The sequence below is a fragment of the Heyndrickxia acidicola genome, from assembly GCF_001636425.1.
Lineage (GTDB): Bacteria > Bacillota > Bacilli > Bacillales > Bacillaceae_C > Bacillus_AE > Bacillus_AE acidicola.
The window spans coordinates 115,344-230,686 of the sequence record NZ_LWJG01000004.1; the positions used below are offsets into that span (position 1 = coordinate 115,344).

Below are 115,343 nucleotides of genomic sequence, written 5' to 3' on the forward strand. Positions count from 1 at the left end.
CTGACTGAAGAACTGGTCAGACCGCGGGAGGTAGGTTTGATTGAACAGGCAGCCAAGCACTGCATGACCTCCGCCTTTTTGCTTTGGTGCCACTTTGCAGTCATAGCCACTTTAAGATTAAGCAATAATTCCTTTATTAAACAAACGATGCTGCCATTGCCTCAGGAAAAATTCTTGCAGATACTGGCTTATCGAACGGATTGAAGTTTTATGCAGGATTGGATCCCATTCGCTTAAAAGCGGTTCCGACGGAAGGTGGATACAATATTACTGGCACCTTGCCAAGCGTATCTAATTTGAATGGAGGCAACTAATTTAGCTTCTGTAAGACGCCGGAATTGCAGTATTTAAAGTGCAGCCAGAGGCATTGGAACCGGATAAAGAGAAAATTAGAAAACGAATCTATTGCGATGCTAGCTTGTCCGATTTAGCCCAGGCAGGAAAAGAACTGCTTTTAATCAGATTAGAAGTCGTTTATATCACCTTCAAAGCCGTATACGGCGATATGTTACTCCCGGGCGGCAGTGCACCTCTTAAGGAAAGTCCCTCTTTTAGACGGCTTCACGAGTCCTATTTCTTAGTAAATCTGGCTCCAACTTTAATGCAACTGGAAAAGCTGAAATAATTGTAAAGGGATGCAGTTTGTGAATAGACTTCGGCAGGTACTATACTTTTAAAAATAAGAGTAAGCGATTGATTGAACTAGCCCCTGGCGCTAACAGCATACTAGTCCGTAGTGTCTGATATTATGGGCGTTTCGTCAAAGGGCATACTGCGTAGGATATTTGCGAGTTGAAGAAGTGCGCTTACCAGAAATTCTGTCCTTGTTCATAGACTACTTTCGTTTTATTTTGTTTGGTAATTTTTTCTTGTTTTGAACTGAGGTATTCTATGTCTGTAAATATAGCCATAAGAAAAGCACCTCCAAATGTTAGATTGGTGTCTAAAATTGGGGTGCATTTCACTTGTGACGAGTTTTACTTTAGATTATTTACGATAAACTAATTACATAAATTTTCCCATCATAAGAAAAGTGTCCAAAAACACTTTTAAAGACATTTGATTACAATCTTAATATTCTTTATTCATAACAACCTTCACCATAAATCCAGCAACTAAAATAGTTGATACTACACCTACGGCAGTTAATGCAATGATATATCCCATCTCGATTTCCTCCGATAAAAAATGCTTTAGTGACATTTGTCTTACCTATATTTTATATCATAAATCGCAAGGTTTTCCAATGAATGTTTATTGAACAATTTAAGTGATTGAGTTAGCATTTTTAACTCAATGTATAATAATAGGTTTATTTTTTTGTTGAACACCCATATATTTGTTTCTAGCGGCACTAGCCCAAAAATAAACAGCAAGACTAATGCGCCATCTAAAATGAGAAGTGAATAGTCCAGCAATTCGTTAGATCATGCAAGTATTTAAAGAGAGTTGGTCCTATAGCGACAAGTAGGTATCTAATTGATTGAGCCAAACCGGATCATTCTACATCCTGCTGTATATTCTTTGTTTGTAAGCCAAAAAACATCCTTGATAAACCAAAGGCAGAACCTCCCCCAATTCCTACAAATCGGTTACGTAATGGTATTGAAAATGAGTGTTGTCTGTGTTATTATTTAATTAACAATGAAAATCATTCTCATTAAATTACGGTACTAAGGAAGGTGTTATGTATGACGTTTGCTTTTGTAGGTGCAACTGTAATTATTTATGCGTTTGTCATGAGGCACGTCTTTAAACATGTAACACGTTGAATCTTATAGAGTAATATGACCAGGAAATGACTGCGGAGAAATCCTAAAGGATACATAGAAACTCTTATTATAGTTGAACAGGTTATTGCTTAGGCATGAATTCGGTATTGCAAAGAGTTCATGCTTTTTTATTATGCTTTAATTCGATTACCACTACAGATCCCTATATGATAATAACCTTTGTTTTAGATGGTCCGCGCTCCCAAATTGGTAAAGAAAACGTCAATCCAGGTATTAAGTAAAAGTTCCCCTTTCATTGGACTAGTCGAATTCATATTAACTTTAAACAGCCCTGTAACCATTCTATTAAAGTTGTACGAGTCCCAGCTCTCTAAGGGCTAAAAAGCACTACAAGTTCTGATTGTGAAAATATGCCTTATAAAAAAATCTTGTTGATAGAATCCTCAGCTCAACCGATATTTAAAAAGTGGCCATCCTTTAAAAGGATGTATTTCCATTATAGTGATTCTCAAAAGAAATATTTGCTAGAGTTCCCCTTCTGAACATAAGGAGAATTTTCTCAATGATTTAACAATGTCAGAATGGGTGAATTTCTTTTATTAAATTGCTATAATCAGATAATATAACTGAAAAAAGTATAGAATGGTGGTATTTTATATGTCGAAAGTAGCAGTGTATACAAAAAACGGGTGTCCCCAATGTGACATGACAAAAATGGTGCTAAATGGCGAAGGGATCGAGTTTCAAGTATTCAATGTAGAAGAAGACGAGCAGGCATTTGATTACGTGGTTAACACTCTTAATTTGCGTCAGATGCCCGTTGTAGTCGTTGAGGGACGAGAACCATTTTCAGGATTCCAGCCAGATAAATTAAAAGCATTGGTAATGAAATGCTAATCGTCTTTCTTTCCTTAACCGGAAATGTAAGGAGCTTTGTTAAAAGAACAGAAATGGAATCACTTGAAATAAATTACACCAATCCTCTATTGGAGGTAAATGAATCCTTTATTGTTATGGTACCATCCTACGATGACGATATATCAGAAACCATTTGTTCATTTATCAATTATAAAAATAACGTAACCTACTTAAAAGGCTTTGTTGGCAGTGGTAATTTGAATTTTGATGATAAGTACTGCTTCAACGCCAAAGAATTATCAAAAATATATAATAAGCCATTATTATTTACATTTGAATTTAGCGGAACAAATGAAGACGTCATTAATTTTAAGAAGGAAGTGGAGCAATTTGCAATCACCTGAATTGAGTAAAAAAGTAAAAGAGGATACGTATTTTACTCTAAACAATCTATTGAATTTACCCAAGGAAGGAAAAATTCAACTAGACAAAGATAAAGCAGCGGTTAAAGCCTACTTTTTAGAACATGTTAATCCGAATACTGTGTTTTTTCATTCATTAGATGAAAAGTTGGATTATCTAATTGAAAATGACTATATCAAAGAAAGCTTTTTAAATAAATATGACCGGAAATTTGTAAAGAAAGTATTCAAGACGATTTATAATAAAAAATTCCGCTTTCGCTCCTTTATGGGTGCCTATAAATTCTATTCTCAATATGCAATGAAAACAGATGATGGTAAAAGGTACTTAGAAAGATATGAAGACCGCTTAGCTTTTAATGCACTTGCTTTGGCTGATGGCAATCAGCAGCTGGCTTTGGACTTAGCAGATGAATTAATCCATCAGCGTTATCAGCCTGCGACCCCTACTTTTTTAAATGTTGGTAAAAAAAGGGCTGGAGAAATGGTCTCCTGTTTCTTGCTGACAGTTTCAGATGACATGAATTCGATTGGCAGAAGCATCAATTCAGCCTTGCAGCTTTCCAAAATAGGCGGGGGAGTCGGAATTAGCTTATCCAACCTTCGGGCGAATAATGACCCCATTAGAGGGGTTGATGGACTAGCCGATGGTGTAGTACCGGTTATGAAGATGTTTGAGGATGCATTCTCCTATGCCAATCAAGGTGGAGCAAGGGATGGAGCTGGTGTCGTATACCTCAATATATTTCATCCAGACATCGTCGACTTCTTATCCGTCCGTAAAGAAAATGCCGATGAGAAACTGCGAATTAAAACCTTATCGCTTGGCTTGATTGTGCCAGACAAATTTTATGAATTAATCAAGAAAAATGATTATATGTATCTATTTTCTCCTCATGATGTAGAAAGAGTATATGGGAAAGCATTTTCCTATGTGGACATTACAAAAGAATATGACAACATGGTTGAAAACCCCAGCATCCGTAAATCAAAAATAAAAGCAAGAGATTTAGAAACTGAAATTAGTAACCTGCAGAATGAAAGTGGTTATCCATATATCATTAATATTGATACCGTTAATCGAGCGAACCCGATAGAGGGAACAGTGATTATGTCAAATCTTTGTACAGAAATATTTCAAGTGCAAAAAAATTCCGCTATTAACAATGACCAAACCTATGAAGTATTAGGAAACGATGTAAGCTGTAATCTAGGTTCCACCAATGTCACGAATTTAATGTCTTCACCTGACTTTGGAAAATCAGTTAGAACCATGCTCCGTGCTCTAACCTTTGTAACGGATCATTCTGATATTGATGTGGTACCTTCTGTTAAAAATGGTAACGATATGTACCATTCCGTAGGTCTAGGAGCTATGAACTTACATGGATTTTTAGCTAAAAATAAAATTCATTATGGGTCACCGGAAGCTTTGGAATTCACCGATATTTACTTCATGCTATTAAACTACTGGACTTTAGTTGAAAGCAATCAGATTTCAATAGAAACCGGAAAAACCTTTTATAATTTTGAGCATTCAAAATATGCAACGGGTGAATACTTCAATATGTATTTGAATGAAGCGGATTTTGAATTTAAGCATGAAATAGTGAAAGAATTATTTAAAGATATTTTTATTCCGCGTCATAAGGACTGGAAGCAATTAAAAGAGTCGGTCATGAAATATGGAATCTATAATGCATACAGGCTTGCTACTGCACCTACTGGGTCCATTTCATACGTGAATGAAGCAACGGCATCCATTCACCCCATTACGCAGAGAATTGAGGAGCGGACAGAAGGTAAGCGGGGTAAAGTCTATTATCCTGCACCATATTTATCAAGTGAAACCATTCCTTACTATGAATCTGCATATGATCTTGATCAACGAAAAATTATTGACACCTACGCTACCGCACAAAAACACGTAGATCAAGGTTTAAGCATGACTTTGTTCATGAGATCTGAATTACCTTATGGTATGTATGAATGGAAACTGGATAGTGATCATCCAGTGAAGAAAACAACAAGAGATTTAAATATATTGCGAAATTATGCATGGAAACAAGGAATTAAATCTGTTTATTATATTAGGACATATACAGATGATGAGAATGAAGTTGGTGCTAACTTTTGTGAATCGTGCAGTATTTAAGGAGGACCAGAATGACGACAGAACGGAATCTTTATGAGGCTATAAATTGGAACAATATTGAGGACATGTTAGATAAAATAACGTATGAGAAGCTAACGGAACAATTTTGGCTGTCCACACGTATGCCTGTCTCAAAAGATAAATCGGATTGGACAAAACTTCCTGACAATGAGAAGCGTCTAGTGGAAAAAGTATTTGGCGGCCTCACCATGTTGGACACTCTTCAATCAGAAAATGGGATTGAGGCATTGAGAAAGGATGCTAAAACACAGCATGAATTAGCGGTATTAAACAATATCCAATTCATGGAATCCGAGCATGCCAGAAGCTATTCTTCTATTTTTAGTACATTAAATACTAAAAGAGAAATTGAAGATATATTTAGGTGGGCACGGGAAAACGATTTGCTCCAAAAGAAAGCACAGATCATTGATGAAATATATAAGAATGGCAATCCTCTAGAAAAAAAAGTAGCCAGTGTATTCTTAGAATCATTTTTGTTTTATTCTGGTTTTTACACGCCATTATACTACTTAGGAAGAGCCAAATTAATAAACGTGGCAGAAGTCATCAAACTGATTATCAGGGATGAATCCGCCCATGGAGCTTATATTGGCTATAAATTTAAGGTAGGATTTGAACAATTATCTGATTCAGAAAAAGAAGCACTCAAATCATGGACGTATTCATTGCTATATAAGCTGTATGAAAACGAAGTCAAATACACGGAATCATTATATGATGAAGTAGGCTGGACAGAGGATGTAAAAGTTTTCTTACGCTATAACGCGAATAAAGCATTGATGAACCTAGGCTTGTCACCACTATTTCCGGATACAGCAGATGATGTTAATCCGATTGTCATTAATGGTTTATCTACGGGAACAACAAATCATGATTTCTTCTCCACTGTAGGAAATGGTTATTTATTATCGGTTGTTGAGGATATGAGAGAATCAGATTACAACTATTAAAAATGTATAGATTGGGTATTTTTGAAATCTATATCTATTTGTTTTTATAGAAGCAAGGAGCGAACTGATGTCTGTACAATTGAAAATTAAGATAAAATATTTTGATGAAAACTTAGTAAGAATAAATAAAATTGTGCAAGGGGACTGGTTGGATTTACGTGCAGCTGAGACCATTAGTATGAAGAAAGATGAATTCAAATTAATCCCACTAGGTATCGCAATGGAACTGCCTGAAGGGTATGAAGCACATGTGGTACCCCGTTCAAGCACTTTCAAAAATTTCGGTATCATTCAAACGAATTCGATGGGCGTCATTGACGAGTCTTATAAGGGGGATCAGGATCAATGGTTTTTCCCTGCATATGCATTAAGAGATACGGTAATTGACAGGAACGATCGTATTTGTCAGTTCAGAGTTGTTAAAAAAATGCCTGAAGTTGAACTAGTTGAAGTCGATAGACTAGGGGATCAAAACCGCGGTGGACATGGCTCTACTGGAACAAAGTAATGAGTGAAGAAGCCTTTAACAATATGAACCTACTAAATAGTTGATATGAAACTATTTGGTAGGTTTTTTTTTATAAGTAGTTAGAGAAGCACTTTATCAGACAGGGTATCGTTCATAGCAAAGGGGGACGAGCTTTTGCGGGTGTAAAAAATTATGCCGTTAAAGCTCCTGACTAAAATCAGCAAACTCCCGTGAAAGGCGTAATTGGATTCATTTTCGGCAGCACCGTGTCACTTTAGGAGTTATTTCGCACTATGAGTTAATATAAAAGAGCCACATTAATCAACAGTGGATTGAGAAATTTGGCTTTTCGTTATTACAGGAAAGAAGATAATATTATTACTTCCACTCAAAAAGTATAGGGGAAATTAAGCAAATAATATCAATTTACCCCTTTGCCTTTTTAAGATTATTCCACTCCACTTTCTAGAATCGTGAAAGTCTTTTTATCACAATTAATTTCTGCTTTTGCGCCATATGGCAAAATAAATTTCGGTTCGGTATGACCAAAATTCAAGTTATAAAGAATTGGCAAATCCTCCAAATCAAATTCTTTCATGACTTTTCGAATTTCTTCTTTATATTCGTCGTAAAACTTCTCATCTAGTGGTTTACCAAAAATGATTCCATTCGCTTTTTGTAGAATGCCTTGTACAGCATAATTTCGTAGCCAGTATTTAATAAGATTTGGTTCTGGCTTTTCTTCAGAGGTTTCGAAGAAAAGAATGCTATTCTCCCAATATTTTTTATCAGGCCATAGTTTCGTTCCTTTTACGAACTCTAGAACTTCAATACAACCTCCAATCAAACGTCCTTGTACGATACCTGATCCTTGAATTAGTTCATATCCAGTGTTCTGTTGCATAGAACGCCGTTGATTCTTGTTTGATTCTATCCAATCTAAACGCTCGCTCGTCCATTTTTTAGCAGGTTGAATTTTACCAATAACCTCATTTGAAAAGAGCGTTCGATTCACCATTTCAATCGTATATGGATCCATCTCAACATTTTCAGCAAAATCGGTTAAAATGGCTGGACCATAAAAAGAAGAAATTCCTGCTTTGTGACAAAATAAATGTGAAACAGTCACATCAGAGTACCCCATAAAAATTTTAGGGTTGTCACGTATTACATCAAACTCAATATAAGGAAGTAAGCGAATACTATCTTCTCCACCTATATTGGCAATGATTCCTTTAATACTTTCATCTTTAAATGCCATCATCAAATCTTCCGCACGAGCTTGTGGATTTTTATAAAGATAGTCTCCCCCTTTCAAACTATTCGGCATTGGGGTAACGTTCAATCCAAAAACTTCTCCTAGTCTCTTTACACCTTGTTCATATCGCCATCTAAGTTCTGGTTCACCAGCCCCTCCCCAAGAAGGACTTACTGTTGCAACTAAATCACCAGGCTGCAATGTCTTGGGCTTAATTAACACATTAACTCCCCCCTTAATGATTCAATTAACTACAACTATACGACCCATAAAGTCTAAGACTATAACACATGTATTAATTTCTACATGGTCCTCAAATTACCTGCTGTTATTCAAGGATCTAAAACTGTTTTAGTGTATTTTTAACAAACAGTAAAAAGCGGAGGAACTAGATTCTCTTTTTTAAGACGATAAATAAAAGCATGTAAGGATCTATATTTTTATAATCGGTGGATTTGGCAACATTTAATTAATCGTTTGATTAAAAAAGGATGGTGACGAGAAACTAGACTGATGAAGAAGCGTTAGAAATACTATCATATGAGGTAAACAAAATAGAGGTAAAATGGAAGAATTAGGAAATTTACTACAAACAATTTGGGTAATCATAATAATTTAATCTTTGTAAGGAAACACCTATTCTTGAAAAGAAAGTAATTTCAGGTTATTTAGTCAATAAAAAAAGATAGCCTACATTGCTATGTATTAGGTTGATTGAAAACCTACATTAAAGCAGGAGGTTATGTTAGGTCAAACTCAAATCAACAAATCTTAAAACGATGGAAAATGCATCGTAACGCTTTACTGGAATTAGTCTAAGTTCTTCCAGATCCATCTAGTTCATGGCGTCCTTGGGAGGAAGGCATGACCGTTAGGGAACTGGTACATCATCTGGCTTGGACACCTGATTTTTTCTTTGCTGCAATGGACGGACGCGACATGATTGTTCCGCCAGTTCCCGAAACAATTACTGAAGCGAGCGAACTTTTAAAGTAGCTAACAAAGGAGCATGAGCAAAAATTACTAGCTTATACAGACGAAGATTTACAGAATGACGCAACGATTGAACTTTTTAAAATTACGGAACCGGGTATAGAAGTACTCCATCAAGTTAATCGGTCATGAGGCTCATCATAAAGGACAACTTGTGCTCTATGCCCGTATGCTGGGAGTCATCCCTCCATTTTATATAGATTTAAGACATGCAGCCTTAGTTCTTTAATAATAAGAACTAAGGCATTTTTTAATCTCAACTTTCCGAACAAGTGTGTAAAATTGCTCAAGAAATGTTTATCCTTCGCTTATAGTCATCAAAAGCTAAAGTCAATCATATTCATTTAATTTGCACCTTTTTTAATAATAAATAGCAATAATTATACAAGCATATGGCTTTAAAAGATAAAAGTATAATGTACTAGTGTTGACAATATAGCAAGTTCATTTGACAAAATGTCAAAAATCGATATTATATACATTGTAGTTAATAGGCGATATTTTAAAAAAGTAGATTGATAATTTTAGTGTATATATATTCTAATCATTAACGGAAGGAGGGGTAAGAATGCCTGAAGTGAGAAAAAAAAGTAAAGTTGGTTTGCTGATAAAGGAAAGATTGAAGGAACGTTCACTATCCATGAGCAAACTGAGTGAGCTTACTAAAATTGATACAGCGACAATTTCAAGGATCATCAACAGTAAACGAAAAGCAAGTCCTGAGCACTTGAGAAAAATTGCTGAATGCCTTGAAATTCCTATTTCTGAACTATTTGTAGCTACAGGTTACCTTCCAGAATCCGAAGTGGAAAAGCAGTATACCGATGATCTTCATTCTTCGATTGATACCATTCAAACAATTCTTGAAACTTCAAATTTGTTAGATAAAAAGTTTACGATTAAACATGTTGAACAAAAATTAACTACCTATGCAAAATTCTCAAAGACTGAAGAAGGAAAAGAAATTATTTTGACCGGCTTTGAGGAGAAGCTTCAAAAAGTGGGGGGAATTGGGCCCATTATTTCTCAGTTGAAGGATATGTTTGACAGATTCAGATTAAAGAAGGGTACCCCATCCGAACTTGCAATAATGGGAGGAGCACTCATTTATTTCATTTTACCCGTGGATTTAATTCCAGATTATATCTTTCCAATCGGGTATTTAGATGATGCAATCGTTGTACAACTTGCGTTATCTCTACTTCAAAAAAAAGAAGCTTCAAAACTTTAAGGAATATCTCTTTCAATATACAGGCTTGTTTTAGTAAATAAATTTCAAAGTTGGGCATTCCTTATATCCCTACAGTTAGGAAGAAGGGAATATATGACCACATATAGACTGTAAAACTTAATCCTGGCTCAGTGTATTATAGAACGGACTTCCTATGTTGAACTTGCCTTATTTTCTATAATTTTTCCTTACGCTATCAATGAGTCTTATATATCTAAGTTCTAATGAAGGAGCAGAAGCATGACACAAATAAATACTGAAAAAGATTCTCTTCGTTCAATGAGAAAGACTAAAAAACGCCGTAAATTTTTACGATATTCGTTAGTGATTTTCGTTCTTTTCATACTAGGCGCAGCAGGTGTTGTTGCTAGTGAATTTCATCGCCTGAACCCCCTAAATCATTTTAATCACTTAAAAGTGATTGGAACCACGAGTACTGCAATCAGTGGCTATAAAGAAAAATCAGGGGTCTTCAATGTACTTTTAATCGGATCTGATGCACGAAAAACAGATCCAGCCGGTCATACAGATTCCATACTTTTGGTTCATGCCGACTTGAATAATCATAGATACGACGTCATGAGTCTTCCGCGTGATTCTCGTGTATACATGCCTGGAATTGGCTATACAAAACTGACAAGTGTTCAATATATTTCTCAGATTCAACACGGGTCTAAGCAAGGCGTAGTTGATGCCATCAACTCTATCTCGAATCTCACTGGTGTTCCGATTAACTATTATGCAGAGACAAATTATTGGGGTTTTCAGGATATGGTCAATGCGATTGGCGGAATTGAAATGGATGTTCCCTTTAATGTGACCCTGACACATCCATGGTATAAAAAAAATAAGAACAAGGTCATTACAGCCGGAACACAATCACTAGATGGGGAAATGGTAACCGAAATTGTTCACGAACGTGATTCCGTACCGGGAACGGATTTTGGACGTCAAGAATTACAAGAAAGAGCATTGATTGGGATTGCCAAAAAGATCATGCAGCCGGCAAACATTACCAAACTTCCGGCACTATCCCGTTCTGCATCAAGCTTTCTTGTTGCAACGAATATGACGACCGACGATTTTGTGAGTATAGGTTTGGGTGTGAAGAGTGATTTTCACCCGCAACAACAAATCAAATATCACCAGCTCAAAGGGAAAAGTATGGTCATGTATGATGATGTTTTGAAAAGGGATAACGATGAAGTGGTCCTTGATCCCGTAAAGTTAAAAGAGGTTGTTCAAAAATACTTCACGAATTGAACCTAAAGCACAGGAATTAACTTAGAAGACAAGAAAAATGGATTATTCCTTTCCATTTTTCTTGTCTTCTTTATTTCGATTTACCATATCTGCAGAGAGATATCCTAGATGATCTTGGTAATAACAAGAAGAAATAAAAGGCAACAATAGATAGAATATTTTAAGACATGTAGGAATGAGTTGGCAAGAGCTGTTCTCTCTCAAGAGAAACGGTTTTTTTCGATGAGGAGAGCAATAAATAGAATGGGTTTATTGAATCAAATCTTCTTTCAAAAAAATAACCCTCTAAAAAGGTTGGAAAACTAAAATAGTTAACTATTCTTCAATTCACCGGCATATATTCTACAAAAAGAATAAGGAGAGGAAACGATGGCCTTTAAAAGACAGGATTCTTGGTCTCCAGGTGATGATACATTGCTAGCTCAAACGGTTTTGGAACATATTCGAAAAGGAAGCACACAATTAAAAGCGTTTGAAGAAATTGGGGGCATTTTAAAACGTACGGCATCAGCCTGTGGTTTCCGCTGGAATTCGTTTGTTCGAAAGCAATATAAAGAAGCGATTGAAGCTGCGAAAGAAAGTCGCAAGACCGTAAAGGTAAAATCAAACAAAAGTGAACCTAATGGTGATGCTTTATTAGAAGCTTCTTCTTCCAACCTCTTTTCTATCTCCCAAAATACACTAAACTTTGAAAACGTCATTCACTATTTGCAGCAATGGAACCAAGAAAAACAGGAACAGGAAACAAAATTTCTTCAATTAACGAAGCAGTATCAATCGACAGAAAAACAATTTAAGGAATTGGAGAAAGAACATAATTCACTGCTACAATTACTTGAGAAGGCGAGTAATCTGGTAAGCAGCAAAAAATAATATCATTTAATAGGTATGAAGGAAGGGACCTGAATTGTAGCAGGTTCTTTTTTATGTTCAACATAAAGGAAACTCTTGTTGAATTATTGTATGGATTTGACGATATATCGATGTCTGATATATTGACCAGAGGAAAATTCAATCCCATAGGAGTTAAGGAGATAAGAGAAAAAAGGATAGAAAAATATACACCTTTTACCCCAGGAAGAAAAGGAAAATGCCTGGCTTGAGAGAATGGGGACAGAAGGCTGGGTTTTAGTACGGTATTTTTGGGGCTCTATACTTTTAGTCAAGCAGAGCCGAAACAGTATATTTATTTGGACAGATTTTAAATTTAAGGGCCGGAAAGACTTGAAAGAATATTTCGCGCTGTTTGAAGATGCCGGCTAGGAACATGCTGCAGCGTTTGCGAATTGGCATTATTTCCGAACAGAAGCAGCAACGTCAAAAATACTGGTTATCCATTCGGGTACGGACTCAAAAGCTGAAAAATTTTTAAAAGTTGATGAGAGGCTTATGCTCGGGAATTTCCAGCAGTACATGTAGACTAAAGAAACGAACTTAAGATAAAGATTGCTTTCCCTTTTTGAATTTATTTTTAATGATAATCGCTAGACAAAGAAGTGGGATATAAATATAAAGGAGCATAAATCCCACTTGCCCAAGGAAGGTTAGATACGAGTTTATCTGCAACCGTGTAGTGAATAACGGAATACATATAAGGCACACTCCGCAATGTAGGAAAACACCTAATCGCTGCTTGCAATGAAAGGTTCGTTTGAGAATGCGGGTAGCACACCAGATATAGTTACAGACAATCGGCATGATAATCAGACACCAGTTAGCAATAGCAATATATTCAAACCTTTCCACTACAGGGAGATGAATGATTTTAAAAATATCCAAGGTTGCCCAAATTTCCCGAACTAATTGTTCAGGTGTAAAGAAAGCAAAGGAAAGGACTGCAATATATACATAAATCAGCATGATGGTAATCAATCCTAAATGAGTCCATTTCTTCGATTTTTGCGGGTTTTTAATAAAGGGATAATAGAATAAAAGGGTTTCAAATCCCAAATTGGTAAAGGCCATATTTTGAGATGCCAAAAAAAGGTCTTTCATCGAATGGTCCCCTATGGGCAGTAAGTGATGAAAATCTCCAAACTGTAAGGAAAGACCTAATACAATAACAATGTAAAAAGGCAAAATATAAGCAAAAAAAGCGATGCCGGTAACGGTTCGGAAACCGCCGAAAATGATATATATACATAAAGATAAAAAGGCTAAACTAAACCAAAAAATCTTGAAATCCGGGAACATCCATACCTGAACAACCTCAATATAAGAGCGTAATACGCCAATCGTCATGGCTAAAAAATAGACAAACCAAATCAAATTTAAAACGCCGCCAAACCACTTTCCAAATAAAATGAAATGTGAATCGTTGAGATCGCCGCCGTTGCTTTGCTCCAGTAGTCTGTACATGAACCACATCACAAGATTGGTACTGATTCCGGCAATGATAATGGATATCCATGCGTCATAGCCGGCTGTTCTAGCGAGTATTCGCTGAAACCCCATTACCCCAACAGCAACTTGGTTACCCATTAAAAAGAAGAGAAGAAAAGGTGAAATCTTTCGGTTTTCGGGTACGGGCTGCATACTGAATCCTCCCAAATCAGGCATTTATTTTAACGTAGTATGTCCCAAAGAAACGATAACTATGAAAAAGAAGGGAAAACATCTGTTTTGAGATAGAAGACAGAGCCATGCAAGCCTTTTCTATGCTTTTTTTGTGCATAAACATTCCTTCTTAAAAGATACTAACAAGTGTAAACCGAGTTTTAACTCGCAACCTGAAGGAGGAAATAACCATATGCAAGTTAGAAATGTTATGAGTTCGGAAGTTGAATGCTGCAACACGCAGGACACATTATCAGCCGTTGCTTCTAAGATGCAATCCTTGAATGTAGGGGCACTTCCGGTAGTAGAAAATGAAAACATTATTGGCATGGTGACAGACCGTGATATGGTCGTCCGCGGTTTAACTAATGGAAATTCTGGGGATTCTGTTCACACGGTTATGTCTTCAAATGTAGTAACAGTATCTGCGGATGCTTCTTTAGAAGAAGCTGCTCAGTTAATGTCCCAGCATCAGGTAAGACGCCTTCCTGTGGTAGATAATGGCCATTTGGTTGGGATCGTATCTCTAGGAGATCTTGCTGTACGAAATCAGGCAGACCACAGTGCGGGGCAAGCCCTTTCTCAAATCTCACAACAAGATTTATCTTAATTTAAAAAATAAAAGTGTTTTTTGGGGAAGGCTTCTCAATAAAGAAAACATCGAAAAATGACGTGTGCTCACGTCATTTTTTTTTCTCCATTTCATTAAAGAATCCCTATTTGTTTATACCATATACAGGAGTACTTTACATATGCTAAATAGTGAACCTCTCCAGCTAATTCAATAAACACTACCTCTATTGCGCATCAAACGGTTATTGCACTAAAGATGTATTTTAGTCAAATAAGGATGAGAGCAGTCATATTGTCTATTTCAATATTGCTAACAGGTAAAAGAATTGTTGTATTTAAGTTAAGGTGATGAAAAAAGTAAAGAACAATTTAGAAAATCATTTTCAATTACTTTTTTACAGCATTTAATGAAATGTCAGATTTTGTCGAATGTTATACATATAAATAGAGAATTGGAACTGATAACATTGGAATTAGAGACTTTTATCCTAGGTCTAAAGAAAGTAATATATCTGAAGTTCAAATCCCTGAATTTTCTTTTGTACGAATGAAAACTATTTTGAAAAGGGAGTTATACATACATTCTTTCAGTACATTATCTCATAGAATTTAACCCACGAGAGGAGACATACTGTGCTTAACGATAAAGCAAGCTTAAATGATTCTACAAATAAAAAAAGAGGGAATATTTGGAAAATCATAGCGATTATTGGTGTGCTAGTGATCACCCAGATACTGATGGCCATTGTACTAGCCGTATCGTCCAAAAATATGATTGGTAACCTAACCGAATTAAAGACCAATGATTTACAGTTCAACATGTATGCCCAAAAAGCAAATCAAGGTTTTTTAACAGTCGATGATCAAACCAACATGTGGGTAGGATTAGGAGTCGGATCAGAACGTTTTGGAGATCAAAAGTTGGCAGATGAAACACTCAACACAACGAGAGAAGGAGAAAAAGAATTACAGAATAGTTTGGAACAGTTAATGACGATGAAACTAAGTAATAATGAAAGAAAACACTTGGGACAGGCCATTGAAGATACTAAGAGTTATTTAGATTTTTACCATCAAGTTCTTCAGCTGAATGAACAAGATCATAAAAAAGCACAAGAAATTGTATATGTGTCCAATTCAGATGCTTCGGATGCCTTAACAAAGGACTTACAAACTATATTAGATGATGCAAAGCAAAGAATGGACAATCAAACGTCTCAAACGCTGGATATTACCCAGCTTGTTTATCTATTGGCTTGGGTTGGAGGAATCCTCCTTACTTTATTAAGTTTGTTCTGCCTATTCTACACATGGCGGACAACCACTCCCATTGTGAAGACAGCAGAAAAGATTAATGATCATCTTAATCATATTTCAAATGGAAATTTAAGCCGAACTGAAATTGAATCCAATCATTTAAAGGGTGAAATGAAACACTTAGTCACTTCTGTTAATCGAATGACCAGGGATTTACATTCCATTATTGTAAAAGTAAAAGAAGCATCCCACCAAATTGCCGCTTCTTCAGAAGAATTAACTGCTAGTGCAGAACAAACTAGTAGAGTAACTGAACAAATCTCCCATGCAATCCAAGAGGTTGCAATTGGATCAGAAAAACAAGCTTCTCAAGCCTTAGAGGCTAAAAAAGCTGTTATTGAAATCTCTAAAGGCATGAGTGAAGGTGCAACATCCATTCAATCGATTGCCAATTTTGCAGCTTCTACAAACCAAAAAGCAACAAGCGGAAATGAAATCGTTAACGAAGCCGTAAAACAGATGAATATCGTACAACATGAAGTGGACTCAACTGCGCAAGTTGTAAATCGTCTTGGAGAAAAATCAAAGGAAATTGGCCAAATCGTGGAGATTATTACCCAAATTGCAAACCAAACGAATTTGTTAGCTCTTAACGCAGCGATTGAGGCAGCAAGAGCAGGAGAACATGGGCGTGGGTTTGCAGTAGTAGCGGACGAGGTTAGAAAATTGGCTGAGCAATCGGCAAATGCTGCTGGAGAGATTAGTGGACTTATAGGTCAAATACAATTGGAAGCGAATAATGCCGTTGAAGCCATGGACGAAGGAACGGCATCTGTGGCTAAAGGGATTCAGATGGTTCACAAAAGCAGTGAAAATTTTAGTGAGATTGTAAAAATGATTGAAAAAGCTTCCATTCAGTCTCAAGAAGTATCTACTATTATTGAAGAGGTGAATGCTAGCTCACAAAACATGGTCAATATTTTGGAAGATGTTACATACATATCCGAACAATCATCCGGAAACACTCAAAATGTTGCAGCATCTGCTGAAGAACAGAATGCATCGATGGAAGAAATCTCTTCTTCGGCAGAATGGTTAAGTAAGATGGCGCTAGATTTACAAGAAACCGTAAATAAATTTAAGGTATAAAGTATTAAAATAAAGTGATGTTTATGTATAACCGGTTCTGTTTTGGAGTACAAGTTAATAAAATGCATAGGAAAAGAGGCAGCAAATTGCAAACGATGTAGATGTCCCTTTTTAATGAAATAAGGGCTTTTTTATTAATTTAATATATTGTTGGTATAGTAAATTGTACATAAAAAAGTAAGGTTACGGAAATTTCTGTAACCTTACTTTTTTAGAGAATTCAATGTCCTTACCCATATATATGTTACATTCATTATGTATAAAGTCAATAAATGCGATGGGGTAGGTGTGCGGCCGAGTCTAGTTCGTATCAAAATAGCGGGTGGGATTCCCGTCGCATAAAAACTAGCCATTCATTCGTGTAAAGTTTTGTAGGGCTAAAGGTAACTTTGTCTTTAAGCGTAGACCGTTAGGTGGTGGGCCAAAAAAACAAATGGTTGAAGCGCAATGAATTGAAGGATAATGAACAATAAAGAAGAGGATAGAAAACATGAATATCAAGTGGATATAAGTGGCTTTGTAATTCTTTGAGAGTTTACAAAGCCTTTTTAATTGTTATACATTTTAATATTATTTAATTTGGGAAGTATCGAGCGATATATTTATGGAAACTCACCATAGCAATGAACGAATGGTTAGATGCTAGGAGTGGTACTAATTGCTAACGAAAACCTCAAAAAGAAAAGACAAGGCAGCGTTATTTCAACATTGCCAATACTTTCTTACCGACTTGTTCATTTCTTGCAACTAATGAAACTTTTCGCTTAATGTCGAAATCTTCAATAGGAATGGCTTTTATATTAGGGGAAAGTCCTTTAGCAAAGATTTCAGGTAGGATAGAAATTCCAATGTTAGCTTCGATGAACCCAAGAATGCTGTGGCCAAACTCAATTTCTGATGTGATGTGTAAATTCGCACCTCTTTCAGAAAAAGCATCCTGTATTATTTTTCTAGCATCGCAGGTCTCTAATAACATCACAAATGCCTCATCTTTAATTTCTTCAAAAGTTACTGTCTCAGCTCTCCCGAATGTAGGATGATGTTTATTGACATACAGTAAAAATCCTTCTGAAAAAACGAAAGTCGAGAAGTATGGATGGTGAATCCCTTTTTCATCAAATAAAGCAACATCTAGCTTCCCTTCTTTTAATCCCTCTAATAATTCCAAATAACTATGCGATATTTTTAATGTATAATCGGAACGCTTTGAGCTAGCAAGCTTTCTGGGTAGAAAAGATGTAGCAATACTAGGCCATGCCCCGATTGTGATTCCCATTAATCCTTGTTCAACCGTTATCTCTTTTTTGACAGTATTCCATTCTTTCAGGATTTCCTTGCAAACTGGAAGAAGTCGTTCACCTGCTTTTGTAAGTGTGACACCTACAGTTGATCGAGTAAATAAGTTTGCACCAAGGTCATTCTCCAAGTTTTTTATTTGTTTACTTAATGCAGGTTGGCTCATGTTTAATAGTTCACTTGCTTTTGTTAAGCTCTGTGTTTCAGCTGTTGTATAAAACGCTTCTAGCCACTCACTTCTCATTTTGAATACCTCATAACGTTTTGTTATTCCCACCTAACATAGTGGAAGTACAAGTTTTACTATACAAATGATAACCTATGGTTGTACCAAAAAACAATCACTGCAACTTAGGACCTAGTTTTTTATTGTTTGAAGCAAATAAAATAATAGCAGCAGTTTGCCACGGATCAGTTGGACTTATTGGTGTGAAATTATCAGACGGTACACCACTCGTTGCCGGTAAAACAATCACTACTTTTACTGACGATGAAGAGCGTGAAACAACCTTAGACCGTTTCATGCCATTCCTATTAGAAACACGTTTACGTGAGCTAGGTGCAAACGTGATTGTAAAAGAAAACTGGGCAAACCATGTACAAGTAGACGGAAACTTAATTACAGGACAAAATCCTCAATCAACGGTTAGTGTTGCAAACGAAGTCGTTGGAAAATTACAGAACTAAATTATGGAATGTCTACAAGTAGTCTATCTACCTGTAGGTTTTCTCTTTCAAAATGCCGCCCAACTGATATAAACATTATATAAAAGTTGATTGGAGTGAATCGTTTGTTTATTGAAAAGAATGTTCTCAACGGATATTGGTTTAATACAGAAGAAACAATGACGGTTCGAAATCCGGCCACGAAAGAAATACTTGGAACTGTTCCAAAGTCAGGTAAAGAAGAGGCATTAAAGGCAGTAGATGCAGCGGATGACGCATTTACTAGTTGGTCCACAACCACCGCTTATGAACGCAGTCACTTGTTACGCAAGTGGCACGATCTGATAGAAGAAAATAAAGAAATTCTGGCAAGGACAATGACGCTTGAGCAAGGGAAACCTTTAGAAGAAGCTTTGGGTGAAATTCATTATGCGAATCAGTATGTAGCTTGGTATGCAGAAGAAGCAAAGAGAGTATATGGTGAACTCATTCCAGAATCATCCAGCGAAAAGCGGTTATTTGTACAAAAAGTTCCAGTTGGGGTCGTCGCAGCAATTACTCCTTGGAATTTTCCTGCAGCGATGATTACAAGGAAATTAGCACCAGCATTAGCAGCCGGATGCACAGTGCTTCTAAAGCCTTCTGAAGAAACTCCGTTTACCGCGCTTAAATTAGGGGAACTTGCAGAACGAGCAGGTATTCCTAAAGGAGTCATAAACATCTTAACGGGTGACGCAAAAGAAATCGTTGGCGTTTGGCAAAAGGATTCTCGGGTACGTAAAATTACCTTTACGGGATCAACTCCTGTAGGAAAGATCTTAATGAAGCAAGCAGCAGATACGATGAAGAAGCTGTCGTTAGAGCTAGGCGGACAAGCACCATTTATTGTGACAAACAACGCAGATATTGATGCAGCGGTGAAAGGAGCGATCCAATCTAAATTCCGCAATGGCGGACAAGCCTGTGTAGCAGCCAATCGCTTTCTTGTACAAGAGGATATTGAAGAGGAATTTCTCATTAAGTTTGCTGAAAAAACAGCACGTCTTACGTATGGAAACGGCTTAAAAGAAGGGGTTATGATTGGTCCGCTAATCAACGAGAAAGCAGTAGTCAAAGTATCAGAGCACGTGCAGGATGCGATTCAAAAAGGAGCAACCATCGTAACGGGTGGCCAACGTGTTTTACAAGAGGATGGATATTTTTTTCAGCCTACTGTAATAAGAAACGCTTCTGATGACATGCTGTGTATGATAGAAGAAACATTTGGACCAGTTGCACCCATATCAACCTTCAAAACAATAGAAGAAGCAATTAAACGTGCAAACAAGTCACCATACGGACTTGCAGCTTATGTCTTTACTCAAGAAATTAGCGAAGCACTTGCTATTGTAGAAAAACTAGATTATGGGGTCATTGGATTAAATGATGGATTGCCTTCTGCTGCACAAGCGCCTTTTGGTGGATTTAAGGAAAGTGGTTTAGGTCGAGAAGGTGGAAAAGAAGGAATTAGCGATTACCTAGGAATAAAATATATTTCGATGAGTTCTAATCATAAAACAAACATTGGAGGAATGGAAAAATGACAAAACATATTTTAATGGTTGTAACAACAGCTGACAAAATGAACGAAGATCATGAAACTGGATTATGGTTATCTGAATTTGGGGAAGCATACGTAGAATTTTCAAAATTAGGCTGATATTACAGTAGCAAGCCCTAAAGGCGGAAAAGCACCTGTAGATGATCGTAGTTTAGAAGGAGAAGTACCTCAAGAAATTCTGGATACAGCAAAGTATTTAGAAAATACCGTTAAACTAGAAGATATTAAAGATGCTTCTCGATACGATGCAATCTTCATGCCTGGTGGCCATGGTACAATGTTTGACCTGCCAGATAACACGAAACTTCACGAACTTACTCGTGATATGTTTGAAGCAAACAAAATAGTAGCAGCAGTTTGCCATGGACCAGCAGGACTTGTTGGTGTGAAATTATCAGACGGTACACCACTTGTTGCCGGTAAAACAATCACTACCTTTACTGACGATGAAGAACGTGAAACAACCTTAGACCGTTTCATGCCATTCCTATTAGAAACACGTCTACGTGAGCTAGGTGCAAACGTGATTGTAAAAGAAAACTGGGCAAATCATGTACAAGTAGACGGAAACTTAATTACAGGACAAAATCCTCAATCAACGGTTAGTGTTGCAAACGAAGTCGTTAAAAAATTACAGAGCTAAACCATGCAACGTCTACAAGTAGACTATCTACCTGTAGACTTTCTCTTTTGAAATGCCGCCCAACTTATATTAGCTTTATAAAAAATTTAATTGGAGTGAGACCAATGGGAAATATCGTCATAACAGCTATATTAAGAGCAAAAACAGGAAATGAAGATCAACTGTTAGAAGTGTTGCAACAAGTTGTGCCACCTTCACAAAACGAGATTGGCTGCATTAAGTACCAATTACACCAATCCTTGGATGAAGAGGGGGTATACACTTTCTATGAGGTTTGGCAGGATGAAGATTCAATGAAAAAACATATAGAGTCTGACCATTACAAAGTTTACCGTCAACATTCAGAACACCTAGTAGAACATCGAGATGTCTACCGTTTGAAGATGTTATAAAATTTACAATATTGGAGGACAATACCGATGACAAATGAACTCACTGCAGTACAACAAATTATGAAGCGTTGGAAGATGCACCGTAATGCTTTGCTTGAACTTGTAGCAGTATTACCTGAATCAGCTGGGACTTGGCGTCCTTGGGATGAGGGGATGACAACAATTGAACTTGTCCATCACCTTGCCTGGACACCAGATTTCTTTTTTGCAGCTATTGAGGCACGCGATATGAACATTCCTCCTGTTCCGTCAACACTAACCGAAGCTCGCAAGCTTCTTGAGCAACTGACTGAGGGACATGAACAAAAACTAGCATCTTATACGGAATCAGACTTACAGAAGGAAGCAACCATCGAACTTTTTAACGTTACTGAACCAGTAGTGGAAGTTCTTCATCGACTAATTGGGCATGAGGCACATCATAAAGGCCAGCTTACTTTATATGCCCGCATGGTTGGTGTAACCCCACCATTTTATGTAGATTTAAGTGTATAAATAGGCAAAAAGATAAGCGCTAGGGTTTTGTTTTCAAGGCCCTTTCTATAAAATGACATTAGAAAAAGATGCGTGAATCGGCACGCATCTTTTTTCTTCATTTCTTCGTTTTTTCTCCACAGCTTTTAACCTGATCAATTTTCGGGAATTTCCACACGTTTCCTTCACAGCTATTAAGGGTACAAACACAAGTGTAAAGCAGGACATGAATGATACTTCTTTTAAAATAGAAAACGAAGTGTTTTTAACGATTAATAGGGGAAGGGGTTTCAGCTCAATGAACAAAAAATGGTGGAAAGAGTGTGTGGTGTATCAAATCTATCCGATCAGCTTTAAAGATTCCAACGGAGATGGCATTGGTGACCTTCAAGGAATTATCTCAAAGCTGGACTACATTAAAGACCTTGGAATCGATGTAGTCTGGCTTTGTCCGATATATCAATCGCCCAATCATGATAATGGATATGATATCAGCAATTACGAAGCGATTATGCATCAATTTGGAAGTATGGAAGATTTTGATGAATTGTTGAAAAAAGCTCACGCGAGGGGAATAAAGATTGTTATGGATCTTGTGATGAATCATACTTCTGACGAGCACCCATGGTTTATTGAGTCCCGGTCCTCTGTAGATAATCCAAAACGCGATTATTATATTTGGAGAAAAGGGAAAAATGGTCATCCGCCCAACAACTGGGAATCTTATTTCAGCGGATCCGTATGGGAATATGATAAGACCAGCGATGAATACTATATGCACCTGTATTCCAAACACCAGCCTGATTTGAACTGGGATAATGACCAAGTTTTTAATGAAATCCATGACATGGTACGCTGGTGGCTGGATAAAGGAATTGATGGCTTCCGGTTCGATGCCATCGCTCATATTGTAAAAGCACAGGGACTTCCCGATGCACCTGATCCCCATCATCTTCCCTATGTAAGAGCATACACGATGTTTTCCAATTTGGAAAAAGTACACACTCTTCTCCAACATTTATACGAGACAGTTTTATACAACTATGACATCATGACAGTTGGAGAGACTTCTGGTTTAGGACCAGAGCAGGCACTCAATTATATTGGGGACAAGCGCCATGAACTGAATATGGTATTCCAATTTGAACATATGCAGCTGGATTCAGCAGCAGGCGGGACAGGCAAATGGGAGCAGACCTCCTGGAATTTGCTGGATTTAAAAAATGTGATGAGCAAATGGCAGACCGTGCTTCACGGGAAAGGATGGAATGCAAATTATTTATGTAATCATGATCAGCCGCGTTCCGTTTCCCGATTTGGAAATGACGGGAAGTATCGGAAGGAATCCGCTAAAATGCTGGCCACCTTCCTCTTAACCCTCGAGGGAACCCCATATATTTTTCAAGGAGAAGAAATCGGGATGACGAACCCGCGTTTTCCTTCTATAGATGATTACCGAGACATTGAAACGTTAAATCATTACCGGCAATCTCGAAGAAATGGAGTTACCAATGAAAAAATCATGAATTCAATCTGGAAAAAAAGCAGGGACAATTCCCGTACGCCTATGCAATGGAATGATTCCTATCAAGCAGGATTTACTACAGGAACTCCGTGGATAAAGGTGAATCCAAATTATCCAGAGGTGAATGTCAAAAAGGCACTCCAAGATCCGGATTCTGTCCTGAACTATTATAAAAAATTAATTACCTTACGAAAACAGCACGAGGTGTTTGTTTACGGGGAATATCAGCTATTGCATCCTCTCAATCCGGATCTTTATGTGTATACTCGCACATTGCAAAAGGATCAATTGCTCATTGTGCTGAATTTTTTTGACCGGACACCGGTGTTCGACATGCCAAAAGAGCTAGCTGAATGTACAGCTGAACTTTTGCTTTCTAATTATGAAGTAAAAGAAATCACGCTTGATTCTGTGTCTTTACGCCCCTTTGAAGCTAGAATATATCGTTTGACCAAGACTCATGAAAAATAGAATGGGTAAAAACATCTAGCCAATAGACAGTTGAATCGTTGAACAAACGTACAAAGAATACGCAAGATGAGTACAAAGGACAGTTCAGTGAAAAAAGATAGTCTGCTATACTGGAAAGCCGGTATAAAAAAAGTGGACGGAGTGTTCCCGGATTTGAGAGGGGGTGCTGCTTTTGGTGTCCATCACAGATGCACTAGAATTGATGATTGCTTTTGCCTCCCTGATTGTTGCTATCATTTCGGTTATACAAAAAAAGTAACCTCCCTATCCTGAAAAAAGGAAGGGAGGTTACTTTTTTCTTTGTTAAAAGGAAGGATTTTCGCGTCCTCATTTAGATGGTCGTAATATTGTTAACGATGTTTTCAATGACTAGATGGATCTTCTCATTGTCTGCATCCTCTAACGCTTCAGACTTCAGTACCTGAACCTTTTTCGCTTCATAATAATCAGACAAAGCTTGTCTTAAAGTCAGCCCTTCTTCAATTAAAAAAGAAGAGGTCAGCATTTTTCTAATCGAAACTTCATCCTGCATAATAAGGATGGCTGGATTTAATGTATTAAAAATCCCTTTGTCCATCCCTTTTTGATAAAACGATCGAATAGTAGCCATCCTGTTGGTTTCAAATTTCATCTTTTTTTCATATAGCAACGTACAGCTTGTCTGTAAATCATGTAAGAAGATATCTGATGCGTAAATAGCTGAAAATACGGCCTGCTCGAATACCTTTTGTAAGCGGTATGGATAGGATAAGCTTTCATCGGAAATAGTTTTATCTGCTTTGTGAATATAGGAAATGCAATAGTTCGTCACTTCCATCATCACGTCTTCCTTTGAAGAAAAATAATTATACAGAGTTGCCCTGCTAATATTCATCAATTGAGCGATATCTTGAATGGTAAGGGACATAAACCCTTGAGTACGTATCGTATTTAATATTTTTTGTATATAGGTTTGTCTCATTGTTATTCGTTCTTCAGGCGAAATCTTGCGCAAAGTATCACGTCCTTTATGCAGAAATTATACCACAACTGGATATCGATCTATTTATCAACAAGAGTTAGGAGTTTACAAATGCAAAAAAAAGGAGTAAGCTATTAAACATCTTACACTTTAGACTGTTTTTTATGCATTTGTCTAAAATGTTTAAGGTCTTTAGAATAATATTGTTTGCATCACAGCAATTTACACACTATTTGCTGTAAGCAGGTCACTTTCATTTACACAGGTACTAGCTGCTATTAAAATAAGAAATTCTGCAGGTGCAGAAAAAATAAAAGGAGAATGACATCATGATTGCACAAAAAATAAATGATTTTCAAAAAATCGTGACAGGCCGCCGTTCTATTAAGAATTACGATCCTTCCGTAAAAATAAGCAAAGAGGAAATGGCAGAGATTTTGACTTTGGCAACGACTGCACCATCTTCTGTGAATATGCAGCCTTGGCGCTTCCTCGTGATCGATAGTCCGGAAGGCAAAGCGACTCTTGCACCACTTGCTAAATTCAACCAAAATCAAGTTGACACATCTGCTGCAGTGATTGCTGTATTCGGTGATATGAATAACTTCGAGAATGCTGAAGAAATCTATGGAAGTGCTGTTGAAAAAGGCTTTATGCCTTTAGAAGTCAAAGAAGGAATTTTGAACGCATTTACTGCGTACTACGAAAACATTTCAAAAGAAGACATGAGAGACGTAGTCATGATTGATGGAGGATTAGTATCCATGCAAATTATGCTTGCTGCCCGTGCTTTCGGATATGATACCAACCCTATCGGCGGATACGAAAAGGATCAAATTGCAGAAGCGTTTGGTCTCGACAAAGAACGCTATGTACCTGTCATGCTGATTTCGATCGGAAAAGCAGCTGACAGCGGACACCCATCTGTTCGACTCCCAATTGATAAAGTTGCACAGTGGAAGTAAGATAATAAAAAAGGAATAAGAAAGGATGACCTTTAATGATCATTATTCATGCAGGACTTACTGTTAATCCCGAGAAACAAGAGGCATTTTTAAAAGAGCTTCAACCACTGATTGAAGCATCACGAAAAGAAAGCGGAAATATCTCGTATGATCTGAAAAAAGACACAGAAAAAGAAAATGTCTTCACAATGGTCGAGGTATGGCAGGATGCAGCAGCAGTAGCAAGTCATAATGCAAGCGAGCACTTTACATCCTTTGTGGCAAAAGCAAAAGAATTTCTTGCGGCTCCTCTTGATGTAAAAGCATATGAGGGACAACCTTTAAAACATTAAGGAACAATATAGTAGATATGATGGTGCAACCTTTTCATAAGAAGAGTGCACCATTTTTTGTATGTTTGTGTTAGCGGAATCTTTTTGTATCCACTTTAAAATCCTATACTGAACATTATTTTTTAATCATTTTGTATGTGTCAAATAGTAACAAAGTTTACGAAAGGAGTCTTTTTAAAAATGTATTAATCTCTTGTTTCCTGATTGTTCTTGACTTTTGTTTTCTCTCCATGTAAGATTTTTTTAAATTCGACAAATTGTATACAGTCAAAAAATAATGGGTTTAGAAAGGGGAATAGTACCAAACGTTTACATTATATTTTCTTACTAGTTGAGACATAGATTTTAGAAGAAAATGTAAGCGTTTTATTATGTGATTTATCAACGGAGAGGACTGAAGGGGATGGAATTAAAGAAAAGAGAGATAATGGATTTAGAGAAAGGCGTCTCCAAAGAAAATAAGCTGGAACGCGGATTAAAAGCCCGCCATTTAACAATGATTTCGCTTGGCGGAGCGATTGGAACGGGCCTTTTCCTAGGAAGTGGTGCTGCCATTCATTCTGCAGGTCCTGGCGGGGCGTTATTTGCCTATGTATTTATTGGGATAATGGTGTATTTTGTCATGACAAGCCTGGGAGAGCTTTCCGCTTTTATGCCAACAAGCGGCGCATTCAGCACCTATGGAACAAAATTTGTGGATCCTGCCTTTGGATTTGCCATTGGATGGACGTACTGGTTTAGCTGGGCCATGACGATTGCAGCTGAACTGACAGCATCTACCATGATCATGAAATTTTGGTTTCCGCATAGCCCATCTATACTATGGAGCCTTTCGTTTTTAGCACTTATCTTTCTATTAAACTATTTACACGTAAAAGGGTATGGTGAAGGGGAATATTGGTTTTCTTTTGTAAAGGTTTCTGCCATTGTGGTCTTTCTCGTAGTAGGTGTGCTCATGATATTTGGTGTAATGGGTGGACAGGCTATTGGTTTTCATAATTTCACAGTTGGGAAGGCTCCTTTTAGCGGCGGTGTAATCGGTACGTTTGTCATCTTTCTTGCTACTGGTTTTTCTTTTCAAGGAACGGAAATTGTCGGGGTTGCCGCTGGGGAAAGTGAAGATCCTGCTAAAAATATCCCAAAAGCCGTTCGCAATGTTTTCTGGCGTATTCTCCTCTTTTATGTTTTAGCGATTTTTGTGGTAGGTCTTATTATTCCGTACACAAACCCGAACCTACAAAGTAATGATATTATGGTAAGTCCGTTTACACTTGTATTCAAGCGGGCAGGTCTTGCTTTTGCTGCATCTTTGATGAACGCGGTCATTTTAACTGCGGTTCTATCAGCCGGCAATTCCAGTCTGTATGCTTCAACTCGTATGCTGTATGCAATGGCTAAGAAGGGGCAAGCTCCTCATATCTTTGCCAAACTTAATAAACGCGGCGTGCCGGTTGCGGCGATGGTGTTAACGACGATCATTGGAATGCTTGCTTTCTTCTCTTCCGTATATGGAGACGGTTCTGTCTATCTATGGCTGATGAACTCGGTAGGGATCACAGGATTTATTTTCTGGCTGGGTATTTCTGTTAGCCACTACCGTTTCAGAAAAGCCTTTCTTGCGCAGGGCTACTCTCTTGACCTGCTTCCCTACAAAGCAAAGTGGTACCCATTTGGCCCTATATTTGCGATTGCAGTAGGACTGATTGTAACGCTCGGCCAAAACTTCCAGGCTTTCCTTGCTCCTCATATTGATTGGGGAAGTGTGTTGGCAGCTTATCTGGGTATTCCGATGTTCCTCTGCTTGTGGTTTGGCTATAAGTTTATAAAGAAAACTAAGGTTGTGCCGCTCAAAGAATGTGAAATTGAGTTTAACTATGCTGAGAAGAATGACTGATTTTAAAAAACGTCTTGAGTCCTGCTTTTAAGCAGGCTCTTTTTTTATAATTTTTTATGTTTATAGCATAATACAAATACATATTTTAGATAGCTAATATTTAACATATCAAAAACATTCTATTAAAATAGAGTACGAATTGAGAGATTAATAATGTTAAATGGTGAAAATGTAAGAGAGAAGGATTAAATGGCAAATAATGTTTTGTTAATATTTAAAAATAACATTATTTTTAGAAAACTATTGTTTTTCTTGTAAATTAGTTATATTATTTCGATATACAATTTTTTATAGTAATTTTTCAGAACATTTAAACTTCTTCAGGGGGACAACATTATGGATTTATTTCGAAAAAAGTCCATTCAGGCCTTAATCAATGAGGTTGGACAAAAAGATGTGACATTAAAAAAAGAACTTGGTCCTTTTGATTTATCCATGCTTGGCATTGGTGCCATAATTGGAACAGGAATCTTTGTTTTGACCGGTGTGGCGGCAGCTGAACATGCGGGCCCTGCACTAGTGATTTCATTTATTCTTTCCGGACTAGCCTGTGTGTTTGCCGCTCTTTGCTATGCAGAGTTTGCGTCCACTGTACCGGTGTCTGGAAGTGCCTATACGTATAGCTACGCAACCTTTGGCGAAATCATTGCCTGGGTACTGGGTTGGGATTTAATTTTGGAGTATGGATTAGCATCCTCTGCGGTTGCGAGTGGATGGTCGGGTTATTTTCAAGGGCTCCTCGCTGGCTTTGGCATTCATTTTCCAAAGGCATTAACAAGTGCTTATGATCCGGCACATGGAACCTATGTCGATCTTCCAGCTATCATCATTGTCCTTGTAATCACGTTCCTGTTAACGCAGGGGGTCAAAAAGTCAGCAAGATTCAATTCTATTATGGTTGTAATTAAACTGGCAGTGGTCCTGTTATTTATAGCCGTTGGCGTTTGGTATGTAAAACCGGGTAACTGGACTCCTTTTATGCCATTTGGTTTCTCAGGGGTAGCTACTGGAGCGGCTACAGTATTCTTTGCTTATATTGGTTTTGATGCCGTTTCAACCGCTGCAGAAGAAGTGAAAAACCCACAGCGCAACATGCCCATTGGTATAATTGCATCTCTTCTGGTTTGTACCATTTTATATATTGTTGTTTCTGGTATTCTAACAGGTATTGTACCGTATCCAAAGCTCGATGTGAAAAATCCTGTTGCCTTTGCGTTAAGCTATATCCATCAGGATTGGGCTGCCGGTTTTATTTCCTTAGGGGCCATCCTTGGAATTACGACGGTATTGCTGGTCATGATTTATGGACAAACCCGTTTATTTTATGCCATTAGCCGTGATGGACTATTACCAAAAATCTTTTCTAAAGTCGATAAGAAAAGACAAACACCTGTTGCAAATTCATGGATTACCGGAGTGCTTGTTTCCATTTTTGCAGGATTAGTACCCCTGGGCAGATTAGCAGAGCTGGTGAACATCGGAACGCTGCTGGCCTTCATGACGGTTTCCATTGGGATCTTATTTCTTCGTAAATATAACAAGGTATCTCTAAAAGGCTTCCGTGTCCCTTTTGTTCCGTATATTCCTATATTAGCTTTCCTTTTCTGCGGCTATTTGGCTATACAGCTTCCTGCAGTGTCTTGGATTAGCTTTCTAGTATGGTTTGTGATTGGCTTAGTCGTATACTTTGCATATGGCCGAAAGCATTCTACATTACGAAAATCTGACCAAATAAGAAAAGCAGGTTAAAAAGTTTGATATTGACACCAAAATTGGTCATGGTATGATGTATGTGACAATTTTATATATTTTGATATATCACTAGGGGAGCCGGTGGGCTGAGATGGAAGTGAACTTCTAGACCCTTTGAACCTGATCTGGTTAAAGCCAGCGTAGGGAAGTGGATCGGTCGTTCATGGAGACTAATTTTATGCCGCCGCGATTTAAACCACTTCATTTTGAAGTGGTTTTTTATTTTCTCTAACTCGGAGGTGCTCATGATTACGAAAAATAAAGAACTTCATTTAGTTAGTAATGGCAATATGTCTCTTCAACAATTCGTTCACATTGCTGAAAAAATCCATCCTTATGTGACAGACATTCAGCTAAGGGAAAAGACAAGCAGTGCAATAGAATTATGGGAAGCTCTTCAGCAGCTGAAGGACCTTGGGGTGCCATCTAAGAAACTGTATGTGAATGATCGTGTGGACATCGCATCCGCTGCCCAATTGAAAGGGGTTCAACTAGCGTTCCATAGTCTTGGTCCCGCTACGGTGAAAAAACATTTTCCGCACTTAAGGATAGGGAAAAGCGTTCATTCGGTAAAGGAAGCGATAGACGCTGAAGAGCAAGGAGCAGATTATTTGCTTTTCGGCCATATCTTTCCCAGTTCATCAAAACCTGGAATGCCATCAAGAGGATTAGAGGCACTTTCTTCTGTTACATCTGCCGTCGCAATTCCAGTCATTGCGATTGGGGGAATTGAGCTGCAGTACCTTCCTGACGTCTTTAAAGCTGGAGCTGCTGGTGTAGCGGTGATGTCAGGGATTTTAAATGCTAAGGATCCCCTGCAAGCTGCCATAGAGTATGCAGAAGGAATAAACGGGGGAGGAAAAAGATGAAAAAGTATGATGTTCTTATTATCGGTGGAGGTGTCATCGGGTCATCCATTGCCTTTCAGCTATCTAAACAAGGAAAGAAAGTAGCAATTCTAGAAAAAAACCGGCTGGCCAGCGAGGCTTCAAGTGCTGCCGCAGGGATGCTTGGGGCACAGGCTGAACTCGAGGAAGAAATTGGACCGTTGTTTGAATTAGCTATAAAAAGCAGAGCGCTTTTTCCGCATCTTGCAGAAGAGCTAAGGGAAATAAGTGGAATTGACATTGGGCTCGTCCAAAGAGGAATGCTGAAAGTGGCATTAACCGATTGTGAGGCGGAGAAATTCAAAAAAATTGTCCAATGTCAACAGGCAGCAGGGGAAACAGCGGAATGGCTTGATACAGAAGAAGTTAAAAAAAGGGAGGCACATCTATCTTCGGATATTAAAGGGGCAATATACATACCCAAAGACGGACAGGTTTTAGCACCGGATCTTTCGTTGGCATTTGCTAAATCTGCCGCTATTTTAGGTGCGGAAATTTATGAGTTTACAAAGGTGAATGCCTTGCTCCGGCACGAGGGCAGAGTATCCGGAGTATTGACAGACAGTGAAGCCTTTTTTGCCGATAAAGTAGTCATCGCAAGCGGCGCTTGGAGCAGTCAGCTATTAAAAGACTTCCCTTTGAAGCAACAGGTGTTTCCGGTAAAAGGAGAATGCATTTCTGTCATCACCCATAAGCCATTAGTAGAGTCTACGATTTTTTCTCATGGGTGCTATCTTGTTCCGAAGAAAGGCGGGCGATTGCTCGTTGGGGCGACGATGATAGAACATACATTTGATAAAAAGGTAAGTGTAGAAGGAGTTTCACAGCTGCTGACACATGCACAAAGGCTGCTTCCGGCAATCTCCAGTGCAGAATGGGAAGCAAGCTGGGCAGGCCTGCGTCCGCAAACAGCAAATGGATTGCCGATACTCGGTGTCCATCCTGAGTTTCAGGGGCTTTATGTCGCTGCAGGGCATTATCGGAATGGAATTTTACTTAGCCCTCTTACAGGTATTCTGATGGCCGATTTACTAGCCGAAAAGGACGAGGCGAAAGCAATGCTTGCGCCATTTGCATTACAGTCGGGGATTAAAAAAAGGGGTGTTGTCGGATGAAGCTCAACATTAACGGAGAAAAGCTGGAAGTGCTAGATTCTGTAGAAAATATACGTTCACTTTTACAGCACTTTGGATTAGAAAACAAAGTTGTGATTGTCGAGCAGAATGCGGTGATATTGCAAAAAGAAGAGCATGATGATGCTAGACTTTCTGATGGAGATCGAATTGAAATCGTACATTTTGTAGGAGGCGGTTAATATGTTGAAAATTGGACCTTATTCTTTTCATTCACGGTTGTTGCTTGGGACAGGGAAATTTCCAAACTATGAGATTCAAAAGAAAGCGGTGGATATCTCTGAAACTCAAATTCTTACTTTTGCTGTCCGTAGAATGAATATTTTTGAGGCAAGCCAACCCAATTTTTTAGAAATGCTCGATACGACCCAGTATACATTGCTTCCCAATACAGCAGGTGCTGCTACGGCGGAAGAAGCGGTAAGAATTGCCAGACTGGCAAAAGCTTCAGGCCTATGTGATATGATCAAGGTTGAAGTGATTGGGGACTCTAAAACGCTTTTGCCCGATCCCATTGAAACAGTGAAAGCCTCGGAAATCCTGTTGGAGGAAGGCTTTATTGTTCTCCCATATATTTCGGACGATGTCATTTTAGCCAGACGTCTTCAGGAAATGGGTGTGCATGCCATTATGCCGGGGGCTTCTCCGATTGGTTCAGGGCAAGGGATTGTGAATCCGTTAAATATTCGTTTGATTATTGAACAAGCCACGGTTCCCGTCATTGTGGATGCGGGAATCGGGACAGCATCCGATGCAACGCTTGCCATGGAACTGGGAGCAGATGCCGTTCTCTTAAATACAGCGGTATCGGGGGCAACAGATCCTGTAAAAATGGCTTTGGCTATGAAACTGGGAATCGAAGCAGGGCGTCTTGCTTATGAGGCGGGACGTATTCCAAAAAAACGGTATGCAACCGCCAGCAGTCCGCTTGAAGGGATGAGCAGGGTGTGAACGACCGTTATTCTCGCCAGGAATTGTTTACACACATCGGTCCTGAGGGACAAAGAAAGCTGGCCGATAAGCATGTCCTTTTGATCGGTGCAGGAGCACTGGGGACAGGAAGCGCAGAAGCGTTGGTTCGAGCGGGTGTGGGGAACATTACCATTGTCGATCGGGATTATGTAGAGTGGAGCAATTTGCAAAGACAGGTGCTGTATACAGAAGAGGATGCAGAAGAAAGAATGCCAAAAGCCATTGCTGCAAAAAACAGGCTGCAGCTTGTAAACTCTAAAGTTAAGATAGATGGCATTGTTGCGGATGTGACGGTTCAGGAAATAGAGTCTCTCGTTAAGGGTGTGAATCTTATTATCGATGCAACTGATAATTTTGAAACACGCCTGTTGATCAATGATATTTCTCAAAAACAGCGTATTCCATGGATTTATGGTGCCTGTGTAGGAAGTTATGGGCTGACCTACACCATTATTCCAGACACGACACCGTGCTTACATTGTATGTTGGAATCTGTTCCTTTAGGTGGAGCTACGTGTGACACGGCCGGCATCATTGCTCCTGCTGTTCAAATGGTAGTTTCCTATCAAACAGCTGAAGCGTTAAAAATTTTGGTGGAAGACTGGAACGCTTTACGAAGCACTCTGATTTCCTTTGATCTATGGAAAAATCAGTATACAGCCATTAACTTGGATAGAATTCGTAAGCAAAGCTGTTTATCCTGCGGTTCTTCTCCTACCTATCCCTTTTTAGACTACTCTAATCAGACAAAAACAGCTGTATTATGCGGCAGGGATACCGTACAGATCCGCCCTGCCCAGCGGATTGAAAGAAACTTGCAAGAATTGGAAAGACTGCTTTCCTCCCATGGAACCATTAAAAGAAATGCGTTTCTGCTTTCCTTTACGGCAGCATCTCATAGGATGGTTCTTTTTGCGGACGGCCGTGTACTGGTTCACGGAACAAAAGATATTACGGAAGCTAAGAGACTTTACCATAAGTATCTTGGTTAAATGGAAAGTAGCGGCTAACACCCCCTAACCTAAATCAAAGATTTAGAGGGAGACTGCACCGCTACTTTTTATTCAATTTACGTCTTTAATTGCAATTATTGCAATAGTCACGGTTACGAGAAAAAAGCAACCCCACCCTCAAGCCTTGGCCAGTTTGAGTTTGAAGTTACTTTTTCTCTTCGCTCTACCAAATGAAACCACTGCACTTCTAGCAGTTTGCGTGCATTAAGGTCATCGGGTGCAACCGGTGGCCTTTTTTTAGTGTGGTTTATATTTATTTTTATTATACCGCATCCTTTACTGAATAAACAAAGAGCAAGAAATTTCTTATTCCTTTTGTATTTTAGATGATGTAAATAAATGTTATTAGCTGTCCAGTTATTCCGTAAACTTCCAAGAAATGATTAGAGGAGAGATTTATAATGGAAATTATTCAAATCCAACAAATCCAATAAAAGGGACATCAAAGGGAACCTTCTTATAAGGACTTGTGCGAGTGTGGCTGTAACCAGGGGCAAAGTAGACGTAGCGTACGCATCTCTTGCCTCTTTGGTTATAAATTAGTTGTATCTTACGATGCAGCATCCGTACGAGTCATCCCTTGTTCAGAAGAATTAACCTTTTCTTCATCGTTTTTCGTCTTCTAGGATGTTTCCCTCGTTTCCTGGCAGCTTCAATCCTTCCTTTGTCCATTCAGAAGTTAAATCTCTATCAAATGGAATAATTCCAGAGAAATTGGTAAATAACATTTTTCCATGTGCTATGTTGTATTCAGCCATGCTTCCTTTAGACTTTACAAATGGGTTCCTTTTTGAGAAATTAGTTCCGTGATTTTAATTAGGTCTTTTGTAGAACGTGATAATCGAGTTAGATGTAACTACAGATACAATATATTCTGGACGAAGAAACTGTAACATTCTGTCGAACTCCGGTTGGTTCTTTTTTGTCCCAGTTATCATTTTTAAAGATTATTCAATCACATCCAAATTCCTCAAAGTGCTTCTTTTCGCGAGCCAAATGTGGTCAAAAGTAGAAACACGCACAAGCCCAACTTCAAACTAATCCTTTCCTCGACCAAATATATTTCCAAAGATGATTCAAGTGAAAATATTGTTGCATATCTTTGGTACAGATGTTATACGAATTTACTAGGTAAAAGCTTATAAATAAATAGGGTAATGAAAACGAATGTTTTGTTACATTAATTTAGTAATATTGACAAAAAATTAATATTATTTTAATGTTCGGAAGTTATAATTTTGTCTGTATCAATCAAATGAAGATACAGAATGTCGAAAAATCCTAGAATATTTACAATTAAGAGGAGTGATAAAATGAAACTATCCAAAGGTTTTAAAGGAGTTTTAGCAACAGGAGTAATCGCATCATCTATATTGGCTGTAAGTCCAAATGTTTTTGCAAAAGATAGATTACATAGTAACACTCGACCATTGAGAGCCTCTATTTCAACGAACTATGGTGGAAAATATAGACACAATAGCAGCCTTCAAGCACAAATCAACCAAGTGCAAAACCAAATTAAAGAAGTGACGAATCATATTGCTTTGTTAAGTACGGTGGTTCAAACAGAAACCAATGAATTAAATACACGATTAACGAATTTAACCACGTATTACAACAACCAAAGCACGAAATTAAATGCACAGTTAACGAATTTGCAGACGCAGCTGACTAACACTACGGATCCTACTGAACAAGCTAAAATCAATAAGAAAATTACGTTTCTTAATAAACGAATTAGTTCATTGACTCAAGAATATAACAACTCACAAACAGAATTGCAAACCAAAATTTCTAATCTTCCGACGGAAGTGACAGCAAAAACACAAGATCTTCAAAATGAACTTACAACATTACAATCGCAATTAACGGCGTTGCAAAATGAACAGCAGCAAGCTGCGAAGCTTCCTACTAAGCAGCAACAACAAATTGCAAAGCTGCAATCGCAAATAACAAAAACACAAAACAAAATCACTGAAATAAACACTCAAATTGCTTCATTGGGTACTCTAGCTCAAAAGAAAACAAATGAATTAAACACACGAATCTCGAATTTGAACACTGCTTACCAAAATCGAAACAAGGAATTAAATACAGAGTTGACGAATTTACAAACGCAACTAGCTAATACAACTGATTCCAATACGCAAGCTGCCATAAACAATAAAATTACGACCATTAATCAAAGAATCAGCTCTTTAACTCAAGAATACACCAATGAAACAGCAGCACTACAAGCTAAAATCACCAATCTTCCAAACGAAGTAACAACATATAATACGGCTCTACAAACAAAATTGACTTCTTTGCAATCTCAACTAACGCAATTGCAAAATCAAATAGCTGCGATTGAAAATTCATCAACTTCATCTACAAACAATGGTTCTACTGGTTCGACAGGAACATCAGGTTCTACTGATTCTGGTTCAACTGGTTCAACAGGAACATCAGGTTCTACTGGTTCAACAGGAACATCAGGTTCTACTGGTTCGACAAACACTGCTATATCGAATTAGTCCTGTCATTTCTTTTTCATCTATTTAGTGAAGGGAAAAAGAGTAAAAATATTATGGGGATAATCCATCAAAGGAGTTATCCTCTTTTTTTTGGCGCTGTTTTTACTGTAACAAAGTGTATACTACTCGTTGTTATTCTAATTAAAGGCATAATGCTGCAGGTACTTGGAAAAGTGCTACTTTCGGTAATAACTCGCTAGGTGCCTACTCTACCGTGCGAACGGTGTGAACAGGGAGAAAAGGGAGGGATAACTTCAACCTCTTATTTATCTGTATTAAGAAGGAATTTTAAATTAAGTAACAGAATATACCAACGAAGAATAATTTAAATACAATATTATTATCATTGGGGGTATTTTTGTTAGTACAGATATAGAGGAGATATAAAAAGGGCTTTAAGAAGCCAATGATTTTTTAGAAAAATAAAATCTGGTGGTGGAGGGTATGGAGAAACGTTAGGGGTGTGTAACGTTGATTTTATATATTCTCATTGAAAGGCAGCTATAATTAAGATGCTAGTTCCCATCACATTAGGTATTCAAAGAAAAGGAGGAGAATGGAATGCGTGAACCTAAGCCTTACTGGCGAGATGTCCCTCTAGAATTACGTAAGCAAATTGAAGATAAAGTAGGAAGTTCTATACGCTGGGCTACTCGTGTTTTTGGAGGATATGGACCAAGTGCAACATTTCGACTTTTCTTAGAAGACGGCAGAACCCTATTTGCCAAGGGAGCTGGATTGGGATCTATTAAAGAGAATTGGAAAGTGCTTCCGCTTGAAGAAACTGTATATCGTGATATTGCTGCGATTTACCCAATGTCTCCTCGTTATTTTGGTTCAGTGAGTGTTGAAGGCTGGCATCTTTTATTACTAGAGGATTTAAGAAATACAAAAAAGGTCCCTCCTTGGTCTGAGGCGTTAGCTTTGCAAGCTATTCGGGATATAGCGGAATTTCATTTAAGGGGACTTTCTGAGGCTGGTAAGGTTGAACCAATGACTAGTAAAGGAGTAACTGATAATTGGATCAATATTAAAAATAGCAATGATGAAAGAAATTACTTTCTGGGATTGTTTAGTGAGAAAAAAAGTGATGCTGAGTCTTGGCTGGAAGAGGTAATTGACACAATGATTACAATCGAAGCAGAATATATGAATTTGGACCAACCATGGGGATTAATTCATAAAGACATACGTTCAGATAATCTTCGTTTTAGAGATGGTTCTTTGTTATTGTTCGATTGGGCATTGGCATGCAGGGGACCATTGCTTTTTGATGTGGGATTTTTTCTTCCGAGTATTGAGGGTGAAGGGGGGCCAAAAGCAGAACGTTTGTTGACTGAATATATAAGGGTAATGGCTGATAATTCCATTGAGTTTCCTTTGTATGCTAAAAAATCTGTTGCTGTTGTCGTTGCAGGATTTTTTGCATCACGAGCTGGACAGCCACCCATTACTCTACTCCCTCGACTTAGATGCATTCAGCGTTTACAATTAGGACCTGCACTACGATGGTCCTGCAATATTCTTGGGTTGCCCCAGCCTCCTACATTGAATTTTAATGATTAAATATTAAATAATATCACAAATCCAGCCTATGCAACATAATCTTTTTAACGGGTATCTTCATAAAGGAGGTACCTTATTAAATTTGGTTGTGTCATTTGTTGTCAAAATAAGCCAAAATGTTGGTTTTGGTCATTTTGGACACAAACTTATTAACTGATGATTTTAACAACCTGAGGATAAAAATGATAAATTTCAAGATTTGCGTATCGCTACAAAAAAAGTACGTATAGTCAAAATTGTCTTAAAATTCAGTACGCAGAGTCAAGCGCCTTAAAACTGATATTGCTATACTTTATACAAAATATAAAAAAATGAGGAGGGAAAAAATGATCCAATTAACTGGGTTTGCAGATGAAATTTCACCAGAACTAGAAGAGCAAATCGAGGTGCTTCAATCTCTAAAAATGAAAAATGTTGAATTTAGGGGAGTTTGGGGAAAAAATGTTCTTAAACTAACTGATAAAGAATTAGAAGAAGTAAAAAAGGAATTTGATCAAAATGGAATTTTTGTTTCTTCTATTGGATCCCCCATTGGAAAAATTAATATTACTGATGATTTTGAACCACATCTAAAAGATTTTGATCGAGCACTAGAGATTGCTAAATTTTTTCATTCTCCATACATTCGCATTTTTTCTTTCTTTATCCCTGAAAAGAAAGATCCAGCAAAATACCGAGATGAGGTTTTGTATAGAATGAAAACGCTTACTAATATAGCGGAAGGAACAGAAATTGTGCTTCTTCATGAAAACGAAAAAGATATTTACGGCGACACAACTGAAAGATGCTTGGATATCTTAGAGTATGTAGATTCTCAAAATTTACGCTGTGCATTTGATCCCGCAAACTTCGTTCAATGCGGGGTAAGGCCGTTTACAGAGGCATATTCAAAACTTCTACCCTTTATTGAATATTTACACATTAAAGATGCAAGATTTGAGGATGGAAAAGTGGTTCCTGTTGGAGAAGGGGACGGTGAAGTTCGAGAAATTTTAAGCGTATTAAAAAACAAAGGTTATAACGGCTTTATGTCGTTAGAGCCGCACTTAAAGGCAGCAGAAACATTCCAAGGTTTCAGTGGTCCAGATTTATTTAAAGTAGCAACAGAAGCTTTAAAAAAAATACTAGACGACATCAATTGGCTGTGGAATTAAAAGAAAGGGGTACTACATATGTCTAAGAAAAGTTACAATTTTGCAATCATTGGTGCAGGTGTGATTGGAAAATCCCATGCAAAAATGCTGCAACAGGTTGAACAGGGAAATCTTGTTGCTATCTGTGACATAATTTCAGAAAAGGCGCAAGCATTAGCAGAAAAATATGGGTGCAATTGGTACAACAGCATAGAAGAAATGTTAGAAAATGAAGCCATCGACATCGTTAATATTTGTACTCCAAGTGGAATGCATGCTGATCACACAATACAAGCAGTACAAGCTGGAAAACATGTCATTTCAGAAAAACCAATGGATGTAAACTTGGAGAAAGCTAGACAGATGATTGAAGAATGTAGAAAGGCAAACAGAAAGCTTGCTGTTATTTCTCAACACCGTTTTGATGCTGCAACGATAGAAGTAAAAGAGGACATTGATAACGGGAAATTTGGTAAAGTAATCATCGGAAATGGAGCAATCAATTGGTATCGCTCTCAATCCTACTATGACAGTGGAGATTGGAGAGGAACATGGGAATTAGACGGTGGCGGAGCACTAATGAATCAAGGAATTCATACGATTGATGTGCTTCAATATCTAGCAGGTGAAATCGAAAGTGTTTACGCCCATTGTAGAACTATGGGGCATGAACGAATCGAAGTGGAAGATGCTGCAGTCGCGACCTTACAATTCAAAAATGGTGCTATCGGGACACTTGTCGGGACAACCTGTGCTTTCCCCGGATTATCTACAAGAATTGAAGTGTTTGGAAAAGATGGTTCGGCGGTCATTGAAAATGATCTTTTAGTGCATAAAGTATTCCGTGCTGATATTGGGGAAGTAGGTAACTATGGTGGTGTAAACCATTTAGAAACCGAAAAAGAAGTAAATGAAACAGGGGCTTCAGATCCTGCAGCGATTTCACAAAGTAGTCATGTCCTTCAATTCAACGATTTGATTGAAGCCATTGAAGAAAATCGAGAACCAGCAGTGAATGGACTCGAGGCAATTAAACCACTAAAAGTCATATTGGCAATCTATCAATCTTCAAAAATTGGGAAGCAAGTTCAAATTGACGAAATTTAGGAGGATAACATATGAAAAATAATATGAAAAAACTAGCGTCAATGGCGTTAATGGCAGGAATTGCTATTGGGCTTGCAGGTTGTGCAAGTCCAACTTCGGGTCAATCTAGTAGTTCAGATGCTAATAAGCAAATTACATTAAAAGTAGCATGGTGGGGTTCACAAGATCGAAACGACCGGACACAAAAAATGATTCAACTTTTTGAAAAACAAAATCCAAATATTAAAATCGAAACAGAATATACAAATTTCAACGACTATTGGACAAAAATGGCAACCGAAGCTGCTGGTCAAAGTTTACCAGATGTAATGCAAATGGATTACGCTTATCTTGGAGAATACACTAGTCGTCATTTGATTGATCCCCTTGATTCTTATATCAGCTCAGGAAAAATAGATTTATCTGCAGTTGATAATAAGGCATATCTTGCAGGTGGTATTATCGGCAATAAAAACTATGCCATTTCACTTGGAATGAATGCACCTGCAGTAGAATATGACCCAACCATTTTTCAAAAAGCGGGTGTACCAGAACTCCAACCAGGATATACGACAGAAAATTTAGATAATACATTATCCGCATTAAAAACAAAATTAGGTACTAAAGGATTTAGTCCAGAGGATACTGCTCCATATGACTTCACATATTACCTTCGCCAAAGAGGAACACACGAGTACAGTGCAGATGGTAAAAGTCTAGGGTATAAAGATGATCAGCTATTCGTCGATTATACAAATTACCTACTCACACACTACAAAAACGGATTGTTTGGAGATCCAAAGGTTGTAGCCTCATTAGCTCCGAATGAAGCAAATATAATGATTGTAAAAGGACAAGCAGCTGTACACGGTTTTACAAGTAACTTGGTCGTTGGGGATTCAACATACGCAGGACATACCTTAAAACTTATCGCACCGCCAGAATTACCAGGTGGGCAAGAAGGGAACTATTTGAAACCTGCCATGTTAGTCTCTATGTCTTCTTCTTCACAACATAAAGATGCAGCAGTTAAATTTATAAATTTCTTCCTTAATGATTTAGGAGCAAATGATATCTTGAAAGCAGAGCGCGGGGTGCCAATTTCTAAAAAAGTTCGAGATCATTTACTTCCAACATTAAGTGAAGCTGAAAAAGAGCAATTTTCTTATATTGAATATGTTGCTGCGCACTCCAAACCAATTGATCCGCCGGCGCCAGAAGGTGGTTCTAAAGTGTCCGACCTTTTCAATCGTTTACAGTTGCAAATTGCTTATGGTCAGCTTACACCTGAAGCAGCGGCAAAACAATTCCGTCAGGAAGCGAATCAAATTTTAAGCTCAAATTAATCTATTTTTATATAAACAAGCCATCTATCCAGTAGGTGGCTTGTTTAAAAAAGGAGATAAAAATGAAAACCCCAATTAAAACAAACATAAACGAATCTGTCGTCTCACGTACAAAAATAAAAGATCCTTTTATTACTAGGAACTCAAATTCTTTATCAAAAACATGGAAAAAAAATTTAGTCGGATACTCTTTTATCTTACCATGGCTTTTAGGATTCATTGTTTTTGTCTTAGGACCTATGATTGCTTCGCTTTATTTTTCATTTACAAACTATGACATGTTATCAAGTCCAAAATGGGTAGGTTTTAAGAATTATGTTTATATGTTTACCCAAGATCCTAGGTATTGGAATTCGCTAAAAGTAACATTTCAATTTGTATTGATATCTGTGCCATTGAAACTCGCATTCGCCTTGATGGTGGCTATGCTTTTTGTCAAACCAAGAAAAGGAGTTGGAATCTACCGGACCATCTATTATATTCCATCGTTAGTTGGAGGAAGTGTAGCAGTAGCTGTCATGTGGAGACAGTTATTTGGAGATGACGGAGCCATCAATCATGCTTTATCCCTTATAGGAATTCATGGACCGAATTGGTTGCTAGATCCAAAAACCTCCATTTGGACACTTATTTTACTTGTCACGTGGCAATTTGGATCACCGATGTTAATTTTTTTAGCAGGATTAAAACAAATCCCTCCAGAGTTGTATGAAGCAGCTAATGTTGATGGAGCTAATTCAGTTACAAAATTTTTTAGAATTACGCTTCCGATGTTATCACCAATTATCTTTTTTAATCTGGTAATGCAGATGATTAGCGGTTTTATGACATTTACGCAAAGTTTTATGGTTACTCAAGGAGGACCACTGGATTCAACATTATTTTATGCAGTCTATCTTTACGACACTGCATTTACTAATTTCCAAATGGGATATGCATCAGCGATGGCTTGGGTATTGTTAATCATCATTGGTGTATTAACTGCCATTGTCTTCAAATTATCAAAATCATGGGTATATTATGAATCGTAAGGAGATAAGTACATGACAAAAAGATTGATTCCTAATACCATTTTTCATTTGTTCGCAATTGTGTTTGGACTATTTATGATGTATCCAATTATTTGGACAGCGGTGAGTTCGTTGAAACCAGAGTCAGAGATTTTCAAACAAGCCGCTTCTCTTATACCATCCAGTTTCCAGTGGCATAATTATCTGGACGGGTGGAAGGGTTTTGGCGGCACTTCCTTTGGAACTTTCTTCTTAAATTCATTTATTATTTCATTTTTGTCAATGATTGGGGCGATGTTTACATCCAGTTTTGTTTCTTTTGGATTTGCCCGGTTAAAATTTTCATTTCAAAAGCCATTATTTGCCTGTCTTATGGTCACTATGATGTTGCCTGTGCAAGTAACCATAATTCCTCAATACATATTGTTTCATAAACTAGGGTGGATTAATACATTTCTACCTCTTATCGTACCTCAGTTTATTGGGGGAAATGCCTTTTTCGTCTTTTTAATGATGCAATTCATTCGAACAATTCCTAAAGAATTAGATGAAGCAGCCCTTATTGATGGGTGTTCAACATATAGAACGTTTTGGAAAATCATTTTACCTATTTGTAAGCCTGCATTAATTACAGTATCTATCTTTTCATTCATTTGGACATGGGATGATTTTTTAGGACCATTAATTTATTTAAACCAACCAAGTACTTTTACAATTTCATTAGGCTTACGTATGTTTTCTGATCCATCTTCTTTAACGAAATGGGGAAATTTATTTGCCATGTCTACCCTATCACTATTGCCATTGTTCATTATGTTTTTCATTTTTCAACGCTATATTGTAGACGGAATTGCCACACAAGGATTGAAGTGATAAAAATCACAGATTGCTAGTACGTAAAAGAGAATAAAAATGATATAATAGGCCGGAAAAATACTAGAAATATAGCAGAAACATAACAACTTTACAATGAGCAGGAGAATGCACACTGATTACAAACTTTGGATTTGATTGATGTCATTAAAAATGATCGTGCACCAAAAAAAACGGTCCTGAGTGAATCAAACCCATTGAAATTATCCTAGCTATTTATAAATCTGCTCAAATTGGAAATTAATTAGTTTGCCAATAATATGAGGAGTGATTGCAATGGATAATTGGATTACGGATGCCTTTTATAAAAAAAGAAATGAATTTTCTAATTCAGATTTTCATTCTCATACAGAATTTGAAATTTACCGTTTCCATGAAGGAGATTGCAGATACATCATCGGAAATAAGATTTATTATCTTCAACCCGGTGATATCGTTGTGATGAATGGGTTAACATTGCATCGTGCATTTCCCTCTGCTGAATCTCCTTATGTAAGAAGTGTTGTCTCATTTTCGAGTGAGTGGATAAAACCTAGTTTATGTAAAGACCTCAATTTGCCGGAGCTTTTAGAACCTTTTACAAAAATGGATCATGTTTTGTTACGAATGGGTGATCATGAGTGGTTAAAAACAATTGATTTTCTTATGATAGATATTGAAAAAACAAAGCAAAATTGTGATCGTATTGGACACGCTAATTGTGGATCTCTTACATATCGAATGCATGAAGGGAAATTTAAAATGTCTTTAATCCAATTGTTAATGATAATCTATGATTTAAGTCAAAGTTATTTTCTCTCTGATTGTGATGATTGTTCAGAAAAGGAACATCGAGCCTTTCAAATTAAAAAATGGATTGATCAAAACTACGCAAAACCATTATCGCTGGAAAGTATTGCAGTTTCGTTAGCCATTAGTCGTTCATATATGGCTGCATTATTTAAAGAAGTGACAGACCTTTCAGTTATGGAATATGTTATGCATTGCCGCCTAAATGCTGCAAGGTATATGTTGGAGATGGAAAATAAAACAATTTTTGATATATCTGTTAATGTTGGATTTGAAAGTGTTTCTCATTTTAGTCGTTATTTCAAGAAAAAATTAGGGAAAACACCAACTGAATATCGAAAACTAATTCCGAAGAAATTAGGTCAAATATGAAAAAACGAGGATTTTCTCGTTTTTTTTTTTGTATTCAAACTCGGAAAAATTATGCGTTATTAGTGAGTTAACAAGTGTTTTCGCTCTTGAAATTAGAGATCCGATGTAAGTGTCTTTCTGCAACTTCTAAAAGAGCCTGATTTGCCTAGTAATAAGAAGGAATACATCCAAATATTCATTGAAGAATTAGATCTTGCAAATATAATAATCAATGATTTTTTATCTTTTGGAAAACCCTCAATAAATAACAGCGAAAGAATCAAAGTAGGTTATCAGTCACAAGGTGTAGTAAATATCTTTCAAAGTTACAGCCTGAACCATAATGTTGAGATTAATACTGATATTCTTGATAACTATTGGATTTTCGACTTGAATGGGCAGTTTTAACATCTTTGATGATCAAATCTTTTGTTTTTGTCCGAGTTAATCATTCCTCTACATGGATGTCACCTTTTCTAAGTTTACATTTTTTCATTAAAGGACAAGAATTTCTCCGGGCAGCATGACGATAAAAATAGCTAACATAAAAGGAACTAACTCGTTTTCTGAAAGGATTTTGAGATGGGTTTTGAATTTTGTGAACAGTAGCGGGTGCCATCCCGTCGTTTAGTTTGTGCGCGTACAAATGATCGATATCAAATGCATTAATCTTGTTTAACGTCATTTCGTTAAAATAGGGAATCAAATGAACACGGACTATTGTTTCAGCTGCTTCAAAAGAAATAATTTGCACTTCTTATCAATAGGTAACAAGCAGCCTAATTTTTCAAAAAAAGAAACAGAAATTCGGGTGGTGTAATCATTCAAAATATTAATTATGAAATTGATTCATTTATGCAGCATATCGATTTATTGGCGGGGCTTCTTTAACTATGGTTCCGTATGTTATTACAGGGAATCAGTTTGTCCTTTTTATTTTACTGGGACATAAACTTTTCTCCACGTTTATCGTAAAATATTATTAAGAAAAAAATTAGTAAAGCTTTCATACTGGGATTCAGTAAGTTTGGGCTCATCCTCCTATAGTAACGGTAGAAGAAAGGAAAGAGGAGAAGAGGTAACATTATCATGAAGAGTCCCTGCATACGATTCTACAAAAGCAAAGCAATCTAGCATCACTATTAATCTATTGTATGATTTAAGAATTATTTAATAGTTAGTTTATACATTTTTTAGACTTACCCTCTATACTGAATAAGTACCACTATTCATGTTTATAGGAGGATCAGTATGAAAAACAAAGGAAAAATATTGACTGCTGCTGGCATCAGCGGATTATTAATGGCAGGAGGAGTGCTGTCGGCAAGCGCGTCTACCTCTGGCTATGATACTTTTAAAACAGCAGTCAAAAAAACGTATGCAGTCAATAGCTTTACAGCTCATGTGCAAGGTTCCCTGACTGATAATGGCAAGGTAATTTACCAGGTGGATTCAGTCAACAAAGAAGATGTGAAAACACATGCCACCGACAGTTTGACAAATGTCATAAACAATGGGACAGCATCCCAATTTGCCGTTAATTCACTGAACCATCAAGAAGTAGTGGAAAACAGCAAGGACAATGTTTATTACGTAAGGCAAGGCAACAAGGGTGGGCATGAAAATATGAACCACAAGGAAGGAAAGCCATCCGCCCAAGTGCAACAAGGAATTGAGAACATCTTTGATGCTCTTACTAAAAACTACCAGGATAAAATTCAATTAACTGACTTAAGTAATGGGAATAAAGAACTTCAGTTGAGCCTGTCAAAAACGGAAGTACCAGTAGTCGGCCAGGCGGTTGCATCATTCTTAATCACTAATGCCAACCAGCATAGCGATCATTTTAACAAAGGCACGTTTGGCCAGAAGGCTGAATTGAAACCAACCCTGCCGCAACTTACGAGCAATGTATCGGTTGATAGTGTAGAACTTAAGGGTATCGTTGACGCACAGCAATTCTTAGTTGGTCAAGAAGTGACACTGAATGTGTCCGGTGATGATGCCAAGGGTACACATCACAATTTAGTCCTTCATTTAACGGACACTCTTAATAATATCAATAGCACAACTGTTAAGGCTATTGATTTAAAAGGAAAAAAAGTGGTGAAAGTTCAAGATAGACACAATCATCAAGATTAATTACCATTAGAAGATCCTGTTTTACCAAGTACTTACCAGGCAGAGAGTGTTCTCTCTGCCTTTAAAAAACTCATGTTTTAGAAGGAGAAAAAAGATGGACAATGTTCTTGATATCAATCATGTAACCAAACGTTACAAAAACGGCCGCGGCATTCAAGACATCAGCTTTTCGGTTAATCAAGGGGAAGTCTTTGGATTACTGGGTCCCAATGGTGCTGGGAAAACCACTCTAATGAAGTGCATTGTTGCTCTGTGTGATGTGGATAGCGGCGATATCCACATCCATGGTCATCATCTCCACGATGAATTTGAAAAAGCAATGGAATCCGTCGGCTGTCTCATTAGCGGTGTAGAAGCTGTGGATTATATGACAGCTTATGAAAATCTCGCCCTAGCTGCCCGCTTTTATCCCGGATTGCCACGAACTCGTATCAACGAAGTTCTCCAATGGGTCGGCATGGAATCACACAAGGACGAAAAAATAAAATCCTTTTCCACTGGCATGCGCCAACGCTTGTATCTTGCGGCTGCCCTGCTGTCACGACCTTCCTTCGTACTGCTCGATGAGCCTACCAATGGATTGGACATAGAAGGCAAGCTGGATTTCCAGCATCTTATCAGCCGTTTGGCAAAAGAAGAGGGTGTTACATTCGTGCTTTCCACCCATCTCATTGAAGAGGTGGAGCGGTTATGCGATAGGGTTGCCATACTTTCAGAAGGAACAATTATTGGAGAAACCTCGAAGAAAGAACTAGGGGGAACCCAGACCTTTGAATCCTTTTACATGGAATGCATCACGAAGCGAAAGGAAGAAATACGCCATGCATAGCTTGCTTTTCCAAAATACAAAAAATGAATGCAGGAAATTAATGAGCAAACGTTCCACGATCGTGTTCATGGTTCTTTCCGCGTTATTTCCTTTATTGGCTGGCCCCTCCATACAATCTCTCCAAAACAGATTCGGCTTTACCGCTTTCGACGGTGAAAGCTTTTCACTTGTCATTTTGGGTTTAGCCGTAGCCGTTTACTTGCCTTTATTGATTATTTTAGCCGTGAGCGATATGTTTTCAGGTGAGCAGGAAAAAAATACGTTGTCATTCACTCTTGTACGTCCAATATCGCGCTTCAAAGTATACAGTTCCAAAATCATCAGCATCGGATTATACTTACTAGCACTTTTATTCATTATTTGCGTTACCTCCCTTCTGACTGGTGCATTTTGGCTTAGCAACTTCACATTCTATGGAATACTACTGGGCTTGGGAGCGTTTCTCGTATCTTGGGTCCCATTAATGGCCCTCGGAATTTTATTTATCTTTTTGGCTCAATGGGTAGGGTCAAGCAGTAAATCCGTTATCTTTTCCATTTTAATCTACCTTGTATTGGTAGCTGTGAATTTCCTCTCACCGGCTTTAGCGCCATGGTTCCCGTCTTATGATACAAGCTGGTATGAAAGATGGATCAATGCGGGAATGGGCCGCGTATTATTGGGCAGAACTCTTTACTTATTGTCCTGGGGTGCGTTATTCTTCACACTAGGATATTATAAATTTAACAAAAAAGAGTTTTAATCAATTGTTGCATCGCCATACACATTAAGACCAATCAGAGTAAAAGTGGTGGAATATCATGTCAATCCGTCTCCGGTTATTGTTTTCTTATATAGCAATGATTCTTGTACCCGTCCTCTTTGCCGTTATCTCTGCCTTATTGATTGCATTGCTGTTCAAAGGGGACCTCAAGGAAATCCGTAATATATATATGTCTCCGGGCCACCATCATGAATCATCTCTTTCGAAGGAAAACCAATTATGGGTATCCGTTTATCGTCAATCCATCCAGAATCCGGGGATATTGCAAGACCAGTCCTATATAAAACAATTGGACGGAAAACTTAAAAAGTTCGGGATTACACTTGCGGTGAGGAAGGATCACCGCTTTCTATATTTATCACCGGATTTAAGGACTCTGGACGTAGAAGACCTCCCTGCTTTCGGAAACAGCGGTGAAGTCGATCCACTCACTAGAATCGATAAACAGTTGCTTTCTCTTAAACAAATGGATTTTTACTTCCCTGACAAATCAGAGGGATCGCTATTTTTTGTAAAGGATGCCAGCCACCTTGTCAGCTTTGTCCGTTCGTTTTTTCCATGGCTGTTTATCAGCCTGATTGTGATTCTGGTGCTTACAAATGGACTGTTGACCTACTTTGTTTCCCGATCTATTATTAGGCCGATTAAGGAGCTACAAAAGGCTGCTGCCCAAATCAAAGAAGGAAACTTGAATAATAAAATTGCCGTAAAGTCGAAGGATGAACTGGGCCAACTGGCACAGGGCTTTGAAGAAATGAGATTTCGCTTGAAGGAATCAATCGAGTTGCAAGTAGCATATGAGGATAATAGAAAAGAGCTGATTGCGAACATCTCACATGATTTGAAGACACCGATAACAACCATCAAGGGCTACATCGAAGGGATACGGGACGGGGTGGCTAATAATCCAGATAAAATGGAACGCTACCTTCACACCATTTATACGAAGGCAGTGGATTTGGACCATATGATAGATGAGCTGTTTTTATACTCTAAACTTGATCTGAATAGGGTCCCTTTTCATTTCGAACCGATTGAGTTTGATGAATACTTGGAAGATTACGTGGAAGAGCTGCGTTTTGATTTGGAAGTGAAAGAAGTCGAAATCACACTTCAAATCGAAGACAACGGAAATTATCAGATCATGGCTGACCGAGAACAAATCAAACGTGTCATAACCAATATTGTCGATAATTCGCTGAAATATATGGATAAAGAAAAGAAAAGGATCACCATGCTGTTATCTACTGCCGGCTCCAATTTACTGTTTGAAATGAAGGATAATGGACCGGGAATAAAAGAAGAAAACCTTCCTCTCGTATTCGACCGCTTTTATCGGGCTGATCTGGCACGGGGGACAGAAAAGGGCGGCAGCGGGCTGGGCCTTGCCATTGCAAAACGAATCATCGAAGGCCATAAGGGCTCCATTTGGGCTGAAAGCATAAAGGGCGAGGGAACAAGCATATTCTTTGCGTTAAAAAAAGGGGGTGATCTGAATGAGCAAGATTCTGATTATTGAGGATGAAACGAGTATTGCCGAGTTGGAACGGGACTATCTGGAAATAGAAAAATTTACTGTGGATATTGCTCTCACAGGAGATCAGGGCTTACAAAAAGCACTGACAGAAGAGGTGGATCTTGTTATTCTCGATCTGATGCTTCCCTATATCGATGGATTCGAGATCTGCAGGAAAATTCGAATGGTAAAAGATATTCCAATCTTGATGGTTTCAGCCAAAAAGGAAGACATTGATAAAATTCGTGGGTTAGGGCTTGGAGCGGATGATTATATAGTCAAACCATTCAGTCCTAGTGAATTGGTTGCAAGGGTGAAGGCCCATTTATCCCGTTACAATCGGCTAATCGGTAGGGAGAAATCCAATGATGAAATCCAGATTCGCGGATTGCGGATTGATCCCGTTTCCCGTCGAGTCTTTGTAAATAATAAAGAAGTTATTTTTACCATTAAGGAATTTGATGTTTTGACTTATTTAGCCCTTCACCCTAACCATGTGATCAGCAGGGATCAATTATTTGAACGGTTATGGGGGGGAGAGTCACTTGGAGAAATCTCTACGGTGACGGTCCACATTCGCAAAATCAGGGAGAAGATTGAGGCAGACCCATCGAACCCCCAATACATAGAAACCATATGGGGAGCTGGGTACCGGTTTAAGGGATAGTTTCGCGAAAAAAAATTACACAAAAACTGGCTGGAAACCAGGCGTAAACCATTTCTCTTCGAAATCGCTGTTTTTCCAGTAAAACAAAACGCATTATGTTAGACTAAGTGACAGATAGCGTCGGATTGAATTGAGGACATTTCCTTTCGGAGAAGTGTCCTTTCTTTCTGGCATAAATTCTTCTTTCCATTTATCGTAATTCAATTATAAAAAAATTACGAGAGTCCTTGTCAAATCAAAAGATATTTCAAAGAAACACGTAATATTCTATTACCGTTCGCTTTAACCCCTAATAATGCTTCCAAATCTCATATTTCAGGTACAGAAGGATAAGATTTACTGGTATACCAGTTTAATATTCGCATTGGGTGAAAATATAATAAAAACCTTAGCAGCATATGATTTAGATCCTCTAATTGATTTCCGTGTTGCAATATCCCTTCTTTTGCGTCGGTTGTAATGATGGGAAATGCTTTTCCTGCTTATTAGCTAAACCAGAGAAGACATGGCAAGCAATTCTGAAGCAGAATTATATTATTCAGTATTTCAGTTAAGCCCAATATTAATTAAGGTATTAGAACAGGTATGCAAGGCTGTTTTAACTGACATATTTTTAATAACTTGAATACCGTATTTTATTTTTGACAACACTTCCTATATGGAGGTGTTACATGTTCCCGATTGAAATATTAGTAGCTTTATTTATTATTGGAGCATATGTTCATTTTAAGATATTTAAAGGAAAAGTTAATTATCAAAATTCGTTAATTGCAAATCAGATTAACACAAGTGAGGAGATAAAAAGAACATTAGCAATGGGATTGTACTTAAGATCTTGTAAAGAAGACGAAGAAAATAATAATTTTTCATCCTTATTCCTTAAGGAGAATCCATTATTATTCGAAAATTTTGTTGCTGAAATATTTGAAAGAGTAAAAGGTGGGAAGGCATGGGTATCACCAGCTTCAGGTGATTTTGGAGTAGACTTTGAACTTGATACAGAAGTAGGTAAATATTTAGGTCAAGTAAAGTGTTACAAAGAAGATTTAGGATTTGATTCTATAGCTTTAGTACACTCAAGAATGGTTAAAGATGGCGCCATAGGTGGTTATGTAGTTACTACAGAGTCTTTTACCAAGGCGGCTCTTGAATATGCTAGTGGTTTAAATATTGAACTAATTGACGGAGTAAGTTTAGTTGAACTATGGTTAGATGGCTTAGAAAGTACTGAAGAAGAAATTCAAAAACTAATACCAAATTTAGTTTAAGTATACGATGAGGGTACTTTTTTATTGGAGATTACATTTATAAATTATATTAATATCTGGCATTTTCAGCTATACTAACTTATTTCATTTAATTAATCAGAAAAATTTTACAGGTGTCGGACAAAGGAGTGCATATACATGGATGAAAAGTGGAGAGTTCATAAGGAGTTTTTGATAGTTGGATAAAAGGAGAAACATTAAGAGAAGTGATAGATAAGAGAGGAAATAATACTAGAATTGGGGTTGCTGGTCTGATACCAATCAGAATCATGCGGACAATCCCAGTTATATTTACAATTTTGACGGCTGTTTATGGGTGACATGTTTTGAATATATTCGTTACGTTTTTCTGCTAGAATTAGGGATGTGAGAACAATGAAAAGAGTTGGCGTCCACCTGACAGAAATTTGTACAATCTAGACGATCTGTTCGATTAAAACTTTCGATTACTTTTATATGTAAATCATTTCAGCTTATTCCCTCAAAATCTTATTGCTTAGCGTTAAAAGGCAAACTGAATTTTTAGTGAAGAATGCCAAACGAGACCTAATTAAATCAGTGTATAGACCAAAAAGTGCTGAAAAAACCGATACATTTTCTATAAAAGTTTCAGAAAGGGTGGAGTTTTTATTGAATCATAATATTATTCGTATAATATAAATTTTACGAATAAATAACTTGCGATTTACTTCATTTAATAAAATTAATATTATGGAAAAAACGTTGCTGTCTCAAAATAAAAAGTATTCTTTTAAAAATGAGACAACAGAAATAATCATAATCAAATACTTACATGATTTAAAATCGCTGTGCAACAATCGTCTTTTTCTGGACAAAACTAGTTCTGCATTTAATTCAACTTTTCTTGTTTAATGTAGTGTGGATGGGTATAATATAGGTACATACAAACCACACTAAAAAGGTCACTGGCTGCAACCAGTGACCTATGCATCAGCGAACTGCATGAAGTGCAGTGGTTTCATTTGACAAGTGCGAATTGAGAAAAAGTAACTCACACCTCAAACTTACCAGGCTTGGGGGTATGGGTTACTTTTTTCTCGTAACCGTGACGATTGCAACAATCATTGCAACGACTAGGGACGCAAATTGTATCATTAAACTTAAAGCGTCTTTGATCGGAATCACCAGCGGCACCCCCTCTCTCTATAAAATCATATCGGGAGTGAACCAACTGCACACCGTGCCTTTTGCTTATGCCATTTTATTATATCATGGATAAACTATGAATCTTTGGATTTTTCCAATCATTTTTTTCAGTACTCATATAATTTTTCTCTCCTTTATTTGAAATTCTTCAATCACCAAGGACATATATTTAGGTAAACCCTTCCAAAAGATAATTCTACACTCCATTGCTACAATTTTGTTTTCCTATTCCATTTTTCAGCCGGTCATTTTTAGGTACAAATAGCAAACTCATAGGAAGAATCCTGAAGAGTACGGCCACTCCAGCCAGTCTTTGCATACCCAATAAGAGTTGGTATAATATTCATATCTGTTTTTAGGAGGGAGTGCAATGAAAACCGAAGTCGCTCAAAAGATCAAAGCCTTTCTAATCGACAAATTAAATCCTGCCTTTCTGATTGTTTTTGGGTCACAAGCAAAAGAAACGGCTCATAAAAATAGTGATATGGATGTTGCTTTTTATCTGGAAAACCGCTCCGTTTCTTCGTATGATGTTTTTCTATTGGCTCAGGAATTAGCGGATATTATTAAAATGGACGTTGATTTAATTGATCTTAAAAAAGCATCTACGGTTTTTAAAGCACAGATTTACTCATACGGAAAAGTTCTGTACGCAAGGGACCTGCATCTTCTGAGATTAAAGCAAATGATTGCGCTCAGTATGTATGCAAAGCTAAACGAAGAGCGGCAGCCCATTTTAAAGAATATTGATGAAAGCGGGTCTATCTATGAAAAATGATGTGATATTAAACAAAATCAGTGTCATGGAGCGCTGCATTCAGCGGATTAAAGAAGTATATGCAAATGATCCATCGAATTTGAAAGACTTTACGAAACAGGATTCGATTATCTTGAATATTCAGAGGGCATGCGAGGCTTCCATTGACTTGGCAATGCATATAGTGTCAGAAGAGCGGCTTGGATTGCCGCAAACCAGCAGGGATGCTTTTGATTTATTAGAAACTCACTCGATGATTGAAGAAGAGACAGCAAGACGACTAAAAGCCATGGTCGGGTTTAGAAACATTGCTGTCCATGACTACCAGGCCTTGAATTTAGAGATATTAAAGCAGATTGTCGAGAAGCATCTAAGTGATTTTACGGATTATACAAAACAAATTCTGATCTATTAATCAGTCATTTTGCCTTTTCCGATAATGAATATTTCACATAGAAATTAGTTAAAGCTGTTTTCACTCGAATGTGATGGAAGATATGTCTGCCAACCGGTATAACTCCCCCTCTTTTCATTATCAATTAAGAAGAATATCGCATTAACAATAATTAAATTATGTAAACTAAAATTCGTAATAATTGTATTATACGAACATTTGTTCGATATAGAAAAAACTGAGGTGTCAAGCATGGCCATTTCAAAACAGCACGAATACTATGAAAAAAGGCTTGAGCAGCTGGTAAAAGAAATGCCCTCTTTTGTGGCAGCTTACGTAGATGCCAAACAGGAAATCCGCTCCCCTTTGACTCTATTTAACTATGTAAGAGATTACCAGGATTTTTTTCACTGGCTCATGGCAGAGGGAATCACCGAATCCTCCCATATGAAGAATATTGCACCTGACACTCTTGAAAATTTGACCCTGGAAGAAGCCAGGGGCTATTTTAAGTTTATTGGAAGAAAGAAATATAAGGTGTCAACGAAGGCTGATGAAACCAAAAAAGTAGACCCCAAAACGGTTAATCGCCATAAGTCCTCCCTTCGTTCTCTCTTTAAATATTTAACCGTTGAAGCAGAGCTAGACAATAAAGAACCTTATTTCCACCGTAACGTGATGCAGAAAATTGAGGTGACGAAGGTATCTGAGACGTTGAATGAAAGAGCCAGAAAACTGACAGATAAAATTTTTACCCATGACAGGGACCTGGACTTTTTAGATTATATTAAAGGAGACTATGTCCACTCCCTCTCTTCTTCTGAAAAAACCTACTTTGAGCGGGACAAGGAACGAAACATTAGCATTCTCTCTTTATTTCTGGGGACAGGAATCCGGGTCAATGAATTATCCAATTTGCGCATCAAGGATATCGATTTCAGTTCAAGGGAAATTAGTGTTATTCGTAAAGGAAACAAAAAAGATATCGTCTCTGCTACTCCCTCCAGTCTTTTGGACCTTGAACACTATTTAACGGTCAGACAACAAAAGTATAACGCCAGTGATGACGAAAATGAGTTTGTTTACGTCAAACTTTTTAAAAATAAGGTTCAGCCGCTTACGAACCGTGCCATTGAAAATATTGTCTATAAATTTACTAAGTCCTTTGATAAACGCATGTCTCCTCATAAATTGAGGCATACGTACGCGACAAATTTGGCGGAACAAACAAACGGAGACATTCCCCTTATTATGTCTCAGCTAGGCCATACCTCTTCAGATATTTCTTTGTTATACATCAATACCAGCAGAGAAAAAGCACGCAAGGCTGCGGAGCTTTTAGATAAACGAAGGAATGACAAGAAAAGTTAAAAATGGGAAAGGTCAGTTTCTTTTTGTTCAGCTATCCTCCCTTTCGGTAAAATACAAATACCTAATTTTATAAGAAGAACTAAAGAGGGGGACTCAAAAGGCTACAATAAGCTGCCAGGTTGAATTCCCCGTTTTTATTTGACATACTAATGAGTGGTTCCGAACATTCTAATTCACATCCACCGAACTTGTAATCACTTTTTTATTTTCGAACGTCGTCACTACATTTGCACTGCCAGAAGAATGGCCGTAACGGGAGTATTGTCTCCTGAAAATTATGATGAAATAATTTTATCAAGTTGTGTAAATGCTGCGGATATTAAAATTTCTTGATTTTTTCTCTGGAATTCTTGGTTTTGAAATTTAGATGCCCTTGAAAGACAACGAAAGAAACACGCTTGGGGTAAAAACAGGCAAAAAGTTTCTGCGTGGAGTCTTCATCCTTTTTGTTTGAAAGAGAAAATCCGCTCATTAATTGAACGGATTAGGTTTACGATATTTAAAAAAACTTGGAAATATCCTCATATCTGTTATAATTGGGGTATATACTAATAACGGCAAGGATGCTGGAACATCCCTGCCTAGTAACTAATCCCAAGTGGGGTTGGTTGCTCCTAATGTTTTTTCTTAGAAGACCTACCCGATGACTTGGAACGTGAACGGGTGGTCTTTTTGCTTCTTTTACTAAAAATAATGCTGAAAAGTAATTGTTAAGTCAACAATTACCTTAGCAGCTTCTTTTAGCAAAGCACTTAGTAGATCCATAGCGGTTGCACCTCCTTCCCCTCTGAAATCCAGAGAAAAAAGGATGAAGCAACCTCCCACCCAGTCTAGTTACATACGGTAATTATACCATAAATATGTAGAGCTTTAGCTAATTAAGGAAAGTTTACTTTTAATAATTTGGTTAAAGCTTAATAAACAAAAGGAACGATTCTCCAAGTTTCTTTTTGATAGTTACGGTATTCATCTCCAAATTGTTCAATTAGAGCAGGCTCCTCGATTATCATACGATAGCCATAACTTACCCACAATGCAATAAGAAATACGAGTAACGTAATCCAGTCGTTCGTTGCTATTGCAACCCCCAAGAAAGCAATAATCCCTCCAGTGTAACTTGGATGTCTCAGTATTTTATAAGGACCTTTTTTAATGATTTTATGACCTTCTTGAATCATCACAACGCCAGTGAAATACTTACCTAGAACAGCTATGCTATACCATCTAAATGTCAAACCTGCTATTACAATGGCAAAGCCTATATAACTTATCCAATGGTAATTATGCGGCAATAAACCAAAACCATTTCTAAGCAAAAAGTTCATTACGAAAAAAGCAAGGAAAATAGTGATGAGCATTACACGAAGAGAACCTCTATCTTTTTTCTCTGCACCTTTTCTTCTTCTAAAAATAACATTTAGCTCCATAAAAAGCATTCCGTATGTTAATACATAAAAAATGATGGTACTGAGAGTATTTGGAAACACATTTGGAAACAAAGCCGATCTCTCCTTATGTTTAATGTTTTTTACAGGATTTTCTAACAAGAAAGCCTATCCTTTAGGGGTGGGAGTCTTCTTTCACGAAATGATACAATATTGCCAATTATCTCTATTATGATTTTTTACACGAGTGTTGTTTTATAAAAATAAACTCCAGAACAACATACCTACTCCTAAAAATGTAATAAACACATAAATGAGGAATTGCTATTAGGACTTTTGTAGAGCTATCTTCATAATCATCCCCCTCAACAGACTATTACTGGTATATTCTGTTTGAACATCCAGTATTCCTTCACTAATTTTCCTGCTAGCTACATAGAAAAGAACTGCCAGTAAGCGAATTATTTTAGAAGCGAGCATAATGAAAGAACGAGCGTTGTAGTTAGATAAACGACTGCAGAAAATAAAGACAGTGCAAAATACTTTTAAAAAGAAGAAATGAACTCACTGTTATCGCGGCAATCGTACATCCAAGATAAAGAATATTATTATGATGTAATACAGCAATTAATACATTTATCTCTAACACGTAAAAAAAGTAATAGATAGTATCCATGTTATTTTTTGTAGTATTCCCCGAGCCTTTTAACCGTACATGAACAAACAAAGCCTCATTATTATCTATTATTAATAAATAATAATAAGGCTTTTCTCGTAAACTTTTTTGCTATTCGACACAAAAAAATGATTAGAAATCCATGTTCAGTATTAAAACTTTTAAATAACTTACGAATAATTATAGGGTACAGCCACTTACCGATCGGATAATAATGGAGACATTCCCCTGATTCTGTCATAGATAGGACCATCCCTCTTCACATATTTCTTTGTTATACATCATTACCAGCAGAGAAAAAGCACGTAAGGCTGCATAGCTTTTGTATAAATGGAGAGATCATCAAAACGAAGATAAAAAAAGAAAGTTTGAAGCCTCCTTTTAATACTAATGCTTAATGCCATACTGCTTGTTGAATGCCTATTTCAACAAGCAGTTATGTACCACACACATTAATTGTGTTTATATATTTATATACATCCTGCCGATTTTTTTAGCTCTGCTTCCACTACATACAGTGTTTTAAAGTGATGTCTTCAGTGCTGCAAACAGACATTTTAAAACGAACGAAAGGATCCTCCCTAAGATTTCCCCAATTTTCAAAAATGCCCTCTTTTATAGTGTGTTTAAAGGATTTCTCTAAACGCCTTTGCCTGGGAATCAAGCTGTCGGGCTGCACTCTCTATTTCAGAGAATTCTTTTTGAGCATCTTCGCTAAGTGATTGGTTGTTTAAAATGCCTGTTTGGAATCGAAGTGTTACAACACTCATTTTTTTTATTTCATGTGAAATTCCTTCGATACGGGCATTTACTTCTTGTATGGATTCCTGAGCACGGTTTGCCAGTTTACGTACTTCAGTTGCTACAACATTGAATCCTCTTCCATGTTCGCCTGCCCTTGCAGCTTCAATCGCTGCATTTAAAGCCAATAAATTGGTTTGCATGGATATCTCTTTTATTGTATTTGCAATGTCATTAATGGAATGTGCTTGTTCTTCCAGTGAATGGAGGATTTCAATATTTTCTTTAGACTCTATTACCAGGTTTTCGGTAGCTGCCATTATTTCTTCATTTTTTTTACTTCCTTTGTCAGCTCGTTTAAGCAGCTCCTCAGCCATATCTTGTAATGTTGTTGCTATCTTAAAAGTGTTATTTTCTCTTAGCGTAATATCGGTTGCTATTTTAATAACAGCCATTACTTTTCCTGCTTTATCATACACCGGTGTATAAGTGGCTTCTAACCATATCAGCTTTCCTGACTTTGTGACATCTGTATTTTTTCTTGAAAACTAATCCCTCTTCTTAAGTTTCTCCATAATTCAATGTACGCTGTACTATTTACATAGTCTGACGTACAAAATTACTTATGATGTAAACCGGGCATTTCCGATACCCTATGTTCCATTGTCCTTGCAAAGTTTTCATTTGCCCAGAGTACCATTCCCTCAGGATTAAACTCAATCATCGCGAGTGAGCTTTCAAAGGCAGCCAGTACAAAATCTTTGTACAAAACCTGATTGGTAGCAGCAATAGTAGGTGCATAGGTAGTCATTTCTTCCTCCATTTAACAATATTAAAATCTCGAATTTAAGAGAATAGAGTTATAGTATAACTAGTAATTATTACCTCTATTATGAATTGGAATAAGATTCATTCATCTTTTTTCGGCAAAAGCGCAAAAACATATTTCTTCAAGTTAGTTTTTTTGCTTCTAGATTTTGGCTTTATATTGAACAAAAATGTCCTATCGATTGTCTATTATACATAGGTGACTTCTTAGAAATAATGTTAAAAATACACTCAGGAGAATGATATATGCACTTACAGCATTTATTACAGCAGTATGGATATCCGGGGGTTTTTATTGCATTTTCACTTGAAATGGTGGGGTTCCCTTTTCCGGGGGACACCATGCTGACTTTATTGGGGATTGAATGGAAACAGGGGGTTTTTTCTTTCGCTCCTTTAATCATAGCCTCTTTGGCAGGAAACATCATCGGTTCAACGATTTCCTATACAACCGGCCGTTTTTTTGGACGTTCTGTTATTTTGCGCTTGATTAATTATGTAGGGATTACCGATAAAAAATTCGAGGTTGCTGACAAAAAGTTTAATAAATATCGCGTACAAGTCGTTTTATTCGGTAAATTTATTTCTGGTGTACGAATTATTACCGCATATTTAGCGGGCATAAATCGTATGAGCTTTTGGATATATTCCCTTTATAATGCGGTCGGTTCCTTATTATGGATAGTCGTTTATATTGTATTTGGACGATATGTAGATATTTTTTGGCAAAATTATCATACCCTCTTTACGGAGTTTTTGTGGGTGATTATTCCATTGATCCTAATTCCTTTAATAATAGTGTTCTATAGAAGAAGGGTAAAAAGAGCATAAAATAATCACTTGCTAGAGTATCATTGCTATGATTTTAGACAACTACTTCACTGTGCCGGGGATGTACTCGCTGCTTTATGACTTAACCACACACAATGCTGTTATATCTTTGGTGTTGTCTTGCTTGTTTTTTAAATAAGGCCTACTTTACTGGCCAACAGTTAGAAAGTTTATGGAGGCACATATTGTTTTAATGCTTGACAGTAGAATGTAAGTTCATTCTATACAAAAAAACACTATCCTTTTCAAGATATGACAAAAGGTATAGTGTTTTTTTTCTTTTTGGGTGTAATGTTTGCTAGCTGAATAAGTATGCTGCTATCCCCATTAAAAAATAATAAATTTTAAAGTACATGGTGGATGAGCCTTAACATCTTAATTATAAAGTGGTTCTATTTTCAGGAAATTAGCTAGGTGTTACCGTCTTTCTTTCCGATTGCTTAATGAACGCAAACAGATCCTCATTAAGGCGATCCGCATGCGTAACGAACAGACCGTGTGCTGCACCTTCGTACACGATGAACTGATTGTTTGGTAAAAGTTCCGCGCACCTTCTTCCGCACTCGGTGCTGATTGGTCATGATCACCATGAATAATTAAGGCTGGTACAGTGATTTGACGCATTTCTTCTCGGAGGTCGGTTGTAAAAATTGTATGATTACATTCAATCACAGCTTTCGGAGAACACTGAAGGCATAATTGAATCATCCATTGCGTGAACTCCGGTGAAATGGAAACTCCATGCAGTCCGACACCGAAGAAAGGCAAAGCGTTGTCCGCAAGCCATTTTGGCCGGTCTTTAATTATACTATTCAATCCTTCATTGAAAACACTCTTTTCAATTCCAATAGGGTTGTCTTCTGTCTTCATTGGAAACGGCGCACTCGTGGAGAGAAGTGCAATTTTGGCGACGCGGTCAGTACCGTGGCGCGAGAGATAACGGACTACCTCACCACCTCCCATTGAATGGCCCACAAGGGTAACTTCGCGAAGGTTTAGATGCTCAATCAATTCGGCGAGATCGTCGGCGAGTGTAGTGTAATCATATTCATCCCATGGGCTATCAGACCTACGGTGACCACGTCGGTCATAGGCGATACATCGCAATCCTTGAGAAGCCAAGTAGGGCAATTGGTACTCCCACATATCTGAACTCAGATAAAGGGAAGAAATGAAAACAACAGGCTTATCTCCGCCCCAGTCCTTATAAAACAGTCGCGTATGATCTTTGGTTTCAATGAAAGGCATAAAGAAGCTACTTTCTTTATGGAAAATTATATAAGCCGATATCTTGTGCTTTCAGATATCGGGTCAATCTGGATAGAATATGCATCTTGAGTCTTTAAAATAGTCGGTTCTTTTATAAATTCCTCTTGAAATTCAGCTGCAAAAATTCTACAAACTAAAAGGCACACTTTTAGTTTTTTAAAGAGTGCCTTTATCACATAGGGTGTCTGCTGCCTTATTTTAAATTTATATGATCTACCGTTTGATCTTTTCGTACAATAAACTCCAACTGGTATTTTCCTGTATCATATACATAGTTAATTTCATTCGTGCCTTTCACGTTTCGTATGTGATCTGCGCTGCCAATGACTTTTCCTAACACTTTGGGAGTAATAGAACCAAGATTATCCTTACGCTCTACATTTGTGCCGAAGTAGCGGATTTGAGCTATCGTTTTATTTTTGTTGTAAGAAAAAGCAAAGCCTGGATTCCCCATTTCTGCGTGGTATATATCGAATCCGCCGCTCACACTCATAGGAGCACCAAATGCTTTGTGAACATCCTTTTGGGTGCTTTTATTTAGGATAAATCCTGATGCCGCAAAAGGCATATGTCCTTTAAAAGCATCTTTGTAAATCAATTTCAGTTTTTTTACCGCATCCTGCTGATAGGTATTAGCTGTATATTCTGTTTTCATTTGATCGGCATGTGCTGGTTCTAAAGAGGTCGAATACGCCGCTCCCATCCCTAAGACGGTGCCTGTTAAAATGGTTCCCATAAAAATTTTTGCTTTTTTACTGAACATTTTATCCCCTCCAGTTTTGTATTTTCCCATAATTCAGTCAAAATAACAAGGCATTATTTTCACTCATCGTATCCATACATTTTTGTTGGTCTGCACTTTTTTTTGTCGTTTCGGTTGACTTCAACTTCAACTTCAATTGGGAGTGAATGGTGGTGAAAAATATGTATGATGATCGTAAAGTACTCATTATTATCATCATACATATTCGCAGCCTAGTATCTCAGTGATGCTCATTATAAATAAAACGCTTTACTAATATCGTTTTATTCTCGTAAAGTTTGGATATACTCACAAACTAATACGACAATTTGTTCTAACTCTTATCTCACATTTCACTATCTTCCTGATATTGTAGCCATTCTTCATAACAGTTTTCTAAATCTGATTGTAAGTGCTGTTGTTCCTGTAAAAGCATTTCATACTTCGACCAATGTGTTTCCTCATCAATTTGTGTTTGAATACATATAAGCTTATTTTCAAGCGAGGCAATCTCTTTTTCAAAATCTCTCGATTCAACTCTCGAACATACTTTTTGTATAGGCTTTTGTTTTACGCTAGGTGCTATCTCTGTAATAGACGTTTTTCTCCTCGTTAACGCCCAATCGTAGTTCCCTTCATACAGTTGAACTTGTTGTTGTTCTATCCAGGCAATTTTCGAAAATAATTTATTTAAAAAGTATCGATCATGCGAAATTGCAATAATGGTCCCTTCAAATTGCTGAAGCGTTTCTTCTAATACTTCCTTCGAATCAATGTCCAGATGGTTTGTTGGTTCATCTAGTAGTAATACATTTACTTCTTCGTGCATCAATTGCGCTAAGCGAAGGCGCATTTTTTCACCACCACTTAAATCACTTACCTTTTTAAATACGTCATAACCATAGAATAAAAAGTTTGCTAAAATGTTTCGTGCTTCTCCTTCTGACATAGACACACTTTCACGAAATGCGTCCACTACTCGAATCCTCGAATTGTCATACGTAAATTTTTGCGATATATAGCCTACTTTCACATTACTGCCAAGACGACAAACTCCCTCGTCTGGCTGGATTTTACCCATCATTATTTCCATTAAAGTTGATTTACCTGTACCATTCGCACCTACAATCGCTAGGCGATCTTGCCAGCGTATCGTCAGTGAAACATGCTTTAGTAATGGTTGATTGAATCGCTTTGACATATTATCTAATACAACGACTTCTTTGCCACTTCGTGTAGCTGTATCAAATGCTAAGCTCATTTTTTTTGAAACGATAGGTTTTCGAACTAATTCTATACGTGCTAGTGCTTTTTCCATATTTTTAGCTCGGCGATGAAGACTGTCACTTGGCGGATTTGCTTCATTTGCCCATTGTTTTAGTCGCTTAATTGCTTCCTTCATCTTTTTAATTTTCTTTTGTTGTTCTTCGTATTGCTGGAACTCTAGTAATAGGCGTGCTTCTTTTTCTGAAACGTAATCATCATAGTTACCGACGTACTGTGTTAATTCTTCGTCTTCTAACTCGATAATCCGATTTGCTACAACATTTAAAAAGTGGCGATCATGCGATACAATCAACGCTGCGCCAGAAAATGATTCGATGTATTCCTCAAGCCACTCAATTGCGTGCATGTCTAAGTGATTCGTTGGTTCATCTAATAAAAGGACATCAGGTTCCCTGAGCAATATTTGGCCAAGCATTAGTTTTGTTTGCTCTCCTCCACTTAAATCGGTAAACAATGTATGCACAAATCCATTTAAGTTTAGTCCTTGAATGACTTTTTGTACTTTGGCATCTATTTCATAGCCACCTAGTTGCATAAAATGTTCTTGTAGTTCCCCATACCTCTGTAATGCTTCTTCCAGCTTTTCGCCTTTCGCTTCCGTTAGCTGTTGTTCGTATAATTTCAGTTCTTGTTGGATGGATAAGACTTGATTGAAAGCTTCATATAAAACATCGATACCTGTATAGGTGGCTGGGTACATTGGTATTTGATGCAGGTGCCCGATGGAGATGCCTTTTTTCTTTACGATTCTTCCTAGATCGACTGTTTCTTTTTCTGATAATAATTGAAGAAGTGTCGTTTTCCCGCAACCATTCCGGCCTATGAGTCCAACGATTTCTCCTTGCTGTAATTCCATTGTTAATTGTTCAAAGATAATATTACCTCCGATCATCTTCTTAATTGATTCTGTCTTTATATACATCATGCTTTCCTCCAAAATAATCAGCTGAAAGTCATTTTTTGCACAAAAAAAGACTGCTCGATTAACAAGCAGTCTTTTCCAAAACTATGTGAAAAAGAATGGTTAATCAGCTGTGATTTGTTTGATTTTGACTAAATATGGACAGACCTGTCCCGTTGAATGCAAAATCATGAACAATTGCACGTGTAAAATTTAGGAAATCCAATGTTTTTTCACGTACATTCACAGCTACTAAATTCATTCTTTTTCACCTCCGTTCAATCATAATAATTTCATCATATCACAACTTATATTATTTTGAAAATTCAAATTAACCTAAATGTTTATAATTCGATTAATTTTGAGTATTTTTTTATGTATTGTTATATAGAACTCACCCGGTACTTTAAGTACAATTGCACCATCTAGAAAATGATAAAAGTTTTTTGTAAGCTAAAACAGGAATGCCGCAAGCACGAAGAAGTAATTCTTATATTTATACAGTATAACCATGTTTAAATGTAAAAATTTCCTTAACAGCTTGGCGATATCCACAGGAATGTTGAATCGATTCCTTAATAGCTGAAACAGCTTTTTGGAATGATAGATCGCTTAGCACATGATCTGCGGCTTCACACAGCTGATTGGCAGTCAAGTCTTCCATTTTTAGCTGAATACCTGCACCAATACTGGTAACTTGCCTGGCTACAATCGGCTGATCAGCACTTTGAGGGATGACAATTAGCGGTACACCGTAATAGAGACCCTCATTGGTACTATTCATTCCGCCATGGGTAATAAATAATTTAGTATATTTTAGTACTTCGGTTTGTGGAACATATTGCTTAACAATGAAGTTTTGAGGAATCTCTCCTAAATCAATGGGTGAGGTTTGCTTCCCAATCGATATAACTACCGTGTAATCGCTATTTTTAAATGCTTTAAAACAAAGTTTATAAAAATCAATGGCTTGATTAAATACAGTACCAAGTGAAATATAAATCGTTCTTTTTCCTTTTATTTCTGTAAGGTCAACGTTGTGTTGGATGAATCGTGAGGCTATAGAAGGACCAATGAATTTGTAGCTTTGATTAAATATCTCTCCAAAAGGTTGAAATTCCTTGGTTGTATACACGATTGTAAGAGGTGCAGGATTACAAAAAACCTCGTAAGGAGAGTGAATCTCGACATTATATTTTTCTTTGACCATAGTGATCAATCTTTTATATTCATCGTTTATTTCTTTAACGAACTCTAAAGGAATGTTTTGAGAAACCCGATCCAGCATTTTGTTAAATGCTTCTTCTGTCTGTGCAAAAGATGTACAAGAATTGATTGCCGGCAGGTTAAGGATTTGGGCAAGTAAATTTCCACAACCAAACATGGAATCATGGATGATATATTCAAAATGTTCTCCATCTATCTGTTCCAGCACGCTAGGTATGACAATATCAGCCGTAAGTAAAAGACCGTTAACTCTTTCTAGTAAATAATTTCTCCCACCTGAGATAAAGGCTTTTATAAATTTTTCACCGTCCACTGTTCGTACAATAGCGCCAGTCTTCTCGATGCACTCTCGAAAACTTTCAGTCGTAAAGTACACGACCTCTTCGCCGCGTGCAATAAGCTCTTGCACAACGCCAATCGTTGGATTGATATGTCCTTCTGAACCAGCATTAATAAATAGAACACGTGACATTTCTACCCCTCCTAGGGCTTTTCTTAATTGCATAAATTAAATATACGAATAAAATTTATGTAATGACTATGCTTCCCTCAATAGTCAATGGTTATATTTTATAATAAGAAGTTAATGGGTTGAAAAAATTCAACTTAAAGCCCTGTCTATTAAAAGTAGACATTTTTTCATTAAGCAGCTTTCTGAGATGTATCCCTTTTTTACGATACAATGCCATTTAATTTTGCCATAGTATTTTATGGTGATCTTTCTACAATTCTTATTGTGCAGTAAGTATGAGCCATGCAGGCTCTTTTTCCTCGTATCCTATTTGAAAAAGTGCTTGATAGCTTCCATTTTTATTTTATGATTACAGTCATCACAACAAAAAATCCCTTTTTGATTTTTCTTATATTGGTTATATTTTCTAGATCCTTGATAGACCCGAAATATTTTTTACAACAAATACATGTAATTTCATAAAATATCAATCCTATCACACTCCCCAGATGATACTTTACTTAAAAATTTAATGGATGTTTGGGTCTTGTACTGGGAAAAGTGAAACGGAAAAAATTGATATTGTAGATTTCATCATAATCCACCTGCATTTTCCCAATAAAAATTCAATTCTCTAATAGATTTACAGTCCATATACTAACTAATACAAACATTTATCAATTACGTTTTATGAGCAACCTTTATTCCTAATTTCATTTCTTGCAATTTATTATCCAATTGTGGCTCTATTACTTTAAAATAGTTATCATATCTAAGATTCATACTATTTCCATCTGTAAACACAAACTTGTATTCAGAAAATCCTTCCCTTTTATATCCATTTAACATAATAGATTTAACTTTATTCCAAGGATAAGTGTAATCTTTTAATGAGAAAAGTGGGCTATACGATATGAAATCTTCTGTGAGGGATTCATGAGATTGCGAATCTACAAAAAAGCAACCTACAGCTAACGAAGCAGAAATTAAACTTAAAATAATTGAGATTTTCTTAATGTCTAATAGAAACAGGAGCATAGTCGAAACAAATAATAAAAGAAACTCTACGGCGTAAACCACAAAATTCATTCTTGGAGTGAAAACATACCAAAGGTTTTTGGTAAAATGAACGGTATTTGAGACGCTTTGAGGAACAAATACCAGTAATATAGGTGAAAAAATAAGAATACATATACCAATTGCCATAAATAAATGCCTTGTCTCATAGTTTTTCTCTCCCATCCGATTTTCTCACCTCACAATTTAATTGATCTTCAGCTCTTGCACCCTATCGTTTAAGTACATTTGTTCACAAACTTTATATTATAAAAAAAACTGCCAAAAAGGCAGTCACTACTTTTTATTTGTGATATCCAGACCGATTTATTCCTTTTCCAAATCAGCAAGTGTCCGAAAAGCAAATCCTCCGAACAAATTACCTAGAGATTTGAAGTACCGATGAAGAAATGAAGGCATTGATACCAATGCTTTAATAAAATCCAATCCTATAAATGTATTTTTCTGGAATCTGACTCATTACAGAAAGACACCTTATTATTAAAGAAAAACGCCAGATAATTGAAGATCCGCTTTAAATATGAATAGTTATTGAAACAAAATCATTCGTCTTTATCAAAATCAAGATGAACAGAATCTGCAATCCTTTCATAGCCAATTTCCCTATAAATCTTATTCGATGTAGGATTCATCATATCTGTGTATAGTACGCAAAAGTCGAAGTCTTTGAGTAGTTCTCTTGAAACCGCCGTAACAAGCGTCCGAGCATATCCCTTTTTACGCTCTTCCTTTGGTGTGAAAACCAAACTAACGGTTACACCGTTCTTTGTCGGGCGTGACTTCTTCATCATAGATACTATCTTTCCTTTATCCTCCCAAAGAAAAACCTCTCGTTCCTTTAAAAACATTGCAACACGTTTTTTTACGTGTTCGATTGACGAAATCGGCATTCCAGTATCACTTTCAAATAAGTTGAACCACTTCTCGATAAGTGAAGAATCACTTTCTTCTGCATAGCGCCAAGTACCAGGACTGTGTTCAAGCGTTTCATTTACATTATTTAATCGATACAATCCCTGTTCCATAAGTAGTTGATGAGTTCTACCAGTTTTTATTTCCCATTTCTTAGCGACTTTGTATGCCCACGGTTTCAAACTGATGATTGAACGAAAGTTAATTTCAAGTTCGATCATTTTTTTTATAAATAAATCCATTATTTCTTCTAAACGGATTTCATCGACAAAAATGAGATTTAACGGATGCGGGGGTGTCATTTGGAAAAGAGCTAATACTCTTCCATCCTCCTCAATTGTCGCCATAAATGGATTCTCATAATTGCCAGCTTTAATTGCCTGCAGTACACCCCAAAAAAGACTGAATACATCTTCCTTTTCCGATAAAATCGGCTCTATCTTTTTCTCAAAGTCATGAGCATTATCATAAACTTTAAATTTCATTTTCATTATTTATCCCTCCCTAAAATTGGATAAATAACTATTTCTATAAGTAACTTTATTTTACCTTTATCCTAAACAATATGGACCAATTACTGAACAAAGATTAATCTGGACTCTTTCACCAAACTGCTCCGTTAGCACAAGAAGAAAGCCGCCAAAAATGGCAGCTGCATCTTAAACTCTTGCACCTGTTCGTAATATAAGGTTAGCCAGATTTTTCTGGTTGACCTTTTTGCTTATGGTCTTATTATTACGGTAGTCGGGGTAGAACGTCGCACCCGTGGGACTCGATTCCGTCAGCTAAACTGTTCACCCCCTACTTGTTTAAACATGTTTCAGGCTGGTTGGGACCATGATCCCGTTTAACAAGCGAACCTATGACATTACAAGGAGCTTTAGGGGTTACCGACTAATATGTTCAAGCACCCCTTTCAGCATTTCTGTGATATTTTCCAACTTTCTTCCTCCATTTGTATTTCATTTTATTCAGTACTCTGTAACATGGGTGTTTTGTGTTACAGATATTTAGTATCACTGACTACTAGTATATAGTATTACAGAATAGATTCACTTGTCAATAAAACTTCTCGTCAAAAAAGCCCTTTTTTACGGGCTACATAGGTATTTTAATCAAATTCGGCAGATCACACTTTAGTCTGAAGCAACAGATGGTAATTGTAGTTAAACTAATCATGCATTAGAAATAACATCTTGATGATAAAATACCAAATCGTTATAAACAAAATGATGAGGATACTGTGTTCAGGCGAATACCCTCCAATATAAAGATAAAACCCTCGTCAACTCTTACTTGAGTCAACGAGGGTTAAAATGCCGATATAAGAGTTATGATTAAATACTTCACTAAATGGAGCTAAGGTGGAAGAGGTTGAGGCTCAATCCTCCTACTCGATTAGTGTACTGTTTTGTACTAGAAAGCTATAACCTTTACAGTTAGCTCGCACAGAGTTGTATTATACAAATGCATTTAAAACTAATACAATCGCGAATGCTACAACCGATAAGATGGATTCTAATACGGTCCATGTCTTAAATGTTTCTTTTAAGGAAAGGCCAAGGTATTCTTTGACCATCCAGAAGCCTGCGTCATTAACATGTGAGGCAAAAAGTGAGCCTGCCCCAGTTGCAATAACCAGCAATTCAAGATTCACGCCTGTCATATGGGCCACAATCGGTGCCACAATGCCTGCAGCTGTTGTTAAGGCAACGGTTGCAGAACCTGTCGCAACACGAATCAGGACAGCAATGACATAAGCTAGAATAAGTGGTGATAATGAGAAATGGTGAGCCATTCCGCCTATAACATTTGCTACGCCACTATCAATCAGGATTTGTTTAAATCCGCCGCCAGCTCCGATGATGATGATAATCGAACCAACAGGCAGGATACTTTCATCCGTGAATTTCTTAATCGCATCGCGATTCATACCCTGACGGAGTCCAAGCAGAATATAAGCAATGAATACAGAGATTAATAATGCAACCAGCGGACTTCCTATGAATGCTAGTACATTCTGAGCACTGACATTCGAGGTTAAGTATTTTGCAAACGTTCCTAACAATAAAAGGACAACTGGCAGTAAAACAATAAAGAAAGATAGGCCGACACCTGGCAGTGACTTAGGGTCTTTTTCTTCCACTTCAATAAATTTTGGTGCATTTTGAGGAACCACTCGTTTAGAAATTAATTTTGCAAACAGCGGTCCTGCAATAAGTCCGGATGGAATAGCGACAATTAACCCATAGAGAAGTACTTTTCCCATGTTTGCTTTATAGATACTGATAGCCGCAATCGCACCAGGATGCGGAGGAATAATGCCGTGCACAATTGATAAGCCGGCAATCGCTGGTAATGCAATTAACAAAAGATTTTTATTTGATGCTTTGTGAATAGAAATAACAAGAGGCAGCAAGATCAAGATACCAACCTCAAAAAATACCGGTATTCCAATAATAAAACCTGCAAAGAACATTGCCCATGGCAGCATTTTTTCTCCAGAGATTCTGACAAAGAACCTCGCAATGGACAGGCCTCCGCCAGATTCTGCGAGCATTTTACCTAAAATGGTACCCAAAGCCAAGATACCCACTAAGTGGCCAAGAGCCCCACCAACGCCCGTTTCGTATCCGGTTACAATTTTGTCCCAGGACATTCCGGAAAATATAGCAAGGAACAAGCTAGCGACGGTTAAACTGATAAATGCATGCCATTTAAACAATGACACGCCTAATATAACAATTATGATTGCTATTAGCGTAATAATTAAAAGATACGCGTCCATTAAAAATCCTCCTAAACACTCTACTAAGTTACAATTATATTTGAAAGCATTTTCATTGTACGAAAAAATAATTCATATTTCAAGTATAAAGTATTAAAATTTTTTTCATTTGCGTTTTAAGGTGATATTTTATCAATTTGGTTGGCTGAGTAGATCAAACAAAAAACTGAAAAAAAGCACTGGCATAAAGCCAATGTTTTTGTACATTCGATTTAGATTTTTACGCCTCTTTCTGCTAAAAGAGATTTATTTCCTCCATTGGGTAGGAAGCTTGAGTACCTCGTTTTTGTTACACTTTACGAGGCAAATGCAAGGGGAGTCTTAAAAAATGGAGGACATCTCATTCATAACCACCAAGGAAACCTGGTTGGGATTCAAAAAATAAGGGGGCACCTTTTTATTAAAGGCCCCCCCTTTTGAAATCAAGACTGTTTTACAAGATCTTTCAATGCTTTACCCGGAGAAAAAGCAGGCACTTTAGATGCTGCAATTTCAATTTCTTCACCAGTTTGCGGATTGCGTCCTTTTCTTGCTGAACGCTCACGTACTTCGAAATTTCCGAATCCGAGGACTTGGATCTTATCACCTTTTGACAATGATTCAGAAATGGTATGGAGTAACGCGTCAACCGCTTTAGCTGCATCTTTCTTAGATAACTCGCTTTTTTCTGCTACCTGATTCACTAAGTCTGTTTTATTCATGTATGTACAACTCCTTTTCAATGGGAATCAATGATTCCTGTTCTATTTCTAACATATTGTTCGTCTGTTTACAATTATTTTGGCTCTGAAGGGGCCCTCGACTGGTTTTTTTCTTGATTTTTTAAAAAATAAAGAGCCCCGTCTTGTGACGAAGCTCTAATCGTAATAGCTGTTTCCTCATGTATATAATGATTATTTGCTTTGAACTATTTGGCGGTCCATAAGGCGCTTTTCGATTTTCTGATCAATTTGTTTCAATTCTTCTTCTGTTAACTCTCTTTTGTTCTGTTCCACTAATTTTCGATAAGTGGCAAATCGATTTTGTTTTTTCATATGATTAAATTTCCCTTTCTATCTATAACCGATACATTTCATTTATTAATATAGTAATATCTCAATGCACTTATCTACTATATACTATATCTTATTCGTTTTAAATGATTACTTTGGAATGAAATATTTATTCTGATATAAAAGGCCTAGAGAATTAGGAAGAAGAAACTGTTTTTTGCTTTGGACTCATTGTGATGCTTTTGAACTGATCTATGCTATTCCAATAGGCAGATGTCATGAAATCCAGGTTCCATACTGCTGCGCCGGCCAAATGGTAGGTTGAGCAAAGCTTTAAATAAAGATCATACGATTTTTGACTTGGTAGCCACACTTGATAGTGAATATTATTTACATCATATGATGTATAGTATTCCCCTAGGGTGCTATCCCAATTTAAGGAATGATGGTTTTCATTCATTAATTTTTCTACATATCCAACAGCAAAGGCTGGATTATTAACAATATAACCTTTCGCGTTACTTTCCCAAAGCCGTGTATATGATGGAAGGCCTAAAATGATTTTATCGGAAGGAATGCCTGTCTGAATGAGTTCCTTTATATTTTCATCTAACCAATTAAGGGACGTGACAGGGCCGGCAATCGGATCTGTTGACCAATGCTCGTCATACCCCATAAAAACCAGGTAATCACAGGTTTTCGCTAGATCAGCATGATCAAAGGGAGACAGTTGATTTTCCCCTTCCTTTTGATCTGGCGGGATATCCACGGATAGGATGAGATGAGATTTATGCAATACAGCTGAAAGATTTTCAATAAACTGTGAAAACAGATCGCGGTCCCTTACATCTACATTCTCCATATCGATATTCACCCCTTCCCACTGCTGTTGGATAGCCGCTTGGTACAAGGACTGAATAACTTGTTGCTGCTGGGCGGGATTAGATAAAAATACATGGTTGGCAGCCTTTGTATCTAACTCCATTGTAATACGCGGCCAGTTTTTCTTCCCCTGTGTTTCTATCATCGTGCTGAAATTCTGCTGGGGGTCCAGCTTTAAATGACCGTTTGAATCAATTACAGCAAAATCAGGCGAGACGACATCTAAATTCTCATAGTCATTCAATTGCTCTATGCTTGACGCTGTTCCGGATAACCAGCCAAGCGTTATTAGTGGTTTTGGTACACTCTTCTGATTTAGATTGTGCTGATGTGTTGGTATGGATGAAAAATTTTCCATCGTGGACTTTGAGCTGAAATAATTCACAATGACGCTCGGGATCATCATGACAACAAGGGGAAGCACAATCACAAAAATCCAAAAATATCTTCTTAAACGTTGTATAACAGGATTTTGAGTATAACGGTTTGAGTACTCACTCATAAATGCCTCCCTTGTTTCAAGAAATTAAACGGACAATAAAACAGTCTCTTTATTATATAAAGTGAATCATAACCTTTTAGGACAATTTGCTTCCCAAAACTAGTAAGTCTGTTTACACTATTTTATTCGGAATAATTTCGATTTATGTCCTACTCTATTAAAGGAAATCAATACGGATGGGCAACAAAAGAGACTATTTTCATTACTATTAGAATTATATGAAGCAACAGAAAAATAATGTGAAAATACATAGATAATGCAGCTATTTATGGAGAATGGTGAGATTCACGCACAAAAAAACCCCTACATTGTGTAAGGGTTCCTCCTCTTTCTTGTCTTGTAATATTACTTATTTTTTTGATTAAAAAAATCGAGCAGCCCCAAGTAGACTCCTTGCGCAACTTTTTCGCGGTAAGCGTCACTTTCAACTGTGGAATCTTCTTGTTTGTTGGATAGAAATCCAAGTTCAATGAGTGTGCTTGGCTGTGAATTGTTTCGTAAAACGCTCAAGTTATCGAAATTTGTGCCGATTTTTTGTAAATGCGTTGTTTTAACGACCTCATTTAATATATCTGAGGCCAAACTTAAACTATTTCTTTTTTGATAGTAAAAATTGGTTATACCGTTTATGGATGAATCATTTGACCAGTTGTAATGAAAACTAATAAAAGCATCCGCATGGGTTTGGTTTGAAAGATCCGAACGTTGTTGCAATGGAATATATGTATCGCTCGTCCGTGTCATTAAGACGTTAGCACCAGCACTTTCAAGCTTTTGTTTAACAAGTTCGGCTGTCGGTAGGGTTAATGATTTTTCATGTGTTCCTACAATGCTGGTTGTTCCGTCATCTTTTCCGCCATGTCCAGGATCCAGCACAATGGTTTTTCCTAGGAGTGGCTGGCTCTGTGTTGGTGCAGGATTGGATTCAAGGGATGATGGTGTTGACTGTAACAGAGTTTTATTTTCAAAGGAAGCTCCAAAAGCGGATGTTTTTTCAGTGTCTGCTTTTTGTGGTTTGTGATGAGAAGGAACAACTGTTTCATTTTTTCCTTCTATTTTTATGTAATACTCGTATACCCACCCCTGAACTCCAGAGGAAGATTGGATCATTGCCCATCCGCCTTGTTCCTCGGAAACGATGATTCTTGTTCCAAAATGCAGCCTGCCAACAACGGGGCTAGATAATCCCGGATTTTTTCGAACTTTTAACACAACGGCCTCAACCTTTGCGGAAACTCCTTCAGTGGGAGTAAGGTATGCAGTGTTTACCCATCCCATTTGGTTGTTTGGTAGTTTAATTTGATCCCATCTATTCTTTGTTTGAATGATTTCTAGTTTGTCGCCCTGATGGACCATTCCAATAATCTTACTCTTGTTATCTGCAGCTTTTCTCACATTGAGATCAAACGCTGTTACCTTTACCTGAAAAGAAGCATGCGCATCGACAGTGTTCTGAAAAAGAATGATGGCAATAGGGAGCACAAGCATGCTTATAACGGATAGTACGATAAAAGATATTCTCTTACTGTGGTTTTGTATCATTTTACTAACCTCCATACCTTTTTAAACTTAAAACTAGTATGGGCAGATTTCTATTAAAATATAATCTTTAATTTAAAAAATGTTGGTTGTTAGTAAAGAAAGCCCCATTTAACAATCAGATAGAAAAGTTTCAAAAAACAGTTGTTTAGTCTCATGGAAAATGGCTTATCTTCATCATGCTCTTTTCAAACGGCCAGAATCCCTTTTTGCTCTCTATCCTTTTAAACCCCCTGGCAGTAAAGGACTTTTCACGGTTAATTTCCACTTAGCAAACAGACTCTATCGTTTGACGGGAATAAGATCGTTTAGTAAAATAAATCGTATTGGTTTCGCTTTAATCAAAACGAAATGATAACAAATAGAGGGTGTTCCCTCTGGAAAATAGGATAAAACAGGAGAATTAAAATGAAGAATATGAAAGGATTTGCAGCTGCTCTTTTTATTTTAACAGCAGGTTTGTCAGGGTGCAGCCTGGAGCAACATAAAGCAGAGGCAAAACAGATTGAAACAAAATCGTCCACCGTTACAGCCAAAAAAACATCAAACAATCCATCAAACTCAGTGAAGGCTGCTCCTCCTAATTGGAACAAACCTTCAGGAGGGCCATATCCAACACTGACAGCCAATGAACCTATATGGATTGATGTCTCGATCAAGAAGCAAAGAGTGTATATTATGGATAACCAAAAGGTCATTTATACGATGGTAACTTCTAGCGGTATAGACACTACGCCGGATACGACAACCCCGACAGGTACATACCATATTCAGGCTGAAAGAGGAACCTGGTTCTATTCACCTAAGTATAAAGAAGGGGCAGAGTATTGGGTTTCATGGAAAAATCATGGTGAATTTTTATTCCACAGCGTGCCAATGACCCAAGATAAAAAAGTGATACCGAAGGATGCTGAGAAATTAGGACAAAAAGATTCTCATGGCTGCTTCCATCTTACTATTCCGGATGCAAAATGGATTTATGATAATATCCCGTATGGTACAAAAGTGGTTGTCCACAATTAAGCGATGGTTCTGTTAATCGTAAAACCAAGCTTGCAAAGATTTACCTGAATGTAAAAGTATGTGTACGGTAAATCGAATGGAATAAGGGATAAAAAGATTTAAATGTTGAGCAAAAAAAGGGAACGAGTCGTTCCCTTTTTTTGTATTTATTTATAAGTTTCTTTCAAAGCAATACTTTCAATTTTAAATGATTCCTATTATTTACAATTGTTTTCAATAAAAATCTTACTTAAAATTTCTTGATTTATAAAATCTCAGGATTCGTCATAACTAAAATAGCTAAAAGAACAGATACCATTGTTATCCAACTGTAAACTTGTAATCTTTTATGGTAGCCATCCGTTTTGTTTTTAGCCTGCTTTGCTGCTCTTAGCACCTTTAATTTACTATGCATCATACCAAGAGAAGCTCCAATAATAGGTAATAAAACACCTGTTATGCTCATCCATAATGATGAAGGGATTCTCCCAAATTCACTAATCATTCCACCCCCAGTCAACAGCAACCCAACTAGTGCAACTTCTCCTACTTTAACAAATCCTAACAAAACACCTGATAATTCCTTTTGCTCTAAGGATGATAAAGTATTAAGCCGCTTGATAATAAATGGGACAATAATAAAAACTCCTAACAATAAAGCACTTAATATATGTAAAAATATAAGTATGTGATGCATAATCTGCCTTCTGAAAGATCATTAAATTTTCAATTTGTATTAAACGACAGGAATAAATCCCGAATGTCCAGTTAGGACAATAATAATTATTAACATTATTACAATTCCGCTTAAAACGGCCAATCCATAGCGTATAGCCTTTGTACTTGCTTGAGAGCTATTGGGTGCCTTCTTACCAGTACGTGAAGGCTTTAATAAGAGCCTCCTTATGAGAAGTAATAGTAATGGGATTTGGATAATCCAAATAAATGGACGCACCCAAGAGTAGTATGAAGTGTCGAGGCCAAGTATTAAAGTGTGCCATACAGACAAGATATAAATAAATAAAGTAAACCTATGAGCAAACATCCATGTGCGAGTTCCCAGTCTTTCGCGCAAGTAATAGGTAGGACCAAGCAGAATAGCCAGATAAAGTGCAAAAATCCCAAGGTTGTAACCTAATGTAGCTTCTTTCCAACTTGTCTGCCAAGGAATGAAAACCGTAATAAAGTTGTCACCCATGGCATCGAAAGCTGTTGCAATCGCATGAATGAGCATTAAACCAATAACGAGAAGGGAAATTTGCCGGTGTATCTGATTAAACTGAGCTTTCTTAAATGGAAACCAAGAGGTATTTTTTCCCGATACCATAAGACCGAGAAGAACCCCAATATACGACCAAATAAGTGCTGCAAGACCGGATGCCTGCAAGATGGGAAATGCCCAGAAAATGTTCAACCTGCTCATGTGCATAGAAGCCATGGCTATAGCTGCCGGACTTTTATCATGTGATTGAAGAGAGTAAATCCATACGTAAAAAGGAATAAAGGTAAGCAGCCCAAGTCCCGATACCACTAAAGCTAATGTAAATGACGGGAATGGCCCTGACTTGTTTTTCACTAATTTTTTTGAACTCATGTTTTGCCCTTTCCCTTCTTAAATTATATTTTAAGACTATATCTGAATTTATTATATACATCCTATAAGTTACAGCTATGGCTCTATAGGGTGATTTTTCAGAGAAAACGTTACTATTTTTTGAACAGTACCTAAATTAACATTTTGCATACAAAAGTCCTGACTGACTATTTTGCTTTAATACTCAATAAACTCAAAGAATAGGTTAGTCATTTATAATGTTGTCTAATTAAGGCTACATGATGTATTTTTTTCTTCATGATTATTAATAGATTGGTATTTATTTTTATTAACAGAATACATATTTTATGTAGTGCAAAAGTTACTAATAGTGACTCCTGTACTATTTAGTATGGAACATATAGAAAAAACATTTTGAAAAAGGAATGAGTAGTATGATGGAATCATCAGGAGAATCATGGATTTTTGCTAGTGTCATTTTATTCATTTGTGTACTGATTGTTTTCCATATTGTGTTTACTTTGCGAAGGCAAAAAAATCAGATGCAGCAATTAATTGCACAACATAGCAGGCTTGTTCATTCACTCCCCATGTCATTGGGAATGATTTCTACGATGACGATTTGTACTAATATTGCAGCTATAATGAACTCTTATATAAGTGCCTCCTTCATCGTCGGATTAATAATTGGAATTTTGGTTAGTGGAGTCATTAGTTTTCCGTTTAAAGATAAAATCGCAGCCTAAGATGGGATAGTTGCTGGAGTCATGGGTAGTGTCATGGGTGTAATGATAGCCGATATGATACCTAAATGGGGATTATACACCGTTTCCATATTCCTAACTGTTTTATTTGCATTTACCTGGAGCATTATATACGGACATATTAAAACCTTTTCAATAAAATAATATAATCCAACAGGGACTACTTATAGAAAATTTTTAAAAAATATTATGTTCCTGCTAAACGTTTAAAATGGGTCTTTATCATCCATTCGGAATATATTCGGTCTTATCAAAAAACCAGGAAGCCCATTCGTATAAATAATGGGTTTCCTGGTTTTATTATGGTTATTGATTTAAATTAACATTTAATATTTTTGCCACGGTATGAAGATTATCACGATTTACTTTGATAAGTTGATTCATTTTCGCTTCATCTTTTGAAGAGATGGCATCTTGCAATTCATCATATTTTGCATGAATGCTTTCCGCATAAGTTGTCCCCTTCTTTGCCTTTAACGGAGGAAGGATAGCAGCATGGAATTCATCGTGAAGATTAGATGCCAGGGTAGTTGCAGCTTTATAGTCTTTATTCTTAATGTCCTGCTGGATTTTAGTGAATCCATTCAGCTCATCATTGAAAGCTTGTTTTAATGGCGGATTAACTTTGCTTGCTTGATGTTGCGTTTTATTCATATTTTTCATATCTTTCTGGCTCATTCCTGACATAGAGGAATCTTTATGGGAAGATGTACTGCAGCCCGCTAGTCCTAGCATGGAAGCAAGTCCGATTGTCGCAATTAATTTTTTGTTCATGTTCATTTCTCCTTTTTATTACGTTTTTTATTTCTTCTTTGGATATTAAACCACATGGTGATTCCAGTGATACTAAAAACAATCATACAAATGGCTCCAAGATCGGTAACCCAGATAAATGACACATTATCAACGGCACCGGAATGGAGGGAAAAAATAAACTGTTGCAATTGAAAAGCAAATGTAGAATTGTACCCGATTAATGACCGATGATTCAGGAGCAGGCCGGTAATGGCCATAACTAATACAATGATTGATCCTATTATTCCAGTAACACGATGAATTATTCTTATAGACCGAAACATAAAGGCTCCATTCCTAATTAAAAAGATAAACACAAAAGTAATGCGCCTTTCATTATAGAGAATTTTCGCTATCATACAATAACCCTAAAGGGTGATTTACAAACAAAATTAATAAGGGTTTATGGCGAATTTATTACAGTAGCATAAAAATCATGTTTTCACTAATACTTAGGATGTACAAAATCATATGAAATACAAAACAAATTCCCTTTACAGGTTGTAAAGGGAATTTGTTTTGTATCATTTATTATCTTAGCTTTTATAATTTGTAACACCTAACCGAAATGATTTTCCCAGATTTCAGAAGGAAGAAAAGACATAGGCATTTTATATTTTCCATCAAAGAATTAAGTAGAAAAGCTATATTACCTCATTGTGTAAAGGTTTAGTGAAAACTTTAACCTCCGAAATTAGAAAGAATAGCATGCTTTGCTTCCTTTTTAACTGTAACAATTGTTTCATTACTTATTCTGTTTATTGAGAACTCCCAGCCCATTTCTTTTGCCCGATTTTTAATAATTTGTAATCCGAATCCTTTTCTGGGTTGCATGTCATCATTTATAAATCCTATTCCACGATCTCTAATTTCACATACCCAACCATTTGTTGTTTCTTTGGAGATTATCCAAATCTTTTCTGTTTTGGCATGTTTTATTATGTTCATAACTGCTTCTTTAATGCATGCGAATAATTCAATTTTTTCCTTAGTTGATAAAGTAGCTTCAGTAATTCCCCAGTTTAATTCTATATGAATAGAATGGTTATTTTGAATTTCGTGTAAATAATAAGATATTTGCTTTTCCCAGCTAAAATAATCTTCATTACTTGGATGCGTTAGATTCGTGATAGATTGACGAATATCTTGGTCGACACGTTTTAATGTTTGTTTAAGGTTTTGAAAATCTTCATGTTGTAAAAGGTTTGTTTTTTTGCCCAATTTGTTAAGCTTTACAGAAAGTAAAAATAGTGATTGAGCCATTCCATCATGTAACTCTCTTGCTAAAATTTCTCTTTCAATTAGGACTGCTTTTTTTGCCTTTTCTTGCCTTAGTTCTTCCTGCAATTGCTCTAATATTGAAAATAACCTCAATAAAAAAATAAGTGTAACCGCAAAAATAATGACTGGAGAAAGAAAATTCCCGACTGTCATGGAAATATAAGGTAACAAAAATACGTGGCGAATATATTCCCAAAGTCCAATTGTTATAGTAGGGATAATTAGAATTAGCCATTTGATTTGCCGATACTTCAAAAAATCACCTATTTCTTCTTTAAATATCTTCTATTTTAACATTTGTTCAATAAATAAGTTGTATTTTCCAATAAAATCACTCCTTAGGGTCATTTGAGGAAGTACTCTCGTGTATATAATGAATGCGAGTCTTAAATAAAAAAATTGGTTTCTCTATTTTTCGATATCGGAAAACAAAGGAACAATAATAAATACGGGAGGTTGATTAGTAAGCCGATTGGTAAGAAAAAACAATGTTAGGCGAGGTGCTTTTTGATTCTCAATGATGATTTCAATCGTTGCGCTTATCAAGTTTATTCCCGTCCTTTATTCAATTCCTTTTTACCAGAAACTATATATATTAGTTTTGTTATTGTAAGAAGCTACTAAGAAGTATAGAAATTTATTTTTAATCGTTAGGAGGGTTCGTTATGGACATGGGTCTTGGACAGTATACATGGATGTTTTTGTTGGGCTTTGCAGTTGTGATGATTCTAGTTGTTGGACTTCTTATTTATTGGGCAAAAGCTTATAAAGATGAATAAAACAAACCCACTGAATAAATTAACAAAAAACCTCCCTTATGGAGTTAATGGGGGTGTTAATTCGGAATTAAACAGAAGAGTTAGTATATAGAGTGGCTATATTTTTCTTATTATAAAGATCATCTAGAGTAACTCTTTATTTTTCAAAAAAGATTTACAGCAGAAAAAAGGAGAATTGAATGAAAGCAGTAAAAAAAATAGATCACTCTACAAATAAACCCAGCAAAGGCAAAAGAACGCGGCTCTATCAATCCATATGGAGATGGCATTTTTATGCTGGCATTATTTTTGCACCTATATTAATTATTTTGGCTATTACAGGGGCCATATATTTATTTAAGCCATATTTTGACCCCTTGTTAAATACTAACCTTCATTATGTGCAAGAAGGGTCAAAAGAATTAACCCCTCCTTTACAGCTAACGGCTGTAAAGGAGCGATATCCGGATGCTGCCATTACATCCTTTACTAATATAAATGATCCACGGCGTGCGACCGAGATTGGAGTAAACCAAGGTAAAGTGGCCTACACTGTGTTTGTAAATCCCTACACAGGGAAAGTGCTTGGAGAGCTGGAAAATGATAAAGAATTGATGAACATTATTGAAAATCTGCATGGGAAATTATTGGCTGGAACAATAGGTGATAATATTGTTGAACTTTCAGCATCTTGGGCCATCATTCTACTCTTAACGGGACTTTACCTTTATTTTCCTAGGGAGAAACAAACAATACGTGAAGTTCTTCGTATTCGAACAACAAAAGGCTCCAGAATATTTTGGCGTGATCTGCATGCAAGTGTAGGGTTTTGGATGACGATTGTACTCATAATGCTAGTATTGACAGGACTTCCTTGGGCATGTTCATTTGGAAATCGATTAAACTCATTTATTCAAAAACATCATCTGACGAATGCTCCAGCTAATATGTTGAATGGCAGTATTGTGTCTAAAAAAATAAACAAAGAAATCGCCAAAACAACCTGGTCAGCAGAAAATCTTCCAGTGCCGGAATCGGTTTACAAAAATAAAGGAATGCTGCCAATTGAAAATATTATTAACCTGGCTAATAATACAAATGTTTATCCAGGCTATACAATAAATATGCCTGAAGGCGGCAAAGGGGTATATATTATATCAACTTGGGGATGGGCAGCAGGCAGTGTAAAAAATTATGTCACCATGGACATTGATCAATATAGTGGTAAAGTTTTACTTAATTACCGATGGAAAGACTATAGTTTTTTTGATAAAGCCATTGAAACAGGAATTGCATTACATGAGGGTCGATACTTCGGAGTTACAAATTTAATTATTGATCTTATAGCATGTTTTTCTCTTATCTTCATTGTAATAAGCGGAATAACTATGTGGTGGAGACGTCGACCTCAAGGAAAAATAGGAATACCAAAGGCCTCTGAAGGCCACAAGTTTTATTTAGGGGTATTATTAATTGCTGTTATAGGTGGTATTTTAATGCCGATGGTCGGTGTCTCAATCTTTGTAATAGGATTGACTGAATACTCCATACGATTATTGAAAAAGAATATGAAACGATCCGCTTTGCAATAAACGGTGGTTTCTTAGGCTGTCGAGAAAGTTTCGACGGCTTTTTTATTTTGATCCAAGATTATTACAAGTAGAAATGGTTAACTATTATTGGTTATGGAGTTTAAGCCGAACAAAATAATGGATCATTAACATTTAAAAGGAATAACTTTGTTTCTGTCTCTATCCCCTTCGTTTTATTTTCTTAAACCGTTAATTTAACTATAAAGTATTAATAGAAATAAGAGAGTGCAACTGATAAATCAGTGTGTTATTTAAGGTCATCGTTAGGAGAATGAACATGCTGACAATTTTCATTTTTTACCACCACCCATTGTATTATTCTTAGCCATTGCAGTCATTTTTTTTTTACTTCCAAATTTAAACTTTAATAGCTAATTATTTAACGAACATAAATGATACGCATTTCAATTAACAGCTCTTGTCAACTCTTAATAGCGTAGCAAGGGTTTCTATTTTTTTAGTATCACTCATTTTTTTAAGGCTTTTTTCCATCTCTTTATAAGAGAACATGATTCAGTTGAGAAAGAAAAGTTAATGATGAAAGCTACCTCAAGTATTCATATGGTAAATACGGATAGTGAGAGGATCCATAAGCCAGAAAAGCTAAAAAATACTGAACGATGATCATTAAAATTCAGTTCCAAGGTATTTCTCTTTGTTATATAAGGTGATTACAATAGCGTATTCTGCCAAAGACACTAAGAAAAGAGTAGGAGACATATTTTTATAGTGAGTCTTATTTAGGCGAATGTTATATTCTATTTGATGTAAAACATGTTATGGATTACTGATTTGTGGGTATAAAAGATTGAGATGGGAGGAACATAAAATGTTAAATAAGAAGTCAAAAATATTAGTAGCTACCACTTTAACAGGATCGATTATAGGTATAGGTGCAGCTTATACTCCTTCTTTAGAACCGGCACACGCTGCTCACGTGAAAATGGTTCATGTGAATACCTATCAGCAGGATGCAGTAAAAAAATTAAAGATGATCTACCACGAAGCCTTTAAAGGACAAATGCCCTTTGCTGCAGAAGGACTAAAAATTAATAAAAGCACGAAGAAAGATGTTCATAAAAAGCTTGGGCCGCCTGAAACAGTAAGCGGCGGATTTGACTATTACCATGCTGATATGGGGCAGCCAGGCTTTGCCTTTTCTTACAACAAAAATAAAACGATTTCACAAATCCGTTATTTTGGTACAAATGTAGAACGGAAGGATAATTTAGGTTCTATCACTCCTAAAGTGTTAGGCAAAGTACTTGGGAAAGCGGATCACATTCGCAGAGTAAAAGGGACAAGCCAAATCAACTATATCTATAAAACCGGTAAGTATGAGCTGGAATTTATCGTAGGGAAAGATCATACCGTCGATCATGTAAATCTAAAAATGTCATAATAAAGCTTTATAAGGTTATAAAAGGACACTCATTTTTAAAGAGTGTCCTTTTTGTATGACAATTATGTGTAATTTACAGTTTTATTCCTTTTAATAAAACATTTTCAATACACTGTTTTTGTTGGAAGAAATATAATTTATATTTCCTTCTACATTATCCCTCTAAACCTTTAACTACTCTATTATACGTAAGTAGTAGTGATCTATACTCAAGGCCGCATCGCAGGAATTACCTCTTTATTGGGAGTTGTTTTAGGATTTGTGGTTTATTTATGTGCGACCATGCTAGGACTTACTGCAATTTTCAATACTGTGCCGGCGGTCAACAAAGCTATCAAATGGGCAGGTGCCATATATTTGTTGTGGATGGCATGGAAGGCTGTTAAACCGGGCTTATCATCTGTTTTAGAACCACGTCATCTTCCTGTCGAAAGACCGACCAAGCTTTTTCTAATGGGCTTTTTGACAAATTTATTAAATCCTAAGATTGCTGTGCTGTATGTTTCACTCCTGCCTCAATTCGAAAATCCATTAAAGTCTCACTGCTCTATCAGGGAGCGGCCTTAGGCGCCGTGCAAATTATAGTCAGTTTTTCCGTAAATCTTCTTATTGTCCTTACAGCGAGTATAATTGCTTTATGGTTCACAAGACGGCCGGCATGGCTAAAGATACAGCGCTGGCTGATGACCAGTGTTTTAACAGGTCTTTCCATTCATCTGGCCATGGAACACCAAAAATAAATGTATTTAAGTTAGAGGGTACCTTCATGAGCGAGTGGAAGTATCCCTTTTTTTCTAATAAGGATTCCTTCATTTTTATTCTCCTAGCTCCCTTCAACCATCCCTCCTTTTTCATTCACCAATAGTGAGTGGTAAAAAAAATGTCCCCAAGCATAGCTCATTTTTTCTTTTAGATTTTCTGCAAAAAAAGTAATTGAAAATGATTTTTTTTATCAATTAAATGAGTAAATGTTGTTAGTTATCGAAAGAGTTGGGTAGATAAACAATGTACGCCTTTTATAGATTAATTTTGAATAAAAAAGAGATTACCACCTTAGATAAGAGGCAGCCGATGGATAGAAAACAACACAGGAGGGCTCAATTATATGGAGGATACAAATAAGCAAGGAAACAAGATGGATAAGAAAATGATTGGCCGCATCAATCGTCTGGTGACGGACTATGAACATACCGTTATCAGCCATATTGATAAGCAATATGAAAGAAAAACATCATTTGGAGACCGTTTGGCGGATCAAATCGCTTGTTTTGGGGGAAGTTGGAGGTTCATAATAATCTTCGCAGGATTTCTGATAACCTGGATCGTATGGAATACCTTGCCGTTCACGTATCATTTTGATGGAGCTCCGTTTATTTTGCTTAATCTCTTTTTATCTTTTTTGGCAGGATTTCAAGCCCCGATTATTATGATGAGCCAGAATCGTCAGGCAGAGCGGGACAAAAAAGAAGCATCCATTGATTTTGCGATTAATTATAAAGCTGAAAGAGAAATTGACGACATGCAGGACGATTTAGCTCGTATTGAATCAAAGCTGACCGATATAAAGGAGCTTAAACAAGAGATGGCCGAGATAAAAAAATTGCTGATGTCTACGACTTCTTCATCATAAAAGGAAGAAACTTTGGTTGGATTGATACTAAGCAAGCCTGATGAAAAAGAAAATAACGAAGGATCATTCACAATGAGGATTTTGATGCCTATTGATATTTTTTTGAAAACAGAAAAATTAAGTATATTATAAAATAGCTCAGTAAACTATAACTGAGCTAATTTTATATGCAATTAATACCGCATACACGATGTATATTTCTATATTTTCATTTACGAAAGAAACCATATTCCTTTAATTGTGATTGGGTTCCATTTTTTATTTAAAAGGATGTCTTACCTCTCAAAAGATCATGTGCAAGCTCGACAGCCCCAAATAAGCTTGCATCGCGGTCAAAATGCGCTTTTTCTATTTTAGGCTGATAAGGGACAAACTGTTGAAAATAGCTTTCAATGGTTGGGAGAATGGTATTAAATTGATGCATTAAACCACCCCCAAGAACAATTTTTTCAGGATTCCAGGCAATGGCAAGATTGGCAATCTGGAACCCTATTTCATTAAAGGTATCTTTTAAAAATGTCCTTTTTTCCGGGTTATCTTTTGCTTCGGAGAATAATTTTTCAACTGTCATCTCATTTCCAAAATCATTCTTTGCACGTTCTGACAATCCTGAACCGCTGGCATAAGCTTCAAATGGAGCATAGTTAGATTGGAACCCTTTCATTTCCTGCTTGCTTTTCAATAAGTAGGCAATTTCACCAGCAGCCCCATTATGGCCTCTGATTACTTGATTTCCAAATGTAAAGCCAGCAGAAATACCGGTACCAAAATTAATATATAAGCCGTGATCCGTCCCTTTTAATGCTCCTTTACGCAGTTCTGCAAGTGCAGCAGCCTTAACATCATTTTCGATAGAAAAAGGAATGTTTCCAAATCTATCTTTAACATGCTCACCAATATTAATTTTATCCCAATCCTCTACATTGGGCGCTAATTCAACATGATCCTCAAATACAACTCCAAATGTTCCGATTCCAATTGCAGCCAAATCCAGGTCATTTTCTTTCTTTGTGTCTTCGAGCAGTCTTTGAGCGGTATCAAGGGCTCTTTGAATGAGTTTATATCCATTAATGTTGCGTGACGTTATCTCTGTTCGTTTTAAAATTCCCTGCTTCAAATCAGCCGTTGCGATTGCCACCTTTGTCCCGCCAAAATCGATAGCCAAAAGTAATTGATTATGCATCTTTCATTCCTCCGCAACGATAATTATTATATATTTTACTATGCTAAATTCGGTCCAAGTAGTTCTCTTTGATTTGTTTTTCACCAAATGGCCATGCTTTGTGACGCCGTGCCCAGAAAAGAAATACAACAATTCCTAAGGCAGTCCATATAATCGCTAGACGAATGGCGGTCCAGCCGGAAGAATAAAAGACAAATGCCCAGCCAATAAACGCCAAAATACTAGGAAGCGGATAAAGCAGCTGTTTAAATGGACGTTTTAAAGTTGGTTGTCTTTTCCGAAGGATGGACAAAGCGATAATCTGCCCAATAAATTGTACCACAATGGTCATTGCCATAAGGGCGTTTATAATTTGTGACAAATCAAAAAAACAGCAAATGGCCATTATGACACCCATTACAAGAAGTGAGATATGAGGGAATTGAAATTTCGGGTGCATTTTTGCAAATGGCTTAAAAAACAATCCGTCTACTGCTGCATTATAAGGCAAACGGGATGCTCCCAGTAACCCTGTATATAACGAAGCAAAGCAAGTCCAAATGATGAGTAAAGTAATGATAATGGCACCTGGTTTCCCCCAGACCATTTGCATAAATTCGGTTCCAATATTTTGACTTTTCATCGCTTCTTGCCACGGAACGGTTCCAATAATGCCAAAGTTCATCGATAAATCAATAATAGCAACAAAAAAGATGGAAAGGATCACAGCCCGAGGAAGGGTCCTTCCGGGATTTTTAATCTCATCCCCCAGATAGCAGGATGTGTAATATCCCATATAGTCATAAATGGAAATAAGCATTCCGGCACCAAGTCCCAATAAGAATTTAGATGGCGCAAAAGCATTTTTGGGAAAAGAGAATGCCATATGCGGATTAAAATGGGTGGCACCTGCAGCGATAACGAGAATCACGGTTAATATCATCCCAGCCCAAAGAACCGTTGAGATTTTAGCGATAGAATGAATCCTTCTGTATAAAAATGCAATGGTTATAATTGTAACCGCTACAGCTGCAAGCTTTGTATCCAGATGGGTCATATGCGGGAAGAAGTAAATAAGATAATTTGACAATCCAATCGCTCCCGTGGACATAATCATAGGTGTTGCTATGATTGTAGACCATATAAAAAGAAAAGGCACAAATTTCCCTGTTCGATATTGAAATGCTTCTCTTAAGTAAACATAGGTTCCTCCTTCGCCCGGCATCGAGGAACCAAGTTCACTCCAAACCAAGCCATCCAGCATAGCAAGTAAAGCGCCTACAATCCATCCGAACATGGCCTGTGGGCCGCTCATCGTTGATAGAATAATAGGGATGGTGATAAATGGGCCAGCCCCCATCATTTGCGACATATTAATAGCGGTTGCCTGTAATAACCCAATTCCCCGGACGAATCCATTTTTTTCGTTCGTCATATTATCCTCCGATAAAGTGTGTCTTTTTTAACATTGTTTTTATTTCAATGATGAAATTTATAGAAAGAATTAATATTTAAAAAAATGAGCGGATTAAGCGGATTAACCAATGTGTCTTGTCTTTGTCTAGCACCAGGCCTATCCTATAAGGGAGAAAAAACAATTCGTTCAAACAAATACCAAAGTGCTCCTAGTGCTTGAGCCCTCTCACCAAGACAGGCAATTTCTATTTTTGATTGTATGGGTGAGAATCGTCTCACATTTTGTTCCAGTGTTTCTACTATTGGGGCGAGCGAGGGACCTTCTACACCGCCAATGATGATCTTCTCAGGATTCAGTAAGTTTACCAGGTTAGTGATGGCAATCGATAAATTCAGCGTAAGGGCTTTTGAAGGAATTCCGGTTTCCTGAAACTCTTTAATCAGCGGAATTAGCTTTCTTTCAAAAGGACCGTATTGACCGGCGATGGGAGGCTCAAAATGTACAGTATCCTCTTTATCGATGAAATATCCCACTTCCCCAGCTGAATAGTGAGAGCCTTGGATTAACTGACCATTTGCTATAATAGAGCCGCCTATCCCGGCATCTATGGACATATAAAACATATTATCTGTTTGTGCCCCATTCCCAAGCCATCTTTCGCCTAACGCACTGCAGTCTACATCGTTATTTATATAAATCGGAATGGAAAAATAAGCGGCTAACTCCTTTTTTAAATTCAGATTAAACCAACCCAGAGAAGGAGCATCTACTACAATATCCTTTGTATTTTCCACTACTGATGGAACGGCTACACTTAAACCAATAAATAGATCTTCATTTATCCCACATTCTTGAATAAAGGTCTGGATGTGCTCAATGACATATGCAACTTTATTAGTGGGTGTTGTTTTTTTCTCATATGTCACATTCCCATCTAAGTCCGTTATCATAAGGAGCATTCCACTTTCTTTTATATCCACTCCTATTCCAAAAGCAGATTTGGCATTAAAAGCGAGCTTCATCCCCCTTCTGCCGCCTTCATTAGTAGAATCTCCTAAACCGAGTTCCATCACGAATCTCTTAGCTAACAGTTCATCGACAACAGAAGAAACAGTCGAACGGCTTAAGCCAAGTGTTCTTGCCAATTCTGCTCTGCTAACGGGTTGGTCATTTCGGATTGTTTCTAAGACGAGAGCTCTATTTATCGATTTTATATAGTCTTGGTGACCTATTCTATTCATAATATCCTCCGTTTGTTTGTTCGATGATAAAACTAACCTGTTTTTAAATTGTACGTGATGCTCATAAAGATAGCAAGTATTTTATGAAAGCGCAAACAAGTAAATTTTTTCCACTGTTTTTAATTGTAATTTCATATACCGTCTTTTAAGCAAAAATAAAAAAGACAACCTTTCTGTGATTGGCTGCCTTCAACAAAGGAAATAAAGAATGGGTTTGTTTTTTTTCTTGTATCACTATACACCGTGAACCGGATCTGGATGAGAAATAGTGACTGATTTACTTTTTGCTGAATTCCAGCGAAAAGTGGTATATCGCCAGGCGTTGGCTATGCTCGTCAGAACGATTAAACTGCAATAAGCCGTCCATGCGCCCGTTTGCCCGAAGTGATAAATTTGAGTCAATAAAATCGTTAAAGGAATAAATAGGAACCAGTTGAATAATAATGCCATTCTTGATAAAAAAGTGGTATCCCCTACTCCTCTAAGTCCCCCGGCAAAAATAATGCCGGCTCCACTGAACAATTGAATAAAGGAAGCCAGATGGATAAGGGAAACGGATGTTAAATAAACGGCAGCGTCTATCGTATACATTTTCGCCACCGGCAAGGAAAAAAGGAATAAGAAGACGGAAAATAACGCCATAAAACCTAATCCTAGATATACCGTTACCAGACCAAACCGTTTTGCTTCCAACGGGCGCTTTTTACCGATTTCTTGGCCGATTCCAACCGTGGAAGCTGCTCCAAATCCATTTGAGGGCATGAAGCCAAAGGAAAGGATATTTAACGCAATTTCATTGGCTGCAATGGCCACTGTTCCAAGACGGGTGATACAGCTTGTAAAGACAAGCATACCTAAGCTGTTTGATAATTCCATGATTCCAAGCTTTGTACTTTCAACGAGCAGCAGCCGAACCTGAAGCCATTTAATCGGAACCCACGATCGGGTGGAATAGGCTTTGTTAAGGATGTGGAAATACACGAAAACATTTAGAAGAAAGGTGATCCCCTCCGCTGCCACCATGCTCCAGCCGGCTCCCTGCAATCCCATATCAGGAAAACCAAACTTCCCGTAGGCAAGGACATACGTTAAGATGACCACTAATGCACTGTTCACTAAAGAAAGGATCATAGGGGTCTTCGTATCCCCTGTTGCTCTCATATAAGCATAGAAAACGATATTAAACACAGTGAACACCATAGCATACATTCTTACTTGAACATAAGGAGCTCCAGCCTCTAGAATCGTTGAATTCGATCCCATGATTTCTAAAATGAAATGAGGAAAGATAAAACTCGCTACAAATAAAAGAAGAGCCTGCATAGCTGCTAATATCATGGTGATTTGCATTCGCTGATTCCCAATTTTTATATCCCCTGCACCCACGTTCTGTGCCACTAAATAGTTAATAGCACCCTGATTTCCGGAGAATAATGCCCATAAGTTATACATTAAAATATTGGAGATACCTACTACCGCGATGGCTGTCGCCCCCAGCTTTTCAACAATCATTAAGATCAGCAAACCCGTCACTGTCATGGATGAAAAAGTAGCAATCGATGGAATAGCTAAACGGAGTATTTGCTTTATAAGTTTCATGTATTCCCACCGGCCCTTTTTTAATAATGGAGGCATCGTGCTCGCCAATGAAACCGTTTTTTCACTCTCCCTATAGTAGCACTTTTTCATCTAGAAAGGTTTGCATTTTTTAGATTATTAGAAAAAACTTTCCTTTGATCTTGATTTTAAATCTTCAATAGAAGCTAGTGCTGATTTAAGAATGTGAAAAGGGTGTGAATCAAGCGTTATTCAAATGGATGGATTATTTTGCGAGACGATTGATGACAAGCTGTACAGCTATGGCATCATCCAAATATCCAATGGGAAACACGTAATCAGGGATAATGTCTGTAGATAAAATAAAATATAATAACGCGCTTCCTAGGATGGTTCGCTCATGTAATAGCGTTACTTCATCACAATACTTCATATACAGATCTCTTAGCTGTTCAATAAAGGGACCCGCATTGCCGACTTGCTCAAGCTTTGTTTGAAAATCTCTGCAAATCAGCTGGTGCCCTTCTTCTGTCTTGGCGTATTGTTCATATTTAGCTAATTCCTGCTGAATGCGGGAAATCGTAAATGTTGTATCAACTAGTTTGTAAGATTTAAGAATTTCTTGAATCATATCGAAGGAGTAATGAATATCTGAGGGGACTTCCTCCTGTTTTCCGCCTATATCGTATCCTGCAGCTTGAATTAACTTCTCTAAAGGAATGCTCAAATGAAGAGAAAATTGCTGTAAATGATTCAATTTTGCCTGCTGTTTTCCATTTATAATTCGTGAGATGGTTGCAATATCAATTTCCGTCAGTACACTAAGCTTTCGCATGGATAATGACTTTTCTTTTAGTAATCCTTTTAACAGAAAGCCTAAGTCCTTGGCATGATTTTTTTCTGACATTCCTATTCACCCCTTTTTAATAAATGTGTTGAGTTTTTATCAACAATATATGCAGGGGATAAGCACATTTCCACATCATTTTGAATAGTTTACTTTAGACGGGAGGAATGGAAATGCATCTAGAGAATGTGCTGTTGATGATTGCGATTGGCGTAGCTTCAAATTTGGATAATGCAGGGGTTGGTGTTGCCTATGGAATAAAAAAAATTAAAGTTCCATTTGTGGCAAACTCAATCATTGCTTTTATAGGATTTCTGTTTGCGCTTCTAGGAGGTCTTTTTGGGAACTGGGTATCTATCTGGCTGTCCCCCTTTGTTTGCAACATCATCGGGATGATCGTTTTGGTGACGATTGGCGTATGGGTACTCAGTCAGCCCTATATTGAAAAAAGGGTAAAACATCGTCCATCGAATCGCAATTTGTTGTTGCAAATTTTACAAAACCCTGAAGACGCCGATTTAGATGGATCAAAATCCGTTGGTTTGCTTGAATCCCTTCTCTTAGGGGTTGCTTTATCTATCAATAATTTAGCTGGTGGATTCGATACAGGGATTACTCATCTTAACATCTGGATCACTTCCCTCATATCAGGAGTTTTCAGTTATGTATGTGTCGGTGTATGTGCATACCTGGGATCAAGGGTGTCAGGAGAAAGGTTAGGAAGACAAGCAAGCTTTATAGCAGGAATTATTCTTATTTTGGTAGGGCTTCATCAAGTTTTTTGATTTAGTTTTTAAATAGATGAATGGATGTTTTAAATAGAATAAAAGAATAGGCAACAATCAAAATTAATGTAAATGGAATTTTATTTTCGGTACCTAGCTTCTATTTTTTTATCGGCATAGACGTTCTGCATTTTGAATTTTCTCATAGAATGAATTACAACGATTCGGTTGAAATTTCATTAGGTAATTAAAGGAGAGATAAAAATATGCATGTCGTTCATTTCGTGGAGAATCAATCTGTAGTATTAAGCCAGCTTCGAAAGCAGGCTCCATCCGTTAATGAGGAGATAAAGATTAAAGGCCGAAAAGGAAAAATTGTAGATGTGAAACAGATTGAGGAAAATATCGTTCAGGCACATGTTCTTCTTGAAAAGATTAGTAAAGCTCAACCTGCAGCTGTTGATAATAAGAAGAAAAAACGATAAGAAGCATCTCATTTAAACTGTCAAAACCAAGTTTTTTGCCAATTAAACTTTTGACAAACGAGAACACCCTCTTTATTCTTCCTCAAGAATAGCGGTACTAAAAAGAACAAGATCGACATGTTTTCTAAACATGGTATAACACCTTGGGCGGACGGGACGAAAAGGGAATTTTTCGAAAATGCCGTTATTAACAATTTCTTAGTACTATAAAAAGCTGAATTTATTAATATAGTAGAATTTGAAATGTAGAACGTTCTAAGAATGAAAGTTTAATGTTCAAAACGAACCACGGCAACATTAAAAAGGCATGAGACCGTTGCTAAACTGAGCTCATGCCCAAGCTGTCAAACGATATAACTTGTTTATCTTTCGTGAGTTACTTCATACTAGATAGACTATTGCTTTAAATGATATGGAACCATAGTAATAATTATATTTTTATTTCTCATGAGCCACACCCTTAAAAATAAAGCCATGTGATTATGCAGTAAATTATGCCACCATTTCTTTGATATAAACTGCGGAATAATGACTTGTACCTGGGCCTGATCCGGTTTTTTCTCTTCTATTAAACGAAGGAAACGGGTTAAAGGTTGCAGAACGGAACGGTATCTGCTTTTTATTGTAACCAACCGACATGGTGAACCCCACTCTTTCCACTCTGCCTCCATCCTTTCAATCGATTGATCATCAAAACCTACATATATGGCAATGGGATGGTCTGAAATCCCTTTTGCAAAGGAAAGTGTAGTGTTCACTAAATGATGAACCCCGGAAACTAAAACAAGTGAAATCACCTGACTTTCTTCAGGATGAATGGTATGGATATCTATCTTTAATTCATTTGTGACTTCTTCATAATGTCTATATACCTTAAGCGATAAAAAGATGAGTATAGGAATGATGAGAAGTACAATCCACGCACCGCTTGTAAATTTCGTCACTCCAAAAATAAAAGCTACAGCAGAAGTAACCAGAGCTCCTACAGCATTAATCATGAGTTTAGTCTTCCAATGAGGACCTTTTTCTCTTTTCCATCGCTTCACAAGCCCGATTTGAGCAATCGTAAAGGAAAGGAAAACCCCAATGGCATATAAAGGAATCAAGGCATTGGTATGAGCATGAAAAGTGATAATCAATATACTGGCTGTGGAAGCCAGCACGATAATTCCATTCGAATATCCAAGCCGGTCTCCTCGATGAGTCAAGGCACGTGGAAGAAAACCGTCCTCAGCAACAATGGCCGCCAGTTGGCTGAACCCTGTAAAAGTGGAATTAGCTGCTAATACGAGGACTAAAAAGGTAAACCAAATAATGATTTGATAGAAGATACCATGGCCGAAATAGATGGCAGCTAATTGGGAAAGCATGGTATTATGGACATTAGGGCTAATCCCTTGTACATATAAATGATAACCAAATCCAATTAACGTAATGGAAGTAATAATGCCAAGTGCAATATAGGTTTTGATCGCACTTTTTGGTTTAGGGTCTCTGAACACAGGAACTGAATTGGAAATGGTTTCAATTCCTGTTAAGGCAGAACACGCTGAGCTAAAAGCTTTAAGTAAAAGCAAGTTGCTTAACCCCTTTGGTATACTTCCAAATGGAGGAGTATTCTTTTGGACAAAACCAAGATGGCTCTCATTAAGAAGGCCCGTGAAAACCAGTACAAGCATACAAGTCATAAATCCGATAGTTGGCCAAGCGAAAATTTTGGCTGATTCTGCTACACCCCTCAGATTGATCACTAACAGGATGACTATACAAAGGATTGCTAGAATGGTCTCAAAGGGAGCAACGACTGGATATGCTGATGATACCGCCTCTACAGCAGCAGAAACGGATACGGATACGGTTAATATGTAGTCTACCAACAAGGAGCTGGAAGCCAGTAAAGCGACCCATTTCTCCTTAAAATTATCTTTGGCGATTGCATAAGAACCACCACCATTTGGATATGCAAGAATGCCCATAATATAGGACAAAATGAGTATGATTAAAAGGAAAATCGTTGAAAAAGTAATGGGAACGATCAACCACTTGGCGCTTGGTCCAAGTCCTGCGAGTTCGGTCATCCCTGCTTCTGGCCCATATGCAACCGATGAATATAAATCTGCCGAAAGGATAGGAAGAGCAATGAACCAAATTAACTTGTTTTTTTGAGCATTTAACTCTGATGTTCTCATAGGCCGTCCAATTAAAACGCGTTTCACACTAAAAAAATTGGAAGCAGCGTTCCAGAGTGCAAAAATGGCCAGAACAATGAAAATAATCTCTACTTTATGTGAGGTATGGTGCATGCGTCTCCTCCTTTTTATTGGTAAAGTCAAGTGATAATGAAAAAATTTCTTTTAGGATTTATTTTTTTTATAAAATTCTTAGAATAACATAAATAAAGTATTGAAAGACTTAAAAGAAGCCGCTAATACAGTCTTTTACCCCTTACCCCACCCTATATAAAACCTCACGGATCAAAAATAATTTTATAGGTATTATGTTTTGCCCTTTCTCTTGCAAAGCTTGATATACCTATCTTCCCCTACATGCACTTTTTATACCATTTGATAAAAAGATATGAAAAAATAATGCCTCAGACAATCTGTTTGTTTCTTAATGAGAACAAGGTGGTTATATCAGCTGGAGACATATATTGTTGCAGAAGACGTGGGGTTTGGAGAGTATTTAGGGAAGCTTCGGGTAGGAGTACCATTATGATCACTTTATGGTCTTAAAGAAATAGCGACATCTTACTGTCAACATAATCTGTATGATGCTGTTGGTAAATAACAAAGAAATCATGACGGTTTTACAAAAGAATGGAATAATCTTAAAGCGTGACTAGTCATTATTATTCATGTGATTTTATCTTTCATTTTTCGTGTGCTACCTGTCATTTAACCAATATAAGCCATCGGTATTATTTCAACAAAAGCCTTACAAGATGAAGTAAAGGGTTCCGTTTTGAGGTGCTTTTCTAAAAATCCGTGCCGAAATGGCCGTCGTTTTGACATCGGTACTGGTATTCCAAATAAAGAAACTCGCCATAGTAATTGGCGAGTTTCTTTATTTGGAATACCTAAACCTTTTATAACTAAAGCACTCGTTCGTTTAAGTGAAAATGTGTACAATTAGGAAACAATTTTATATCAAATTAGAACCTTGTTTATTCACTGTTTACTTATCAAATTTTGAAATGTCCTTAGTATAAACTCCTGCATCAAAGATAACCTATCTTTGTGGAGGTGCTAAACATTGGGTCGAAAATTTGAAATAAACCTTATAAAATTCCTTTATTTCTTTGGTATTAGTTCTTTTATATACTTAATAAAAAAATCACATACAAAGGACTGGCTCCTTGTTTTCTTTATAAAAAGTTACTATGCATCATTGGTCGATAATCTGATTGTAAAAAGAGGCTATGTTCAATATCCCACCCGATTTCCAAAACAAGTTAAAACAAGCGTGTTGTTTGATTACATACTTTTCCCAATTACTTGTGTCTTTTATAATCAACTAACTAAGGATTCCCGCATCATTCAATGCCTTTTAAAAGTTCTGTATTTTAGTATACCTATGACTATTGCTGAGCTATGGTTAGAAAAAAATACACGTCTTATTAAATATAAAAATGGATGGAATTGGAAAACTACTTTTTATTCTCTCTCTTTTTCCTTATTATTGGTTAGATTTACAATGTTTGTTATAAGACGTATTTTCAATAATAAATATGATTTATCTTAGATGAAGGTTGTTAATCAATAATAAGAGTCAAAAAGAAAATAGGAACATTTGAAGAATGATTAAATCTGCATATTTGTTCCAATTATTTACAATTCCTTCTCTACATTAACTTAAATATCCTACTGATTTTTTGTTAATAAGCACCGAAAACGGTCGTTTATGAATATAAAACACTCAGAACATAAAAGCCCTGATTTTTCTGCTTAGCATAGAAAAATCAGCGGCTTTTCCTTCCCCAAAATGCTTTAGAGTATAATATACCCTTTTTGTGGGCAGGACCCCAATAATAGACACTTTTAAATAGATACAGCTTGTAGTTTTATTTTCTTTTCCTAACTTGTATGGGTTAACCCTATGATACCTTATGAATGAATTTTCACTACATTATGATTAATCCAGTCATTTAATCAGCGTTTTTCCTACCTCTAAAAAAACTATTAAAGAATGATTCATTGAATATTTGGAATAATACCTTTGTATTTGTATAGTTAGTCAAAAAGGAGGGAACCAAAATGGATATTCAAAAATTAGCTGATCATGAGTCATTGGATCTACATGAAGTTATTAATTTTAAAACCCTATGCTTATCGAAATCAAAACTAATGCAAGGACTGGTATTTGATCATGATTTGAGAGCATTAATGCAAAAAGATGTTGAACAATCCATGCAAGCGCTTAGAGAATTACAGGAAATTTATCAACGCGCACCTTTTGAAGCTCCAGTTCCTCAAAACCGGCCAACACCAATAATAAATTGAAAAGGAGGCAAATTCATTGAACCAGGACTATTTAGACCCTATAAACGCGCTACATGTACCTGAGCTTGCAGATACTACCTTTGCTATGGACTTTCTTATTCGTGCAAAAGAAGGTGTTCGAAATATTGCTGTAGCATTAACGGAGTCCGTATCACCTGATATGAGAACCCTCTTACGAAAAGAGTTAATGCAAGGCATTGCCTTGCACCAAGAAATTGCAGAACTTATGATTAGTAAAAAATGGTTCCATCCATACGAACTAAGTAAACAGTATCAACTGGATCAACTCTCTGCCAATAATACATTAATGATTGGCAAAATGAATCTATTTCCTGTTGAGACCAATAGAAAAGGTATGTTTGACCGGACACCTGATGAACACTAACACTGGAGGCTGTATAGCATGAAGGCAGTAACGTATCAAGGTATTAAAAATGTTGTAGTCAAAGAAGTTCCAGATCCAAAGATTGAAAAACCAGATGACATGATTATTAAAGTGACGAGTACAGCTATATGTGGGTCTGATTTACATTTAATTCATGGCATGATTCCTAACCTGCAAGAAAACTATGTTATTGGCCATGAACCAATGGGAATCGTCGAAGAAGTTGGACCCGGTGTTACCAATGTAAAAAAGGGAGATCGCGTCATTATTCCATTTAATATTGCATGCGGTGAATGCTATTACTGCAAAAACCATTTGGAAAGTCAATGTGATAATTCAAATGATAATGGTGATATGGGTGCCTATTTCGGATATTCTGGTTCGACGGGTGGCTATCCAGGTGGGCAAGCTGAATATTTAAGAGTGCCGTTTGCCAACTTTACTCATTTCAAAATCCCAGAGACTTGTGAAGAACCAGATGAAAAGTTAGCCGTTATTGCCGATGCCATGACTACTGGTTTTTGGAGTGTAGACAATGCCGCTGTAAAGGACGGTGATACAGTTATTGTTCTTGGCTGTGGTCCGGTTGGTCTTTTTGCTCAAAAATTCTGTTGGCTTAAAGGAGCAAAGCGTGTCATTGCCGTAGATTATGTAGACTATCGTTTGCAACACGCCAAACGTACCAATAAAGTTGAAATTGTAAATTTCGAAAAATTTGAAAATGTAGGAATGCATTTGAAAGAAATGACGAATGGCGGCGCTGATGTTGTCATAGACGCAGTTGGTATGGACGGTAAAATGACTGATATAGAGTTCCTTGCGAGTGGATTGAAACTTCAAGGCGGAGCATTTAGTGCATTTATCATCGCTTCACAAGCAGTACGTAAAGGTGGGAACATCCAAGTTACAGGCGTTTACGGCGGCAAATATAATGGTTTCCCAATGGGTGATATTATGAACCGTAACGTTAATATACGCACTGGACAAGCACCTGTGATTCACTATATGCCGTATATGTTTGAATTAGTTTCGACCGGAAAAATTGATCCAGGAGATGTCGTAAGCCATGTTCTTCCACTTAGTGAAGCAAAGCGTGGCTATGAAATCTTTGACACAAGAACGGATGATTGTATAAAGGTCGTATTGAAACCATAAAAAGGAGGTTAGAAAAGTGAAATATGCCTTACATGAAGTACTTGAGGTCCATGAAATGGCTGCATTTAAAACCACTTGTCTAACTAAGTCTAAAACGATGAGAGCGTTAGTTACAGACCAGCAGTTAAAAGATATTATGCAGAAAGACATAGGTTTATCTACGAAACAATTACAAGAATACGCTTCTATCCTTTCTAACGCTAAGCAGTAAATTAGGAGATGAATGAACATGAATCCAATCATTGAAAATTTAACTGGCATGAACGCACTATCGGATCAAGTAGTGGCAATGGATTTATTGATTTCAGCTAAAAGTGGAGTCAGAAATTATGCCATGGCTGTTACGGAAGCAGGAACGCCGGAAATTAAAGAAATACTCACTCGCCATTTAACGGAAGCTCTTGATATGCATGAACAAATTTCCTTATACATGGAAGAAAAAGGATGGTACCATGCTTGGGATACAAACGAACAAATCAATTTAGATTTAAATAATATCAATACAGCATTGAACTTACCCACTCTATAAAAAATAAAATAGGAGCAGTTTAACATTACCAACCTAAACTGCTCCCAATAAACCATTTGTATTTAAATGATGTAAATATACGATTTCCCTCCTTTTGCAACCACCACTTTCTTTTACAATACAATTTGGATGTCTTTTTCTTTTATAAATAGAGTTATGTTAAGCTAATTAAGGCCTATTGGCTCTACCCGTTTACATTTCACAAAAAGATGAACCAACTTTTTTAGAATCAAATGATAGGAGCAGGAAATTCATTAATTTTTATACGAAGTAAACTATAAGGTTTTTGTCGCAGGTCTTTTCCATAATGAAATCTTGCCTGCCGATGTAATTGGTTCACAATGACATATAAGTATTCATCCGGACCAATTGAAAAAGTATCCGGCCATAAAATTCTCGGATCATGTGCGATGGTTTGCATTGTGCCATTCGGCAATATCTTTCGAATACTATTGTTCTCATAATCTCCAGCATAAACGGCCCCTTTTGCATCTGTAATCATTCCATCAGACGCACCCTTTTCTCCCCAATATTCCACATGATAAAGTAAATCCATGTCCGGTATGTTTATGTCTCTCAGGGCTTCTGTTGAGATTGAGAACAGATGGCGACTTGTTAGTGGACAAAAAAATAATACCTTTCCATCAGGAGAAATCGCAATACCGTCAGACGCTAATCTAAATGGAGAAGTCCCTCCATCTTTATTTCGATTCATCAGCACTTTTCCTTCTACTTTCGGTATAAAATAGGGATCTGGTGAAGTTGAAATTGCTCCATTTAACCGTCTAGACATATTTCCATTTTCTAAATCTACGACGATAATAGCACCTGGTCCTTTGGAAGAAGAATCCGTTATATAGGCATAACCTGCGTTTCCAACCCGAAAATCAAATCGGACATCATTCAGGTAAGTTGTCGGCAAGACAACATCTTCTGTAAAGGTATATACTCTTCTAATTGTATTGGTTTTTAAATCAACAGCGACTAATTTTGCTCCACCTTTAATGGGCTCAGAAAAATTGGGTGCCGCTGTATCTAATACCCAAAGCGTTCCCCTTCCATCAGCAACTACACTTTGGACACTGATGAAAGTCATTGTGATATTCTCGGGGTTAACCAAATTGGTTTGTAAATTAGGATAAGGCTGCAATTTATCCTCAACAATCTCCGCCACCGTAAATTTAACATCGTCTCCCCATTTCGGAAAGCAAATGAAAATACGACCGGTTTCTGAAACAGTAACACCTGTAGGCATAGCCCCATAAAATGCATAAACTAGTTCTAAATTACCGAAATATTTTTCACTAGGTAACATAATATCCTCCTCAAGCATTCAAACGGGATATCTCCTATATATGTTTTATATTTTTTCTAGTGCATGTTTCTTAATAAGTTTTTCTATACGAAAAGATGATTGAATTGTGTTTTCGAAATTTAATAAGTCTGTCAGAAGAAAGGAAACATTTTAATTTAAAGGTCTTAAGTTGAAGTAGAATTCAATTAGCAGGTAGCGAAGTTCAATATTACCGAATCAACGTTAAACTGTTATAAATAAAAATTGGTAAAATTTGATTTTTTAACTCTGTGAAGAATGTACTTAAGCTAAACTCCCCGTTTGTTCAAGAAGAAACTCCAACAAAAAAGAGGATTAATCCTTATTGGATTAATCCCCCTTATTACAATCTTATTTATCAATAAGTTAATTTCTTTTTTAGATAATACTGTTGATTTTCTTTGTTTGGATGTTCTTCAACTACACCCACTACTTCATATGGATAGGCAACACTAAGTTGGACAGAAAAATTAAGGTCAAGTAGACTACAGATAATATGTTAGAGGAGAATCTACGATGACTAAGAAAGAACGCCGGACATTTACTCCGGAATTTAAGCAACAGATCGTTCAGCTTTATCAAAATGGAAAACCAAGAAAGGACCTTATTCGGGAATATGACCTTACGCCTTCTTCATTGGATAAGTGGGTTAGTCAAAGTCAAAAGTCCGGTTCGTTCAAGGAAAAAGACAATTTGTCTCCGGAAGAAAAAGAGCTGATCCTATTAAGGAAAGAAAATAAGCAGCTTCAAATGGAGAATGACATTTTAAAGCAAGCTGCGCTGATACTAGGACGAAAGTAAATGTGATCAAAAACAATCAACACAAATACTCAATATCAGCAATGTGTAAAGTCCTACAACTTCCCAGAAGCACGTACTATTATGAGGCAATCGAAAGGGCTTCAGAAGACGATTTGACATCCTACATTATAGAAATCTTTCAAAACAGCCGACAAAACTATGGAACTCGAAAGATAAAGGTAGAATTGAAAAAGCTTGGACATCAGGTGTCTAGACGCCGTATTGGACGGATTATGAGTGAACAAGGGCTGGTATCCGCGTATACTGTCGCCCAGTTTAAACCGCATTCCAAAAGCTGTAACGAATCCAATCAGAAGAATGAATTAAATCGTGAATTTGACCAAGCAGAAGAATTATCCGTAGTCGTAAGCAATTTAACATATGTGAGAGTCAATCAAAAATGGCACTACATATGTGTCTTTGTCGATCTATTTAATAGGGAGATTGTTGGCTTTAGCACAGGCCCGAATAAAGATGCGACATTGGTTTATCGGGCCTTATCGACCATCAAAAAAGACCTCCGAAAGATCAAGTATTTCCACACCGATCGAGACAGTGAATTTAAAAACAAGCTGATAGACGAGGCTTTAGAAACGTTCCGTATCAAACGATCGTTAAGTATGAAGGGTTGCCCTTATGATAATGCGGTGGCTGAAGCCACGTTCAAAATCATCAAAACAGAGTTCGTTAGAGGTCACCATTTTGTCAGTTTAGAAGAGTTAACAAGAGAATTTCATGACTATGTTCATTGGTTCAACCACATTCGGATTCACGGAACTTTAGGATACATAAGTCCCGTCGAGTACAAACTTGGACACCTTAAAAAAACTGTCTAGTTTAGTGTTGACAATCCAAAGTCAGGTTCAGGCTTTTTTAGAGAAAGGCAAGCCATATCGTAAGAGCTTTAAAGTCTCTCATACATTGGAAGGTCTTCGTTTACTTGTAGAGTTTTTGGAGGAAGTGAGGTATGAAACAGGTCAGAAACCACCCATCGTACTAGAAGTAACCGGACACTATCACTCTTCTGTTGTTCAATACTTGGAGGACCGAGGATTTTTATTAATAATCATTAATCCACTGATTTCTTATAAGGCTAAAAGTTCAAGCCTTCGAAAAGTAAAAACAGATACAGTGGATGCGTACCATCTCTGTGAGCTGTTTTATAAGGAGGATCTTGAGCCATATAAAAAGCGAGGAGTTCAGCTTTTAAACCTTCGAAATCTAACAAGACAGCACGAGAATATAACTGGGGTATTAATCCAAACAAAGTTACAATTTCAAGCCATTCTGGAACAGGTCTTCCCCGAATATCGAGGGGTTTTTGGGGACTTATATTCCGTCGTGTCGCTCTTAACTCTTTCCGAGTATCCCTCATCTGAAGATATATTGGAGGCAAGTGTAGAAACAGTAGCTGATAAAATCGCTGAATTATGTAAAAGTCGTTCCTATCGATGGTCTAAAGAAAAAGCTATTCAGCTAAAGGCTGCAGCAGATCGAAATCCGTTTGAAAAAACGGTTTATCAGAGTCATATTTTAAGTCTCGGTATGTATATAAACATCATTCTTCAATACAAAGAGCACCTATCCAAGTTAGAGTCTGAGATAGATGCCCTCGCTAAAGAAGTTGAAGAATATACTATTATCAAATCTATCCCGGGTATTGGAGAAAAGATCGCTGCAACGATTATTTCTGAAATTGGAGAGATAGACCGATTTACTGATCCTAAAAAGCTAGTAGCTTTCGCTGGAGTTGATCCAAGTGTATTCGAATCTGGTAAGTTTACAGCCACCAAAAATCGAATCACAAAAAGAGGATCTAGTAGACTTCGCCACGCCTTATATATGGCTGTTCGTTGTGCTATACGTGATTGTCGAAAGAGCAAAACTAGCGATGAAATCATCCCCCGTAATAAGAAATTACGAGAGTTCTATGATAAGAAACGCGAAGAAGGTATACCTTTTAAAGTAGCTGTTATAGCTTGTGTCAATAAGCTTCTTCATTGGATATTTGCCCTTTTAAAGAATAAAACTACTTTCCAAGATATAGCCTAGAACCTAAAATGAACTAATAAACGTAAAACCTTCCAAAACCGAAGAAACGGAAGGTTATTTGACATGCGCACTTTTAGTATAACAGGTGATTCAACAGATTTTTATTGAAAAATATTGACAAACTATTAGCTGGTTTAGTTCAAGAAGGTGTTACCTAAAAATAGAAGCAAAAACTCTTAGCACAAGACCTATATTAAAGAGGTATCCATTTTTGTGCTAATCATTTCTTGAACAGGTATTGTATAATTTATTGAAAAGGAGTGATTCTATGCTAAATGAGAAACAAAACGGTGAAAGCAAAGGAAAATATGCTTGGGTTAGCAAGTGGGCAAAGATGACTGGTGAACGAGCTAGAATCGATGCAAAAGTCAACAATACATACATCGTATATGAAAAAAACGGAAAATTGGTAAAGGAATTTCCGAATGGGAACATTATTCCACTTAATACAAGTGAAGAATCTTAATGGATATTATTACAACCACTTTCGTTTTTCCTCAGCCGGCGGTGAATAAAAAACAATCCACTGACTCATTTTAAACTCTAGCACCCGTTTGTTCAATAATCTACATTATTATTAAAACCCTCATAGTCTAATGTGTAACATTTTTATTTGCAAACTAATCGATATAATCAATAATAGGCTTAAATAAATTATATTGATCAATGAATCGATCTAATTTATCTTTTGAAAAAATAGCTTCAACGGCTAATCGGAATATTACAGCTCTCATAATCATTTCTTTATTGTTTGTATGTTTAGGTAATAATTCAATTTCGGAAACCATACTTCCTTGCCAAGCAATACAATCACATACTAAAATCGCTTCGGCATATTCAACGGGTGCTATGGTTGGAGAGAAATCAATGATTAGAGGGTACAAAACATCATCAAAAAGAATATTTCCTGACAAATCAGCGTGAACCAATTGTAAGTTATAATGTTCTTTTAGCCGTAATTTTTGAATTAATCCATTGATGATTTTTCTTATTTCATTATGTATTTCCATTGGTAATTCATCTTTTTGCCAAGCTATTCGATGAGCAATAACCCAAGGATTATCAGTTTGAGAAAAGTCGTCTCTAATGTTGATATTAGATAAATCATAGTGAAATAATCTCGATACCTGAAGTTTCTCTTTAATTCTACCTTTGACTTCCTCACCACGTTCAAACTTAGTACACACCCATCCAGAACTCACAAATGTACCTTTACTGCTTCTAATAGGTTTTGATAATCTGTAACCTTTAGGTTTTATATTATTTAAAACCATTAACAGCCATTCAAATGATTGAGTAACATCTTCAACCGGCTTTAATACAGCATTATTTACTCTTACCGATGTATTCTGTCCACCCAATAATGGGATGATTTTACCGTTTAAATTAAATGAATGGAGAACCTCTTCAGACAGCATCATTACACCTTCTTATTTTAAACTGCGATATGAATAGTTTAACATACATTTTTTTATCTCTACTTTTCAAGTCTTATTAAACTATTCTGCTTCGTTAGTGCAATAAAAAATAGCTGCCAAAGTACGACAGCAATATCATTTAACTTTTATATCCTCTACTTTTAGTCAAAGTATATTACACAACCCTACGGACTTAGATATAATTTTAGAAATAACTTCTGTATTGAAATAACAGCACTACTAGGGAAATGATGGTGTAAGCCAATGAAGTAAAAAAGGCAGCATTCGGTAAAAACTCAGACTTTTGTTGTTCCATCTTGTATCCCGAAGTTGCTTGGGCTACCATATCTACATTTTTACTCCAAAACCCCCCTCCCTTTGAAGTAAAAAACCCAATAATAACAGTGACTGCAATTCCAATAAAAAATGAATAATCAATAAATTTAGTGTGAGTGTAGTGAGCAATGCCGTAACTCAACCCTAATAAAACAAATAACGTAAGTAGTATTGTGATTAATCGTTTCATTATTAATTACAGCCCCCTTTATAAAATCTATATCTAAACAATAACTCATTTTGACTCATTTGGATATATTAACCTTTTTGTACTTAATTCCTTCTTCCACTAAACTGCTTCGTTAGTGCAACTACAATTATGAGACTATAGGGGGGAATTCAGCACGACTCCATAACCATAATGGAGTATGGACATCTATAGGTGCTATACCAGTTCCAGCAAGTGCCCTTTTCCAAGCTGAAGCAACAGCTTTTCGGTCTTCTGCTGCACCATTTAAGACTTCCTCCGTACATAATCCAAGTTTTATTGTAGCTTTTAAGATATGTGTATCTGGTGCAATGGTGATAAGTTCACGCGATTTCCAAGTAACATTGGTGTAACCCTCCAAGACATATAGCCAATAATTAAATATCTTTGGTCCAGAGAGATAAGGAAACTCTTTTTTTCTTAAGCCTTGAATAATCCCCTTCATTAAAGCAATGTCCGCCTCAACAGAGTCAATTAATCCTTGTACGTTTCCTTTTTCAGACGATATCTTTATTCCTTTTGCAACACGTTGCCAAATTTCAGGATGGCGATTTGGTTGCAAACCTACGCGATGTAAAAGCAAAGCTTCTCGTAATTCATCTATATTACTGTTTACTACAATAGTTGGATTAAAAATCCACTTGGTCTCCGGGTCTTGGTACGCCTGTACAACTGATTCCCATAATTTATAAGAGTTTCTCTGATAGTTCAACGCTATTGCAAGAGTTAAAACATCCATTAGTTCATCTTCTTGAACAATTCCAATTAATACATCTTCAGGCATTATTTCTCCACCTAAAAGTCCGCTGGAATGCATTTTTATTAAGCTATTTACATTATTTAAAAAGGTGCTATTTCTCATCTGGTCCTCCAAAAATCTGGTTTACCTATTAAATTCTCTTTAAATGGAAAATCCACCTTCTTAAGCTAACCTGCCCAGTTACTTGAATAAGAAAAGTCGCTGAGAATGGCAGTTGATCTATAACTATTGCCCCCGTTAATTAAACAAGTCTCCAGTACTCAATAAGTACTGGAGACTTGTTTAATCTTACAGGAACATAAACACGAAATACGTGATAATCCATAGCATCGGAGCTATATTGATGATCATAGCAAACCGTTTCTTTTTTACACGAAAGTACCAGGATAAAATAGAACACACAATCACAGCAACTGGATATAAAGAAACGGACAGAACAAAAGAAACATTATATAGATTTACACCATTATCAAAGCTCATAAAAGATAATCCCCAAATTAAAAACCATGGAATCAATGAAAGTAAATATAGGATTTGGCTAATAATTAGATAAGTTTTCATTAATCTCCCCCCAACATTTTATAGCATAGGGATTTCACATTTATATCCATTGTTAAATGATAAATATAAAATCAGGTTTATAGTCTTAAATAAACTCGAAGAATTTCGACATTGATTTGGGAATCACGTTTCAACAAAAAGTTCAAACCTTAAATATTCTGTAAAGCTGTATAGTGGTGTTTACAAAATAATAAATAGCTTAGAATTTGCTCTAAGCCACTTATCTTAATAACAATGTTTTTTCATTAAAGCACCCCTTACTTTAAGTGTAATTCTTCACAAAATGCAGACCTCACTCACTTCAACTATCCTTCTTCCCCTTCCGTTGAATCGTTTGATAGCTTCCTCGGTTACCGGTTCGAAGAGGTTAACGAGGTTTCCGTCGGGTTCACGGAACAACACAGCACTGTTCCCCCACGGCATCGTAGTCGGTTCCTTTACCCATTCGTCAACAAACGGTTTCAAGCGCTCGTATTCGGCATCGACATTGTGGACGCGGAACTCAATGATGACAGTGTGATTCTCGGCCGCCACTCCGGAACCAGCGCCAAACAGTGACACCATCTGCGAGTCGCCGATCGCAAGGGTGCACGATGGAACAATGAATTCGGCAAAGACTGGCACGGGGCGTTCCGCCGAAACACCCATTACTTTTTCATAGAACTTGACAAGACGATCCACGTCGTCGGTAATGATGCGTACAGAAGCAAAATTCACGAGATACCATCCTTCCTAAAATAAATAATACAATATCGTATCATATCATTTTGGGCCAGAACCAGTGAAGTTTCCGTAAAGGCCCGATTTAATCAGAAACTGAACCATTTGGTTCTATTGGCTGCTGCTCAATTGTTCAATAGTGAAATGAATTAAATCCTGTGGACGTTGAATGGCGGTGTTCCCAAACTGAAACAAGAAATACTTCGCATTTATCTCTCACCTCTTTATGTTTACTTACTCCGATTATAAAATGACGCTACTGACAGCAGTATGTCAGTAGCGTTTAAACATTTTTTGGGCTTCCTCACGAATCCTTTTTCGTAATGATTCAGGCTCCAATACAATCGCATCGGCTCCCCAGCCAAGCACCCATTGCAACAATTCGTCGAGTTGACGAACGCGTAAGACCACAAGCAATCCATCTTGATGCTCCCTCTATGTAATGATTGGTCGAACCTTTCACCTTATCTCCGATATCATAGTTAAATCGAAGGCGAACTAGCAAGTGTCGATCATCCGGAGGGGTATACTCTCTTAAGTTAAAATTTGTTGGTAGTTCGAATCGTTCTCCCAGATCGATAAGTTCCGTCATTCGGGACAGGCGGAAATGGCGAATGTCTTGGCGCAGATCACACCGGGCAACGAGCATCCATGATCCTTGAACGAGCACCAATCCATAGGGATCAACGGTACGAACACTATGGCGATTACCTTCGGAATCTGCAAGTCTTTTTGCATAATGAAAGCTGATCTTTCTCTCGTCTAATATCGCTCGACCGATCTTTTCTAGATATTCTTTTTCTTTTGACTGCCTAACCTGTTTATCAGAAATGAGTAAACACATAGTCTTACGTACACGAGATGTTTCATTGCGTACGCTTTCCGGTAGAATTGCCTCAATTTTGCCGCGGGCTTCTTGAGCTTTGACACGATAATCATCATCAAATCTTTGTTCGATAAAGTCCGTCCCAATCAACAAGCTCACAGCTTCTGGTACCGTGAAACTGATTGGCGGCAGGAAATAGCCTTCCATCAAGGAATATCCTGTCCCAGGAGCTCCTATGATCGGCACGCCCGCTTCACTCAGCGCCTGGATGTCGCGGTAGATGGTCCGCACGCTAGTTTCAAATAGGGTCGCCAAATCTTCGGCCCTTACCACTTCTTTACGTTGTAGCTCCAGCACGATGGCTAACAAACGGTCTGTTTTGTTCACTGGTTACCCCCTTGAATATTTACTGCAAACTAAACATAACACATCTTAATGGAGAAGATAATTTAGATAACCAGTGTAGTAACTAATCACTAATATCTATAAATAGCAGCTTTTCTAACTCTCTAATATCGTACATATTCCCGTCACTTACGAATTTTTCTAATTCAACTGTCCCATCATCCATAAATTCAACTTCCCATCGTTGTCCTTGAACAGCAATCTGAACCAGCATATCTTCATTTATAACTTTAGTAAGCTCGTAATAAATATTTTTGTCTTCCAATTTATTTAGGAAAGTAATTCATTCTCCGGCTCCCACCAAACTCACTCTCCATAGGTAACATTACAATCTATAGTCAACATTCTTATTGAACTCCCTGCTTCGTTAGTTGAAGAAGGATATATTATACTGGTACTCATTACGGCACTGAAATTGACAGTAGTTTTGGCACTCTTTTTTAATTGTACAATACTTTATTGTCCATCATAAAAATGATGGCAATTGCTATGCTAAAGTTAAAGGGATCTCGCATGACCCTTGTTAAAAAAAGAAAAAGACGTATGCCAATTCATACGTCAATTCTTGTGTCATTTGTTAAGTAAACACCCGAAAACGGAACCCATTACAACATGAAGTAAGGCTGTTATTCGTTTCATTTTTCTTACATCTAATGATTTATTTTTATTATTAAACTCCGAGTCTCAATCAAATGATCAGGATAAATCAATTAATCTGCTGCCTCCTCTCCATTTCTATGACTTTTTTAATACCTTTCCTATGTTACATCTATTCCAATTATAAGAACGTTTCTCTTAGCTGTACGTCAAAGAGTCAGTTTTTCCTAAATATACCCTTTTAATGATACGGCTTTATATTCACTAACTGAGGAACGGTTAGAAATTGATATCCTTCCTGGTGTAAAGTCTGAACTACATAGGGCAAAGCCTCCACTGTATCACGGAGGCTTTCTCCCCTGCCGCCTGCACAGTGCTGCAGTATGATGGCCCCCGGCCGAACGTGCGCTAAGATATTGGCAGCTACCTGCGGACCGGTAAGTCCAGCCCAGTCTAAACTATCGACATCCCAATAAATGATTTTATCCTTTAATTGAATAATTTTACGTATGACTTCAATATTTAATGCTCCGTAGGGTGGCCGAAAAAGAATAGGTCTGACTTTTGCTATACGATATACTTCATTGGCCGTTCTTTCAATTTGATCTTTCACTTCATTTATAGGAATTTTTGTTAAATTAGGGTGACTCCACGTATGATTTCCAATCACATGCCCTTCTCTGACCATTCTTTGAAGGACATTTGGATTTTGCTGTACACGCTGACCTACACACATAAAAGTCCCTTTTACATTTAGCTGTTTTAAAGTATCAAGTATTTTAGGTGTCCAAACATCATCTGGTCCATCATCAAATGTTAGTGCTACTTGTTTTCGGTTGGTTGGCCCGTGTAAGATGATCTCATTAGGGAACATAGAGGCCCAGTCCACATGCTGTGTATGCGGAGGGCGTTCTTCCATTCTTTCCGGACCATGCTGGTGCGGAGGTAATTGCCGTATAAATGATGGATCTACTCCTGGTTGTAAAGTGCTCAGGTCCGGAAGATATCGTCGATCAAAATAATACATTTTTATCCTCTCTTTTTAAACTCATTTCTTTTTCGAACACCGTTATTGGAAGACAAATCCAGAATGAATCAATGTATGATTTAAATAATATTAGATTTATGGAGACGTATGACTATTGGCCAGTATGATGGTGTGTATGGTGATGATGGTGGTGGTGATGAGTATGGTGATGAGTATGATGATGGTGGGTATGATGAGCTGGATGATGATGAGTTCCGTGTTGCTGCCTGTCGTTTTGTTGCTCTTCAGGATTTACTTGTTGTTGATCAGGAATAACTTTCCCATAATATGGGTTTAAGAAATTTTGATTAAATGGATTCATTATTGTTTTCTCTCCTCAGTAATACAATTTTAAAAAAGCTACGTTCATATATTATGATATGAAGTGAAATTGTGATAAAAGTTTATTTGAAAACTTGTATTTTGATAGCCTTCTATGAAGTATATCCAGCGTTTCACCACAGCGAATGAAAATGCTTTAGAACTATTTATATTAATTATTAATCCAGTCTTTATCGACCATCTTCTTTAGTATTATCTTTCTTCAGAGTGAAAGAAGGCTATTTTAATTGATTTGTACTCTAAAACAGAACCTGGTTACCCTCTTTTTACACCGAACTAAATGGAACCGCATAACATGCCTATAGGCATATTGATCAATCGAAAGAGGCGATATTTTTGGTTTCGTATATGGACTATACTTCTCCAGCCACTCAATATACATTTGATGTTAATACAAGTCCCTTATTCAAAAAAGATAACCAAAATTTTATTAATGTCTTAGGGATTCAGCAATTGAATACCCTGGAAAATCTGTCTTTGCTAGATATATTCTTAAGTGCAAATAATGTGGTGGAGCCACACTATCATCAAAATGCATCTGAATTGGTTTATTGTATTTCCGGCGCTGCGACAGTTTCAATATTGAATCCCTTCACAAAAGAAATACTCAATTACCCGATCACTCCAGGACAGGTGGCGAACGTTCCGCAAGGATGGTGGCATTATGAGGCCGCTTCAGTTGATGATACTCATCTTTTGGCCATTTTTAACACACCCACTCCAGAGGTGATTCTAGGGTCAGACCTATTAAAATTTACACCTGCAAATGTGATGGCAACTACTTATTGTATGGATGAGGAGCAGTGGAAGCAGGTTACCGCACCCGTTACTCCGTCAACCTATATTGGACCAGCGAAAGATTGCAGCAGGTCAAGAAAAAGATTTCCTCATCCATATTGGGAACCATCCTATCTGTCACAAGGACAACAAATGCCATACCTTCAGCAGCATCCGCATTATTGGTAAAATCAATAGCATGAGGCAGTGGCATGCCGTTTTGTTCATTTTCCATTAAAGGCAGGTTTAACCCTCCCTCTCACAATAAAAAAAGCACGCCGTGTCTACCAGCATGCTACCTTATATATCTAAAAAGCAACTTATTTTGCTTTTAAATAGAGAGAGGGTTCGCCCCCCTCTTATTCCTGCAATCCATCTGTTGGTTCTGATCTTATCTTTCGTTCATCCTGCTTTCACTACTTTGAGCGTTTTCCGTAGAATTTTCCGATTGGAAATACTCTTTGCCTTTCAGTTTCACTTCCGGCAAGAAGAAGGTGCCGATGAAACTGAGGCAAGCGAAAACCAATCCGACCTCGAACAAATGCTGAATTCCATATGTCAACGAAATTTTTACTGAGTCCATCAGCTGTAGATACATCTGATGCCCTGCAGCACCAAACTTCGTGAACGCAGCTGAGATGGATTTTTGTGCTTGTGAAGTTAAAAGCGCTTGTGGATTCAACCCAGTAAGCTTACTCTTAAATTGTCCGAGTGATGCAGGCAGCGTTTCGTTAAATTTTTTGGTGAACGCTTTGTTTAGGATGGATCCAAAAATCGGTGAAGCAATCACACCGCCAAGTGAACTAACAAATTGCTGTGTTGAGTTCACGGTACCCATCATCTTGTAAGGGAACGCATTTTGAACCACCATATTCATAAGCGGCATTAAGGAACCAATGCCGAGTCCAAGGACAATCATGTTGATGACGACCGTCGTCCAGGTTGTATGAATATCCATTCGGTTCAACAATAGGGAACCCACAACAATCACCGCACCGCTTAGCCAAGCAAGGTACTTGTAACGACCTGTTTTAGACATGACCTGACCAGAAACCACGCTGCCGAAAATAAACCCAAGCATCATCGGAGACATGACCCATCCACTGCTTTGTGCATTGAGCCCAAGTACCCCTTGAACATAAATGGGCAAGAACATGAGACTGCCAAACATCGTCATACCAATCAAGACGCCCAAGATCAGCGAGGTGCTGAAAATCCGATTTTTAAATAAGGACGGCGCGAGCAGCGGATCGGCCGCTTTACGCTCCCACAACACAAACAATACAAGAAAAATAACACCGCCGATAAAGAGCGTTAATTCCGTTGGAGAACCCCAGGCATATTTCGTACCAGCCCAGGTAAAACCAAGCAAAATCGGAATCAAACCAACCACTAAAATTAAGGAACCAAGCCAGTCAATCTTCACTTGATGTTCTGTCCGAACTTTCGGTAACGTGACAATGACCCCGATAATCGCAAGAACGGCAAACGGCAAGTTAATATAAAATACCCAGCGCCATGAAAAAGTGTCCGTAATCCATCCACCAAGTGCCGGGCCGATGATGCTGGATAACCCAAACACCGCCATCATAACACCCATCCATTTTCCGCGTTCTTGAGGTGTGAAAATATCCCCCACTGTGGCACGTGGCATGCTCATCATGGCACCCGCGCCAATTCCTTGAAAAGCACGTGCCCAAACCAGCTCCACCATAGAATGGGCCTGACCGGATACGGCTGACCCGATTCCGAACATGATAAGGCCAAACAAATAGAAAGGTTTACGTCCAAATACATCCGACAGCTTTCCATAAATAGGTATGGTTACGGAAGACGCCATCATATAGGATGTAAAGACCCAAGAATATAAATTTAATCCATGTAAGTTTCCTACAATCGTAGGCATTGCAGTGGACACAACCGTCTGATCCATAGACGAGAAAAACATTGTCAACAGGACCGTAGCAAGCGCCCACCATTTTTTTGAACCTGTAATCTGGTTCGTTGTTTGCACTGATACTTCAGCCATCTTACTCCCCCTCCATCGATAACCCCAGTACTTCTACTAATTCCATTTTCTGAGAAATGGAAGACAATTTTTCTAATCCTTCAATAAAAGGAATGAGTTCATTGGCATCCATTTGTTTAAAACAGTGCTGTATAATCGTTTTTCGGACTTTTAAAACATAATCCAATTCCCGCTCACCGGCATCTGTCAGCTCAATAATGACAACGCGTCGATCGGATGTATCACGTGTACGGCTAACAAAACCGTGGTTTTCCAGCCGATCAAGCATGACCGTAATGGCGCTTGGAGCAACCTCCATTTTTTCAGCCAGTTTTGACACACTGCTAAGACGTTCATTTCGAATCAAATGCAACATAAAAACCTGACCCGGGGTTAAATCCAACTGGGCTCGGTTGATTAACTGCGGACCTAGATTTTGCATCAGGACAATCAATGACTTATCAAAGCGCTCTGTCAATGAGTCGAGGTTCTTATGCATACCTCTACCTCCTTTTTCATGTTTTATTATTAACGAGTTTAATAGTTAAACTACTTAATGATTATACTATATAAATAAATATTAATCTCGTCAACAAAAATTTTCCAACCGTTAAATGAGATGTCCTGAAGCTGCAAAATTAGACGCTTGACTATTTTTGAATCGGATCTCAAGGAAAATAGCCAATATGAAAAGCAGCCGCGATGGCTGCTTTCTTTTTGTTCTTTTCTTTTCTCACTCAAATTTCTTTTAATTTTTGTTTTATAACCGTTTTAAAACACCTGTATGAACAATTTTAGTTTCACATTGATTTTATCAGGTGTTTACATGAACTCCATACTATGAAAGACGCTTTCACTCTTTTAGGTTCTATAATAAAACAATCTATTTATAGATACTTTAAAATAGAGTACTCGGTCTTTTCCTACTCAATGTAGCTCGTTTAAAAGAAAAGGGAGTGGTTAAAACACCACTCCCTTTCACGATCATTCAACTTTGGACGCTACACTTCGTTTAGAAACGGAATAGAAGAAGAAAGCAAAAGTCACTTCAAACAGGAACAAGATCCAATCAACGGAAATACTTTCTTGGAAGGCATTGGAAGGGTCAACGAAGAGTGTATCCCCGCCCAGAAGCGCATAATTTATACTCATAAATGCAGCAATAATGGCGGCCGCAAATCCGCATTTTGCCAAGGCGCTACTCATCTTTCCTCGGAAAATTTGAATCGCTACAATAGCAAAGGTTAAGCCAACCACTAGTTCTCCTATAAGGACCAGGGTGCCGATCAATTGGGATTGAGGAATGCCTACACTCTTAAATAAGCTTGCGTAAGGATGAAACTGAATACCAGACACTGATTGTACCATTTGCTTGTGCATGTTTTCTAAATAGTTTTTCGTTAATAGCTTGTCTACTGAAGCAATTAACCATTCATAGGCAATAATTAGTAATAGAACCGGAATGACTAAGGGATGCCTTGTTTTATATTCCATTGTATTATATTCCATTGTGAAAGATTCTCCTTTTTAAAAGTATTAGGTGAATGCCATTCTTGCTTTCATCAGTAATGGTAGAATATCATACAAATATTTGAATATTATTTGAAATATATTGTCATAAAAAATGAAAGAAAATAGAATTAAAAATAGCACGATGGCTGGTAGTCATACCTTAAACATTGTTCAGGCATTTATCCCCTGTATTTCCTTGCTTTCTAATATATTTTTTTAACCCTTTACGAATAGGGTGAATGTTGATAAAAGAAGTTTGGTTTCTTAATCTCATTTTTATAGGGTTTATGAAAAATATGAGTCGTAGCAGGCGCTAAAGGAGGAATGAGCCATGTCCAATTGCCGGTTACCTGCCTCCCTTGTTCCATTTCTTTTTGTTCAAATTTTTTAAACTGCTGGGCCGCAGTATGATGGTCGACAATGCTGACGCCTTTT

General features: G+C 37.2%; 110 protein-coding genes, 5 pseudogenes and 1 riboswitch (1 of these 116 only partly in view). Of the genes and pseudogenes, 69 read left to right on the plus strand and 46 right to left on the minus strand.

The genetic code is table 11. The features are described 5' to 3' along the window. The first annotated feature begins 36 nt into the window (after positions 1-36). Together A5N88_RS25315 and A5N88_RS22960 are read left to right on the plus strand one after the other, a co-directional pair. Positions 37-204, plus strand: a complete 168-nt coding sequence (locus A5N88_RS25315; RefSeq protein ID WP_157090822.1) for a hypothetical protein — start codon at positions 37-39, stop codon at positions 202-204. Between the two features lie 148 nt (positions 205-352). Further along, complete coding sequence (locus A5N88_RS22960; RefSeq protein ID WP_066271160.1) at positions 353-625, plus strand: hypothetical protein; 273 nt, start codon at positions 353-355, stop codon at positions 623-625. A 446-nt stretch (positions 626-1,071) separates the two neighbouring features. Here A5N88_RS22960 and A5N88_RS26240 read toward each other — a convergent pair whose 3' ends face one another. Continuing rightward, positions 1,072-1,203: a hypothetical protein gene (locus A5N88_RS26240; protein ID WP_260525579.1), complete on the minus strand. Its 132-nt coding sequence runs from the start codon at positions 1,201-1,203 to the stop codon at positions 1,072-1,074. A gap of 1,187 nt (positions 1,204-2,390) precedes the next feature. Between A5N88_RS26240 and A5N88_RS22965 the strand changes: the two genes are divergently transcribed. From A5N88_RS22965 to A5N88_RS22985, 5 genes are all read left to right on the plus strand, one after another. Further along, on the plus strand, positions 2,391-2,630 hold the full coding sequence (locus A5N88_RS22965; RefSeq protein WP_066271163.1) for a glutaredoxin domain-containing protein: 240 nt from the start codon (positions 2,391-2,393) through the stop codon (positions 2,628-2,630). Then, positions 2,624-2,995, plus strand: a complete 372-nt coding sequence (gene nrdI, locus A5N88_RS22970; protein WP_066271168.1) for a class Ib ribonucleoside-diphosphate reductase assembly flavoprotein NrdI — start codon at positions 2,624-2,626, stop codon at positions 2,993-2,995. The genes A5N88_RS22965 and nrdI overlap by 7 nt, the downstream gene beginning before the upstream one ends. Next, complete coding sequence (gene nrdE, locus A5N88_RS22975) at positions 2,982-5,168, plus strand: class 1b ribonucleoside-diphosphate reductase subunit alpha (RefSeq protein ID WP_367593436.1); 2,187 nt, start codon at positions 2,982-2,984, stop codon at positions 5,166-5,168. Before nrdI ends, nrdE begins: the two co-directional genes overlap by 14 nt. Before the next feature lie 11 nt (positions 5,169-5,179). After that, positions 5,180-6,142, plus strand: coding sequence for a class 1b ribonucleoside-diphosphate reductase subunit beta (gene nrdF / locus A5N88_RS22980; RefSeq protein ID WP_066271175.1), 963 nt, complete (start codon positions 5,180-5,182; stop codon positions 6,140-6,142). A 79-nt stretch (positions 6,143-6,221) separates the two neighbouring features. Beyond that, positions 6,222-6,650, plus strand: a complete 429-nt coding sequence (locus A5N88_RS22985; protein ID WP_157090837.1) for a dUTP diphosphatase — start codon at positions 6,222-6,224, stop codon at positions 6,648-6,650. 409 nt (positions 6,651-7,059) lie between these two features. On the opposite strand, the gene A5N88_RS22990 is transcribed toward A5N88_RS22985, so the two are convergent. Next, the gene (locus tag A5N88_RS22990; RefSeq protein WP_066271180.1) at positions 7,060-8,091 is read right to left on the minus strand and encodes a S66 family peptidase; all 1,032 of its coding nucleotides are present in this window, start codon (positions 8,089-8,091) and stop codon (positions 7,060-7,062) included. Positions 8,092-8,733: 642 nt separating this feature from the next. On the opposite strand from A5N88_RS22990, the gene A5N88_RS26245 reads away from it, so the two are divergent. The 7 genes from A5N88_RS26245 to A5N88_RS26460 all read left to right on the plus strand — a co-directional run bounded on the left by A5N88_RS26245 (position 8,734) and on the right by A5N88_RS26460 (position 12,619). Further along, a complete protein-coding gene (locus tag A5N88_RS26245; protein ID WP_260525580.1) occupies positions 8,734-8,865 on the plus strand; it encodes a hypothetical protein in 132 nt (43 codons plus the stop codon). A 118-nt stretch (positions 8,866-8,983) separates the two neighbouring features. Next, positions 8,984-9,091, plus strand: a complete 108-nt coding sequence (locus tag A5N88_RS25975; RefSeq protein WP_232317663.1) for a DinB family protein — start codon at positions 8,984-8,986, stop codon at positions 9,089-9,091. 339 nt (positions 9,092-9,430) lie between these two features. Beyond that, complete coding sequence (locus tag A5N88_RS23000; RefSeq protein ID WP_066271182.1) at positions 9,431-10,093, plus strand: DUF1232 domain-containing protein; 663 nt, start codon at positions 9,431-9,433, stop codon at positions 10,091-10,093. Positions 10,094-10,333: 240 nt separating this feature from the next. Then, on the plus strand, positions 10,334-11,356 hold the full coding sequence (locus A5N88_RS23005; RefSeq protein ID WP_066271185.1) for an LCP family protein: 1,023 nt from the start codon (positions 10,334-10,336) through the stop codon (positions 11,354-11,356). Positions 11,357-11,725: 369 nt separating this feature from the next. Beyond that, complete coding sequence (locus A5N88_RS26320; protein WP_066271192.1) at positions 11,726-12,229, plus strand: hypothetical protein; 504 nt, start codon at positions 11,726-11,728, stop codon at positions 12,227-12,229. Positions 12,230-12,282: 53 nt separating this feature from the next. Then, positions 12,283-12,459, plus strand: a complete 177-nt coding sequence (locus A5N88_RS25320) for a hypothetical protein (RefSeq protein ID WP_157090823.1) — start codon at positions 12,283-12,285, stop codon at positions 12,457-12,459. A 4-nt stretch (positions 12,460-12,463) separates the two neighbouring features. Continuing rightward, positions 12,464-12,619, plus strand: coding sequence for a hypothetical protein (locus tag A5N88_RS26460; RefSeq protein ID WP_157090824.1), 156 nt, complete (start codon positions 12,464-12,466; stop codon positions 12,617-12,619). A 171-nt stretch (positions 12,620-12,790) separates the two neighbouring features. On the opposite strand, the gene A5N88_RS23015 is transcribed toward A5N88_RS26460, so the two are convergent. Beyond that, positions 12,791-13,891, minus strand: a complete 1,101-nt coding sequence (locus A5N88_RS23015; RefSeq protein ID WP_066271195.1) for a GerAB/ArcD/ProY family transporter — start codon at positions 13,889-13,891, stop codon at positions 12,791-12,793. 214 nt (positions 13,892-14,105) lie between these two features. On the opposite strand from A5N88_RS23015, the gene A5N88_RS23020 reads away from it, so the two are divergent. Then, the gene (locus A5N88_RS23020) at positions 14,106-14,522 is read left to right on the plus strand and encodes a CBS domain-containing protein (protein WP_066271200.1); all 417 of its coding nucleotides are present in this window, start codon (positions 14,106-14,108) and stop codon (positions 14,520-14,522) included. A gap of 596 nt (positions 14,523-15,118) precedes the next feature. Beyond that, positions 15,119-16,891, plus strand: coding sequence for a methyl-accepting chemotaxis protein (locus A5N88_RS23025; protein WP_066271202.1), 1,773 nt, complete (start codon positions 15,119-15,121; stop codon positions 16,889-16,891). Positions 16,892-17,588: 697 nt separating this feature from the next. Here the strand turns inward: A5N88_RS23025 and A5N88_RS23030 are convergent. Next, a complete protein-coding gene (locus A5N88_RS23030; RefSeq protein ID WP_066271204.1) occupies positions 17,589-18,431 on the minus strand; it encodes a LysR family transcriptional regulator in 843 nt (280 codons plus the stop codon). Between the two features lie 125 nt (positions 18,432-18,556). On the opposite strand from A5N88_RS23030, the pseudogene A5N88_RS23035 reads away from it, so the two are divergent. The 7 genes and pseudogenes from A5N88_RS23035 to A5N88_RS25985 all read left to right on the plus strand — a co-directional run. Then, a pseudogene (locus tag A5N88_RS23035) lies at positions 18,557-18,874 on the plus strand (type 1 glutamine amidotransferase domain-containing protein); the annotation flags it as partial. 158 nt (positions 18,875-19,032) lie between these two features. Further along, on the plus strand, positions 19,033-20,436 hold the full coding sequence (locus A5N88_RS23040) for an NAD-dependent succinate-semialdehyde dehydrogenase (RefSeq protein ID WP_066271506.1): 1,404 nt from the start codon (positions 19,033-19,035) through the stop codon (positions 20,434-20,436). Continuing rightward, a pseudogene (locus tag A5N88_RS23045) lies at positions 20,433-21,096 on the plus strand (type 1 glutamine amidotransferase domain-containing protein). The gene A5N88_RS23040 and the pseudogene A5N88_RS23045 overlap by 4 nt, the downstream one beginning before the upstream one ends. Before the next feature lie 104 nt (positions 21,097-21,200). Continuing rightward, positions 21,201-21,488, plus strand: coding sequence for a putative quinol monooxygenase (locus A5N88_RS23050; protein ID WP_066271208.1), 288 nt, complete (start codon positions 21,201-21,203; stop codon positions 21,486-21,488). A gap of 27 nt (positions 21,489-21,515) precedes the next feature. Next, a complete protein-coding gene (locus tag A5N88_RS23055; RefSeq protein ID WP_066271215.1) occupies positions 21,516-21,983 on the plus strand; it encodes a DinB family protein in 468 nt (155 codons plus the stop codon). A gap of 277 nt (positions 21,984-22,260) precedes the next feature. Beyond that, positions 22,261-23,958, plus strand: coding sequence for a glycoside hydrolase family 13 protein (locus A5N88_RS23060; protein ID WP_066271220.1), 1,698 nt, complete (start codon positions 22,261-22,263; stop codon positions 23,956-23,958). Positions 23,959-24,133: 175 nt separating this feature from the next. Continuing rightward, positions 24,134-24,217, plus strand: a complete 84-nt coding sequence (locus A5N88_RS25985; protein WP_260525582.1) for a putative holin-like toxin — start codon at positions 24,134-24,136, stop codon at positions 24,215-24,217. Positions 24,218-24,289: 72 nt separating this feature from the next. On the opposite strand, the gene A5N88_RS23065 is transcribed toward A5N88_RS25985, so the two are convergent. Further along, positions 24,290-24,952, minus strand: coding sequence for a TetR/AcrR family transcriptional regulator (locus tag A5N88_RS23065; protein ID WP_066271222.1), 663 nt, complete (start codon positions 24,950-24,952; stop codon positions 24,290-24,292). A 296-nt stretch (positions 24,953-25,248) separates the two neighbouring features. Here A5N88_RS23065 and A5N88_RS23070 point away from each other — a divergent pair, with 296 nt between their 5' ends. The 9 genes from A5N88_RS23070 (at position 25,249) to A5N88_RS23110 (ending at position 33,846) form a co-directional block, all read left to right on the plus strand. Continuing rightward, positions 25,249-25,884 carry a nitroreductase family protein gene (locus A5N88_RS23070; RefSeq protein WP_066271224.1) on the plus strand — a complete coding sequence of 212 codons (636 nt, stop codon included), beginning with the start codon at positions 25,249-25,251 and terminating at the stop codon, positions 25,882-25,884. A 35-nt stretch (positions 25,885-25,919) separates the two neighbouring features. Continuing rightward, on the plus strand, positions 25,920-26,216 hold the full coding sequence (locus tag A5N88_RS23075) for a putative quinol monooxygenase (protein ID WP_066271230.1): 297 nt from the start codon (positions 25,920-25,922) through the stop codon (positions 26,214-26,216). A 403-nt stretch (positions 26,217-26,619) separates the two neighbouring features. Then, positions 26,620-28,110: an amino acid permease gene (locus tag A5N88_RS23080; protein ID WP_066271233.1), complete on the plus strand. Its 1,491-nt coding sequence runs from the start codon at positions 26,620-26,622 to the stop codon at positions 28,108-28,110. A gap of 336 nt (positions 28,111-28,446) precedes the next feature. After that, positions 28,447-29,859: a branched-chain amino acid transporter BcaP gene (bcaP, locus tag A5N88_RS23085; RefSeq protein WP_066271235.1), complete on the plus strand. Its 1,413-nt coding sequence runs from the start codon at positions 28,447-28,449 to the stop codon at positions 29,857-29,859. A gap of 64 nt (positions 29,860-29,923) precedes the next feature. Next, positions 29,924-30,026, plus strand: a riboswitch (TPP riboswitch). A gap of 81 nt (positions 30,027-30,107) precedes the next feature. Next, a complete protein-coding gene (locus A5N88_RS23090) occupies positions 30,108-30,731 on the plus strand; it encodes a thiamine phosphate synthase (RefSeq protein ID WP_066271237.1) in 624 nt (207 codons plus the stop codon). After that, positions 30,728-31,864 carry a glycine oxidase ThiO gene (thiO, locus tag A5N88_RS23095; protein WP_066271238.1) on the plus strand — a complete coding sequence of 379 codons (1,137 nt, stop codon included), beginning with the start codon at positions 30,728-30,730 and terminating at the stop codon, positions 31,862-31,864. Before A5N88_RS23090 ends, thiO begins: the two co-directional genes overlap by 4 nt. Further along, positions 31,861-32,064: a sulfur carrier protein ThiS gene (thiS, locus tag A5N88_RS23100; RefSeq protein ID WP_066271239.1), complete on the plus strand. Its 204-nt coding sequence runs from the start codon at positions 31,861-31,863 to the stop codon at positions 32,062-32,064. The genes thiO and thiS overlap by 4 nt, the downstream gene beginning before the upstream one ends. A 1-nt stretch (position 32,065) precedes the next feature. Next, the gene (locus A5N88_RS23105) at positions 32,066-32,833 is read left to right on the plus strand and encodes a thiazole synthase (RefSeq protein WP_066271241.1); all 768 of its coding nucleotides are present in this window, start codon (positions 32,066-32,068) and stop codon (positions 32,831-32,833) included. Further along, entirely contained in the window at positions 32,830-33,846 is a 1,017-nt protein-coding gene (locus A5N88_RS23110; RefSeq protein ID WP_066271242.1) for a thiazole biosynthesis adenylyltransferase ThiF, read from the plus strand. Before A5N88_RS23105 ends, A5N88_RS23110 begins: the two co-directional genes overlap by 4 nt. Before the next feature lie 571 nt (positions 33,847-34,417). Here A5N88_RS23110 and A5N88_RS26545 read toward each other — a convergent pair. Further along, positions 34,418-34,889: pseudogene (locus tag A5N88_RS26545) on the minus strand (recombinase family protein). Between the two features lie 291 nt (positions 34,890-35,180). Here A5N88_RS26545 and A5N88_RS25330 point away from each other — a divergent pair. From A5N88_RS25330 to A5N88_RS23185, 14 genes are all read left to right on the plus strand, one after another. Continuing rightward, entirely contained in the window at positions 35,181-36,383 is a 1,203-nt protein-coding gene (locus A5N88_RS25330; protein ID WP_066271243.1) for a hypothetical protein, read from the plus strand. Between the two features lie 561 nt (positions 36,384-36,944). Then, positions 36,945-37,949: a phosphotransferase gene (locus A5N88_RS23120; RefSeq protein WP_066271246.1), complete on the plus strand. Its 1,005-nt coding sequence runs from the start codon at positions 36,945-36,947 to the stop codon at positions 37,947-37,949. A gap of 326 nt (positions 37,950-38,275) precedes the next feature. Continuing rightward, positions 38,276-39,103, plus strand: a complete 828-nt coding sequence (locus A5N88_RS23125; protein WP_066271249.1) for a sugar phosphate isomerase/epimerase family protein — start codon at positions 38,276-38,278, stop codon at positions 39,101-39,103. Between the two features lie 18 nt (positions 39,104-39,121). Beyond that, entirely contained in the window at positions 39,122-40,189 is a 1,068-nt protein-coding gene (locus A5N88_RS23130) for a Gfo/Idh/MocA family protein (RefSeq protein ID WP_066271252.1), read from the plus strand. 11 nt (positions 40,190-40,200) lie between these two features. After that, entirely contained in the window at positions 40,201-41,514 is a 1,314-nt protein-coding gene (locus A5N88_RS23135; RefSeq protein WP_083953357.1) for an ABC transporter substrate-binding protein, read from the plus strand. Between the two features lie 62 nt (positions 41,515-41,576). Next, on the plus strand, positions 41,577-42,545 hold the full coding sequence (locus tag A5N88_RS23140) for a carbohydrate ABC transporter permease (RefSeq protein ID WP_083953358.1): 969 nt from the start codon (positions 41,577-41,579) through the stop codon (positions 42,543-42,545). A 12-nt stretch (positions 42,546-42,557) separates the two neighbouring features. Next, positions 42,558-43,397, plus strand: coding sequence for a carbohydrate ABC transporter permease (locus tag A5N88_RS23145; RefSeq protein WP_066271254.1), 840 nt, complete (start codon positions 42,558-42,560; stop codon positions 43,395-43,397). A 276-nt stretch (positions 43,398-43,673) separates the two neighbouring features. After that, positions 43,674-44,558: an AraC family transcriptional regulator gene (locus A5N88_RS23150; protein WP_066271256.1), complete on the plus strand. Its 885-nt coding sequence runs from the start codon at positions 43,674-43,676 to the stop codon at positions 44,556-44,558. A gap of 1,230 nt (positions 44,559-45,788) precedes the next feature. Then, a complete protein-coding gene (locus A5N88_RS23160) occupies positions 45,789-46,679 on the plus strand; it encodes a hypothetical protein (RefSeq protein WP_066271262.1) in 891 nt (296 codons plus the stop codon). 94 nt (positions 46,680-46,773) lie between these two features. After that, a complete protein-coding gene (locus A5N88_RS23165; protein ID WP_066271264.1) occupies positions 46,774-47,508 on the plus strand; it encodes an ABC transporter ATP-binding protein in 735 nt (244 codons plus the stop codon). After that, on the plus strand, positions 47,501-48,250 hold the full coding sequence (locus tag A5N88_RS23170) for an ABC transporter permease (RefSeq protein WP_066271266.1): 750 nt from the start codon (positions 47,501-47,503) through the stop codon (positions 48,248-48,250). The genes A5N88_RS23165 and A5N88_RS23170 overlap by 8 nt, the downstream gene beginning before the upstream one ends. A 58-nt stretch (positions 48,251-48,308) precedes the next feature. Then, on the plus strand, positions 48,309-49,790 hold the full coding sequence (locus A5N88_RS23175) for a sensor histidine kinase (protein ID WP_066271269.1): 1,482 nt from the start codon (positions 48,309-48,311) through the stop codon (positions 49,788-49,790). Next, a complete protein-coding gene (locus A5N88_RS23180) occupies positions 49,768-50,454 on the plus strand; it encodes a response regulator transcription factor (protein WP_066271271.1) in 687 nt (228 codons plus the stop codon). Before A5N88_RS23175 ends, A5N88_RS23180 begins: the two co-directional genes overlap by 23 nt. Positions 50,455-51,125: 671 nt before the next feature. Further along, positions 51,126-51,722 carry a restriction endonuclease gene (locus A5N88_RS23185; RefSeq protein WP_083953359.1) on the plus strand — a complete coding sequence of 199 codons (597 nt, stop codon included), beginning with the start codon at positions 51,126-51,128 and terminating at the stop codon, positions 51,720-51,722. A 1,047-nt stretch (positions 51,723-52,769) separates the two neighbouring features. Here A5N88_RS23185 and A5N88_RS25995 read toward each other — a convergent pair. Further along, positions 52,770-52,868 (minus strand): putative holin-like toxin, encoded by a 99-nt coding sequence (locus tag A5N88_RS25995; protein ID WP_232317655.1) that lies wholly within the window; start codon positions 52,866-52,868, stop codon positions 52,770-52,772. Between the two features lie 391 nt (positions 52,869-53,259). On the opposite strand from A5N88_RS25995, the gene mntA reads away from it, so the two are divergent. From mntA to xerS, 3 genes are all read left to right on the plus strand, one after another. After that, positions 53,260-53,667: a type VII toxin-antitoxin system MntA family adenylyltransferase antitoxin gene (mntA, locus tag A5N88_RS23190; protein ID WP_066271273.1), complete on the plus strand. Its 408-nt coding sequence runs from the start codon at positions 53,260-53,262 to the stop codon at positions 53,665-53,667. Continuing rightward, positions 53,657-54,061: a type VII toxin-antitoxin system HepT family RNase toxin gene (hepT, locus tag A5N88_RS23195; protein WP_066271276.1), complete on the plus strand. Its 405-nt coding sequence runs from the start codon at positions 53,657-53,659 to the stop codon at positions 54,059-54,061. Before mntA ends, hepT begins: the two co-directional genes overlap by 11 nt. 231 nt (positions 54,062-54,292) lie before the next feature. Further along, the gene (gene xerS / locus A5N88_RS23200) at positions 54,293-55,411 is read left to right on the plus strand and encodes a tyrosine recombinase XerS (protein WP_066271279.1); all 1,119 of its coding nucleotides are present in this window, start codon (positions 54,293-54,295) and stop codon (positions 55,409-55,411) included. Between the two features lie 914 nt (positions 55,412-56,325). On the opposite strand, the gene A5N88_RS23205 is transcribed toward xerS, so the two are convergent. The 3 genes from A5N88_RS23205 to A5N88_RS26010 form a co-directional block, all read right to left on the minus strand. Then, a complete protein-coding gene (locus A5N88_RS23205) occupies positions 56,326-56,958 on the minus strand; it encodes a methyltransferase family protein (RefSeq protein WP_157090825.1) in 633 nt (210 codons plus the stop codon). 1,140 nt (positions 56,959-58,098) lie between these two features. After that, a complete protein-coding gene (locus tag A5N88_RS26000; RefSeq protein ID WP_157090826.1) occupies positions 58,099-58,668 on the minus strand; it encodes a methyl-accepting chemotaxis protein in 570 nt (189 codons plus the stop codon). Between the two features lie 164 nt (positions 58,669-58,832). Beyond that, the gene (locus A5N88_RS26010; RefSeq protein ID WP_157090827.1) at positions 58,833-59,024 is read right to left on the minus strand and encodes a hypothetical protein; all 192 of its coding nucleotides are present in this window, start codon (positions 59,022-59,024) and stop codon (positions 58,833-58,835) included. Positions 59,025-59,287: 263 nt separating this feature from the next. On the opposite strand from A5N88_RS26010, the gene A5N88_RS23215 reads away from it, so the two are divergent. Continuing rightward, positions 59,288-59,872, plus strand: a complete 585-nt coding sequence (locus A5N88_RS23215) for a DedA family protein (protein WP_066271285.1) — start codon at positions 59,288-59,290, stop codon at positions 59,870-59,872. Positions 59,873-60,289: 417 nt separating this feature from the next. On the opposite strand, the gene A5N88_RS23220 is transcribed toward A5N88_RS23215, so the two are convergent. The 12 genes from A5N88_RS23220 to A5N88_RS23265 form a co-directional block, all read right to left on the minus strand. Beyond that, complete coding sequence (locus A5N88_RS23220) at positions 60,290-61,120, minus strand: alpha/beta fold hydrolase (RefSeq protein ID WP_198160383.1); 831 nt, start codon at positions 61,118-61,120, stop codon at positions 60,290-60,292. 214 nt (positions 61,121-61,334) lie between these two features. After that, on the minus strand, positions 61,335-61,904 hold the full coding sequence (locus A5N88_RS23225) for a YjgB family protein (RefSeq protein ID WP_066271287.1): 570 nt from the start codon (positions 61,902-61,904) through the stop codon (positions 61,335-61,337). A gap of 325 nt (positions 61,905-62,229) precedes the next feature. After that, positions 62,230-64,095, minus strand: a complete 1,866-nt coding sequence (gene abc-f, locus A5N88_RS23230; protein WP_232317656.1) for a ribosomal protection-like ABC-F family protein — start codon at positions 64,093-64,095, stop codon at positions 62,230-62,232. A gap of 103 nt (positions 64,096-64,198) precedes the next feature. Further along, complete coding sequence (locus A5N88_RS26250) at positions 64,199-64,333, minus strand: RAxF-45 family protein (RefSeq protein WP_260525581.1); 135 nt, start codon at positions 64,331-64,333, stop codon at positions 64,199-64,201. Between the two features lie 234 nt (positions 64,334-64,567). After that, positions 64,568-65,770 (minus strand): macrolide family glycosyltransferase, encoded by a 1,203-nt coding sequence (locus A5N88_RS23235; RefSeq protein WP_066271292.1) that lies wholly within the window; start codon positions 65,768-65,770, stop codon positions 64,568-64,570. Positions 65,771-66,430: 660 nt separating this feature from the next. Next, positions 66,431-66,991: a hypothetical protein gene (locus A5N88_RS23240; protein WP_066271294.1), complete on the minus strand. Its 561-nt coding sequence runs from the start codon at positions 66,989-66,991 to the stop codon at positions 66,431-66,433. 377 nt (positions 66,992-67,368) lie between these two features. Next, positions 67,369-68,229 carry a GNAT family N-acetyltransferase gene (locus tag A5N88_RS23245; RefSeq protein ID WP_083953360.1) on the minus strand — a complete coding sequence of 287 codons (861 nt, stop codon included), beginning with the start codon at positions 68,227-68,229 and terminating at the stop codon, positions 67,369-67,371. 968 nt (positions 68,230-69,197) lie between these two features. Continuing rightward, positions 69,198-70,526 carry a GntT/GntP/DsdX family permease gene (locus tag A5N88_RS23250; RefSeq protein WP_066271296.1) on the minus strand — a complete coding sequence of 443 codons (1,329 nt, stop codon included), beginning with the start codon at positions 70,524-70,526 and terminating at the stop codon, positions 69,198-69,200. 422 nt (positions 70,527-70,948) lie between these two features. Beyond that, entirely contained in the window at positions 70,949-71,227 is a 279-nt protein-coding gene (locus A5N88_RS23255) for an HU family DNA-binding protein (protein WP_066271297.1), read from the minus strand. A gap of 192 nt (positions 71,228-71,419) precedes the next feature. Next, the gene (locus A5N88_RS25345; protein ID WP_157090828.1) at positions 71,420-71,560 is read right to left on the minus strand and encodes a hypothetical protein; all 141 of its coding nucleotides are present in this window, start codon (positions 71,558-71,560) and stop codon (positions 71,420-71,422) included. 154 nt (positions 71,561-71,714) lie between these two features. Further along, positions 71,715-72,902: a glycosyl hydrolase family 18 protein gene (locus tag A5N88_RS23260; protein WP_066271299.1), complete on the minus strand. Its 1,188-nt coding sequence runs from the start codon at positions 72,900-72,902 to the stop codon at positions 71,715-71,717. A gap of 345 nt (positions 72,903-73,247) precedes the next feature. Beyond that, complete coding sequence (locus tag A5N88_RS23265) at positions 73,248-74,444, minus strand: N-acetylmuramoyl-L-alanine amidase family protein (protein WP_066271301.1); 1,197 nt, start codon at positions 74,442-74,444, stop codon at positions 73,248-73,250. 414 nt (positions 74,445-74,858) lie between these two features. Here A5N88_RS23265 and A5N88_RS23270 point away from each other — a divergent pair, with 414 nt between their 5' ends. After that, on the plus strand, positions 74,859-75,464 hold the full coding sequence (locus A5N88_RS23270; RefSeq protein ID WP_157090839.1) for a L,D-transpeptidase: 606 nt from the start codon (positions 74,859-74,861) through the stop codon (positions 75,462-75,464). Between the two features lie 244 nt (positions 75,465-75,708). Here the strand turns inward: A5N88_RS23270 and A5N88_RS23275 are convergent, their stop codons facing one another. Both A5N88_RS23275 and A5N88_RS23280 read right to left on the minus strand, forming a co-directional pair. Further along, entirely contained in the window at positions 75,709-76,140 is a 432-nt protein-coding gene (locus A5N88_RS23275; RefSeq protein WP_066271305.1) for a hypothetical protein, read from the minus strand. A 39-nt stretch (positions 76,141-76,179) separates the two neighbouring features. Next, a complete protein-coding gene (locus tag A5N88_RS23280) occupies positions 76,180-77,037 on the minus strand; it encodes a ferric reductase-like transmembrane domain-containing protein (RefSeq protein ID WP_066271306.1) in 858 nt (285 codons plus the stop codon). Between the two features lie 395 nt (positions 77,038-77,432). Between A5N88_RS23280 and A5N88_RS26020 the strand changes: the two genes are divergently transcribed. After that, positions 77,433-77,744: a hypothetical protein gene (locus A5N88_RS26020; RefSeq protein ID WP_232317657.1), complete on the plus strand. Its 312-nt coding sequence runs from the start codon at positions 77,433-77,435 to the stop codon at positions 77,742-77,744. Positions 77,745-78,068: 324 nt separating this feature from the next. Here the strand turns inward: A5N88_RS26020 and A5N88_RS23290 are convergent, their stop codons facing one another. From A5N88_RS23290 to A5N88_RS23300, 3 genes are all read right to left on the minus strand, one after another. Then, entirely contained in the window at positions 78,069-78,536 is a 468-nt protein-coding gene (locus A5N88_RS23290) for a hypothetical protein (RefSeq protein ID WP_066271307.1), read from the minus strand. A gap of 2 nt (positions 78,537-78,538) precedes the next feature. Then, positions 78,539-78,841 carry a hypothetical protein gene (locus A5N88_RS23295; RefSeq protein WP_157090829.1) on the minus strand — a complete coding sequence of 101 codons (303 nt, stop codon included), beginning with the start codon at positions 78,839-78,841 and terminating at the stop codon, positions 78,539-78,541. Between the two features lie 397 nt (positions 78,842-79,238). Beyond that, positions 79,239-80,093: a sensor histidine kinase gene (locus A5N88_RS23300; RefSeq protein ID WP_066271313.1), complete on the minus strand. Its 855-nt coding sequence runs from the start codon at positions 80,091-80,093 to the stop codon at positions 79,239-79,241. A gap of 703 nt (positions 80,094-80,796) precedes the next feature. Between A5N88_RS23300 and A5N88_RS23305 the strand changes: the two genes are divergently transcribed. From A5N88_RS23305 to A5N88_RS23320, 4 genes and pseudogenes are all read left to right on the plus strand, one after another. Then, the gene (locus A5N88_RS23305) at positions 80,797-82,188 is read left to right on the plus strand and encodes a PepSY-associated TM helix domain-containing protein (protein ID WP_066271316.1); all 1,392 of its coding nucleotides are present in this window, start codon (positions 80,797-80,799) and stop codon (positions 82,186-82,188) included. An 829-nt stretch (positions 82,189-83,017) separates the two neighbouring features. After that, positions 83,018-83,590: a YjgB family protein gene (locus tag A5N88_RS23310; RefSeq protein ID WP_066271321.1), complete on the plus strand. Its 573-nt coding sequence runs from the start codon at positions 83,018-83,020 to the stop codon at positions 83,588-83,590. Positions 83,591-83,797: 207 nt separating this feature from the next. Next, positions 83,798-84,330: pseudogene (locus tag A5N88_RS23315) on the plus strand (LysE family translocator); the annotation flags it as partial. Positions 84,331-84,695: 365 nt separating this feature from the next. Next, on the plus strand, positions 84,696-85,220 hold the full coding sequence (locus A5N88_RS23320; protein ID WP_066271325.1) for a DUF1003 domain-containing protein: 525 nt from the start codon (positions 84,696-84,698) through the stop codon (positions 85,218-85,220). Between the two features lie 262 nt (positions 85,221-85,482). On the opposite strand, the gene A5N88_RS23325 is transcribed toward A5N88_RS23320, so the two are convergent. The 5 genes from A5N88_RS23325 to A5N88_RS23345 all read right to left on the minus strand — a co-directional run bounded on the left by A5N88_RS23325 (position 85,483) and on the right by A5N88_RS23345 (position 91,504). Beyond that, a complete protein-coding gene (locus tag A5N88_RS23325) occupies positions 85,483-86,403 on the minus strand; it encodes an ROK family protein (RefSeq protein WP_066271326.1) in 921 nt (306 codons plus the stop codon). A gap of 43 nt (positions 86,404-86,446) precedes the next feature. Beyond that, positions 86,447-87,817, minus strand: a complete 1,371-nt coding sequence (locus A5N88_RS23330; RefSeq protein WP_066271328.1) for an APC family permease — start codon at positions 87,815-87,817, stop codon at positions 86,447-86,449. A gap of 143 nt (positions 87,818-87,960) precedes the next feature. Beyond that, entirely contained in the window at positions 87,961-89,040 is a 1,080-nt protein-coding gene (locus A5N88_RS23335; RefSeq protein WP_066271329.1) for an ROK family transcriptional regulator, read from the minus strand. A gap of 234 nt (positions 89,041-89,274) precedes the next feature. Then, a complete protein-coding gene (locus A5N88_RS23340) occupies positions 89,275-90,639 on the minus strand; it encodes an MATE family efflux transporter (protein ID WP_066271516.1) in 1,365 nt (454 codons plus the stop codon). A 223-nt stretch (positions 90,640-90,862) separates the two neighbouring features. Beyond that, positions 90,863-91,504, minus strand: a complete 642-nt coding sequence (locus A5N88_RS23345) for a DUF1232 domain-containing protein (protein WP_066271330.1) — start codon at positions 91,502-91,504, stop codon at positions 90,863-90,865. Between the two features lie 113 nt (positions 91,505-91,617). Here A5N88_RS23345 and ytaF point away from each other — a divergent pair, with 113 nt between their 5' ends. Together ytaF and A5N88_RS23355 are read left to right on the plus strand one after the other, a co-directional pair. Next, entirely contained in the window at positions 91,618-92,229 is a 612-nt protein-coding gene (gene ytaF, locus A5N88_RS23350) for a sporulation membrane protein YtaF (RefSeq protein ID WP_066271331.1), read from the plus strand. Between the two features lie 206 nt (positions 92,230-92,435). After that, positions 92,436-92,654, plus strand: a complete 219-nt coding sequence (locus A5N88_RS23355) for a hypothetical protein (RefSeq protein ID WP_066271339.1) — start codon at positions 92,436-92,438, stop codon at positions 92,652-92,654. Positions 92,655-93,049: 395 nt separating this feature from the next. On the opposite strand, the gene A5N88_RS23360 is transcribed toward A5N88_RS23355, so the two are convergent. After that, entirely contained in the window at positions 93,050-94,957 is a 1,908-nt protein-coding gene (locus A5N88_RS23360; RefSeq protein WP_083953362.1) for an APC family permease, read from the minus strand. A 952-nt stretch (positions 94,958-95,909) separates the two neighbouring features. Here A5N88_RS23360 and A5N88_RS23365 point away from each other — a divergent pair. The 6 genes from A5N88_RS23365 (at position 95,910) to A5N88_RS23390 (ending at position 99,225) form a co-directional block, all read left to right on the plus strand. Beyond that, a complete protein-coding gene (locus tag A5N88_RS23365) occupies positions 95,910-96,398 on the plus strand; it encodes a CBO0543 family protein (RefSeq protein ID WP_066271341.1) in 489 nt (162 codons plus the stop codon). A gap of 512 nt (positions 96,399-96,910) precedes the next feature. Further along, positions 96,911-97,156: a spore gernimation protein GerQ gene (locus tag A5N88_RS23370; protein WP_066271345.1), complete on the plus strand. Its 246-nt coding sequence runs from the start codon at positions 96,911-96,913 to the stop codon at positions 97,154-97,156. Between the two features lie 16 nt (positions 97,157-97,172). Beyond that, entirely contained in the window at positions 97,173-97,541 is a 369-nt protein-coding gene (locus A5N88_RS23375; protein WP_066271348.1) for a spore coat protein, read from the plus strand. Between the two features lie 18 nt (positions 97,542-97,559). Then, positions 97,560-98,696: a zinc-dependent alcohol dehydrogenase gene (locus tag A5N88_RS23380; RefSeq protein ID WP_066271350.1), complete on the plus strand. Its 1,137-nt coding sequence runs from the start codon at positions 97,560-97,562 to the stop codon at positions 98,694-98,696. Positions 98,697-98,712: 16 nt separating this feature from the next. Then, positions 98,713-98,907, plus strand: coding sequence for a hypothetical protein (locus tag A5N88_RS23385; RefSeq protein WP_066271352.1), 195 nt, complete (start codon positions 98,713-98,715; stop codon positions 98,905-98,907). An 18-nt stretch (positions 98,908-98,925) separates the two neighbouring features. Then, entirely contained in the window at positions 98,926-99,225 is a 300-nt protein-coding gene (locus A5N88_RS23390) for a spore coat protein (RefSeq protein ID WP_066271355.1), read from the plus strand. 229 nt (positions 99,226-99,454) lie between these two features. Here the strand turns inward: A5N88_RS23390 and A5N88_RS23395 are convergent, their stop codons facing one another. Then, positions 99,455-100,558 (minus strand): L-dopachrome tautomerase-related protein, encoded by a 1,104-nt coding sequence (locus tag A5N88_RS23395; protein WP_066271357.1) that lies wholly within the window; start codon positions 100,556-100,558, stop codon positions 99,455-99,457. A 516-nt stretch (positions 100,559-101,074) separates the two neighbouring features. Here A5N88_RS23395 and A5N88_RS23405 point away from each other — a divergent pair. The 3 genes from A5N88_RS23405 to A5N88_RS23415 all read left to right on the plus strand — a co-directional run bounded on the left by A5N88_RS23405 (position 101,075) and on the right by A5N88_RS23415 (position 103,877). Beyond that, positions 101,075-102,195 (plus strand): IS3 family transposase gene (locus tag A5N88_RS23405; RefSeq protein WP_157090830.1). Its coding sequence is split into 2 segments (ribosomal slippage): positions 101,075-101,324 and positions 101,324-102,195, totalling 1,122 coding nucleotides; the frame shifts between segments, so codons are not numbered across the junction. Between the two features lie 4 nt (positions 102,196-102,199). Then, complete coding sequence (locus tag A5N88_RS23410) at positions 102,200-103,411, plus strand: IS110 family RNA-guided transposase (RefSeq protein ID WP_232317658.1); 1,212 nt, start codon at positions 102,200-102,202, stop codon at positions 103,409-103,411. Between the two features lie 268 nt (positions 103,412-103,679). After that, positions 103,680-103,877 (plus strand): hypothetical protein, encoded by a 198-nt coding sequence (locus tag A5N88_RS23415; RefSeq protein WP_066271364.1) that lies wholly within the window; start codon positions 103,680-103,682, stop codon positions 103,875-103,877. A gap of 154 nt (positions 103,878-104,031) precedes the next feature. On the opposite strand, the gene A5N88_RS23420 is transcribed toward A5N88_RS23415, so the two are convergent. From A5N88_RS23420 to A5N88_RS23455, 8 genes and pseudogenes are all read right to left on the minus strand, one after another. Then, entirely contained in the window at positions 104,032-104,829 is a 798-nt protein-coding gene (locus tag A5N88_RS23420; protein ID WP_066271366.1) for a hypothetical protein, read from the minus strand. 205 nt (positions 104,830-105,034) lie between these two features. Further along, positions 105,035-105,355, minus strand: a complete 321-nt coding sequence (locus A5N88_RS23425) for a hypothetical protein (RefSeq protein ID WP_066271368.1) — start codon at positions 105,353-105,355, stop codon at positions 105,035-105,037. Positions 105,356-105,482: 127 nt separating this feature from the next. After that, entirely contained in the window at positions 105,483-106,235 is a 753-nt protein-coding gene (locus A5N88_RS23430) for a hypothetical protein (RefSeq protein WP_066271369.1), read from the minus strand. Positions 106,236-106,421: 186 nt separating this feature from the next. Next, positions 106,422-106,694 carry a hypothetical protein gene (locus A5N88_RS23435; protein ID WP_066271372.1) on the minus strand — a complete coding sequence of 91 codons (273 nt, stop codon included), beginning with the start codon at positions 106,692-106,694 and terminating at the stop codon, positions 106,422-106,424. Between the two features lie 276 nt (positions 106,695-106,970). Further along, complete coding sequence (locus A5N88_RS23440; protein WP_066271375.1) at positions 106,971-107,411, minus strand: VOC family protein; 441 nt, start codon at positions 107,409-107,411, stop codon at positions 106,971-106,973. Positions 107,412-107,687: 276 nt separating this feature from the next. After that, positions 107,688-108,627, minus strand: a pseudogene (locus A5N88_RS23445) (helix-turn-helix transcriptional regulator). An 82-nt stretch (positions 108,628-108,709) separates the two neighbouring features. Then, on the minus strand, positions 108,710-108,859 hold the full coding sequence (locus tag A5N88_RS23450) for a hypothetical protein (RefSeq protein ID WP_232317659.1): 150 nt from the start codon (positions 108,857-108,859) through the stop codon (positions 108,710-108,712). 624 nt (positions 108,860-109,483) lie between these two features. Further along, the gene (locus A5N88_RS23455; RefSeq protein ID WP_232317660.1) at positions 109,484-110,269 is read right to left on the minus strand and encodes a polysaccharide deacetylase family protein; all 786 of its coding nucleotides are present in this window, start codon (positions 110,267-110,269) and stop codon (positions 109,484-109,486) included. 108 nt (positions 110,270-110,377) lie between these two features. Here A5N88_RS23455 and A5N88_RS25350 point away from each other — a divergent pair, with 108 nt between their 5' ends. Then, entirely contained in the window at positions 110,378-110,545 is a 168-nt protein-coding gene (locus tag A5N88_RS25350) for a hypothetical protein (RefSeq protein ID WP_157090831.1), read from the plus strand. Positions 110,546-110,947: 402 nt separating this feature from the next. Beyond that, positions 110,948-111,577, plus strand: a complete 630-nt coding sequence (locus A5N88_RS23460) for a cupin domain-containing protein (protein ID WP_066271377.1) — start codon at positions 110,948-110,950, stop codon at positions 111,575-111,577. A gap of 202 nt (positions 111,578-111,779) precedes the next feature. On the opposite strand, the gene A5N88_RS23465 is transcribed toward A5N88_RS23460, so the two are convergent. The 4 genes from A5N88_RS23465 to A5N88_RS23480 form a co-directional block, all read right to left on the minus strand. Then, entirely contained in the window at positions 111,780-113,417 is a 1,638-nt protein-coding gene (locus tag A5N88_RS23465; protein ID WP_066271379.1) for an MDR family MFS transporter, read from the minus strand. A 1-nt stretch (position 113,418) separates the two neighbouring features. Continuing rightward, positions 113,419-113,895 carry a MarR family winged helix-turn-helix transcriptional regulator gene (locus tag A5N88_RS23470; protein WP_066271382.1) on the minus strand — a complete coding sequence of 159 codons (477 nt, stop codon included), beginning with the start codon at positions 113,893-113,895 and terminating at the stop codon, positions 113,419-113,421. 485 nt (positions 113,896-114,380) lie between these two features. Continuing rightward, the gene (locus A5N88_RS23475) at positions 114,381-114,905 is read right to left on the minus strand and encodes a hypothetical protein (RefSeq protein ID WP_066271384.1); all 525 of its coding nucleotides are present in this window, start codon (positions 114,903-114,905) and stop codon (positions 114,381-114,383) included. Between the two features lie 227 nt (positions 114,906-115,132). After that, positions 115,133-115,343, minus strand: partial view of a nitric oxide synthase oxygenase gene (locus A5N88_RS23480; protein WP_066271526.1) — the 3' end only. It continues 845 nt past the right edge of the window; only the last 211 of its 1,056 coding nucleotides appear in the window; the start codon falls outside the window, past its right edge; it ends in the stop codon at positions 115,133-115,135.

Excerpts from the sequence above, each read along its gene's own strand:
- A5N88_RS26240 (WP_260525579.1), bottom strand. The coding sequence starts at position 1,203 with ATGTCACTAAAGCATTTTTTATCGGAGGAAATCGAGATGGGATATATC.
- A5N88_RS22965 (WP_066271163.1), top strand. The coding sequence starts at position 2,391 with ATGTCGAAAGTAGCAGTGTATACAAAAAACGGGTGTCCCCAATGTGAC.
- nrdI (WP_066271168.1), top strand. The coding sequence starts at position 2,624 with ATGCTAATCGTCTTTCTTTCCTTAACCGGAAATGTAAGGAGCTTTGTT.
- nrdF (WP_066271175.1), top strand. The coding sequence starts at position 5,180 with ATGACGACAGAACGGAATCTTTATGAGGCTATAAATTGGAACAATATT.
- A5N88_RS26245 (WP_260525580.1), top strand. The coding sequence starts at position 8,734 with ATGACCGTTAGGGAACTGGTACATCATCTGGCTTGGACACCTGATTTT.
- A5N88_RS23000 (WP_066271182.1), top strand. The coding sequence starts at position 9,431 with ATGCCTGAAGTGAGAAAAAAAAGTAAAGTTGGTTTGCTGATAAAGGAA.
- A5N88_RS23005 (WP_066271185.1), top strand. The coding sequence starts at position 10,334 with ATGACACAAATAAATACTGAAAAAGATTCTCTTCGTTCAATGAGAAAG.
- A5N88_RS26320 (WP_066271192.1), top strand. The coding sequence starts at position 11,726 with ATGGCCTTTAAAAGACAGGATTCTTGGTCTCCAGGTGATGATACATTG.
- A5N88_RS25320 (WP_157090823.1), top strand. The coding sequence starts at position 12,283 with ATGTTCAACATAAAGGAAACTCTTGTTGAATTATTGTATGGATTTGAC.
- A5N88_RS26460 (WP_157090824.1), top strand. The coding sequence starts at position 12,464 with ATGGGGACAGAAGGCTGGGTTTTAGTACGGTATTTTTGGGGCTCTATA.
- A5N88_RS23015 (WP_066271195.1), bottom strand. The coding sequence starts at position 13,891 with ATGCAGCCCGTACCCGAAAACCGAAAGATTTCACCTTTTCTTCTCTTC.
- A5N88_RS23020 (WP_066271200.1), top strand. The coding sequence starts at position 14,106 with ATGCAAGTTAGAAATGTTATGAGTTCGGAAGTTGAATGCTGCAACACG.
- A5N88_RS23030 (WP_066271204.1), bottom strand. The coding sequence starts at position 18,431 with ATGAGAAGTGAGTGGCTAGAAGCGTTTTATACAACAGCTGAAACACAG.
- A5N88_RS23040 (WP_066271506.1), top strand. The coding sequence starts at position 19,033 with ATGACGGTTCGAAATCCGGCCACGAAAGAAATACTTGGAACTGTTCCA.
- A5N88_RS23050 (WP_066271208.1), top strand. The coding sequence starts at position 21,201 with ATGGGAAATATCGTCATAACAGCTATATTAAGAGCAAAAACAGGAAAT.
- A5N88_RS23055 (WP_066271215.1), top strand. The coding sequence starts at position 21,516 with ATGACAAATGAACTCACTGCAGTACAACAAATTATGAAGCGTTGGAAG.
- A5N88_RS23060 (WP_066271220.1), top strand. The coding sequence starts at position 22,261 with ATGAACAAAAAATGGTGGAAAGAGTGTGTGGTGTATCAAATCTATCCG.
- A5N88_RS23070 (WP_066271224.1), top strand. The coding sequence starts at position 25,249 with ATGATTGCACAAAAAATAAATGATTTTCAAAAAATCGTGACAGGCCGC.
- A5N88_RS23075 (WP_066271230.1), top strand. The coding sequence starts at position 25,920 with ATGATCATTATTCATGCAGGACTTACTGTTAATCCCGAGAAACAAGAG.
- A5N88_RS23080 (WP_066271233.1), top strand. The coding sequence starts at position 26,620 with ATGGAATTAAAGAAAAGAGAGATAATGGATTTAGAGAAAGGCGTCTCC.
- bcaP (WP_066271235.1), top strand. The coding sequence starts at position 28,447 with ATGGATTTATTTCGAAAAAAGTCCATTCAGGCCTTAATCAATGAGGTT.
- A5N88_RS23090 (WP_066271237.1), top strand. The coding sequence starts at position 30,108 with ATGATTACGAAAAATAAAGAACTTCATTTAGTTAGTAATGGCAATATG.
- thiO (WP_066271238.1), top strand. The coding sequence starts at position 30,728 with ATGAAAAAGTATGATGTTCTTATTATCGGTGGAGGTGTCATCGGGTCA.
- thiS (WP_066271239.1), top strand. The coding sequence starts at position 31,861 with ATGAAGCTCAACATTAACGGAGAAAAGCTGGAAGTGCTAGATTCTGTA.
- A5N88_RS23105 (WP_066271241.1), top strand. The coding sequence starts at position 32,066 with ATGTTGAAAATTGGACCTTATTCTTTTCATTCACGGTTGTTGCTTGGG.
- A5N88_RS25330 (WP_066271243.1), top strand. The coding sequence starts at position 35,181 with ATGAAACTATCCAAAGGTTTTAAAGGAGTTTTAGCAACAGGAGTAATC.
- A5N88_RS23120 (WP_066271246.1), top strand. The coding sequence starts at position 36,945 with ATGCGTGAACCTAAGCCTTACTGGCGAGATGTCCCTCTAGAATTACGT.
- A5N88_RS23125 (WP_066271249.1), top strand. The coding sequence starts at position 38,276 with ATGATCCAATTAACTGGGTTTGCAGATGAAATTTCACCAGAACTAGAA.
- A5N88_RS23130 (WP_066271252.1), top strand. The coding sequence starts at position 39,122 with ATGTCTAAGAAAAGTTACAATTTTGCAATCATTGGTGCAGGTGTGATT.
- A5N88_RS23135 (WP_083953357.1), top strand. The coding sequence starts at position 40,201 with ATGAAAAATAATATGAAAAAACTAGCGTCAATGGCGTTAATGGCAGGA.
- A5N88_RS23140 (WP_083953358.1), top strand. The coding sequence starts at position 41,577 with ATGAAAACCCCAATTAAAACAAACATAAACGAATCTGTCGTCTCACGT.
- A5N88_RS23145 (WP_066271254.1), top strand. The coding sequence starts at position 42,558 with ATGACAAAAAGATTGATTCCTAATACCATTTTTCATTTGTTCGCAATT.
- A5N88_RS23150 (WP_066271256.1), top strand. The coding sequence starts at position 43,674 with ATGGATAATTGGATTACGGATGCCTTTTATAAAAAAAGAAATGAATTT.
- A5N88_RS23160 (WP_066271262.1), top strand. The coding sequence starts at position 45,789 with ATGAAAAACAAAGGAAAAATATTGACTGCTGCTGGCATCAGCGGATTA.
- A5N88_RS23165 (WP_066271264.1), top strand. The coding sequence starts at position 46,774 with ATGGACAATGTTCTTGATATCAATCATGTAACCAAACGTTACAAAAAC.
- A5N88_RS23170 (WP_066271266.1), top strand. The coding sequence starts at position 47,501 with ATGCATAGCTTGCTTTTCCAAAATACAAAAAATGAATGCAGGAAATTA.
- A5N88_RS23175 (WP_066271269.1), top strand. The coding sequence starts at position 48,309 with ATGTCAATCCGTCTCCGGTTATTGTTTTCTTATATAGCAATGATTCTT.
- A5N88_RS23180 (WP_066271271.1), top strand. The coding sequence starts at position 49,768 with ATGAGCAAGATTCTGATTATTGAGGATGAAACGAGTATTGCCGAGTTG.
- A5N88_RS23185 (WP_083953359.1), top strand. The coding sequence starts at position 51,126 with ATGTTCCCGATTGAAATATTAGTAGCTTTATTTATTATTGGAGCATAT.
- mntA (WP_066271273.1), top strand. The coding sequence starts at position 53,260 with ATGAAAACCGAAGTCGCTCAAAAGATCAAAGCCTTTCTAATCGACAAA.
- hepT (WP_066271276.1), top strand. The coding sequence starts at position 53,657 with ATGAAAAATGATGTGATATTAAACAAAATCAGTGTCATGGAGCGCTGC.
- xerS (WP_066271279.1), top strand. The coding sequence starts at position 54,293 with ATGGCCATTTCAAAACAGCACGAATACTATGAAAAAAGGCTTGAGCAG.
- A5N88_RS26000 (WP_157090826.1), bottom strand. The coding sequence starts at position 58,668 with ATGGCTGTTATTAAAATAGCAACCGATATTACGCTAAGAGAAAATAAC.
- A5N88_RS26010 (WP_157090827.1), bottom strand. The coding sequence starts at position 59,024 with ATGACTACCTATGCACCTACTATTGCTGCTACCAATCAGGTTTTGTAC.
- A5N88_RS23215 (WP_066271285.1), top strand. The coding sequence starts at position 59,288 with ATGCACTTACAGCATTTATTACAGCAGTATGGATATCCGGGGGTTTTT.
- A5N88_RS23220 (WP_198160383.1), bottom strand. The coding sequence starts at position 61,120 with ATGCCTTTCATTGAAACCAAAGATCATACGCGACTGTTTTATAAGGAC.
- A5N88_RS23225 (WP_066271287.1), bottom strand. The coding sequence starts at position 61,904 with ATGTTCAGTAAAAAAGCAAAAATTTTTATGGGAACCATTTTAACAGGC.
- abc-f (WP_232317656.1), bottom strand. The coding sequence starts at position 64,095 with ATGATGTATATAAAGACAGAATCAATTAAGAAGATGATCGGAGGTAAT.
- A5N88_RS26250 (WP_260525581.1), bottom strand. The coding sequence starts at position 64,333 with ATGAATTTAGTAGCTGTGAATGTACGTGAAAAAACATTGGATTTCCTA.
- A5N88_RS23235 (WP_066271292.1), bottom strand. The coding sequence starts at position 65,770 with ATGTCACGTGTTCTATTTATTAATGCTGGTTCAGAAGGACATATCAAT.
- A5N88_RS23240 (WP_066271294.1), bottom strand. The coding sequence starts at position 66,991 with ATGGGAGAGAAAAACTATGAGACAAGGCATTTATTTATGGCAATTGGT.
- A5N88_RS23245 (WP_083953360.1), bottom strand. The coding sequence starts at position 68,229 with ATGAAAATGAAATTTAAAGTTTATGATAATGCTCATGACTTTGAGAAA.
- A5N88_RS23250 (WP_066271296.1), bottom strand. The coding sequence starts at position 70,526 with ATGGACGCGTATCTTTTAATTATTACGCTAATAGCAATCATAATTGTT.
- A5N88_RS23255 (WP_066271297.1), bottom strand. The coding sequence starts at position 71,227 with ATGAATAAAACAGACTTAGTGAATCAGGTAGCAGAAAAAAGCGAGTTA.
- A5N88_RS25345 (WP_157090828.1), bottom strand. The coding sequence starts at position 71,560 with ATGAAAAAACAAAATCGATTTGCCACTTATCGAAAATTAGTGGAACAG.
- A5N88_RS23260 (WP_066271299.1), bottom strand. The coding sequence starts at position 72,902 with ATGAGTGAGTACTCAAACCGTTATACTCAAAATCCTGTTATACAACGT.
- A5N88_RS23265 (WP_066271301.1), bottom strand. The coding sequence starts at position 74,444 with ATGATACAAAACCACAGTAAGAGAATATCTTTTATCGTACTATCCGTT.
- A5N88_RS23270 (WP_157090839.1), top strand. The coding sequence starts at position 74,859 with ATGAAAGGATTTGCAGCTGCTCTTTTTATTTTAACAGCAGGTTTGTCA.
- A5N88_RS23275 (WP_066271305.1), bottom strand. The coding sequence starts at position 76,140 with ATGCATCACATACTTATATTTTTACATATATTAAGTGCTTTATTGTTA.
- A5N88_RS23280 (WP_066271306.1), bottom strand. The coding sequence starts at position 77,037 with ATGAGTTCAAAAAAATTAGTGAAAAACAAGTCAGGGCCATTCCCGTCA.
- A5N88_RS26020 (WP_232317657.1), top strand. The coding sequence starts at position 77,433 with ATGATGGAATCATCAGGAGAATCATGGATTTTTGCTAGTGTCATTTTA.
- A5N88_RS23290 (WP_066271307.1), bottom strand. The coding sequence starts at position 78,536 with ATGAACAAAAAATTAATTGCGACAATCGGACTTGCTTCCATGCTAGGA.
- A5N88_RS23295 (WP_157090829.1), bottom strand. The coding sequence starts at position 78,841 with ATGTTTCGGTCTATAAGAATAATTCATCGTGTTACTGGAATAATAGGA.
- A5N88_RS23305 (WP_066271316.1), top strand. The coding sequence starts at position 80,797 with ATGAAAGCAGTAAAAAAAATAGATCACTCTACAAATAAACCCAGCAAA.
- A5N88_RS23310 (WP_066271321.1), top strand. The coding sequence starts at position 83,018 with ATGTTAAATAAGAAGTCAAAAATATTAGTAGCTACCACTTTAACAGGA.
- A5N88_RS23320 (WP_066271325.1), top strand. The coding sequence starts at position 84,696 with ATGGAGGATACAAATAAGCAAGGAAACAAGATGGATAAGAAAATGATT.
- A5N88_RS23325 (WP_066271326.1), bottom strand. The coding sequence starts at position 86,403 with ATGCATAATCAATTACTTTTGGCTATCGATTTTGGCGGGACAAAGGTG.
- A5N88_RS23330 (WP_066271328.1), bottom strand. The coding sequence starts at position 87,817 with ATGACGAACGAAAAAAATGGATTCGTCCGGGGAATTGGGTTATTACAG.
- A5N88_RS23335 (WP_066271329.1), bottom strand. The coding sequence starts at position 89,040 with ATGAATAGAATAGGTCACCAAGACTATATAAAATCGATAAATAGAGCT.
- A5N88_RS23340 (WP_066271516.1), bottom strand. The coding sequence starts at position 90,639 with ATGAAACTTATAAAGCAAATACTCCGTTTAGCTATTCCATCGATTGCT.
- A5N88_RS23345 (WP_066271330.1), bottom strand. The coding sequence starts at position 91,504 with ATGTCAGAAAAAAATCATGCCAAGGACTTAGGCTTTCTGTTAAAAGGA.
- ytaF (WP_066271331.1), top strand. The coding sequence starts at position 91,618 with ATGCATCTAGAGAATGTGCTGTTGATGATTGCGATTGGCGTAGCTTCA.
- A5N88_RS23355 (WP_066271339.1), top strand. The coding sequence starts at position 92,436 with ATGCATGTCGTTCATTTCGTGGAGAATCAATCTGTAGTATTAAGCCAG.
- A5N88_RS23360 (WP_083953362.1), bottom strand. The coding sequence starts at position 94,957 with ATGCACCATACCTCACATAAAGTAGAGATTATTTTCATTGTTCTGGCC.
- A5N88_RS23370 (WP_066271345.1), top strand. The coding sequence starts at position 96,911 with ATGGATATTCAAAAATTAGCTGATCATGAGTCATTGGATCTACATGAA.
- A5N88_RS23380 (WP_066271350.1), top strand. The coding sequence starts at position 97,560 with ATGAAGGCAGTAACGTATCAAGGTATTAAAAATGTTGTAGTCAAAGAA.
- A5N88_RS23390 (WP_066271355.1), top strand. The coding sequence starts at position 98,926 with ATGAATCCAATCATTGAAAATTTAACTGGCATGAACGCACTATCGGAT.
- A5N88_RS23395 (WP_066271357.1), bottom strand. The coding sequence starts at position 100,558 with ATGCTTGAGGAGGATATTATGTTACCTAGTGAAAAATATTTCGGTAAT.
- A5N88_RS23415 (WP_066271364.1), top strand. The coding sequence starts at position 103,680 with ATGCTAAATGAGAAACAAAACGGTGAAAGCAAAGGAAAATATGCTTGG.
- A5N88_RS23420 (WP_066271366.1), bottom strand. The coding sequence starts at position 104,829 with ATGCTGTCTGAAGAGGTTCTCCATTCATTTAATTTAAACGGTAAAATC.
- A5N88_RS23425 (WP_066271368.1), bottom strand. The coding sequence starts at position 105,355 with ATGAAACGATTAATCACAATACTACTTACGTTATTTGTTTTATTAGGG.
- A5N88_RS23430 (WP_066271369.1), bottom strand. The coding sequence starts at position 106,235 with ATGAGAAATAGCACCTTTTTAAATAATGTAAATAGCTTAATAAAAATG.
- A5N88_RS23435 (WP_066271372.1), bottom strand. The coding sequence starts at position 106,694 with ATGAAAACTTATCTAATTATTAGCCAAATCCTATATTTACTTTCATTG.
- A5N88_RS23450 (WP_232317659.1), bottom strand. The coding sequence starts at position 108,859 with ATGCTGGTTCAGATTGCTGTTCAAGGACAACGATGGGAAGTTGAATTT.
- A5N88_RS23455 (WP_232317660.1), bottom strand. The coding sequence starts at position 110,269 with ATGTATTATTTTGATCGACGATATCTTCCGGACCTGAGCACTTTACAA.
- A5N88_RS25350 (WP_157090831.1), top strand. The coding sequence starts at position 110,378 with ATGACTATTGGCCAGTATGATGGTGTGTATGGTGATGATGGTGGTGGT.
- A5N88_RS23465 (WP_066271379.1), bottom strand. The coding sequence starts at position 113,417 with ATGGCTGAAGTATCAGTGCAAACAACGAACCAGATTACAGGTTCAAAA.
- A5N88_RS23470 (WP_066271382.1), bottom strand. The coding sequence starts at position 113,895 with ATGCATAAGAACCTCGACTCATTGACAGAGCGCTTTGATAAGTCATTG.
- A5N88_RS23475 (WP_066271384.1), bottom strand. The coding sequence starts at position 114,905 with ATGGAATATAATACAATGGAATATAAAACAAGGCATCCCTTAGTCATT.